Genomic DNA, 110327 nt, shown 5'->3' on the forward strand with positions numbered 1-110327 from the left:
CACCTGCCAGCCGTCTTCGGCCCAGGCGGTGGCGCCGCTCACCACCAGATTGGGGCGGAACTGCTCTAGCTTGATGCTGCCGGGGCAGCGCTGTTGCAGATCGTTGAACGAAGCCTGGTTAATCAGCAGATAAGGGTAGCCGTCGGCAAACGTCAGCGGGATTTCAGGGTGTTTCTTGACCCGGCGGGTCAGCTCCGGCCCCAGCCAGCGCAGCTGCACGTCGCGCTGGAAATAGCCGCTCAGCCAGCGGTTGATCTCATCTGGCGCAGTCAGCGCGGTGAAATGGTTGCCCCATACCTCGGTCGGCTGCGGCGCGGCGGCGAAGTCGCTGAAGCGAATGGCGGCGCTTTCACCGTCCGGCGCGGTCAGAAACAGCCCATCCGGCAACAGCGCCGGCGTGAACAACACCATCTGCGGATATTGGCGCGCGGTAATAAAGGTGCCGTCCGGCTCGGTGATCATAAAGTTGCGGTCGAAGGCCAGACCGCTGCTGCCGACCTGGGCGTAAGAAAGCTGCAGGCCGCGCAGTGATTTAACCGGATGGACGTAGAGTTTGGAAAGCGTGATCACCCTTATCTCCGTGCGATGATTAAATAGAAGGGAGCAACTTTATGACAAGCGGTGCGGATTAGCTATAATGCGCAACAATTTTCTTTTTGGTGATAAGTACGATATGAACTCTCTGTTTGCCAGCACGGCGCGTGGATTGGAAGAACTGTTAAAAAGCGAGCTGGAAGCGCTTGGCGCTCACGACTGCAAAGTGGTGCAGGGCGGGGTACATTTTCAGGGTGACGATCGTCTTCTGTACCAAAGCCTGCTGTGGAGCCGCCTGGCTTCGCGCATTCTGTTGCCGCTGAACGAATTCCGCGTGCACAGCGACCTGGATCTGTACCTTGGGGTGCAGGCGATCGACTGGCCGAGCATTTTTGGCGTGGATAAAACTTTTGCCGTGCATTTCAGCGGCGTGAACGAAGAGATCCGCAACAGCCAATATGGCGCGCTGAAGGTGAAAGACGCCATCGTCGACAGCTTCACCCGTAAACTTGACCAACGCCCGACGGTTGCCAAGCAGCAGCCGGATATTCGCGTTAACGTCTTCCTGCAACGCGATATGGCCAGCGTGGCGCTCGATCTGAGCGGCGAAGGCCTGCACCAGCGCGGCTACCGCGATCTCACCGGCCAGGCGCCGCTGAAGGAAAACCTGGCGGCCGCCATCGTGCTGCGCTCCGGCTGGCAGCCGGGCACGCCGATGCTCGATCCGATGTGCGGCTCCGGCACGCTGTTGATCGAAGCGGCGATGATCGCCGCCGATCGCGCGCCGGGTCTTCACCGTCAACACTGGGGCTTCAGCGCCTGGAATGGCCACAACGCCGAACTGTGGCGTGAAGTCACCACCGAAGCACAGGTTCGTGCCCGCCGCGGTCTGCAGGAAACCGCCTCTCGCTTCTTCGGTTCCGATATCGATCGCCGGGTGATTGAGATGGCGCGCGGCAACGCCCGCCGCGCCGGCGTCGCCGAACTGATCACCTTCAACGTCGGCGACGTCGCGCGGTTGACCAACCCGCTGCCGGAAGGCCCGCACGGTACCGTGATCAGCAATCCGCCGTATGGCGAGCGTCTGGAAAGCGAACCGGCGCTGATCGCGCTGCACAACATGCTGGGCCGCGTGATGAAAAGCGCCTTCGGCGGTTGGCAGCTGTCGCTGTTCAGCGCCTCGCCGGAGCTGTTGAGCTGCCTGCAGCTGCGCGCCGAGCGCCAGTTTAAGGCGAAGAACGGCCCGCTGGAGTGCGTGCAGAAAAATTATCAGCTGGCGGCAAGCCCGGCCGGTGCCGCTACCGGCGGCGTGCAGGTGGCGGAAGATTTCGCCAACCGTCTGCGCAAGAATTTGAAGAAGCTCGACAAGTGGGCGAAGCAACAAGGCATTGAATGCTACCGCCTGTACGATGCCGATCTGCCAGAATACAACGTCGCGGTGGACCGCTACGGCAGCAAGGTGGTGGTGCAGGAGTATGCGCCGCCGAAAACCGTCGATGCACAGAAAGCGCGTCAGCGCCTGTTCGATGTGATCAACGCGACGCTGGCGGTGCTGGAGCTGCCGTCGAATCAGCTGATCCTGAAAACGCGCGAGCGGCAGAAGGGCAAAAACCAGTACGAGAAACTGGCGCAGAAGGGCGAGTTCCTGCTGGTGGAAGAGTATAACGCCAAGCTGTGGGTCAACCTGACCGACTATCTCGATACCGGCTTGTTCCTCGATCACCGCATCGCGCGCCGTATGCTGGGCGAGATGAGCAATGGCAAGGACTTCCTCAACCTGTTCGCCTATACCGGCACCGCCAGCGTGCATGCCGGGCTGGGCGGCGCGCGCAGCACCACCACGGTGGACATGTCGCGCACCTATCTGGAATGGGCGGAGAAGAACCTGCGCGCCAACGGCCTGACCGGCCGTCAGCATCGATTGATCCAGGCCGACTGCCTGTCGTGGTTGAGCAACGCCAACGAACAGTTCGACGTGATCTTCATCGATCCGCCGACCTTCTCCAACTCCAAGCGGATGGAGAACACCTTTGACGTGCAGCGCGATCACCTGGCGCTGATGAAAGATTTGAAACGGTTGCTGCGCCGCAACGGGACCATCATGTTCTCGAACAACAAGCGCGGTTTCCAAATGGATATGGCAGGGCTGAGTGCGCTGGGCCTGGAGGCGAAAGAGATCACCGCCAAGACGCTGTCGCAGGACTTTGCCCGTAACCGTCAGATCCACAACTGCTGGCTGGTGACTCACGCCGGCGAAGGAAAATAATTACTATGTCGTTAATCAGCATGTCCGGCGCCTGGCTTTCTTTCAGCGATGCGCCACTGTTAGACAACACCGAAATTCATATCGAAGACAACGAGCGCGTGTGTCTGGTCGGGCGCAACGGCGCCGGTAAATCTACGCTGCTGAAGATCCTCGGCAAAGAGATCCCGCTGGATGACGGCCGGGTGATCTACGAACAGGATCTGATCGTGGCGCGTCTGCAACAGGATCCGCCGCGCAATATCGGCGGCAGCGTGTTCGACTTCGTGGCGGAAGGCGTTGCGGAGCAGGCAGAACACCTGAAGGCGTATCATGCGATTTCCCACCTGGTGGAAAGCGATCCGAGCGAGAAAAACCTGGCGCGCATGGCGCAAATCATGGAGATCCTCGATCACCAGGGACTCTGGCAGCTCGACAGTCGCATCAGCGAAGTGCTGCTGCAGCTGGGGTTGAACGGCGACGCAGAACTTTCCTCGCTGTCCGGCGGCTGGCTGCGTAAAGCGGCGCTGGGCCGTGCTCTGGTGAGCTCGCCGCGCGTATTGTTGCTCGACGAACCGACCAACCACCTGGATATCGAAACCATCGACTGGCTGGAAGGTTTCCTGAAAGAGTTCGACGGCAGCATCGTCTTCATCTCGCACGACCGTTCGTTTATCCGCAACATGGCGACGCGCATCGTCGATCTGGATCGCGGTAAGCTAGTTTCCTGGCCGGGCAACTACGATCTGTACCTGCAGAGCAAAGAAGAAGCGCTGCGGGTGGAAGAGCTGCAAAACGCCGAGTTCGATCGCAAGCTGGCGCAGGAAGAGGTCTGGATCCGTCAGGGCATCAAAGCGCGCCGTACCCGTAACGAGGGCCGCGTACGCGCGCTGAAGGCGCTGCGCGTCGAGCGTTCAGAACGCCGTGAAGTGATGGGCACCGCCAAGATGCAGGTGGAAGAGGCGACTCGCTCCGGCAAAATCGTATTTGAGCTGGAAGACGTCAATTATCAGGTTGGCGAAAAAGTGCTGGTGCGCGGTTTCTCCGCTCAGGTGCAGCGCGGCGACAAGATTGCGCTGGTGGGGCCGAACGGCTGTGGCAAAACCACGCTGCTGAAACTGATGCTCGGTCAGCTGAAAGCCGACAGCGGCCGCGTGCACTGCGGCACCAAGCTGGAAGTGGCTTATTTCGACCAGCACCGCGCCGATCTCGATCCTGAGCGCACGGTGATGGACAACCTGGCGGAAGGTAAACAGGAAGTAATGGTCAACGGCCGCCCTCGCCACGTCTTGGGCTACCTGCAGGACTTCCTGTTCCACCCGAAGCGAGCGATGACGCCGGTGAAGGCGCTGTCGGGCGGTGAGCGTAACCGCCTGCTGTTGGCTAAGCTGTTTCTGAAACCGAGCAATCTGCTGATCCTCGATGAACCAACCAACGATCTCGACGTCGAAACGCTGGAGCTGCTGGAAGAGCTGATCGACGGCTATCAGGGCACCGTGCTGCTGGTCAGCCACGATCGTCAGTTCGTCGACAACTCGGTGACCGAGTGCTGGATTTTCGAAGGCAATGGCGTGATCAAGGCCTTCGTCGGCGGTTACTACGATGCGCATCATCAGCGCGCGACGGCGAAACCGATTCGTCAGGCGGCGCCGAGCGCGAGCAAACCGGCGGCGGAGAAAAAGGCCGAACAGCCGAAGAAAGCGGCGGCCAAGCTGAGTTACAACCTGCTGCGTGAGCTGGAACAGCTGCCGCAGCGGCTCGAACAGCTGGAAGCGGAAATCGAAGCGCTGCAGGCGCAGATGAGCGATGCCGACTTCTTCACGCGGCCGCACAGCGAAACGCAAGAAGTGCTGACGGCGTTGGCTAACGCCGAGCAGGCGCTCGAGCAGGCCTTCGCCCGTTGGGAAGAGCTGGAAGCGATGAAAAACGGCTGACCGTTGCGATACCGCCCGCGCGCTGCTGCGGGCGGTATCGACGTGCCGGTGAGCAACGTTATTGAGGAGGAATATGGTGTGTTCCCACAACAATCATCAGCAGCATAGTCATTCCGCACCTTCGGCGGCGCAGCAGGATAACCTGATGCTGTGCCCGCAGTGCGACATGTTGGTGGCGCTACCGCCGCTGGCCTATGGCAGCAAAGCGGTATGCCCGCGCTGCAAAACCACGCTCAGCGCCCGCTGGGACGAACCGCGCAAGCGGCCGATCGGTTACGCGCTCAGCGCCTTGTTCATGCTGGTGCTGGCCAACATTTTCCCGTTTATCAACATGCGCGTCGCCGGCCTCGGCAACGAAATCCGGCTGATTCAAATCCCGGAAGTCATGGTGGCGGAAGACTACGCCAGCATGGCCACCTTGTTTATGGTGTTCGTGCAGCTGATCCCGGCATTTTGCATGGTGGCGATCATTCTGCTGTGCGCCAAAGTGCGTTTGCCGCTGGGACTGAAAGAGTGGATGGCCCGGGTGCTGTTCCAGTTCAAAACCTGGTGCATGGTGGAGATTTTCCTCGCCGGGGTGCTGGTCAGCTTCGTCAAGCTGATGGCCTATGGCGATATCGGTATCGGCAGTAGCTTCGTGCCTTACTGTCTATTCTGCCTGCTGCAGGTGCGCGCTTTCCAATGCGTGGATCGGCGCTGGCTGTGGCAGGACATCGAACCGGCACCGCGTCTCGATCGCCCGCTGACGGTAGGACGCACCGGCATGCGCCAGGGCGTGCGCTCCTGCGCGTGCTGCACGGCGATCCTGCCGGCCGATCAGGTGAGCTGCCCGCGCTGCCACACCAAGGGCTACGTGCGTCGCCGCCACAGCCTGCAGTGGACGCTGGCGCTGCTGGTGACCTCCATCATGCTGTATATTCCGGCCAACCTGATGCCCATCATGGTGACCGAGGCGCTGGGTAACAAAATGAACTCCACCATCATGGCGGGGGTGATCCTGCTGTGGGGGGACGGCTCTTATCCGGTAGCGATGGTGATTTTCATCGCCAGTATCATGGTGCCGTCGCTGAAAATGTTGGCGATCGGTTGGCTGTGTTGGGACGCCAACGGCAGGAAGAAACCGCGCGCCGACAGCGAGCGCATGCACCTGATTTATGAAGTGGTCGAGTTCGTTGGCCGCTGGTCAATGATCGACGTGTTTGTGATCGCCGTGTTGTCGGCGTTGGTGCGAATGGGGCAGTTGATGAGCATTTATCCCGCGACGGGCGCCGTGCTGTTCGCGCTGGTGGTGATCCTCACCATGTTCGCCGCCATGACATTTGATCCCCGGCTGACCTGGGATCGTGCAAGTGAAACAATCAACAAGGAGCCGCAAGGTGACGGAAAATAATCATAGCGTCGCGGACGTCGAGAAGATCAAACGCTGGTCGCCGGTGTGGATCATTCCCATCGTGACCGCGCTGATCGGCGCCTGGATCCTGTTTTACCACTTTAGCCATCAGGGGCCGGTAGTGACGCTGGTGACTACGACGGCGGAAGGGCTGGAAGCGGGTAAAACCAAAATCAAAAGCCGCAGCGTTGACGTCGGCGTGGTGGAAACCGTCACGTTGAGCGATGACCTGAGCAAGGTGATGGTGCAGGCGCGTCTTAATTCCGGCATGGAGAAATTGCTGCGCCAGGATTCCGCCTTCTGGGTGGTGAAGCCGCAGATCGGCCGTGAAGGCGTTTCCGGGTTGGGGACGCTGCTCTCCGGCGCCTATATCGAACTGCAGCCGGGCAACAAAGGCAAAGACGGTAAAGACAACTACCAGCTGCTCGACGCGCCGCCGCTGGCCTCTCCGGATGCCAAAGGGCTGCGTATTGTGCTGGACAGCGAGAAATCAGGCCAGCTTAACGCCGGCGATCCGGTGCTGTTCCGCGGTTATCGCGTCGGGTCGGTGGAAACCAGCTATTTCGATCCTAAAGCGCGCGCCATGCGCTATCAGTTGTTCATCACCGCGCCTTACGATCAGTTGGTCACCACCAACGTGCGCTTCTGGAAAGACAGCGGCGTGGCGTTTGACATGTCGGCGCAGGGCATGCGGGTAGAGATGGGATCATTGACCACGCTGTTCAGCGGCGGCGTCAGCTTCGACGTGCCGGACGGCTGGGATCGCGGCGAACTGGCGAAAGAGAAGGCGGAGTACCAGCTGTTCGACAACCAGCGCAGCACGCAGGATTCGCTGTATACCGTACATAAGGATTACCTGCTGTTCTTCTCCGACTCGGTACGCGGCCTGCAGCCGGGCGCGCCAGTCGAGTTCCGCGGCATCCGTCTGGGTACGGTGGCGCAGGTGCCGTTCTATAAAGACGGCATGGCGCAGCGTCTGGATAACGATTACCGCATTCCGGTGCTGATCCGCATCGAGCCGGATCGCTTCCAGAAACAGCTGGGCGGCAACTTCGATATCGAAGGGCACTTGAAAGACGCCGAGTCCCGCGGCATGCGCGCCTCGATGAAGTCCGCCAACCTGCTGACCGGTTCGCTGTATATCGATCTCGACTTCTATCCGCAGGAGAAACCGTGGAAAGGGCCGCGCGAGCTGTTTGGTTATCCGCTGATGCCAACCACCAGCGGCGGTCTGGCGCAGATCCAGCAGAAACTGATGCAGACGCTGGACAAGATCAACGCGATGCCGATCAATCCGATGATCAACGAGGCGACCAAGACGCTGGCGGAAAGTCAGAAAACCATGAAGTCGACGCAGCAGACCATGAAGTCGTTGAACGACATCATCGCCAGCAAAGAGATGCAGGCGCTGCCGCAGGACATGCAGAAAACGCTGCTGGAGTTGAACCGCAGCATGAAAGGGTTCCAGCCAGGTTCGCCGGCTTACAACAAGATGGTGGGCGACATGCAGCGCCTCGATCAGGTCTTGCGTGAGCTGCAACCGGTGTTGCGCACCCTGAATGAGAAGAGTAACGCGCTGGTGTTTGAAGCCGCCGGCAGTAATGACCCTCAGCCGAAGAAGGCCACGAAATGATGAAATGGATCCCGGTAGCCCTGGCGCTGTTGCTCAGCGCCTGCAGCAGTTCGCCACAGAAGACTTACTATCAGTTGCCGGCGCTGGGCGCGCCGGCCGCGGCCAGCAGCAGCGGCGCCTCCACGCGCCAGCTGTGGCTGGAGCACGTGAGCGTGGCGGATTATCTGGCGCAGAGCGGCGTGGTGTATCAGACCAACGACGTGCAGTATGTGATAGCCCAGAACAACCTGTGGGCCAGCCCGCTCGACCAGCAGCTGCAGCAAACGCTGGTCACCAACCTGAGCAGCGCGCTGCCGGGTTGGGTGGTCTCTTCGCAGCCGATGAGCAGCGATCAGGATGTGCTGAACGTGACCATCAGCGGCTTCCACGGCCGTTTTGACGGCAAGGCGATCATTCGCGGCGAGTGGGTGCTGAACCGCCAGGGGCGCTTGATCAAACGGCCTTTCAGCCTGGAGCTGAAACAGGGTGAAGACGGCTATGATGCCCTGGTGCGCACTCTGGCGCAGGGGTGGCAGCAGGAAGCCCAGGCTATCGCCGCACAGATGGGCGGCATTTAGTCATAATTTGGTCTAAAATCGTCTAATCCCTGTCGCCGTGGAAATTCGTTTTTTCTCGCTGGCAGGGATTTCTATTTCATTTCAACTGGTTAACTCCTTCCCCGGCAGAACAGCCACTTAGCACTTTCCTCGGGCGTAGCTCACAAATATGACATTGGCGTGAATTTTGCGCATTGATCTTCTCTTCTTTTAGCGCTATTGATTACTCGTGGCTGCGCAAAAAGCAGCCATTGTTTTCTTTCCACCAGACCAAAATGAGGGAAACGAGGCATGAAGAGACAGAAACGCGATCGTCTGGAAAGGGCGCATTCGAGAGGGTATCAGGCAGGTATTTTAGGGCGTTCCAGGGAACATTGTCCCTACCAATCATCGGTGGACGCCCGGTCTCAATGGCTGGGAGGTTGGCGAGAAGCCATGGAAGACAGGGCTGTGACCGCTTAAGCGGCTCCCTGTCAAATAAAAGGAATAACCTCCGCCCTTTGGCGGAGGTTTTTGTTTCAGGCGTTTATTTATCCTGCCAGCGCTTCAGCAAAATACTCGCATTCACGCCGCCAAAGCCGAAGCCGTTTGATAAGGCGTAGGTCATATTCATCGATTCCGCCTGTTTCGCGACCAGATGCAAGCCTGCCGCCGCCGGATCGGGGTTATCCAGATTTAGCGTGGCAGGGGCTATCTGATCGCGCAGAGCCAAGGCGGTAAAGATGGTTTCCAGCCCGCCGGCGGCGCCCAGCAGGTGCCCCGTCGCTGATTTTGTTGAGGTCACGGCGACAGTCCCGGCCGTGCCAAACAGGTGTTTGATGGCGTTGATTTCGCCCAAATCCCCTACGGGTGTCGATGTCGCGTGCGCATTTAAATGCTGTACCTCCTCGGGAACGACGTTCGCCTGCTTCAACGCGATTTTCATCGCCCGATAGGCGCCGTTGCCGTCTTCAGCGCCGGATGTCATGTGGTAGGCGTCGGCGCTGGTGCCATAGCCGACGATTTCCGCGAGCGGGGTGGCGCCGCGCGCCAGCGCGTGTTCCAGCGTTTCAATCACCAGCATGCCGGCGCCTTCCCCCATGACAAATCCGTCCCGGGCGCTGTCGAAGGGCCGAGAGGCCTGTTGCGCCAATTCGGCCGGCGCGGTGGACATGGCGCGCGCGGCGGCGAACCCGCCCAGGCTGACGGTATCTATAGCGGCTTCGGTACCGCCGCACACGGCGATATCGGCTTCATCATTGCGGATCATACGCACTGCGTCGCCAATGGCTTGCACGCCGGCGGCACAGGCGGTGACCGGCGCGCCAATCGGCCCCTTGAAGTGGTGTTTGATTGAAACGTGGCCGGCCGCCAGATTGACCAGGAATGAGGGGATGGTGAACGGCGACAGCCGTTTGGCGCCGCGGCTGTCGGTTGTGCGCACCGCCTGGGCAATCGCCGGGAAACCGCCAATACCCGAGGCAATGACGGTGGCTGTGCGCTCTTGTTTTTCGTCCGTATCGGCTATCCAGCCGGCCTGACGAATGGCTTCATCCGCCGCCGCCATAGCAAACAGGATAAAGCGGTCCATTTTCTTTTGGTCCTTGGGGGCGACGGAGGCGTCGGGGTTGAAGCCCGCTTCAGCATCTTGCGCCAGCGCCGGGACTTGTCCTCCGACCTTGACCGGTAAATCTGCAACGATCTCGTCAGGCAACGCTCGAATGCCGGATTCTCCTTTTAACAAACGTTGCCAGATGGCTTCAATACCGCACCCTAGCGGTGAAACGGCGCCCATGCCGGTAATGACGATACGACAATTGCTCATGATGGCTCCTTGGTAAATTCGGGTAAATCGGCGAGGCGCCGCTGCCGCATCAGTTCGGCGCGTTGATATATGCCATCGCTTGCCGCCGGCCCTGGCGCCAGCGTAATGAACTGCGGCGGCACCGGCTGTTGGGTATCACGATTGACCAACTGGACTTGGATCGGCCGATTGTTGCGTCCGTCGACCAACAGGGCGCTGACGTCCCCGTCGGTCAGATGATTGTTGCCCCATTGTGAGAGCGCCGCCAACACCGGGAGAAAATCGTTGCCGCGCTCAGTAAGCAGGTAGTGATAGCGCACCGGCCGCGTTTGATAACGTTCTTTATACAGAATGCCGTGGGCCACCAAATCCTTCAGGCGACGCGCCAGTAGCGTGGGTGACATCCCCAGACTTTGTTGGAATTCGTCGAATTTGGACAACCCCTGAAAGGCATCACGCAGGATCAGAATGCTCCACCATTCCCCGACGCGATCTAATGAACGCGCGACGGGGCAAGGTGCATCGCTAAAGCGGGTTTTTTGCATACCTTTCTCACTAAGTACAATAATTGTAGTTACTATGCTAGTCATGTTAGAGGATCTTGAGGGGCAAGAGAATAACCGGATGCAAAAAAAGCGCTATTGCACTGATGCGGGGAGTGAGGGAGGCCGTCTTTCAGGCTGCCTATTGCTTTGGCCGCTTCGGGTAAGAATAGGGTAGAGACCTATGGCGGTGAAGGGTGATGAAATAAGGTACACCCAGCATCAATGCCAACGTGATGAGATATTCCATAACGCCGACGGCGGCTAAAAGAAGATGCGGATAGTCTTTGAAAGCCGGGAAGGGTAAGAGAAAGAAATGCCATCACGTTTCGACGTGATGGCATGCGAAGAGCGTTAGAAGAGAAGGCAGTGGCCGCCTTCTCGCCAGCGTGATTAGAATGCGGTGGTATCTTTGAACAGGCCCACTTTCAGATCGGTGGCGGTATAGATCACTTCACCGTCAACCAGCACTTCGCCATCGGCGACACCCATGATCAGTTTGCGGGTAATGACGCGTTTGAAGTTAATACGATAGGTTACCTTCTTCGCGGTTGGCAGCACCTGGCCGGTGAACTTGACTTCACCGACGCCCAGCGCGCGGCCTTTGCCTTCGCCACCCAGCCAACCGAGGTAGAAACCGACCAGCTGCCACATCGCATCCAGGCCCAGGCAGCCAGGCATGACCGGATCGCCGATAAAGTGGCAACCGAAGAACCATAGGTCCGGATTAATATCCAGCTCCGCTTCCACATAACCTTTGTTGTGAGTCCCGCCGTCTTCGGTCATTTTGACCACGCGGTCCATCATCAACATGTTACCCGCCGGCAACGGTGGGCCACCGGCGCCGAATAGCTCGCCACGGCCGGATGCTTCGAGGTCTTCTTTCGTATAGGAATCGCGTTTATCTACCATGTTCTCAGTAAGCCTTATTTTAATGAAGGACGCAGGTTAGCTAACACGTGTACGCTGAACAAGTCCGATCAGCCGTGGTTGAACCAGTTGAGCCAGCGTAGCGGCCACGGACGGCGGCGTTCCTGCAGGCTCACCTGCGCAATCCGTTCCTGAATGGTCGCCAACAAATTCGGCTGTTGTTCGTCAGAGTAGAGGCAACCTGTGAGTAAAGGCAAGGCTTCCGCCGCGCTCTCTACCGCCCACAGATGGAATTGCCCTTCGCGTACCGCGTCGACGATATCCTGGCGCAAGCACAGGTGGCGCACGTTGGTTGCGGGCAAGACGACACCCTGTTTGCCCGTCAGGCCGCGGCGTAAACAAACCTCGAAGAAACCTTCGATCTTTTCGTTAACGCCACCTATCGGCTGTACGTTGCCAAATTGGTCGACGGAGCCGGTGACGGCGATCTGCTGGGTGATCGGTTGCTGTGACAGGGCGCTGATCAATGCGCACAGCTCAGCCAGCGAGGCGCTGTCACCGTCCACTTCACCATACGATTGCTCAAAAACGATGGAAGCGGAGAAGGGCAGTTGCTGATCAAGATCCAGCTCGGCGATCAGGAACGCCTGCATGATCATCATGCCTTTAGCATGCAGGTTGCCGCCCAGTTCGGCTTTGCGCTCGACGTCGGTGAACTCGCCGTCGCCGAGATGCACAACGCAACTGATGCGCGACGGTTCACCAAAGCTGCGTGGATGGCCCGGATAATCCAGGACTGACAGACCGTTGATCTGCCCGACCACTTCGCCCTCGGTCTCAATCAGGATCTGACCCAGCTCGATCTCATCCTGCATACGCTCGGCCAGATAGCTTTCACGCCATTCGCGGGCATTTAACGCCGCTTCAAGCGCTTTGGCCGTAATGCGGTCCTCTTCGGCATACAGTGCGGCTTCGGACAGTTGCTGGCCAAGCCAAACCGGCGAAAGTGGCAGGATGCCCTGGTCGCCACTGTAACGCACTGCCTGAACGATCAGCGGCGGCCAGGCGTCGGTCGCCAGCATCGGCAACTGCTGGTTGGCAATCACGCCGTTGACGTAGCCGCACCACTGCGTCATATCATCAATTTCAGTCAGCTGCAGGTCGTCTTCGAATTCACCGTAGATCGCTTGTTCACTCAGCTCAGGCTCGATATCGTGAAAATCGGCCAGGCTGTGACGATCGCCGACCACAATCAGCCGAAGATCCAGCGGCATCGGTGGAATGGCTACCGGCAGCGGGCGGGTTTCGTCTGGCGAAACCCAATGGAACTCACGCTGGCCGATCATCTGCTTCAGCCGCAGCCACAGTAACGGCTGAGCAAGCAGCGCACGTGCCGACAGAATCAGAATGCCGCCGTTGGCCTGGTGCACCAGACCCGGCTGTAGGGTAATGTCGCCATTGTGGATCCGTACGCAGCCAAACAGCTGTTCCGGTTCAATCCACTCCTGGTACAGGCAAGCACCGCCGGCGGCGAAAGGTTCATCGCCACGGCTGGCCGGTTCTACGCTGACCTTGCCATCGTGAATGACATAGTGGCTGCCGCAGCATGCCGTGTTTTTCGGCAGCAGGGGTTTGACGGCGTTAGCAACCAGTTCCAGATACTCTCGCGTTTCTTGCGCTTTCAACAGCATGAAACGCGGTGGCGATTGAGGGTGGCAAAATAGCGTCAGGGCATTTTCCAGCCGAGGCTGAATGGCGGAAAAGGGCACGGGTGCCAACTGAGCGGCGGTATCAAATATCGCCTGATAAGGCGTTACGTCCGGCAATAAAGATTGCCATTCAAGTCGGTTATTGGTCAAAGTGTTAGATGCAATCGTTAAAAAGGGAAAGGGCGATTATACAAGAATAACGGCGGCTTGATACATGTGGAGTGCCAGTTGGCATCAGGGAGTTTGACATCACGCGGTGACTGTGCAAAAAACAGTCTAAAAGACGGCTTAATTGCCGGGGAAATTCGGCGCAAAGCTGTTATGCTTATTTGAAGTTACGCGGTCACTGAAGAGCTCAAGATGAAATATCAGCAACTGGAAAATCTAGAGAGCGGTTGGAAATGGAAGTACCTGGTGAAGAAGCACCGGGAAGGGGAGCTTATTACCCGCTACATTGAAAACAGCGCTGCTCAGGAAGCGGTTAACGAGCTGCTGAAGCTGGAAAATGAGCCGGTAAAGGTACTTGCATGGATTGCCGCTCATATGAATCCGGAACTGGATAACCGGATGAAGCAAACAATCCGCGCCCGCCGCAAACGTCATTTTAACGCAGAACATCAGCATACGCGTAAAAAATCTATCGATCTGGAGTTTTTGGTTTGGCAACGATTAGCTGCCCTGGCGCGCCGCCGTGGCGTTACGCTTTCGGAAACCGTCGTGCAACTTATCGAAGACGCTGAACGCAAAGAAAAGTATGCAAACCAGATGTCATCGTTGAAAGAAGACTTGAAGGCGATTCTTGGCAAAGATCCCAAGTAAGTGCGTGAGAGCGCCTTTGTGGCGTTTGGCCTTGAAGGGTTGTGGCAACAACAATAGGACGAAAAAAAACCCCGCTAGGCGGGGTTTTTTATTAGGCGAGTAAACTTAGCCCTGAGGCTGAGTTACAACGTCTTTGATACCTTTAACTTCGATCTCTACGCGACGATCTGGTGCCAGGCAAGCGATCTGAGCTTTGGTAGCGCGGCCAGATTTGTAGCCACAGGTGTTGCCAGTAACTGCATCTGCTTCACCCATACCACGTGCAGAGATTTTGTCTGACGGGATGCCTTTGGAGACCAGGTAGTCAACAACGCTTTGTGCGCGCTGTTCGGACAGTTTCTGGTTGTACTGGTCAGAACCAACGGCATCGGTGTAACCCAGAACAACTACAGAACCGTCTTTAGGATCCATGGAGCTCAGCTGGGTGTACAGCTGATCCAGAGCCTGCTGGCCTTCTGCTTTCAGAGTAGACTTGTTGAAGTTGAACAGCACGTCAGACTTCAGAGTGAAACGCTTGGTTTCAACAACTGGAGCCGGAGCTGGAGCTGGTGCTGGAGCAACTACGTCATCCTGACCGAAGCGGTAAGAAACGCCCAGGCTCAGCATGGTGTTGTCTGGACGTGCGCCAACGGTACCTGCGTCACCGATGTTGCTTACGAACTGGTAATCCAGGCGAGTAGCCCAGTTTTTGGTCAGTGCGTATTCAACACCAACAGCAGCCAGCGGAGAAACGCCGGTGTCGTGGTCGCTCAGGCGCTGGCCAGTACGGCCGTAGTTAGCTTTGGAGTCTGCACGCCATACCATACCACCCAGACGAGTGTAGATGTCCAGATCGTCAGCAATTGGGTAGCTCAGTTTAGCGGCCAGTTGAACGCCCTGCGCTTTGAAAGCACCGTTGTTCACGCTGCCTTTGTAAGGCATGCGGCCGAGCCAGTCATAGCCCAGCTCGAAGCCCAGGTATTGGTTTGCCTGGTAGCCCAGGAACGCGCCGGCACCCAGCTGATCTTTGTGGGTTGGGCCGTTGCCGATACCGTTCTGGTAACCGTTACCGTAGAAACCAGTGTCGTGGTACTGGGACCAGCCCAGTTTAGCACCGGTGTACCAGGTGTTATCTTTTGGAGCGGCTTGCGCTACGGTAGCGAAACCTGCCAGTGCCACTGCTAATGCGATAGCTGTCTTTTTCATTTTGCGCCTCGTTATCATCCAAATAGGCAATGAGCTTTAAAGCTGTTTAAGCCCTTGGTTAAATTCCTTCGCCAAGGTTTAAGCCCTCGTTTGTTACTCGCCAGTTTTTCTGACGTTATAGAGCAACCTTGGCGATGTAAAGTCTACAACGTGGCGCGAAAGTTACAAGTGTGATGTGATAAGGCTCTAAAAAAAAACGCGGAATCGTACATATTTGCTAACATTCTTTGCCTAAAAAAACGGCGATTCATCGAGCATTTTTGCTTGCCAAACCGCAGCCGGACTAGCTTTGTGCCTTCCCACGCAAAGGTTCCGCTTAGGGGGTGCGAAAATGATGGGAAAAATCCTAAATTTACTTAATGATACAAAGAAGAGTGAATTTTTAGGGTGGAACAGTGTCCGTGAGTCGGGTTAATGTCACGTTGAGGCCGCATGATAAACCCATAGGCATTACCCAATTCTGCCGCACGTCTTAATTTTAGACGATCCTCCTCCGTTAGCTCAGGCAACCAGCCGAGAACCACGCTGTAATTTCCCGTTTGCAGCGCTTTTTCCATTGCCTCGACCGTATTCACCGGGCTGATCTGGCTCAATTGCATCATCTTATCTACAGGCAGGCCGGATTGCTGCAGCCATTGTTTGCTTAATTTTTGCTGCGGCGTCAGCCACAGAAGCCAGCGAGACTGTTTGCCCAGTTGTTGCAGCAGGGGCAACAGCAATTGGGCCACTGCGGGCTGGCGCTCGTTGTAAACAAGTTCACTGATCAAGCCATTTTCTTTGCCGACATCTGTGTTCTTCGCAACATTGCGCGCTGTATAAGAGCCATGGCCGAAATGAGGTTGGTAGAGTGATTGAGTACGCATAAAGTTCCCGCCCGTCGTGTTACTGTATGTTTATACAGTATCCCTGATTTAGGATAAGATCAACCCAAATTTTCGTAGCGGCTCGCATAATTGCGATCATTTTTTGTACCGATGATTTTTGTGATTGGCAGGCGGGCGGATAGTGCGTATTTTTCTAATTAGTTGTTCACGTTACTTTTTTCATTGATGAGAGAAATAATACGGCCAGAACCTAAAAAGGAGGAACGCTATGAAAAGGATGTCGACGAGAAGAATCGCGCAGGCTAAAAATTGCTTTGCGGCGCTGGGAGCCATCACAACACGGTCACAGTTTGGTGGCTACGGCCTGCTGGCCGAGGGGGTAATGTTTGCGGTGATAGCGGACGGCGAGCTGTACTTGCGGGCTACGGCGAGCATGGAACCGGCCTTTCGTGCCAGAGGGATGGTCAATATGGTCTACTCCAAGCGTGGAGCGCCCATCACTTTGCGTTATTACTGGGTTGACGAGTCGCTGTGGCGGGAACGCAACGAGCTGGTGGGGCTGGCCTGGCAGGCTGTCAGGGAGGCGCGCCGGGAGCAGCGGCTTAAGGCTGGCGATCACGGCCGACTGAAGGCATTGCCGAATATTGACGTTAATATGGAACGTCTGCTGTGGCGAGCGGGCATTCGCAACGCTTATGACCTGCGGCTGCATGGCGCCAAACGCAGCTATCTCCGTTTATTGAAACAGCAGACTAATTTGGGGCTACGAGTGCTGCTGTCGCTGGGCGGGGCGATAGCCGGTTATCATCAGGCGGCGTTGCCGGCCGAATTACGCAGCGAGCTAGTGCGTTGGTTCGATCATACGATGGCGATGCGCCGCCATGGGCATGAGCCGGTTATTCAGGGCCCATCGAACGGGCCCTGAATAGTTAGGCTGCCTTATTGATTTGGGCATGCAGCGCGGTGAGCTCTGGCAGCAGCTCGAGCACCAATCCCACCTGCTGCAAGACCAATTGTTCTTTGCTTTCAGGTTCCGGAACGGCTTTGCTGATGCGCTCCGCCAGCTGTTCCAACGCCTGCGCAATGCGCTGGCTGTTCCGTTCTTCCTGATGCAAGGCGCCGTCCACGTAACACACGGCGTCATTGAGCAGATCGAGCGTGGCCGGGGTATTCAGCCGCTCGCGGTGCGCCCCCAATGCGGAGATATAGCTCAGGAGCGTGTGGTTCAGACAGAGCAAGCGGAAGGCGGCTTCCTGCAGCGCTTTGTCGGCTTTGGGATCGGCGGACATGTTGGAGATGACCGAAGCCAGTTCGGCATCGCTGTTGTGGGCATCACGTCGCGCGATGCGGTAAGCGAGGCCGTTATCCTTACCCTGGTGGTATTGCACCAGAATGGCGTCCAGATAACGGCAGTTGGCATTCAGCGTTTTATCCACCACCGCCGGCAGTTGGCGGAACTTCCAGTCCGGCCAGATAAAGCTGACTGCCGCCCAGGCGATGGCACAGCCCAGCAAGGTATCGTAAACGCGCGGGGCTGCCACTTCGAATCCTTCGCCCAACAGGTTAAAACACAACAGCACCAGCAGCGTGATGAACATCGTCGCGTGGGCATATTGTACGGTGCGGAAAGCGAAGAACAGAACGCCGGTGATGACGATCAACACCAGTTGCCCTTCCAATGACGGCACGAAATAGAGGATTGGCAGGCCGATCAGGATACCGGCCAGGGTACCGATGATGCGTAGCGCCAGGCGTCGGCGGGTAGCGTTGTAGTTCGGTTGACAGACGAACAGGCTGGTCAACAGGATCCAGTAACCGTGCTGCATACCCGTGAACTGGATGAAGGCATAACCCACGCACAGTACCACCGACATGCGGATCGCGTGGCGGAACAGGGCCGACTGAGGCGTCAAATGGCGGCTGATGCGCAGCTGAATATCGCTCCAGCCGGTTAAGCGGTCGTCGGCCAGGCTGTTCTCTTCCGCTTGCCCGCTGGCCAGCGTCTGCTCTGATTCGATATTGGCCAGCTGCGCATCGATCGCATGCAGGTTTTTCAACAGATGCGCCAGCGCCTTGGTCTGCTCGTTATTGCCCTGGGTTTCGGCGATGCGCGCCAACGCCTCCTGAATGCGGCTGAAAGCCGGTTCAAAGCGCGGGTTGTGCTGGTACTTTTGCCGCAGCAGGATCGATTGTGCCAATTGGCGGCAGGCGCGTGCCTGCATGCTCAGCAGACGCTGGAAGCGGAACAAAATGTCGCTGTGACGAAATTGCCGGCTGAGCGCGTGGTACTGAACGTGGGAAGAGCTGGCACGCTCGTGGATATCCTGCGCGACAAAATAGTAGTGCAAGGTGCGGCGGGTGCCGCGCTGGCCACGATCGCCTTTCAGGCGCGTCAGCAGCGAGGCTTTGGTTTGGTTAAGCAACGCGACCAAGGCGCTGTTGGCCATTGCGACATCCATCCATGGCAGGTCGGCGTCGCGTTCGGCGTCGGGATCGAACAGATTGGCTTTGGCATCCAGATAGTTGGCCAGTTGATCGTAACAGCGCGCCAGGTTCTCTTGCAGCGGCCGGATCGGGAACAGCAGGTGGCCTGCCAACGTCAGCAGGTTGTACCACAGCGCGCCGATCACCAGCAGCAGCGGTTGCTGATACCAGGCATCGTACATCGAGGTGCCGAGCATGGTGTAAACCGCGATCAGCAGCGCGCCGAAGGCGATGGTGGCATAACGCTGCCCCAAGGCACCGAGCAGGATAAAACCGTAGGTCGACGTGGTTAAGCCAAGGGCGAACAACCAGGGATAAGGGAACAGCAGCTCGATCGAGGCGGAGGCAACAAAGAAGCACACCAGCGTGATAAGCAGGTTGCGTAACCTGCCGGCCAGGCGGTCATCCAAATCGGTCAGTGCCGCCGCCACGACACCCAGCGTTAGCGGGATGGTCAGCTTGGGAATGCCGAGCCACCAGGGAACGGCGGTGGTGCCGATCAGCGCAATGAGGATGCGCAAGTGATACAGCAGGTTGCTGTTGTAAGTATAACGACGAACTGCGGGTGCAAAAGAGAGCACGAAAAACTCCTCAAACGGAGAAAAAATTAACGCTGTTGATAGTGGCGGCGAGCATTCTCAATACGGGCTTGCTGAGCCATTTCTACCGAGACGACGCGGCGTCCCACCGGCCACAGCGCGATGGCGGCTATTTTGAAATTGGCGATACCGACCGGAATGCCGATGATTGAAACGCATTGCACGATACCGGCGGCGATGTGTGACAGGCACAGCCACCAGCCAAACAGCACCAGCCAAATAATGTTGAGCAGCGAGCCGCCGGCGGAGAGCAGCGCATTGCTTTTTTCCGGATACAGTTCATCGACGTGCATCGCTTCGTTGCCGAACGGCACCAGCGACAGCTTGGTGATTTCCCAACAGGAGCGGGTAAGCGGCAGTGTGATGACAAGCAGCACGCTGAACACCGTAGCAATAAGCCAGCCTAGCGTGGTGAAGAAACCGCCCAACACAAAATTAAGAATATTCAGTACAGTACGCATAGACGTCATTCTGCTCTAATGATAGCCAAACCGCGATGCGGGCGTATTCACGATAAAAACGCAAAATCTATTCTACCCTTTTTTTAGCGCTAGAGTGCCACTGCTTATCGCAGGTAAACTGGCAGATATCCGTTATTTAATCTCAACATAGTCATGGCGCGACGATATGGAACTTAAAGCGACATCGCTGGGGAAACACCTGGCTCAGCACCCTTATAACCGCGTGCGGTTGCTGCACGCCGGCGTTGAGGTGAGCGGGGAAAAACATGAATACCTGATCCCCTTCAATCAACTGATTCAGGTCAGGTGCAAGCGGGGCATCGTCTGGGGCGAGCTGGAATTTGAATTGCCGGACGAAAAAGTGGTGCGGCTGCACGGCACCGAATGGCAGGAAACGCAACGTTTTTATCACTATCTGCAGCAGGCGTGGCAGCAGTGGAGCGCCGAAATGAGTGAGGTCAGTGCCGGCGTGTTGCAACAGCAGGTGGCACAGATTCAGCGCATAGAGCAGCAAGATAAATGGTTCAAAAAGTCTGAGCTGGGCAAGCTGCAACAGCAAATCCGTGAGGCTTTCTCCGCGTTGCCGATGCCGGTGACGCGTCTGGAGGAATTCGATAACTGCCGGGCCGATTACCAACTGTGTCTGCAATGGCTGCAGCAGGGGCTACACAGCGTCGAACAACGCAACCGGCAGTGGACCGATCGCATGCTGGAGCAACATCACGACTTCTTCCAGACCGTCGAAAGCTCACCGCTCAATGACTCCCAGAGCCGCGCGGTGGTCAACGGCGAGGATTCCGTTCTGGTATTGGCGGGGGCCGGCAGCGGCAAAACGTCGGTGCTGGTGGCGCGCGCCGGCTGGCTGCTGCGCCGTCAGGAGGCGCAGCCGGGCCAAATCTTGCTGTTGGCTTTCGGCCGCCAGGCCGCTGGCGAGATGAACGACCGCATCAAAGAACGTTTGGGTGATGTCGGCATTCAGGCCAAGACCTTCCATGCCTTGGCGCTGCAAATCATTCAACAAGGCAGCCGCAAGGCCCCGGCCATCAGCCGGTTGGAAACCGATGCCAAAGCGCGCAAAGAGCTGCTGATTACCCATTGGCGCCAACAGTGCGCGGAGAAGAAAGCGCAGGCCAAGGGGTGGCGTCAATGGTTGACCGAAGAGCTGGAATGGGAAGTGCCGGAAGGCGACTTCTGGCAGGATAAGCGCCTGGCGGATCGCCTGGCAAGCCGGTTGGAACGCTGGTTGGGGCTGATGCGCATGCACGGCGGCAGCCAGGCGGAAATGATTGAGCAGGCGGATGAAGACATCCGCGATCTGTTCTCAAAACGTATCCGGCTGATGGCGCCGCTGCTGAAAGCCTGGAAAAGCGCCTTGAAAGAGGAAGGGGCGGTGGACTTCTCCGGCCTTATCCATCAGGCGGTCAACATTCTCGACAAGGGGCGCTTCGTCAGCCCGTGGAAACATATTCTGGTCGACGAGTTTCAGGATATCTCACCGCAGCGTGCGCTGTTGCTGGCGGCATTGCGCCGACAGAACAAGCAGACCTGCCTGTTTGCGGTGGGGGATGACTGGCAGGCGATTTATCGCTTTAGCGGCGCAGAATTGACGTTAACCACGGCCTTCGCCACGAACTTCGGCGAAGGCGCGCAGTGCGCGCTGGATACCACCTATCGCTTCAATGAACGTATCGGCGAGGTGGCCAACCGGTTCGTGCAGCAAAACCCGCACCAGCTGAAAAAACCGCTCAACAGCTTGAGCAAGGGCAATAAAAAGTCGGTGGCGATCCTGCCACACGAGCAGCTGGAGCCCTTGCTGGATAAACTGAGCGGCTACGCCAAGCCGGATGAGCGCATCCTGGTGCTGGCGCGTTACCATCATCTGAAACCGGAAGCGCTGGCGAAGGCGGGCACCCGCTGGCCCAAGCTGGATCTGGAGTTTATGACCATCCACGCCAGCAAAGGGCAGCAGGCGGAATACGTCATCATTGCCGGTTTACATGAGGGGCGTGACGGCTTCCCCGCCGTGGCGCGCGAGTCGGTGTTGGAAGAGGTGCTACTGCCGCAGCCGGAGGATTTCCCGGATGCCGAAGAGCGCCGTCTATTGTATGTCGCGTTGACGCGCGCCAAACATCAGGTATGGCTGTTGCAGGATCGTGAACGCCCTTCGGTGTTCGTCGAACACCTGCAGGATCTTGGCGTACCGGTGCAGAAAAAACCGTAGGCATCAGGCCTGGCGCCAGCCAGGCCGTGAGGATTATTTCAGGCGGTCTTGCAGGTAGCGCTGATAGTCGGGGATGGCGATCTCCACCTCGTTTTTGAACAGCGGAGAGTCGATCAGAAAATCGGCGGTCGAGCGGTTGGTGGCCACCGGAATATTCCATACTGTCGCCAGCCGCAGTAGCGCCTTCACGTCCGGATCGTGCGGCACCGCGTTCAGCGGGTCCCAGAAGAAGATCAGCATGTCTATCTTGCCTTCCGCAATCAGTGCGCCAACCTGCTGATCGCCGCCCATCGGGCCACTCAGCATGCTGGTGACGGGAATGCCGCTGGCGCGCTGGATCAGATTACCGGTGGTGCCGGTGGCGTACAGCTGGTGCTGCGCCAGAATAGTCTTGTGGCTTTCTACCCACTCCAATAGGGCCTGTTTGCGGTGATCGTGCGCCACCAGCGCAATGTGTTTGCGCGCGGCGATAGTGCGGGTAGTCAATTCCATCTCAGTGTCCTTCGCTCATCGGGGGATGTGCGACAGATTACTGAAACTGTTTTTCACTGCCTAGCGTTTGCGCCTGAAAATGCGAAGAAAAGGCGCCTTTACGGGGAAAGACGCCGGAAGGGATCAGCGAATCGGTTGTTTATTGGCCCAGCGTAGAAAACGTTTCTGTGTTTCCTTGTCGGCCTGTTGGAACCAGTATTGCAACATCTGTTCCGACACGTTTTCACCTTTCAACGTTACCGTCGGGGCGTTCAGCGGCGCGCCGGCCAACGCGAGGGCTGAGGGATTGCCTGCGTTCGCCTGAACAAAGGCCGGAACGGAGGCCGGGCGGTTCTGGCGGTTGTAATCGGTCATCACCTTTTCCAAATCGGTATTGAAGGTGACGCTGTCGGGATGCAGCGCATCATGTCGGAACGGCAGGGCGTTGCCGTCTTTATCGACCACCAGATAATTCAACGTTCTGTCAAAGCGTTGCGCATCACGATCGTTCTCGATGCGCGGCAGTTCGATCGCCACTTGGCTAATCTTTTGCGTATTGAAGGTGGCAACCAGCGGCAGGGACGTATAGGCCTGTGTATGCTGGCCGGAACGTACGGTTTTGGTCACTTTAAACAGCAGCTGGTGCTGCCCGCCGTCCAGTTCAAGGCTGTCGGCGCCTTTTAACAACGAACCTGTCATTTTCTTGCCGTCGACCACCAGCAGGTCGATGTCCGGGGAGAGTTTCAGGGTCGTAGCCGCGGCAGGCATACTGATGCTGAGCAACGCCGCAACCACCAGACCAAATTTCATCATTATCTCCTTATAAAGTGACGTAGCTCTAAGTGTTGAACACGGCATAGGTTGTGTCAAAATTTTTCAATCGGGTATTTTGTTTACATTTTTACATATTTTATCGCGTTTAGACACGACCGTGCGCAGCTGAACCGCGACAGCCTCTGACCATAAGATTGCGGTGAAGTTTCCTTCGCATTAGCGTTTAACCGAGCGAATGCCGATCGGTTACACTCGAAATGGAAAGTGACGCAGTGATAAACGGGAGTTGAAGATGCAAGATCAAGAGATTGTTGAGCTGTTGCAGCAGGTGAAAACCATCGCGCTGGTGGGCGCCAGCGATAACCCGTCGCGGCCCAGCTATGGGGTGATGGCGTATCTGTTGGCGCAAGGGTATCAAGTGATCCCGGTCAGCCCAAAACTGGCGGGGCAGACGCTGCTGGGGCAGCCGGTTTATGCCACGCTGGCCGCTATCCCACAGCCGGTGGATATGGTTGATGTGTTTCGCAATTCGGAGGCGGCTTACGGCGTGGCGCAAGAGGCGATAGCGATCGGCGCCAAGGCGCTGTGGCTACAGATCGGCGTGATTAACGATCAGGCGGCGGAGCTGGCGCAACAGGCCGGGCTGCAGGTGGTGATGGATCGCTGCCCGAAAATCGAAATCCCGCGTTTAGGGCTGGAGCGCTAAATAAAAAAAGGGCCTGGCGCGATGCCGGGCCCTCTCGGGGTTTCTCAGGTCTTGGCGCGATCAATTGCGCAAACGTGGCGCCTGTAACTGGTGACGGATGGATTCCGCCAGTTCATCCAGCGATGGTTGCTCGGGGTGCGCTTCCTGGGGCTCGCCATCCAGCTGCGCTTCCGCCAGATAGGTATGCACCGGTTGGCCTTCCTCGTCCTCCATCACCACGTGGTACCAAGGGGCGGAACGCAGTTCGTCGTTCGCCGCTATCTCGTCAGCTTTGGGTTGTTCTAAAGAGTATTCCGGGTCGATATCGATCACGACGCCCAAATACCCCAGCAGTTTATGCCTAACCTGTTGTCCGATACCGAATTTGCTGGCAATCATGATGACCTCCTGAGAAACAATGCCTTGCTCATATATGGGGGCAAGGCAGCGCATTTCAAGTTACATCACCCGACAAGCGAAGCCTTTCAGATACAGCCCCTCAGGATACGTGGCGATCACCGGGTGATCGGCAGCCTGGCGGAACTGTTCTATAAATTGTACATCACGTCCGGCATCTACAGCGGCATCGGCCAAAATTTTCTGGAACAGGTCGGTCGGCATCAGGCCGGAGCAGGAGAAGCTGAGCAGAATGCCGCCTGGATTCAGCAACTGCAGCGCCAGCATGTTGATGTCCTTGTAACCGCGGCAGGCGCTGGCCAGCTGATTCTTGTTCTCGACGAATTTAGGCGGATCCATGATGATCAGATCGAATTTTTCGCCTTGAGCGCGGTAGTTGCGCAGCAGTTGGAACACGTCATCACGAACGAACTCCGCCTTGTTCAGATCGAGCTTGTTGAGCTCGACGTTCTGTTTGGCGATGTCCAGCGCTGCCTGCGAGGTATCCACGCTGATCACCTGTGCGCAGCCGCCCATCAGAGCGGAAACGGCGAAGGCGCCGGTGTAGGAGAAGCAGTTCAGCACCCGGCGGCCGGCAGAGTAGTTCCGCGCCGCCAGGCGACTGTCGCGCTGGTCGAGGTAGAAACCGGTCTTGTGCCCTTGCTGAATGTCCACCAGCAGCTTCATGCCGTGCTCGGTGATAGGCAGCAGTTCCGGCGGCAGATCGCCCAGCACCGGGCCCTGCGCCAGCGGCAGGCCTTCTTTTTTACGCACCGCAACGTCGGAGCGATCGTAAATCGAACATTCCGGGTAGCAATGCTGCAGGGCGGAAAGCAGGGCCGGGCGCTGGTATTCGGCACCGGCGGACAGCAGCTGCAGCACCAGGAAATTCTGGAAGCGATCGATAGTGATGCCCGGCAGGCCGTCGGATTCGCCGGCGATCAGACGGTATCCGTCCAGACCGTCGCGCTGTGCGACCCAATCTCGCCAGCTTTGCGCTTGCTGCAGGCGGCGAATAAAGAAATCGATGTTAATCTCTTCATCCTGCTGGAAAGTCCAGACGCGTGCGCGGATCTGCGACTCGGGCGAATAGGCGCCGCGAGCCAGCCATTTGCCCTGGCTGTCGAGAATATCGATGGTTTCACCGGAGTGGGCTTTGCCCTCAACGCGTTGAACGGCACCGGAGAACACCCAAGGGTGACGGCGGAGTAAGGACTTTTCACGTCCTTTGGCGAGAAACAGGCGTACGGTCATAATTAAAATGCTGCCAGCTAGGATAGAAAGAGTGACACGGCGGTGCAAAGGCACGGCAATGCCATAACGAAAACTTAATTAAGGGGGCGATTATGACACAAGTTTGCATTGCTGCGTATGTGTATGGCGTGGTGCAGGGGGTGGGGTTTCGCTATTCCACTCAGCGGCAGGCCGAGGCGTTGGGGGTGGCCGGCTATGCGCGCAACCTTGATGACGGCAGTGTCCAGGTGGTGGCCTGCGGCACACAGGCGCAGGTGGATAGGCTGGTGGAGTGGTTGAAACAGGGCGGCCCGCGCAGCGCGCGCGTCGAACGCGTGCTGGTGGAGCCACACGGCGTGGCTGACTACGATGGGTTCGGCATTCGCTATTAAACGCTCGCCTGCAGCGGCGCTGCGGGCGGAGCGGTCAGATGCATTTTACCGGTTTGGGCAACCCGGCGATCTTGGTGGCTTGTTTGGCCGGTCCTTTCGGGAACAGGCGATACAGATAGCGGCTGTTGCCTTTTTCTTCGCCGTATTTCTGTGCCATCGCTTTGACCAGCATGCGAATAGCCGGTGAGGTATTAAATTCCTGATAGAAGTCGCGCACGAAGCGCACCACTTCCCAGTGTGCTTCGGTGAGCACGATCTCTTCCTGCGCGGCCAGCAGCGGCGCCAGGCCTTCATGCCAGTCGGCGCTGTTTTTCAGATAGCCCTGCGCGTCAGTGTCAATAACCTGACCTTCAAACTCCAACATACTGCCTCGATAACGGATAATTCGGAACGGCCGCCAGTTTAGCAAATTTTTTCGGCCGCAAAAAACAAAGCCCCGCCGGAGCGGGGCCTGGAAGGCAAGCGTAACGTGCGATCAGTTGCTGCGGGCGAAGCCCAGAATGCTCAACAGGCTGATGAACATGTTGTAGAGCGACACGTACAGACTAACGGTGGCGCGAATGTAGTTGGTTTCGCCGCCGTGAATGATGTTACTGGTTTCCCACAGGATCGCGCCGGCGGAGAACAGGATGAACAGCGCGCTGATAGCCAGGTGCAGGGCAGGGATCTGCAGGAACAGGTTGGCGATCACCGCCACCAGCAGCACCACAAAACCTGCCATCATCATGCCGGACAGGAACGACATGTCTTTACGGGTGGTCAGCACATACGCCGAGCAGCAGAAGAACACCGCTGCGGTGCCGCCCAGTGCCAGCATGATCAGGTCGCCCGCGCCGGCGTTCAGGAACGAGCTGAGGATTGGGCCGAGGGCATATCCCATGAAACCGGTCAGCGCGAACGCCGCCAAGATGCCCGCTGGGCTGTTGGCCAGTTTATGGGTCAGGAACATCAGGCCGTAGAAGCCAACCAGCATCAGCAGCAAGCCCGGCGCCGGCAGCCCCAGCATCGTGCTGGCGGTGGCGGTCAGGGCTGAGAAGGCCAGGGTCAGGGATAACAGGAAATAGGTGTTACGCAGGACTTTATGCGTGCTGAGCAGCGAGTCGCGCGAAGAAGATGAGACGACAATGCGGTCCATAATGCTCTCTCTTATCAAGCCATCACAAAATAATCCCGATAATAGGCAGCGCAAGCGGTTGATTAAAGTTTGTTTACCAATCTTTACCCTTAGTTATCATTACGGCAACAGCGGGGATGTGGACGCGTGTTTGTTCGCCGTTTGCCGCGCCTTCGCTGATTTTTCGCGCGGTTGAACGCGCCCGGGCTTTACAAGCGAATAAGGTCTGTTTATAGTGCGCGTCGTTGCGGAGGGGTGGCCGAGTGGCTGAAGGCAACGGTCTTGAAAACCGTCGACGGGAAACCGTTCCAGAGTTCGAATCTCTGCTCCTCCGCCATACATTCTGACCCCGTGCTCTCTGAGCACGGGGTTTTTTGCTTTTGCGTGCGGAGAAAACGGCAAGCCTTTCCAGGAAACGCGATCGGCTATTGATAAGGGCCACGCATCGGTGAGATTATGCGTTTATCAAGGTCGGCTGCTCGTGTCAGGCGTGACCGGCGCGATAATCAACGCCGCCTTATCTATTTTCGCTTAATGCTCTATGGAGACAGAGATGAACTGGTATCAAGTCGCCTTATGGACCATGATCTTTCTGAAGTCCGGCGCTTTCCTGGTGTTCGTGTGGTGGTGGATGTTCAAGCGTGCGACCAAACCTTATGTGCGCCCGCAAGACGTCGTGGTGGACGATACGCCGTACGACGAGAACCTCACCATGGAAGAGGTGATGAAAAACCATGGCATCGTCCGTACGGATATGTCGGTAAAATAGTCCTCGCTTCTAATCGGTATCTGGGGCGTGTTTGCCACGAGCGCGCCCCATTGTGCTTCTTCGCTGCCTCTCTACTCCCCCCGCAACGCCGGCCTGACGGTCAGATTGCCTAAAATGCGCATGGCGCAGGGGCTGAATAACCACCAACCCGGTTACACGCCGTTCTCGCTGAATATCAACTGCCAGAATATGCGGCAGGAGGGCATTGCCGATCGCGCCGTCGAGATGTTTCTGTCCAGCAATAACCTGCTGGCCTCCGAAGCCAGCGCGCTGACAAATGCCAACGAGGGCGGCGCGCAAGAGGGGGGTTACGCCTGGTCAAACGCGACGCGTCGAGTTCGCCGGTGGTGTTGTCGCCCTCCAATGTCGATCGCGGCAGCGCCACCTAACTGTTTCATGTCATCGTCGGCGGCAGCCTGAACAGTTACTTCATCATCGGCCTGGGCGCTTATTATTACCCTTATCAGCGCGATGGTGTGACGCAGGATGAAATCAACACTTCGGCCACGTTGAACATTATTTATCCATGATGAATGGGGTGGTGCAAAAAAACGGCAGTTACCGCTGCCAGGGTTCGTTATTGATAAGTCATTGCGCTGGCGTGCAGCTTGTTATTACCTACGATCGCGATGATTTTGTAATAACGGGCACCAGCCTTGTCGGTTTTGTCTGCCAACATCTTTTCCGCATCGCTCAGATTCGCGGCACCGCTAACGGTAATCACCTGGCGCGGCGTCAGGGCGTCCGCCTGTTGACTATTGATTTGCGTTGCCGCGACTGTTGCACCTGAAAAGACAAAAGCGCCTAGCAGCATCGTTTTCAACATGACGTTCTTCATGATGTTCTCCTCAAGCACAATACGCTTGTCATTTGCTATGGTTGAATCTTTTTGTTTCGTTATGCTAAAGGATAAGCAGCAAGGTGCCAGCGCGGTAGTGCCTGAAAGCGTAATGCATCGTTTCCAAAATGGGAACAATAAGGGGGGGGCATGCAGGATTTGAACGATCTTCAATTGTTTGCTTTGGTGGTGCGACACGGTGGTTTCGCCGCAGCGGAGCGGGCGAGCGGCGAAGCCAAGTCCAAACTCAGCAAATGCGTGTCTCGCCTGGAGACGAGTTACGGTGCGCGATTAATCGAACGTTCGACGCGCAGTTTCCGTGTTACGGATATTGGCCGCGATGTGTATCGGCAGTGTGAGGCGATTATCGAGCGGTTGGAGGCGACTGAGGCCATCGTCGCCCGTGCTCGGGACGAAGTGAGCGGCTGCCTGCGCATCAGTTCACCGCCCGGTTTGATGCAGTATTATAATTCCCATCTGCTGTTGAATTTTATGACGCGTTACCCGGACGTACGCGTACAACTGTTGATCCATGAGCGCCATGTGGATCTGATCAATGAAAAGATCGATGTGGCGTTTCGCATTACGAGTCATTTCGACCAGGATCAATCATTGATTAAACGCGATCTTGGCGTGCGGCAACGCATTTTGGTCGCCGGCGCACAGCTGGTGGAGAAAGCCGGCGGCTTGCCGCAGTCGTTCGAACAGCTGGCCAGCTTGCCGACGTTATCGATGGGAGAGTGGCTGGATCGCGAACGATGGGAATTCGAGGATAATGCAGGCAATAAACGTTCTTTCGTACATGTACCCCGGCTGTGTTGCGGGGATTACAGCACGTTGCATAGTGCGGCGATTGCCGGGATGGGCGTAGCGTTTTTGCCGATCCATTTGTGTGCCAACGAATTGCGAACGGGTCAACTGCTGCGCCTGCTGCCGCAGTGGCGTGCGCCGAACAGCATTGTTCATCTGGTGTTCACCAGTGGCAAAGGCTTGTTGCCGCCGGTGCGGGCGTTTATCGATCACAGCGTCGCGGTATTCGCCGAAGCCAATCGCCGCCTCTCAACGATGCCGGTTGCCTAGCTGCTTATCACTGCCCATCCGGGTGTTCGAAAATATGCGCGCCGGCTCCTTGCTGGCCCAATATATCGTTTGGGTTGCGCAGCGGGCAGTCGGCGAGGGACAGGCAGCCGCAGCCGATACAGCTGTCGAGATGATCGCGCAGCACCGTCAGCCGCTGTATGCGTTCATCCAGCGTTTTGCGCCAGGAGGAGGATAAAATCCCCCATTGTTCGGCGGTTAGCTTGCTGCCGGTGGGAAAACGCCCCAGCGTGGCGCGGATCTCCTCCAGCGGAATGCCCGCGCTTTGCGCGATTTTGATCACCGCGATATAGCGCAACACCACCGGCGTGTAGCGGCGCTGGTTACCGGCGTTGCGCGTCGCCTGAATCAGCCCTTTACTCTCGTAGAAGTGCAGCGCGGATACCGCCACGCCGCTGCGTTTCGCCACTTCCCCGACGGTCAATAGCCGATTGGCGTCAATCGGTTCATTTCTTGCCATTTTATCTTCCTTAACTTGACCTAAAGTTAACCTGAGGTTTTATAGTTCAGCCTGCCGGGTTTGGCAACCGGCATCTCTCGAGACCTGCCCCCGTCTTATCGGGGAAAAGGATGGCTTTGGCTGTAAAATCAGGAAGAAATCGTTATGCAACGCTTTATCAACACCGCTCTGGACAGTTATTGGCTTTGGCTGCTCGCACGCCTGTGCTTGATGGTGATTTTCATCTCGTCGGGGCTCGCCAAGCTGTTCGACATCGAAGGGAGCCTGGCGGAAATGCGCGCTGCCGGTTTGCATCCGGCCTGGCTGTTCAACCTGGCGTCAGCGGCGGTGCTGCTGACAGGTTCGGTATTGATTCTGCTGAACCGGTGGGTGTGGCTGGGCGCCGGCATGCTGTCGGTATTCCTGATCCTGACTATCGCGATCGTACACACCTTTTGGAATATGTCCGCTCCCAGGATGCAAATTTCCCTCTACTTCGCGCTGGAACACATCTCGGTGATCGGCGGCCTGTGGGTGACGGCCATCGCCAGCCGATTGCGCCAACGTCTGGCAGATGTCTGCGAGGAGTCATGATGAAACGATACCTCATTATTGCCGCGCTGCTGGCGGCACTCGCCGTCGCCGCCGTTGCGATGCGTTCCACCGCGCGACAAAGCGAAGGCGCGCCGGCCTATCCGCCGGTTAAAGTGGCGCTGGCGCCCGCCCTGCGTGAGCAGGCGGCGCGCAGCTATGCCGGCGTGGGCGAGCTGGAGGCGGCCAGCCAGGTGGAAGTGGCGGCAGAGACCAGCGGCCGCATCACACGCATTCTGTTCGAATCCGGCCAAACGGTGCGGCAGGGGCAACTGCTGGTGCAGCTTAACGATGCGGTTGAACAGGCTGAGCTGGTGCGCCTGCAGGCGCAATTGCGCAATGCCGATCTCCTGCTGGCGCGCATGCGCAAGCTGATGAACCTCAACGCTACCGCGCGGCAACAGCTGGACGATGCGCTGGCCGAGCGGGATATGGCGTTCGGTGCGGTGCAGGAAACGCAGGCCAAAATTGCGCAAAAGGCGGTCCGAGCGCCGTTCTCCGGCACCATCGGCATTCGCCGCGTGCATGAAGGGCAATACCTCAACGCCGCCGAGGCGGTGGCGAACCTGGTGGACGCCGATACGCTGCGCGTCAATTTCTCGCTGGACGAACAAAGCAGCGCCGGGCTGGCGTTGGGGCAGGCGGTGTCGGTGCAGGTTGGGGCGTATCCCGATCGCGCTTTCCCCGCCGCCATTACCGCTATCGACCCGATGATCGGCAAATCCCGCACCGTGCAGGTACAGGCGACGTTGAGCAACCGTGAGGGATTGCTGAAGGCGGGCATGTACGCGGGCATTCGCGTCACGCAGCGGCAACGCGTGGCGGTGCTGACGGTGCCGGAAACGGCGCTGACCTATACGGCGTACGGCGATACCGTGTTTCTGGCGCAGCAGGGTGAAAAGGGCATGACGGTCAAGCGCGCCTCGGTCACCGTGGGTGAGCGCAACGACGGGCGCGTCGAGATAGTCAGCGGCCTGCAGGAAGGCGATCGGGTGGTGACTTCGGGCCAGCTCAAGCTGAGCGACGGCATGGCGGCCGAGCCGGTGGCGCAGGATACCCTGAACGCCGCCCCGGCCGGTTCCTGAGGAGAGACCGATGACATTTACCGATCTGTTCGTGCGCCGGCCGGTGCTGGCGCTGGTGGTCAGCACCCTGATCCTGCTGTTCGGCGCGCTGGCGCTCAGCAAACTGCCGATCCGCCAATACCCGCTGCTGGAAAACTCTACCATTACCATCAGCACCGACTATCCCGGCGCGTCGTCCGAGCTGATGCAGGGCTTTGTCACGCAGCCAATCGCCCAGGCGGTGTCGTCCGTCGAGGGCGTTGACTACCTTTCTTCCTCGTCGGTTCAGGGGCGCAGCGTGGTGACGGTGCGTATGGCGCTGAACCGCGACTCCACCCAGGCGCTGACCGAAGTGATGGCCAAGGTCAACCAGGTGCGCTACAAGCTGCCGGAGCAGGCTTACGATCCGGTGATTGAGCGGTCCGCCGGTGAAGCTACTGCCGTGGCCTATGTCGGTTTCTCCAGTAAAACGCTGTCCACACCGGCGCTGAGCGAATACCTGACGCGGGTGGTGGAGCCGATGTTCACCACCATCGACGGCGTCGCCAAGGTGGAAGTGTTTGGCGGGCAAAAAATGGCGATGCGCCTGTGGCTGGACAGCGATCGGCTGGCCGGCCGCGGCCTGACTGCCGCCGACGTGGCCGACGCGGTGCGGCGCAACAACTACCAGGCGGCGCCGGGCAAGGTAAAAGGGCAGTACGTGGTTGCCAACGTGCGGGTGAATACCGATCTCACCAGCGTGGAAGAGTTCCGCAATCTGGTGGTGCGCAACGACGGCAACGGCCTGGTGCGCTTGAAAGACGTTGGCACCGTGGAGCTAGGCGCCGCGGCCACCGAAACCAGTGCCCTGATGGATGGCGAACCAGCGGTGTTCCTCGGCGTCTTCCCTACGCCGACCGGCAACCCGCTGGTGATCGTCGACGGCATTCGTCACCTGATGCCGGCGATCGACAAGATGCAGCCGCCGGGCGTGAAGATGGCGCTGGCGTTCGAGACCGCGCGCTTTATTCAGGCCTCGATCGATGAAGTGGTGCATACCCTGCTCGAAGCGCTGGCGATCGTGGTTGCGGTGATCTATCTGTGTCTGGGGTCGCTGCGCACCGTGTTGATCCCGGTGGTGACCATTCCGCTGTCGATCCTTGGCGCTGCAGGGCTGATGCTGGCCTTCGGCTTCAGCGTCAATTTGCTGACGCTGCTGGCGATGGTTCTGGCGATCGGTTTGGTGGTGGACGACGCCATTGTGGTGGTGGAGAACGTACATCGCCATATCGAAGAGGGGAAAACGCCGCTGGCGGCGGCGATGATCGGCGCACGCGAGGTGGCGGGACCGGTGATCGCCATGACGCTGACGCTGGCGGCGGTCTATGCGCCGATCGGCCTGATGGGCGGGCTGACCGGCGCGCTGTTTCGCGAGTTCGCGCTGACGCTGGCCGGGGCGGTGGTGGTGTCCGGCGTGGTGGCGCTGACGCTGTCGCCGGTGATGAGCTCGCTCCTGCTGCCGGCCAAACAGAGCGAAGGGCGCGTGGCGCACGCCGCCGAGTGGTTCTTCGGCGGCCTGACGCGGCGTTATGCGCGCGCGCTGGACTTCTCGCTGCACCACCGTTGGTTGACTGGGACGCTGGCGCTGTTGGTGATGATCAGCCTGCCGCTGTTGTACCTGATGCCGCAGCGCGAGCTGGCGCCGACCGAGGATCAGGCCATCGTACTGACCGCCATCAAGGCGCCGCAGCACGCCAACCTGAACTATGTCGAACGCTTCGCCTACAAGCTGGATGAGGTCTACAACCGCATGCCGGAAACCGAAAGCCGCTGGATCATCAACGGCAGCGACGGCACGGCGTCCGGCATTGGCGGCATCAACCTGACGCTGTGGCAGGCGCGCCAGCGTTCGGCGTCGGCGGTGCAGGCCGATCTGCAACGGGCGGTGAACGACGTCGAAGGCACCAGCATTTTCGCCTTCCAACTGCCCGCGTTGCCGGGTTCCACCGGAGGGCTACCGGTGCAGATGGTGCTGCGTACGCCGCAGGACTACCCGCAGCTGTACCGCACCCTGGAAGAGGTGAAGCAGAACGCCAGAAACAGCGGCCTGTTTATGGTGGTGGACAGCGATCTGGACTACAACAACCCGCTGGCGGAGGTGCATATCGACCGCGCCAAGGCCAACAGTCTGGGGATCCGCATGAGCGACATCGGCGAATCGCTGGCGGTGCTGGTGGGGGAGAACTACCTCAATCGCTTCGGCATGGACGGGCGCGCCTATGACGTCATCCCGCAAAGTCTGCGCGAACAGCGGCTGACGCCGCAGGCGCTGGCGCGGCAGTACGTCCGCACCCAGGACAATACGCTGGTGCCGCTCTCCACCGTAGTATCGGTGGCCGTTAAGGTCGAACCGAACAAGCTGACTCAGTTTAACCAGCAGAACGCCGCCACCCTGCAGGCCATTCCCGCCCCCGGCGTTTCGATGGGCGAAGCGGTGGCCTTCCTCGAACGGCAGGCGAATGCGTTGCCGGCCGACTTTAGCCATGACTGGCAGGGGGATTCGCGCCAATATACCCAGGAAGGCAGCGCGCTGGCGTTCGCGTTCCTGGCGGCGTTGGTGATCATTTACCTGGTACTGGCGGCGCAGTACGAGAGCCTGAAAGATCCGCTGATCATCCTCATCACCGTGCCGCTGTCGATCTGCGGCGCCTTGCTGCCGCTGGCGTTGGGTTACGCCACGATGAATATCTATACCCAGGTCGGGCTGGTGACCCTGATCGGGCTGATTAGCAAGCACGGTATTTTGATGGTGGAGTTCGCCAACGAACTGCAGATGCATCAGGGGCTGACGCGGCGCGACGCGATTTTGCAGGCGGCGCAAATTCGCCTGCGGCCGGTGCTGATGACCACCGGGGCGATGGTGTTCGGTTTGATCCCGCTGCTGTTCGCCAGCGGCGCCGGTGCCGCCAGCCGCTTCGGGCTGGGGCTGGTGATCGTCTCCGGCATGCTGGTGGGCACGCTGTTTACCCTGTTCGTGCTGCCGACGGTGTACACGCTGTTGGCGCGCGATCATGCGGTGGCGTCGCCCCGGCAGCGTGAGTTGGCCGCCGCGCAAAAGGCGCTGACGGAATAAACCGCCGGCGCCCGTATGAAAAATAAACCCGCCTCGGCGGGTTTTTTCGTCAGTTTTTGCAGCCCATCAACTCCGGCAGGACGCCGGGCTTGCTCTTCAGCGAAGCCTGCACGTCGTCCGGCAGACCGGCCCAGATGATCAGGCCGGTGCGTTTCTCGATCTCGTCCACCGTCACGCGGAATTGACAGAAATCGGCGCCCTTCGGCGTGTTCTGATCGAACAGGAAGGCGGCATAGTGGTTCACCGCCGGGCTGTTGTTGATGAAAATCACCTTCCAGTAGGCGCTGGGGATGGTATGCGCTTTCTGGGTGCCCGGCAGTTTGCCCATATCGCGTTCATACAGCGGCCCGGTCACGGTATAGACCGAGGAGATATCGGCGCGATCGATCAGCTTGCGTTCCTGATCTTCCAGCCGCGCCCAGGCGCCCTGGTTAAGATCGGACTTTTGCGGCGTGATGTTGGACAGGTAGTTCAGCGATTCCCAGTCGGAAACGCCCGCCAGCGAAGCCAGCGGCGCCTGATGACCGCGATCGACCTTCAGCGCCGCATTGGCGCCGGTGTAATCGGCGGGCGCTAACGTGTCCGCCGGGTTGAGCGCCGGATCGGTTTTCCAGTTGCGCGTCTTGCCGCTAGCCGGTGTGTCTTTGGTGATGTGATAGGCCACCCAGTTGGCGAACTTGGTGGTGCTGTTGTTGTTCAACGTATAAGCATGACGCACGATAGACACGTTGCTGCTGCCACCGGTCGGGCAGCCGACCGCGCAGTTGTCGATGGATTCGAGCGTGTCGGCCGACGCCTGAGCGGCGAACAGCAGGGCGGCCAGGGCCAACATCTTGTTGTTAAAGCGCATATTCATATCCTCAATAAGTTAAAAAGCACTGTATATATTTACAGTAAAATAAACTTATCGCAGTGAAACGAATACAACAATGCAACATATTCATGTTGTGAATGTGTCAGTCATGGTACAGCCAAGCCGCACGTGAAATGCGGCAGAAATGAAAACGGCGTCCAACAGACGCCGTTTCAAAGGGGGGAGGATTACTCCAGCAGGTCGTTGACCGTGCGGCGAACGTAATGCGTCATCTGCGCCAGATCGTCCGGTGATACCGGGCCGCCGCCGGCGCGCACCACCTGCTGTTCGATCTGCGCGATTTCCTGCTCGACCTTGTTGGCGATCTGTACTTTGACTATCTTGTCCACCGAAGACAGCAGCACCTTCAAGACGACTTTTAGCGCGATGTTTTCGCAGAACGAGTCGTAGTGATGAACCGGCGGCGGCGGGGCCGGAGCCGGCTCGGGCGCGCGCGGAGCCAGAGCCTTGAAGCTGTCTACATTTTCAATAATAAGATCCATGTCTCTTATTAGTTCATCAAAATCTTTAGACACTGACTTATTCCCTTCGCTGTGCGCAAAAAACAGAACGCCCGTCCTCGGGCTGAAAGCGGATGAGCGACGGGCAGAACGAATTCGGGCCTGGCCTTCAGACGCTGAATGGCCGGGGGAGGGGCATTCTAACCTTGCGGCGGGTTGGCAACAAGATGGGGCCGTGCGAATGCGCGGCCCTTTGAATCACGGGGGCTGGAGGGTGCTTAACTTTTCAGCTTGGCGGTGATTTTTGCCACGTGTTCGCCCTGGTAGCGGGCAATGGTCAGCTCTTCGTTACTCGGCTGCCGCGAGCCGTCGGCGCCGGCGATGGTGGTGGCGCCATATGGGGTGCCGCCGCGCACCTGCGAAACGTCAAACAGTTCCTGCGTGGCATAGCCGATCGGCACGATAATGAAACCGTGGTGCGCCAGCGTAGTCCAGGTCGAGCTGATGGTATGTTCCTGTCCGCCGCCGGTGCCGGTGGAGGAGAAGACGCTGCCAACCTTGCCGTACAACGCGCCGGAAGCCCACAGGCCGCCGGTCTGATCGAGGAAGGTGCGCATCTGCCCGGCCATATTGCCGAAGCGGGTCGGTGTGCCGAAGATAATGCCGTCATAGTCCGCCAGTTCCTGCGGGCTGGCGACCGGCGCCTGCTGATGTTGTTTGCCTCCGGCTTTGGCGAAGGCTTCCGGCGTCATGGTTTCCGGCACGCGTTTAATCGTCACGTCCACGCCGTTAACCCGATTCGCGCCTTCGGCCACCGCCTGCGCCAGGTGTTCGATATGGCCGTACATTGAGTAATAAAGCACCAACACTTTCGTCATGTTCCGTACTCCCGCTCAGATGATTCACAAAAACCCTTGATAAGCATAGAAGCGAATGACGAACTTGGCGTCGCGGCGTTACCTGATGCCGGCGATCGCCAGCAAGGTGCCAAAGGCGATCAGCAACCCGCCAAAGGTACGGTCGATGCCGCGGCGCAAGCGCAAAAAGCGCGCATTGACGCCAGGCGCGGAAAACAGCAGCGCAACGGCAGCGAACCAGAACACATGGACGGCGGCAATAAAGAGGCCATAGCCGATTTGTACACTGAGCGGGGTGTGTGGAGAGACGACCTGCATGAATAGGCTGACGATGAAAATGGTGGTTTTCGGGTTTAACGCGTTGGTGAAAAAGCCGGTTTTCAGCGCGCCGAAATCGCTGATGGCGGCCGACGCGGTGCTGGGCGTGGCATCCTGATGCGCCGCGTTGCGCAGCAGCGTAAAGCCGAGATAGATCAGATAAGCGGCGCCGATGCCTTTGAGCAGGTTAAACAACCAGGGCGATTGTTGAATCAACACGCCGACGCCAATCAGCGTATAGCTGACATGAACCAGTACGCCGGCGCCGATGCCACAGGCGGTCAATATGCCGGCGCGGCGTGAGAGCAGCAGACTGTTGCGCGAGACCATGGCGAAGTCCGGCCCTGGGCTTATCACGGCGAGTAAAGTAATGGTGACGACAGCGATGAGTTCAGTCATAGTTATCCTTGCGATGTTTAACAATAGAGTGACTGATTTATAAGAGTAATTTTTCTCGGTGACAAACGATGAATAGTGACAATATCGGTGAGAAAAACTCACGCAAAACCGGCAGGCCGTTGCCGTTGGGCGGACTGCGCTGCTTCGAGGCCGCCGCGCGGCTGGAAAGTTTTACGCAGGCGGCGCAGGGGCTGAATTTGACGCATGGCGCCGTCAGCCGGGCGGTGCGGGCGCTGGAAGAGGAACTGGGCGTGGCGTTGTTTGAGCGCCGCCATCGGCGGGTACTGCTCACGGCGGCGGGGCGCAAGCTGTTTCAGGCGACGCAGCAGGCCTTCGGCATTCTGGATCATACCGCGCTGGAACTGCGTCAGCAGGCGCTCGACGCGCCGCTGGTCTTGTCCTGTGAACCGACCTTATTGATGCGTTGGCTGATCCCACGTCTGCCGGCTTTTCAGCAGGCGCACCCGGACATCAACTTACAACTGGTGGCCGGTGGCGGGCCGTTTTCGTTCCATGACGGCATTACGGCGGCGATCAGGCGCAATGACTTCGATTGGGGAAAGCAGGTGCATAGCCTGGCGCTGTTCAGTGAAAAGGTTGGGCCGGTGTGCCAACCCGGGGCATTGGCAAGGATGACGACCGCTGAGGGCAGCCTGCTGAGTTTGCGGCCCGGCGCGAAGCTGCTGCATGCCGCCACCCGGCCGGATGCCTGGTGGCATTGGGCGCAGCAACAGGGGATGGCCTTGGTGGGGCATCCAGAGCAGCGCTTTGATCATTTCTATTTCAGCCTGCAGGCGGCGGTCGCCGGTCTTGGCATCGCGATGGGCCCGTGGCTGCAAGTGCGAGACGATCTGGCCGCCGGCTTGTTGAGCGCACCCTTTGGCTTTACGCCTGACGGCAGCGGTTATTACCTGCTGTCGCCGCAGGCGATCGTACCGGGCAGCGCGCTGGCCCGGCTGGCCGAGTGGTTGAGGCTCACGGCAGACGCCTGAGTTTTTGCGCCAGCCGCTGTTCCTGCCAGCGGCTGAAGACGTTACGAAGCAGTAGAGTGCGCACCGCCCGCATGACCAGCGCGAGGCTCATGCCGCCGATCGCCCACAGCGACCAGAGATATTGCGGGTGGGTAAACCAGTTGATGACGAACAACATCACGCCAATCACGGCGAAACGCAGCGCCATGCTCAGCAGTTTGCCTTCTGCCGCGACCTGGCGACGAAGGCGCTGTTCGTCAGGCGTCTCTTCCTTCATTGCCTGTTGCGGCTGCGCATTGAGATCGCTGACCTGCACGCCCAGCGCGGCAGCGATCGCGGTCAAGGTTTCCAGGCTGGCCTGTTCACCGTTTTCAATCCGCTGGACGGTGCGGGTGCTGAGGCCGGCGATCGTCGCCAGCTGCTCCTGCGACCAGCCTTTTTCCAGACGTAATGGCCTGATGCGGTACTTTTGCATGGTGCACTCCTGAGTTCGCTGTCACTGTCATTCAGTGTAGGGCGAGCGGGATGGCGGCGCCACGACAGCGGCACGACAGCGACACGACATCCGCCGCCGGTGCGGGTCGGCGGGCGGTCAGAAGGCGACGTTGCGGATAAAACGCAGGGGCAGGTCGCCGTGGTTGGCGTAAGCGTAGCGTTGATCGCTGTTGAAGGTTTGCGCGGCGCCGGCGCTGAGCGTCAGCGTATCTTGTTCCAGCTCCAGCGTCAGGGTACCGGCAATCACGTAGATCATTTCGCTCCAGCCTTCGGCGTCCGGCGCAGAGTCATAGCGCTCGCCCGGCATCAGCGTCCATTCCCACAGCTCAGCCCGCTGCCGCGCCGGCACGCTGGCGGCGAACAGCGCCTGGCTGCCCGGCTGCGCGCCTTGCCAGGCCAATTCCCCGACCATATGGCTGCCGCGCGCCTCCGGCGCCTGGATCAGATCGGTGAAGGAAATCGCCAGGGCGGCGGCGATCTTGTCGAGCACCGCCAGGCTGACGTTGCGATCGCCGGCCTCGATGCCCGCCAGCATGCGGCGGCTGACGCCGGAAAGCTCGGCCAGCGCCATCTGGCTCAGGCCCGCCTGTTGGCGGTAGCCGCGCAGATTGCTGCTCAGGTACTGCAGCACCTTGGGGGGATCGGTTTTTGCGTTATGCGCCGTATTGCTCATCGCCGGACTTTATCTCATACTGGCAGGATCTGTGCATTATATTGCACTCAGCAGGAAGGGCAAGCCGGTGTCAGCAGCAAAAAAATCCTTTATTTCCGCCGTGGTTCCGCAAATCAGGCTGCCGGAAGCGGTGTTGATTTTCATCACCATGATCTGGGGCGGCACCTTTTTGGCGGTGCATCACGCGATGCAGGTCAGCGGGCCGTTCTTTTTCGTCGGCCTGCGTTTCGCCACCGCCACGCTGGCGCTGACCCTGTTTTCGCTGCGCGTCCTGCGCGGCCTGACCCTGTATGAACTGAAGGCGGGCGGGCTGATCGGGTTGGCGATTATGTTTGGTTACAGCATGCAAACCGTCGGTCTGCAGACGATTACCAGCAGCCAATCGGCGTTTATCACCGCCATGTACGTGCCGATCGTGCCACTGTTGCAGTGGCTGGTGCTGGGGCGGTTCCCCGGCATCATGTCGTGGATCGGTATTCTGTTGGCCTTTACCGGCCTGATGCTGCTGGCGGCGCCGAGCAGCACCGACATGACGCTGAGCCTCGGCGAAATGCTGACGCTGGCCGGTACCCTGGGGATGGCGGCAGAGATCATTCTGATCGGCGCCTTCGCCGGTAAGGTGAATATCCGCCGGGTGACCATCGTGCAGCTGGCGACCGCCTCGCTGACCTCATTTTTAATGATGGCGCCGACCGGCGAGTCGCCGCCGCCGTACTCGGATTACCTGCTGTACAGCGCCATTGGGCTGGGGCTGGCCAGCGCTTTGATTCAGCTGACCATGAACTGGGCGCAGCGCAGCGTTTCGCCGACGCGGGCCACGGTGATTTACGCCGGCGAACCGGTCTGGGCGGGCATTGTCGGGCGGCTCGCCGGTGAACGTTTACCGGGCGTGGCGTTGTTGGGGGGCGCGTTGATCGTGATTGGGGTGGTAGTCAGCGAGCTGCGCATACGGCGCAAGGGGAAAGCAGCGGTGGCGACGGAAGCGGATTAGCGCAGAGGCGTAGAAAGAAAGGGGCGGAGAGATCCGCCCCTTTTTGCATCACGCGGTTTTCTTCTTGCGCAGGAACACGTAAGACAGGCCGAGCACGATGAACCACAGCGGGGTGACGATCAGTGCCTGGCGGGTGTCTTCGCGCAGCGACAGCAGCACCAGCACGAACACGAAGAACGCCATGCATACCCAGCACATCAGCTTGCCGGCAGGCATCTTGTAGATCGATTTCTGGTGCAGCGCCGGGCGCTGTTTGCGGTAAACCAGATACGAGCACAGGATGATGGTCCAGACGAACATGAACAGAATCGCCGATACGGTGGTCACCAGGGTGAAGACCGTCATCACGTTCGGGATCAGGTAAATCAGCACCACGCCGCCCAGCAGGCAGATGCAGGAGAAGGTGAGGCCGTTGGCCGGCACCGCGCGCTTGGACAGGTTGGCGAACGATTTCGGCGCGTCGCCTTCCTGCGCCAGCCCGAACAGCATGCGGCTGGTGGAGAACACCCCACTGTTGGCGGAGGAGGCGGCGGAGGTTAGCACCACGAAGTTGATCACGCTGGCCGCGGCCGGCAGGCCAATCAGCACGAACAGTTCAACGAACGGGCTCTTGTCCGGCACCACGGAGTTCCACGGCGTCACCGACATGATGACGATCAGGGCGAACACGTAGAACATGATGATGCGGATCGGAATCGAGTTGATGGCGCGCGGCAATGACTTCTCCGGATCCTTGGTTTCCGCGGCGGTAGTGCCCACCAGCTCAATGCCGACGAAGGCGAATACTGCGATCTGGAAGCCGGCGAAGAAACCGCTGATGCCTTTCGGGAACATGCCGCCGTCATTCCACAGATGGGTGAATGAGGCCACGGTGCCGGTCGGCGATTGGAACTGCATGGCGATCATCACCAGCCCGGCGACGATCAGCCCGACGATGGCGACGATTTTGATCATCGCAAACCAAAACTCCATTTCGCCGAACATTTTCACCGTCGCCAGATTAAGGCCGAGCAGCAACAGCACGCACAGCAGTGAAGCAATCCACTGTGACAGTCCGGGGAACCAGAACTGGGCGTAGGCGGTGATCGCCACAACGTCGGCGATGCCAGTGACCACCCAGCAGAACCAGTAGGTCCAGCCGGTGAAGAAACCCGCCCACGGGCCGAGCAGATCCGCGGCGAAATCGCTGAACGATTTGTATTCCAGGTTAGACAGCAGCAGCTCACCCATGGCGCGCATCACGAAGAACAGCATAAAGCCGATGATCATGTACACGAAGATGATCGAAGGGCCGGCCAGGCTGATGGTTTTACCGGAGCCCATAAACAGACCGGTGCCGATGGCGCCGCCGATGGCGATCAGTTGAATATGTCGGTTAGTAAGGTTTCGCCGTAGATGATCTTCTGAAGCGGGCGTCGCGTCAGTCGCTATTTTAGAGTGATCTACCATCTGATGATGTCCTGTTTTACCTGTCATTAGTGAAGTCGTGAGCTCTGAAGTGGCTCTTTTTTATACATTTATCCGGTTGGTCCGGCTTTAGTAAGGTAGTGCAATAACGCCACCTTTGTGCAACATGTTTACAACATTTATACGTGGGATAAAAGTCGATCAATCTTTACACGGAGGAGGCAAATCGGACGTTCAGGGAGCGGAAGATTACTCTTCAAAAGGTGGGATTAACAGACCTTATGCGGCTTATCTCGTTGATTAAACAAAGAGTTGTAAAAATCGCATGAGAAAAAGTAATGAGTGGAAGCGTTTGACAGCGGCACTGGCGAGGAGGACAATTTATCGCGTTGGGTCGTTAGCTCAGTCGGTAGAGCAGTTGACTCTTAATCAATTGGTCACAGGTTCGAACCCTGTACGACCCACCAACCAAATCAGCGTGTTACGCACAGACTTTTCTCTGTTTTTTCCCTCATGGCGCCGTTTTAAGCGCGCATTCTGCAAAAAAATTCGCATTTTTCGACTGATGTTCAGAAAGGTGATCTGGCGCAAACTGCGATGTTGCACCGTACTTTATACGGCAAGGGAGGCTGTGCGCTGGCGCAACGTCGGCGCAGGGATGGGGCATTTGCCCAAGAATCTTTCAGGTCAAGAAGCGGGGAATAAATGCGCGGCCGACATCAAGAGGAGTGCCCAAACGGCGGCTGAGAGCGCGGCGGTGGCATAGACGTGCCTCGCCGGCAGTTGCAGCATGCCGGCCATCAGCGGCACGGTGTAGCGCATCACCGCCAGGAAACGCGAGGCGAACAGCAGCGGTAGCCCGCGCTTTTGCAAGGAACGTTGCGCTTTGTGCAGCGGAGTGTGAAAGCGTGCCGGCAGCCGGCGGCCAAGATCGTGGCGGCACAGCAGCGCGCCGCCGTGGAACGACAAGATCGATCCCAACGTGGCGCCGAGGGCGATGGCCGCCCAAACGGCACCGAGGGGCAGCGTGTGTTTGCCTGCAAGGATGCCTACCAGCAGCGTCACCGAGGCGGGCGGCAAGGCGGAAGACACCACGATCACGGATTTTCCCAGCGCGAACAGGAAAATCAGCAGCAGCAACATCTCCGGTTCCGGGCTGTATTTAGCGATAATGTGCGTCAATTCATCCATTTCATACCTGCGGGGGAGAGGGCTGAGTGCCAGTGTCCCACCCGCAGGTTCAATAATGGCTAAATAACGCGCCGCTATCCGGCAATCTCTGCGTCTTGCTTGCTCACGTCGGCGCGCCGGTTTCTGAGCGCCCACAACAGCGTGGCGCACAGCAGTGAAAAGGCGGCCAGCACCAGCGGCCCGGCATGCGGGCTGTGAAAACGCTGTTCCGCCTCCGTGCGGATCAGCGGGGCTAAGAAGCTGAATGCGGCGCCGAGCGTGGTGCAAAAACCGATGCCGGCCGCCAGCGCCGGGCCGGTGAGCACCTGCGCGGGAAACGTCCAGAAAATCGGCTGTACCGCCAGGAAACTGACTGCGCAGCAGCTCAGGGCGACGATAGCGAGCAGAGGGCCGGCATAGGAAGAAACGACCAACCCCAGCGCTGCCGCGACCATGCACCCCACGGCGATCGGTAATCTTCTGGCGGTTTTTCTGTCGGCATAGCGCGGCAGGAAATAGACGCCCAGCGCGGAGAACGCCCAGGGAATGGCGGCCACCAGCGAGGCCTTGAAACCGAGATGGGTGCCCATCAGCGAGGCGACCTGCGACGGCAGGAAAAACATCAGGCCGTACACGCCGATTTGCAGGGTGCCGTAGATCAACGCCAGATGCCAAACGGTGCCGCTTCTCATTGCCGCTTTGACGCTGCTGGTTTCGGTCTGCTGCTGTTCGTCAGCCAACTGTGTGACCAATGCCGTGCGTTCTTCCTCGGTCAAAAAGCGAGCCTGCCGAGGGTTATCGTCGAGATAGAAAAAGGCGAAGACGCCGAGGGCGACGGCCGGCAGCCCTTCCAGCACGAACATCCAGAACCAGCCGGGTTTACCCAACACGCCGTGCATCTCCAGCAATGCCCCCGACAGCGGTGAGCCGAGCGTCAGGGCCGCCGGCACGCCGAGCACGAAAATGCCAATGACCGAGGCGCGCACCTTATTGGGAAAATAGATCGACGCCAGCAACAGGATGCCAGGGTAAAAGCCGGCTTCGGCGATCCCCAGCAGAAACCGCAGGATGATAAATTGCTGTTCGTTGGTCACCAGCCCGGTACAGGCCGACAGCGCCCCCCACAGTGCGGTGGTGGCGCTAAGCCAGCGTTTGGCGCCCCAGCGGTTCATCAGCAGATTGGCCGGGATGCCGAACAGCGCATAGGCGGCAAAAAATATCCCGGCGCCCAATGCGAAGGCGGATTGCGACAGCGCGATGTCGATAGCCATCGCGTCCTTGGCAAAGCCGACGTTAACCCTGTCGATAAACGCGATGAAGTACATGGCGAACATCAAGGGCACCAGTCTGCGCCAGGTTTTGCGGATGGCGGCGTTGAGCGCTGGAACGGCATAGGTGGCGTGATTCACTGGCGATAACCTCTCTTCTGAGAATGACAAGCGTCGGTCATAAGGACCGTCCTGGCGCCGTTGCCCTCAACACGACGGTCACAGCGGATTTTCTTCGTGAGATATAAAGGTCTAAAGGACTAATGGTCAGGCCTTTAAGGACGAAAAAAATGCCGCGTATCGGGTCGGCAGGTTGATGCAGACATCACCATAGTGAATGGTGTGTTGCTTTTTTGTTAATCAAACGTTCACACAGGGCTATGGCGCGTTCAAGCGTTTTGATCGAGATCTGTGTGCGTTATCACCGAATTGGCAACCCGGTGATAGACCTGGAGTAGGGCGCTTTCATCTCGGGAGTGAGGACGATAAGGTGAAGCACGGCAAAACAGAATGCAGGAGCGCAACATGCTGAAGGTCATCGCTGAAGATTTTATCCATCCGGAACACATTGACACCGTTATGCCATGGTATCGCGAGCTGGTGGCGAAAACCCGTCAAGAGCCGCTGTGCATCAGTTATGAACTGTGCATCGACCAGCAGGATCCCGGGCACTTTATTTTTATCGAAAGCTGGCCGGACCGCGCCGCCCTGGACGTGCATTGTCAGACCGAGCATTTCACCCGGCTGGTGCCGCAGATCAATCAGTATCAGCGCAAGCCTTGCACCTTCCTGTTTATGCAGGCGTTTCCTGAAACAGGCGATAAATAGGCGAAAAAATCCCCGCAGGGGGCGGGGTCAATGGCTTCTCACTACTATCTTGTTGTGATTAAAAAATAGGCTGATAATGATTTTCATTCTCTAAGAATGCTCTTAAATGAATCAGCTTGGTGAATGATTCACTACCCGCTTTTCGCTGGCGGTTTTAATGGCGCGCAGCATGCGGCGTCTTATCAACCCGCTCACCAGGCGAATAGCATACCAATACGGGGTAAACCGCCGCCGGCTGGCGTCGTCGGGGCAGAAGATGCGCGTTTCCGTCACCAGACGGCAGCGCCCACCCTCGAGGGGACTCACGACATACCCCAGCGCCAGTTTGGCGACGCCGGGCTGAGCGAAGGCCAGAAAGCCCGCTCCGTCAGCGACCTGCTCCAGACCGTACTCAGCCTGCCAAAAGCGGCCGATCAGGCCATAGACCAACGCGCTGTCATCCTGCTCAAGCAGGCAAAAATTATGCAGGCCAAACGGCGGCGGGCTGGGCTTATCGCGTGGCATCAGCCGCGCGGGCAATTCGCGCAGCGCTATCATGCTGCGGAAGAAACGATCGTGCTTGGGATCGTAGGCGGCCACGGCCGCCAGGATCCGCGCCTGCGGCGCGGCGATGGCGATCGCATGCCGTTCCGAGAACTGGTATTGCCCAAGGTATTTATTCAGCAGCGTCATGCCTTGCATTCTCCCGCCATTCGCTTTGCAGCAGGGCAAAGCCGAATTCGTCGCCCCATGCGCCTTTGAAAAACACGTTTTGCCGCCAATAGGCCTCGCGGCGAAAACCCAACTTGCCGAACAGCGTGGCGGCGCCAAGATTACGCGTGTCCACCACCGCAGTAATACGGTGCTTCGCCAACGGCCCGAACAGCAGAGCGATGACGGCGCTCAGCGCCTCGCGCGCCAGCCCTTGCCGCTGGTGGCTGGGCGCGAAGGTCACGCCCAGTTCAGCCTGGCGCCCCTCATCGAAGAAATGCACCGCGACATCGCCGAGCAACGCGCCGTCCTCACGGCGCTCGACCGCCAGCTGGAACCAGCTGTCGTCACGGTTGAACGCGAGCTGCCGTTGCCGTTCGAAAAAGGCCTGCGCATCGGTGGCGCTGTAGTCGCTCCAGCTTTGATAGCGCGCCACGTCAGGGTGACTGCGGTAGGCGGTAAAGTGGGGCAGATCGTCGGCCGTGAACGGGCGCAGGATCAGTCTGGGGGTCTGCAGAGGCAAAAGGCGCATTATTTTTCCTTATCAGCGCATTAGGACTACCGGCAGTGTAACCCAGCGCCGAGAAGCGGGCTGCGTAAAATGAGCGGTGGAGGACAAACGGGAAATGCCGGTTCAGACGAACCGGCAGGGGCATTATCGGCGGGCGGCGGCCTGACGCAGGCGCTCGACCGGGCCTTGTTGAAAATCGAATGAGGGGGCTTCTTGCCGTGCCAGCCCCTGGCGCACGATGGCCTTCACCGCTTGGCTGGCAGCAAGATCTTTTCCGGCGATCTGTTCGGCGATGCGCAGCGCTTCTTCCCGGGCCGTCCCCTCGCTGATACGGGAAATGGCGCCGTGTGACAGCGCCTCCTGTGCGCCGACGGTTCTGCCGGTCAGCAGCCAGTCGAGCGCGACATAGGGGGAGATACGCGTCGGCAAGCGCGCGCACCCACCTTGTGCGGCGACTAACCCGAGCCCGGTTTCGGGGAAGCTGAAGCGTGCGTTCTGGCCGGCGACGATCAGATCGCACGCCAGCGCCAGCTCAAATCCGCCTCCGTACGCGATGCCGTCAACGGCGGCGATGATCACCTTGGCAATCTGTGCATGGATCAGCCCGCCAAACCCCTCCGGCGTGACGATGGGCAGTTCACCCTGATGAAAGGCGTTGATATCCATGCCGGCGGAAAATACCGCCGGTTGGCCGGCCAGCACGATCGCTCGCACCGAGTCATCGTTATCCGCCCGCCGCAGGTAGGTGCGGATCAACTCGGCCATCTGCAGGTTGATGGCGTTCTTTTTTTCCGGCCGATTAAGGGTGATGACCGCAACCTGCGCGCCATGGCGCTCATAAAGCACCGGAAGAACTTCACTCATCGCTGGCTTCTCCCCGGAAAAACAACAGCGTCAGCAGCAGGGCGATGGCGCCGAGCGGCAGCGAAAACAGCGGCAGGTAATAGGCCGGCAGCGCGTAGAGCGTCAGGCCGCCCAGCATCCCGCCCGCCGCGATGCCGGCGTACAACACCGAGCTGTTGAGCGACACGGTCAGCGCGCCAAAGCGTTTCGATAGCGACAACAGGTGATGCTGGATCGGTACTAGGTACATCCAGCCGGTAATGCCCCAGACGAGGAAGATGGCCAGTACCCACCAGGGCGAGGTGACATAAAAGGCCAGCAAAAACAGAGACAGCGTCTGGATCGCCACGGAAAACAGCAGCACGAACTTGCTGCCGAGGGCATCGGTTAACGCGCCGGAGGCAAAATTGCCGATCACCGCGCCAATGCCGAACACCAGCAACGCGAGGGGCAGGATCGCCTCAGGGCCGAACTGGGTGTTTTTCAGCAACACGCTGACGTAGCTGTAGACGATGTGTTCCGAGCAAACGGCAAAAAAGGTGATCAGCAGCGTAGTCAGCACCGCCTTTTGCCGCAGCGGGGCGAGCCGCTCTTTCAGCGAATGCTTGCCCGATGGCGCAATGGCGCGCAGCGCCAACGACAGGCCCAGCAGCGCAATCGCCCCCAGCAGGGCGATGAACAGAAAGATTTCACGCCAGCCGATCAGTTTGGCGAGAAAGGTACCGAACGGAATGCCGAGCGCAATAGCCAACGTCATGCCGCCATAGACGATGGAAATAGCCAGGCCGCGGCGTTTTTCCGCCACCAGTCCCACCGCGGCGGCGGCGGCCTGCGGCGTGTAACAGGCCGCCCCCAATGCCGCCAGCACTCTGCCGAACGCGATCTGCAGATAGCTGGTGGCCCAGGCGCAGGCCAGGTTGCCGGCGATGAACAGCACCAGCGCCAACTGCAGGATATGCTTGCGGTTGACGTTGCCCAGCAGCCAGGCGGTGAGGGGGGCGAACAGCATATAGGCCAGCGCGAATACCGATATCAACTGCCCCGCTTGCGCGGGGCTGACGGCAAAGGTGTCGGAAATATCGCTGAGTACGCCGGCGACGATAAAAGCGTCGGTGCCGATGGCGAAGGTACCGGTCGCCATCAGGCAGAGCGTGATCAGATGGCCGTTATAATCCGCTAACTTCATCCTGCCCTCCGCAGATCGTTCGCTGCCCAGACCCGGCCTAGTGCCGCCAGGAAGGTCTCCACGTCGGCATGGGAATGTGCCGAGGTCGGCGTTACCCGTAGTCGCTCGCTGCCTGCAGGCACCGTCGGGGCATTGACCGGTTGCACGTAAATATCATGCTCATCGAGCAGCACTTTACTGATGTGTTTGTTGCGGTGCGGATCGCCGACCAGCAGCGGCAGGATATGGCTGTCTGCCGACACCAGCGGGATGCCGGCGGCGCGCAGGCCGGTTTTCAGGTGATCGACGATCGCCAGCAGGTGCTTGCGCTGGGTGTCATGCTCGAGGTTGTATTTAAAACTGGCCAACGCGGCGGCTACCACCGGCGCCGGTGACGAGGTGCTGAAGACGAATGCCGGCGCCCAACTGCGCACCGCTTCCACCACCGAGCGGGGCGCGGCGATATAGCCACCCGCCGCACCGTAAGACTTGCCGAATCCGCCTTGGATAATAGTGATTTTATCCAACAGGCCCAGCTGTTCGGCATAGCCCAATCCCCGTTCGCCATACACGCCGGCCGAATGAATTTCGTCGAGATAGGTCAGCGCCTGATACTGTTCCGCCAGCGCCACGATCTGCGCCAGGGGAGCAAAGTCACCGTCCATGGAATACAGCGACTCGAAGGCAATCAGCTTTGGCCGCGCCGGATCGGCGGCCTGCAGCAGCTCGGCGAGGTGTGCTACATCATTGTGGCGGAAGATTTTTTTCTCCGCTTTACTGTAGCGAATCCCGTAAATCATCGAGGCGTGATTCAGTTCGTCGGAGAACACGATCAGATCGGGAATGGCGTCGCACAGGGTGGATAAGGTGGCGTCGTTGGCGCCGAAACCGGTGGTGAACAGCAGCGCCGACTCTTTGCCGTAGGCGCTGGCCAGCAGCGTTTCCAGCTCGCTGTGGTAGACCGAGGTGCCGGAAATGCTGCGGGCGCCGCAGGTGCCCAGCCCGACCCGGTTAACCGCGTCGGTGGTGGCCAGCAGCACTTTGGGGTGGTGGCTCATTGCCAGATAGTCGTTCGAGCACCAGACGTTGAGACGGCGCTCGCCGTGGTGCCCGTGGCTGGTGGCCCAGGGTTTGTCCTGCACGCCGCGTTCAAGGTTGAGAAACTCGCGAAAACGCCCCTGTTTTTTGGTTTCCGCCAGCTTTTCTTCAAGAATGTTCAGTACGCTCATCGTATGTTCCTTGTGTTAAACGGCTTTAAGGTTTAATGACAGGCCCTGACCGACGCCGACGCACATTGTCACCAATGCGTTGCTTGCCTGTCGGTCGCGTAATTCCAGCGCCGCCGACAGCACCAGGCGCGCACCGGACATCCCCAGCGGATGACCGAGTGCGATGGCGCCGCCGTTCGGGTTGACCCGCGCGTCGTTGGCGTCGATGCGCCAGTGTTTCAGCGCCGCCAGAACCTGTGAGGCGAACGCTTCGTTAATCTCGATGATGTCGAAGTCGTTCAAGGTGAACCCGCCGCGCTGCAGTAAGCGCTCGGTGGAGGCGATCGGCCCCAGCCCCATCAGCGCCGGTTCAACGCCGGCGGCCGCGCTGTCGCCGATCTCCGCCAGCGGTTGCCAGCCCTGGCGTTTCACGTAGCGACCGGAAGCCAATAGCAGCGCGGCGGCACCGTCGTTGATGCCGGAAGCGTTGCCCGCCGTGACCGAACCGCCGGCGGAGAACGCCGGTTTCAGCGCCTGCAGCTGTTGCAACGTGCTGAGCCGGGGGAATTCGTCCTGTGCGAATATGCGGGTGTTTTTACGATCCGCCGGCACGTCCACGGGCGTGATTTCCCGCGCCAGCCGGCCGCTGTCGATCGCCCGGCGGGCCTTTTGCTGCGAGCCCAGCGCGAACAGGTCCTGTTCCTCGCGTGAGATATGTTGCCGTTGGGCCACGTTTTCTGCCGTGATGCCCAGCGGGTCGCTGCCGTAGCGCTCCGCCAGCCGCGGATTGACGAAGCGCCATCCCAACGTGGTGTCATACAGCTTCACGCCTTTGTCGAACGGCGTTTCGCCCTTGCTCAGCACATAGGGTGCGCGGCTCATGCTTTCCACACCGCCGGCCAAAACCAGTTCGCTAAGACCGCTGCGGATTTTCGCCGCGGCGTAGATCACCGCATCCAACCCGGATGCGCAAAGGCGGTTGAGGGTGATGGCCGGCACCGACGGGTCCAACCCGGAAAGCAGCGTTGCCATGCGAGCGACGTTGCGGTTGTCTTCGCCGGACTGATTGGCGCAGCCCAGAACCACTTCGTCCAGATTCGCTTCCGCCGCCGGATGGCGCTGCAGCAGGCCGCGAATGATCGTCGCTGCCATGTCGTCGGGGCGGGTATGCGCCAGGCTGCCGCCATAGGCGCCGATCGCCGTGCGCGTGCCGTCGATCAGATAAACGCCGTCATCGTTAATGTTCATCATGGCTCCTCAAGGCGTGGTCGTCAGCGCCGGTTGCGCGGCGTGCAGAAGGGTGTAATGCGGCGCATAGCGCGCTGCGTGCAGCAGCTGCGCCAGATTGCTCAGCGTCGTCCTGACGTTTTTCTCCCCCAGTTTGCCGAGCCAGTCGAAAATGCCGCCGGCGTAGTTAACGCCCGCGACGGCGGCGACATCAATGTCTTCCCGGCTGCAAACGCCGCTTTCCACCATGATCACCGACTCATTGATCAGGCTGCTGAGGACGCGAGCGACGATCAGCGCCGGGGAGTCTTTGATAAATTCAACCTGCGGGATCGCAGTGTGCAGCAGGCGTAAAAACAGCGCTTTATTGGCCGCAGAGGCGTGGCGGCTGTGCGCCGCTACCAGATACGCCGTGTCGGCGTAGTTCAGGGCGATGTCGACCACAAAAGCGTCAGCCGTCGTCTGCTCGGCTAACTGGCTCGCCGTGCGGCCATCGGTGATGCTGACGGTGAATGCGTCATTGATCTGGACGGCCGGCCCCAGGCTCGGTAAGGCCGGCCGTTGTTCCACGCGCAGCTGTGGCCACTGACGTGCGGCTCGCTGTTGCAACAGGGTAAAAAAAGGGTGTTCGCCGTAAACGCGCAGCGTCTCGACGTCTGCATCGATGGCGGCCGTCACTGGCGGGGCGGTTTCTTCGGCGGCAAAATAGGAGCGGCCGTTCTTTTTCCCCAACAGACCGGCATCGACCAGCGAACGCTGCAGATGGCCGGGGGTATAGCGCGGGTCGTATTGCATGTCCTGCCAGATTTGCCGACTGACCTGATAGTTGATGTCCTGGCCGATAAAATCGGTCAGCTCGAGCGGCCCCATGCGGAAGTGTCCGCCGGCCTTGAGGGCGCGGTCGATCTGCGGCGCGCGCGCCACGTGCTCTTCCAACAGGCGGAACCCTTCCAGGTAGTAGGGGCGGGCCATGCGGTTGACGATAAACCCCGGCGTGGCCTGACAGACGACATCGCGTTTCCCCAACGCGGCCACCAGTTGACGGCAACGTTCCGTGGTGGCGTGTGCGGTAAAGTAGGCCGGGATGATTTCAATCAGTTTCATCAGCGGCGCAGGGTTGAAAAAGTGCAAACCGATAAACCGCTCGCTGTGCGTCACCGCGGTTGCCAGCTTGTTAAGCGACAGTGAGGAGGTATTGGTGGCGATCAGCGTATCGGGCTTGACCACCGCGGCGATGGCCGCCAACACCTCAAGTTTGGTTTGTTCATGCTCGGCGATGGTTTCTATCACCAACTCGCTGTCGGCGATAGCCACAAGCGCCGTCGAGAACACCAGATTGGCCAGCACTGAGCTTTTATCCTGCAGCGCGATCTTGCCCTGTTCGACTTTCTTGTTCAGGTCTTGCGCGATATATTCGCGAGCCTGATTGAGGGTATTGCCGTTGCGATTATAAAGCACCGTACGAATGCCTTTTTGCGCGAAAAGATAAGCGATGCCTCTGCCCATCGTTCCCGCGCCGATAATCGCAGCCGATTGAATTGCCGCATTACTTTCTGCCATAGAAAATCCCCGTCACTGTATGCCATGCGAAATTCGCAAATGCTTATTATCTCTTTGGATTTACGGCGGCACCGGGTGCCTGTTTGGAAAGTAATTGGCGGTGTCCTGGCTGTCTAACGGTAGAAATGACAGGTTTACGTCCTGAAGGGATTATGCTATTCGCGTAGTTTTCCTGTTCGGCGCAATAAAAAGGCTTATTTTAAGGGGAATAGCTGTTTTCGTTATAGCGTTGGTATTTTTTATTATATGAAACGGCTACTGGCGCCGGGCGGCGATATTCTATAGTGAGTCTGACCTATCGATAATCGGCATCGCTATCTGGAGAACCTGCGTTATGGATACCCGCACTCAACGGCTCATGGCGGAGGTGATTGGCAGCCTGGCCGATCGCGAATGCTTTCTGACGCAACTGGGGCCCTGCGCCGAGGCGTTGGGGTTTGATTATTTCTCCTACATCGTGTTTTCCTGTTATCCGGCCAGCCGCCCCAAGATGCTGATCGAAGGTAATTTTTCAGCAGAGTATCTCGAAGATTATCGGCGGCAGCGGGTGTATTTGCAGGATCCGGTCATTGAGCGCGCTCACCATTCCACGCTGCAGTTCCAGTGGGACGAACGTTTTTATCACGATCGGCCGACGCTTTGGCGACGTATGGCGCAGTTTGGCCTGTGCGCCGGTTGGTCGCAGTCGGTCAAGGATTGCTATGGCAGGCTGGGGATCCTGACGTTTGCCGGCACAGCGCTACCGGAGCAAACGCCACAAGCGCGTGCGGCAAATGAAACCTTTTTCCTTTGGCTGGCGCAAACCGCCCATAAAACGCTGCGTGAAGCCTTGATATCGGTGAACGACGACGCGATAAAAGACGTGCTGACGCTGCGCGAAAAAGACATTTTACGCTGGTGCAGCGAAGGGAAAACGGCGGAAGAGATCGCGCTGTTGATGGGGGTGAGCGAGCGCACGATCAATTTCCACATAGGCAACTCGATTAAAAAACTTTCTGTCGCCAATAAGACCGCCGCCACCGCCAAAGCGGTTTATTTACAGCTGATTTAATCTCGAGAAATAAATAATTAATCGCCTATCCGTTATCGGTGTGATGTTTATATTTTGTTAAATTAAAAGCTATCCTTATCAGTATTTACCCCCCGATCACAAAAGCGTGATAAAGCGATTCACCGCGCCCGTACGCGGCAGTATTCTGTTGGCACCCGGTTTACATAGAAAGGATGTGATATGTACAAGACTATTTTAGTGCCGATCGATATTGAAGAGGATCTGTTGACCGAGCATGCGCTGAAGCATGTGGAATATTTGGCGAAGATGTCCGGCGCTAAAGTGCATTTCTTCCATGCGCTACCGGATGCCTCGGCTTTTGTTACTGCCTATTCGTTCGGTCTCAAGGAATTTGAGAATCAGGCGGAGGTGAAGGCGGTGGACAAACTGAAGAAAATCATGTCGGAAATCGATCTGCCGTTGGATCGCCTTAATTACACCGTCAGCTTCGGTTCTGCGCGCGATCAGGTGTTGGAACTGGCGGAAGAGATCGACGCCGACCTGATCATTATCGGTTCACGGCGCCCGAGCGTGAAAACCTATCTGCTGGGATCTAACGCCGCCGCCATCGTTCGCCATGCCAATATTTCGGTGATGGTGGTCAGATAATCCCTCTTAAGCCCACCGTTTTCGGGCGCGCTCTGCGGTTGCCGGTCTGCGGCAGAGCGTGCCTTGCGTTTTATTGCCATCTCAGTGTGAGCTGCTACGATTTTAGCTGACGTTTTTATGCCACCCGGGTCACCGGCCTTGCGCATATTCTTCATCTCAGCCAGAAGAGGGGCAGCTATGCCATTAGAAGTCGATGGGATCATTAGAGGCGATCGGGGCAGTGAACCGAGCCGTTGGCAACATGCGTCAACCAAACCGCTTATCACGCTGACCTGGCATCACACCATTCCTTGGAACTGTTTGCGTAATGTCTGGAATGGTCTGGTGGCGGGGCAGCATTGGAACGCGCTGGACGAGTTTATGAACCTGATCGGTGTGCCAAACCGTGCCGAGGTGATCACACAGATCAAGAATAAAAACCTGCAGGATCGCGATGGATTACACACTCTGGTGACCTGGCAAGGATGGAACATCGTCGAGGGGCCTGGTAATGAGTATCGTGCGCAGGGGGACGATCCCGGTGAAAACTTCGACGGTTGGTCGGGTAAGGGGATGAGCACTAATCAGCAAGCGACGCTGCAGCAGGTCAACGTGTTGTATCAGGTGATGGCGCCGCTGGGAAGCCGTGCGCTGGACGCCGCCAGACAGGCGCCGAACATTTCTGCGGAAGAAGCGAGCGTCTTGCAACGGACGATTAAACAGACCCGTCCAACGTTGCGAGGAAAGGAACCGATCCGGTGGCAAGAAGACATGTGGCATCAGGTGCAGCCGGGTAAAGAGGCGAAACACTTCGCCCGTTGGGACACCAAACCGGTGTGGCGCAAGCGCCTGCACAGCGATCTGGCTCAGGCTGGATAAGCCTTTCCCCGCGCCGGGTTGCCGGCGCGGGGCATCAATCCGGCGCTAATCGCACAGCGCCATTATTTCGTCGTACAATGTCCTGGGAATTTCCACGCCGTATTGCTCGCTCTGCCGCCGTTGTCGATAACGCCGCTCGCCGGGGATGCGTGCGCCTTGCGCCTGCATATCGGCAAACATCGCTTCTGCTCCGGCGAAATATTTCGCCTTATCCGCACCGAGAAAACGCTTGGGATCCAACGCGATGATCAACTCACCGCCGTAAGGCGACGAACCGGTGCCGTTGTCATAGGCCAGCGATTCCTTGCTGGTCATATCGCCGATCAGCGGCCCTGCCAGCAATTCAACCATCGCCGCCAGCGCCGAGCCCTTATGCCCACCGAAGGTCAGCATCGCGCCCTCCAACACGCTGGCGGCATCGGTGGACGGATTGCCTGCCTTATCAATGCCCCAGCCTTCAGGCAGCGGGGTGCCAGCGCGGCGGTGCAGTTCGATTTCGCCGCGCGCCGCCGCGCTGGTGGCCATATCGAATAAAAACGGCGGCCGATCCGGGCGTGGCCAGCCGAAGGCGATGGGGTTGGTGCCAAACAGCGGACGCGAACCGCCGGCCGGCGTCACCCACGCGTGGCTGGGTGTGCAGGCTAAGGCCACCAACCCCTGTTCGGTCAGCGGTTCTATGTCGGCCCACAGCGCGGAGAAATGCACGCAGCGGTTGATCGCCAGCGCGGCGATGCCATTGGCGCGCACCTTACCGATAAAGGCCGGCAGAGCGGTGCGGTAGGCCAGCAGGGAAAACGCGCCGCCGGCGTCGGCACGCAAGATGGCCGGCGCCTGGTCGAACAACTTGGGTACCGCATCGGCAGAGACCTTGCCTACCCGCAGCGATCGCACGCAGCCCAACAGCCGGTATAAGCCGTGAGAAGCGCAGCCGTCGCGTTCGCCCTGGGTGACATTTTGCGCCACCGCTTCGGCATGTGCCTGATTGAAACCGTTGCTGCGCAGCGTACGCAGCGCCAGTTGATAAGCCTGTTCCAACGACAGAACGTGCATGGATGTCATCTCGATGTCCCCCTGGGTTCATTCTTCTTCATCGCCGATAAAATTGGCCTGGGGTAAACAGGTATAGGCGCCCCAGTAGTAAATCGCCAGCGCAATCACCGCCATGGTGAAGGTGTCCCACGGATGGGCAATAGCGCCGATGCCGCCGAAGCTGCTGAGGTAGGAAAGCCCGATCACCAGCGCATAGAAGACGATCAGCCACAACGAGGACCAAATTTGCTGCCGAAGGCTAACGGCGTGGGTCGGCACCTGATTTTTGAACAGGATATAGATGAAGAACATCAGGATCTGCAAGCCGAGCAGCCAGGAGACGGTGTCCCAGCCGGACCAGAAGACGATCAACGCCGAAATGATAAACGACAGCGGGCCGAGCACGCAGAAAGCGCGCACCCGGAACGGACGCGGCATATCGGGCGCATTGCGCCGCAGCCCGGCGGCGGTGACCGGGGCGATGGCGTAGCTCAACACCAGTGCGGCGGACACCACGCCGATCAGCTTTTCCCAAGACGGGAATGGTAGCGTCCAGAATACCGAGAGAGCGAAGGTCAACCACAGCGCCGGACGCGGGATGCCGGACTCGCCATCCACCCGAGTGAACAGTTTGAAGAAGGTGCCGGCGCGCGCCCAACCGTAGATCACGCGAGGCGTGGCGTTCATATAGATGTTGCCGGTGCCGCTCGGCGAAACGATCGCGTCGCTGACTACCAGAAACGCCAGCCATCCCATGCCCAGCGTGATGGCGATGTCGCGGAACGGCAGGGAAAACTGTTGGCTGATGCCGGCCCAGCCGCCGCTCAGCATCTCGCTGGGGATACTGCCGAGAAACGCTATCTGTAGCAGCACATAGATGATGGTGGACAGCACCACCGACAGGATCAGCGCGATGGGAATGGTGCGCTGCGGCCTTTGCACCTCGCTGGCGACCGAAATGATCGGCGTCAGGCCGAGGTAGGCGAAAATGATGCCGCCAGCGGAAATGGCGGCCTCAACGCCGGCGGAACCGAAGGGGGCAAAGCCCTGGCTGTGCAGGTTTTCCGGTTTGAAAAAGCTGAACAACACTACGATCACCAACAGCGGCACCAGAAACTTCAGCACGCTGATCAGGTTATTGGATTTAGCGAAGGTTTTGACGCTGTAGTAATTGAGCGCGAAGAAAAAGCACAGCAGCGCCAGCTGCACCATCCAGCCAATCGCTGTTGGATCGCCGGACCCCGGCTGACTGAGGAACGGGAACCAGGCGGCAGCGTACTGCCGGGCGGCGACGACTTCGATGGCGATCAGGCTGGAGAAGGCGATCAGCGTGATAAACCCCAGCAGATAACCCATCAGTTCACCGTGCGAGAATACCGGATAGCGAATGATGCCGCCGGCGCGCGGCAGAGCGGCGCCCAACTCGCAGTAGACGATGCCGAGCAGCAGCACCGCCAGGCCACCGATCAGCCAGGAATAGATGCCGGCCGGGCCGGCGATGGAGGAGACGTGGCTGGCGGCGAACAGCCAACCGGAGCCGAAGATGGCGCCCAGACCGATGAACGTCAGATCGGTGAGCGTAAGCTGCTTCTTGAATTTGCCTTGGGTTGTCATGGTATTACCCTTTTGTTATTGAGTGGCAGGCAGATGCGGCCGGGCTAATGTTGGGCAGGTGAAACCAGGGGATCTCGGGTGTAAGCGCCGTTAACCAGTCGCAGCAGGTTGAGCGGGTTGGCGTCTTGCAGCGCCGGCGGCAACAGCGCCGCAGGGGTGTTTTGCAAACAAACTGGCCGCAGGAAACGCTCGATCGCCAGCGTGCCTACCGAGGTGCCGCGTGCGTCGCTGGTGGCCGGGTAAGGGCCGCCGTGTACCATGGCGTCGCACACTTCCACCCCGGTCGGGTACCCGTTGAATAGTACCCGACCGGCTTTGCGCGCCAACAGTGCCGTTAGCCCGGCGGCCATATCGAGATCGTCGTCGTCCGCCAGCAGCGTGGCGGTCAACTGGCCTTGCAATGCCGTTAGCGCCGCATGCAGCTGCGCTTCGTTATCCATCGCCACCAGGATGCTGGCCGGGCCGAAGACCTCCTGTTGCAGCAGCGGGTCGGCCTGCAGCAACAGCGCCCCCTCCGCCTGATAAAGCTGCGCCGCCGCCCGAAGAGCAGGCGTCTCGCTTCGGCCTGCCAGCCGCCGCATACCCGGATGGGCATCGAGGGCCGCCAGCCCGTGACGGTAGTGCTCCAGGGTGCCGGCATTCAGCATCGGCTGCGGCTCGGCGGCGTTGACCAGGGCGCTCATCGTTTCGGTTAACCGATCGAAGGCGGCGCCGCGCAGCGCGACGATCACGCCGGGCTTGGTGCAGAACTGACCGCAGCCGAGCGTGAAGGAAGAGACCAGTTCCTGCGCGATGTGCTGCCCGCGCCGCGCCAGCGCCTTGGGCAGGATCATTACCGGGTTGATGCTCGACATTTCGGCGAAGACCGGAATAGGTTGGGGACGTTGCATCGCCAGATCGAACAGCGCCCGGCCGCCTTGCAGCGAGCCGGTGAATCCCACCGCTTGAATCGCCGGATGTTGTACTAAATCGGCCCCCACGCGGTTGCCGAAGAGCATGTTGAAGACGCCAGAGGGCATCCCCGTGCGTTCCCGTGCGCGCTCGATCGCCTGAGCGGTTAGCTCGGCGGTGATCATATGGCCGATGTGTGCTTTGAACACGACCGGGCAGCCGGCGGCGAGCGCGGCGGCGGTATCGCCACCCGCGGTGGAAAACGCCAGCGGGAAGTTGCTGGCGCCGAATACCGCCACCGGGCCGAGCGCCGTGCGGTATTGACGCAGATCGGGGCGCGGCAGGGGGGAACGCTGTGGCAGCGCGCAGTCGATGCGTACGCCCTCGACATCGCCGCGCCGCAGCAGCGTGGCGAACAGCCGCATCTGACCGCTGGTTCTGGCGCGTTCGCCGCTCAAGCGCGCTGGCGGCAGGGCCGTTTCCTGTGTGGCGAGGGCGAAGAAGGTTTCGTCCAAGGCATCTAGCTCCTCGGCGATGGTGTCCAAAAAGTTCGCGCGTTGCTCGGCGCTGAGTTGCGAATAGGGCACAAAGGCCGTGGCAGCGGCTTCGGCGGCGGCGGCGGTTTCAGCCGCCGTGGCTTGGTGGAAGCGGTAGCCGGTCGGCTGACCGTCGTCGGCGCGCAGGCTGAGCAGCGCAGCTTCCCCTGCGGCGCGGCGCTGGCCGCCGATAAATTGTTGGCCGCTGATGGCGACGTGGCGTTCGTTGGGCATGGATTCCCCCGGTAAATAAAGAGCGACGCCCGGCCTGGCCGGGCGGTGAAGGCGTTACAGGCCGACGTCCGGCAGCGCCGGACGAGTGGCCAGCGCTTTATCGATCACGGCATTGATCTCGGTGAGCGTTTCCCCCTGCAGCGCCAGGCGCGGTGGGCGAGTGACGGCGCTGCCGCGGCCAACCCGCTGTTCGCAGAGCTTGATGCATTGCACCAGATCGGGACGGGCATCGAGGTGCAGCAGCGGCATGAACCAGCTGTACAGCGCCAATGCTTCCTCATAGCGCTTTTCCTTAGCCAGACGGAACAGGGTTTCCCCTTCGCGCGGGAAAGCATTGGACATGCCGGAGATCCAGCCTTGCGCGCCGACGGCGATGCTTTCCAGCACCACATCGTCCAACCCGGCGAACAGCACGAAGCGATCGCCGACTTCGTTGCGTAGGTCGATAAAGCGGCGCGTATCGCCCGAGGAGTCTTTGAAACACACGATGTTCTCGCAGTCGACCAGCGAAGTCAGGATGTCGGGTGTGACGTCATTTTTGTAAATGGGGGGGTTGTTGTAGACCATGATCGGCAGATCGGTCGCGCCGGCGACGCTGCGGAAGTGCGCGGCGGTTTCGTGCGGCTTGGCGGAATAAACCAGCGCCGGCATCACCATAATGCCATCGACACCGGCCTTTTGCGCTTCACGCGCCATGTTCTGCGCGAAGGCGGTGGTGAACTCGGCGATGCCGGCGATCACCGGCACTTTGCCGTCGGCGGCGTCTCTCGCCACTTCGATCACCGCCAGCTTTTCCTGCATCGTCATCGAGGTGTTTTCACCGACGGTGCCACACACCACCAGACCGGAGACGCCGTCGCGCACCAGGTTTTTGATCACCGTATGGGTGGCGTCGAGGTCCAGAGAGAAATCGTTGCGGAACTGGGTCGTCACCGCCGGGAATACGCCGCTCCAGCTTATGGCTTTATGGCTCATAGTGTTTGTCCTGTCGTCCGAAAGTGTTAATGAAAAGTGAATCTTTAGTAAGGCTCACCGACAGATTGACCGGTATTGCGCAGGGAGGCTTGACGCTTTTCGCCGATTGCCGCGACGAAATTGGCACAATGGCGGCGGAAAGCGGGCATGAAAAAAACCAGGCGCCGGTGCGCCGTGAAGAGAGGGAGGTAACCAGGTAAATCAGCGCGTTAAGCGGAAAGCGTCAGGCGGAAATCGCGCGGCGTGGAGCCGGTCATCGCTTTGAACTGACGGCTGAAGGCGCTGTGATCGGTATAGCCGCACTGTAGCGCGATGTCGGTGATTGGCAGATCGCCGGCCAGCAGTTCCGTGGCCTTTTCCAGCCGCACTTTATGGATCATCTGGCGCGGGGTGAGGTGGAAGATACGTTTGCAGTAGCGTTCGATCTGCGCCACCGACAACCCGGTCAGCGCCGTCAGCTCTTCAAGCGCGATCGGTCGCGCGTAGTGGCGGCGGATATGCACGTCGATCGCCGCCAGCCGTTGGTAGGCCGGGTGATTGGCCCTGGCCTCCTGCAGGTCGTGAGAAATACCCGCCATACCGATGATTCTTCCCTGCGCGTCATACAGCGCCAGCTTTTGCGTCAGGCACCAGCCGGTTTCTCGGCCATTGTACAGGTGCATCTCCAGTTGATCCTGGATCAGCACGCCGTGGCGCAATACCCGCAGATCCTGCTCGGTGTAGCCGGATCCGAGCTGAGCGGGAAAAACGTCGGCGGAGGTCTTGCCCAGCAGCGGCGTGACGGTTTTGAAACCGCAGCGCTTGGCCAGCGTGAGGTTGGCCAGCAGGTAGCGAGCCTGGGCGTCTTTGATAAAGAACACCACGTTCGGGATCGCGTTCAGCAACGGCGCGATCAGCGCCAGTGTATTCAGCAGATCGCGCAGGTTGTTCGGGCGCTGTTGCGCTAGTCCGTCGCACAGACGCGACAGATGTTCGACGGCAAAAACGTCCTCCTGCTCCGGCAACCCAACAAGCGAAGGCGGCGAGAGAGAAACCGGAGGCTGATAGTCTGAAGTGGATCGCATAACAGTCCCTTTTCGGTCGTTAGCCAGAAAAACAGGCGGGCCAGGTTGGCACTTTCGCATCAATATTAACTTTTCTGTAACGAAGCAAGCGCTATTTCCGGCCGGCTGCTAAATATGCGGATTGCCGCATACTTTTGCCGGGCGGTGTTTGGCAGTTGCTTGAAAACTGCGGTGTTTCTCGCTACACAAAGGTTTAGCATGGAAATAACAATATGATAAATAAGTCATTATTATGGCATTCGTTAAGCGTATACCCGCGCCGCGTCAGACCTGACTTTTATCACTGTGCTGATTTCTTCATTCGCCGCGCCGAAACGCATCAAGCCGCCATGCCCACATTCGTTCAGGCTAATGCCATTGGTAACATCTCATTAACTCAGGAGACGCCGATGGCACTTTCTGCGCATATCACCGCTTTGCGGGCGATCGATTCTCATACCGGCGGAGAGCCGACACGTCTGATCGTGGAAGGGTTTCCCGATCTCGGCGAGGGCAGCATGGCGGAACGGCGGGCGCGTTTCGCGCAACATTATGACGATTGGCGCTGCGCGGTGATGCTCGAACCGCGCGGCAATGACGTGCTGGTGGGGGCGCTGCTGTGTCGCCCCTGCTCGCCGCAGGCCACCGCTGGGGTGATCTTCTTTAACAACAACGGCTATCTGGGTATGTGCGGGCACGGCACTATCGGGCTGATCGCTTCGCTGGCGCACCTGGGGCGGATCCACGCCGGGAGCCATCTCATCGAGACCCCGGTCGGCACGGTAAACGCCACGCTGCATGACGACGGCAGCGTCACGGTGGAGAACGTGGCGGCTTATCGTTACCGTCGCCAGGTGCGGCTTGAGGTTGGGGGATACGGGCCGGTGACGGGGGATATCGCCTGGGGCGGTAACTGGTTCTTCCTGATCGGCGAGTCGCCGTTACCTATCGATAGACAAAATCTGGAGGCATTGACCGCGTTCACCTGGGCGGTGCGGCAGACATTGGAACAGGCGGGCATCTGCGGTGAAGACGGCGGAGTGATAGACCATATCGAACTGTTCGGTGACGATCCGCAGGCCGACAGCCGAAGCTTCGTGTTGTGCCCCGGCAAAGCCTATGATCGTTCTCCGTGCGGTACCGGTACCAGCGCCAAACTGGCGTGTCTGGCGGCGGACGGCAAACTGCCACCGGAAACGCAGTGGCGGCAGGTCAGCGTGATCGGTAGCGAATTCCAGGCCTATTACCGCTGGAATGGCGAACGTATTACTCCTTTTATTCGCGGGCAGGCCTATGTGTGTGCCGATAGCCAACTGCTGCTCGACGAACGCGATCCCTTTGTCTGGGGAATACGCTGATGGGCACCGGACAGAAAGCCGATGTCATCGTGATCGGCGCCGGCATCATCGGCGCTGCCTGTGCCTGGCGGTTGGCGCGGGAAGGGTATCGTGTCTCGGTAGTGGACGATCGTCGCGCCGGTGCGACCGCCGCCGGCATGGGGCATCTGGTATGCATGGACGATAATCCGGCTGAGCTGGCGTTGAGCGCTTATTCGCTGCGGTTATGGCGTGAAGTGACGGGGCGGATGCCGCAAGCGTGTGCCTGGCGCGGCTGCGGAACGCTATGGCTGGCGGATAAAACGGATGAAATGGGCATTGCCGAACAAAAGCGGGCGCGGCTGGCGGAGCAGGGTGTGACTGCGGAACTGCTGACGGCGGAGCAGATCGCCGCCGTGGAGCCGATGCTGCGGCACGGCCTGGCCGGTGGGCTGCGGGTGCCGGCCGACGGCATTGTGTATGCGCCGCTCGTGGCTCGCTGGCTGTTGGACGACGGTAGTGCGGCGATCGAGGTGGTACATGGTGAAGCGACAGCACTGGAGGAAGGGGCAGTGAGGCTGGCGGATGGCAGGCGCCTGGCTGCGCCACTGGTAGTCCTGGCCTGTGGCCTTAGGGCCAATAGCCTATTGCCGCAGGCTTTGCTGCACGCCAAGAAGGGCCATCTGGCGATCACCGATCGCTACCCGCCGCGGGTGCGGCATCAACTGGTGGAGTTGGGATATGGCGCCAGCGCGCATGCCAGCGACGGTACGTCGGTGGCATTCAATGTGCAGGCACGGCCCACCGGACAATGGCTGATCGGCTCTTCCCGCCAGTTCGATGCCGTCGATTCGGCGTTGGACATGCCAGTGTTGGCGGCGATGCTCAAGCGTGCGCAGCATTTCTTGCCCGCACTGGCGCAGATGAACATCATTCGCTGCTGGGCCGGGCTGCGCGCTGCCTCTGCAGACGGGCTGCCGTTGTTGGGCGCACATCCGCGGCATTCCTGGCTGTGGTTGGCGCTGGGGCACGAGGGGTTGGGTGTCACAACCGCCCTTGGTAGTGCCGCGCTGATTACTGCGCAGATCGGCCGGCAAACGCCGGAGATTGATGATTCCCCCTATTTGGCGGCGCGCGCGTTTGCCGTCGAGGAGCTGCCTGTATGAATGAAAGACAAAATACGCTCTCGTTGAGTATCGATGGAGAGCACCGGCGGGTGCCGGTTGGCCTCAGCGTTGCTGCGGCACTCAGCCTGTGCGGTGACGATCGTTGCCGGTTGTCGATTTCACACCAACCACGGGCCCCCTTTTGCGGCATGGGCATTTGTCAGGAGTGCCGGGTGACCATTAACGGTCTGCGTCGCCTGGCGTGCCAGACGCTGTGCCAAGCCGGCATGCGCATCGAGAGGAGCGATGATGAGTAACTTCGACTGTGAGGTGCTGATCGTCGGCGCTGGGCCGGCCGGCATGGCGGCGGCGCTGGCCGCTGCGGAAAGTGGTGGTCAGGTACGAATGATTGATGATAATCCACATCCAGGCGGACAAATCTGGCGCGATGGACCGCAGGTGGCATTGCCTGAAATGGCGAACCGCTATCGGCAGGCGGTGGTGACGAAGGAAAATATTGCGCTGCAGTCCGGCTGCAAGCTGGTGGCGCAGTGTGGCGCTAACCGATTGGCATATGAAGATGCCGAAGGCTGCGGCGTGATTCGCTATCAAAAGTTGATTTTATGCAATGGCGCTCGTGAACTCCTGTTGCCGTTTCCCGGCTGGACGCTACCGGGGGTGACCGGCGCCGGTGGTCTACAGGCGCAAATCAAGCAAGGGCTGACAATCCGCGGTGAGCGAGTAGTGATAGCAGGCAGTGGTCCACTGCTGTTGGCGGTGGCGAACAGCGTAAAACAGGCCGGCGGCGAGGTGGTGCTGGTGGCTGAGCAGGCACCGCTTTGGCGGTTGGCGGCGTTTGCGGGCGGCTTGTGGCGCTGGCCAGCCAAGCTGCATCAGGCGTTTTCTCTGATGCCGCATCGTTATCGTGCCGGTAGCCGGGTGCTGGCGGCGTTGGGGCAAGACCGTTTAACCTCGGTGCACGTCAATAACGGTGGGCGGCAAAGAACGATCGCCTGCGACAGGTTAGCCTGCGGTTTTGGATTGGTGGCGAACATTGAGTTGGCCATGCTGCTGGGGTGTCGGATAGAACACGGTGCCGTAGCGGTGGATCATTGTCAGCAAACCAGCCAGGCGCAAATTTATGCCGCCGGGGAATGTACCGGCATCGGCGGCAGTGAATTGGCGCTCACCGAAGGCGCCATTGCCGGTTATGCCGCCACCGGTCAGAAGGAAAAAGCCGATTTTATGATGGCGCAGCGGCAGCGGTGGCGGCGTTTCGCCACGGCGACAGCGGCCGCTTTTACGCTCGATGAACGCATGAATTCTCTGGCCAAACCGCAGACGCTGCTGTGCCGCTGCGAAGACGTCGCGCTGGAACAGGTCCGCCATCAGCCGGATTGGAACACGGCTAAGCTAAGTAGCCGCTGTGGCATGGGGGCATGCCAGGGTAAAGTCTGCGCGGCGGCGGCGAGGCAGCTTTTGGGCTGGCCTTTGCCACCGCCGCGTGTGCCTTTAACGCCGGTCAGGGCGGAAACACTGGTTGCGCTGGGGCTGAACCGAAGTGATGACGACGGCTGAATGGATTAGCGGCATGTCACCCTAGGCAAACGCCGCCACATTACCATTGCGGCCAATAGTAGGTTTTCTCTCGCCAACCTTTGCTGTACATACAGGCTTCGATGGTGGCGTTTCGGGCGGACTGATTGCGGTCGGTCTGCACCGTCTTAATCGACGGCTCTTTGTCATAGCGGTATCCCGATGGGCAATCTTTCTTATTTTTCTCGCAAGGGATGTATTTGTTTTCGTAGCTGAACTCCACGTCCCGCACCACGTCCGGCGGAAAACGATCGTAGCCGCGGCTGCGGCATTCGGCATATTCGGCATCCCGGGTACTCTCGACCGCGCCGGGCCTTTCCCATTGGGTGCAGGCGGTCATCATCAAAAGCGGCAAAACAATCAAACAACGGTAATTCTTCATGGTGTCCCTAACTCTTTCTCTGTCCTGAGGCTCTCCGACTAGGAATGTTCCTAACTGGCGAGGTAGGAAAGTGTAATAAACTGGCGGAATAATTGGAAATGATAATGGTTATTGTTTAGGTGTGATTGAGGAAGTGCCGCGTTGAGAGAGGATGTGGCACATTGGGGAAGTCTGTAGGGATCTGCGACCACACGACGAAGGTGGGTCGATGTGGTGCTGGTTTTATTCATTCTTTTTATGCCGTAATGATCCGAGCGCAATTGCATCGTTTTGATGAGTGAAATAATACGCATGCTAAGTATATTCTTATCTTGCCTGACTATTATTTTTATTTAGGATATTTACCCATGCCAAGGATTTAATACTCGGTATTAATACTCTATTTTTTTATTTCTGTTTTTTTATTGGGGTTTTATTTCCGGGTTTTTTCTGGGGAAGGTTTTTAGTTACAGGGAATTCATTTGCATTTTAAATTTGGATTTTTTAAATTAATTTTAGAGGAAGGGTAATCGTACGCGACAGCGTCAAAAAAGGAGTTTATTTTGTCTGGGATAAAGAAAACGCCTGAAAGTCATGACGGTTTACCTTCACCATCAGAGGATTATGATACTTTCAAGCACCTCTCCGATGTGGGGGCCGTGTTGGGATATGGGCGAACTCGCTTTTATCAGTGGTGCCGCGGACGCGGATTTCTAACCCCAATGAACGTTCCATCACATGAAATGATCAGCCTGGGATATATGGTGGCGGTGTTATCAGAGACCGGTCATACCCGAGTTTACGTCACGCAGGATGGTTTCAGTTACGTCAGTGGTGCTTTTGCGGCAGATATCCAACGTGGCATGGTCAAGTTTTAAATCTGCAAGAATCGCCTTTATTTCAATAGCTTTAATGCAGAATCTTCTTATTCCTGCCGGTTTGTGGGTGAGTGGGAAGTTATCCGATTTTTTCGTCTCTGCAGTATGAATGCTACTGGAGACAGCTATTCTCTTGTTACGATAAGCATTATTTTCTTCAGGAGCCAAGGATGAAGCATTACGCCGCGTTGTTATTTGCCTCTGCACTGTTGACGGGATGTGCGACTCAAGTCGTACCGCCGCAACAGGCTGAATTGCCGCCCCCAAGCCGTCTGATGCTCTATCAGAATATCCCGGATACGCCTTACGCTACGGTAGTGGTGGTGCGCGACAGCGGAATGCTAGCGGGGAGCTGTCGCACCGGCGTCTATGTGAATGGGGAGTTCGCCGCTTCGCTGGGGTCGAAAGAGAAAGCAGAATTTCGCGTGCCGCCAGGCAATATTACGGTCAGTATCGGGCAAGATATGATCGAGAATAATCTGTGTATTTGGCGTGAGACCGGCGGCAGTGTACCGATGACGCTGCGCGCCGGTGAAAGCCGCTATCTGCGTATCGCGGGCGATCGGCAGAGAGGCTTCGTTTTGCAGGCAGGGCGGCCGTAACATTTCCGGCAAGGGCGTTAACGCCCTTGCCACCATCCCCACAGCGTAATGAGTAGCCACGCCGCTGCAATCCAGCACAGTACCGCCGCGCCCAGCGCTAACGACAGCCGCAGACTGTTAATCAGGAAATACAGCGAAATCAAATACACCAGGTAGGGCAACACCGCCCACATGCCGAAAATCAGCGTCGTTTTTAGCGCCGCTATTGAACGTTCGCTGCCGACAACATAATGCGCAATCAAAGCAAAAGTGGGGAAGAGCGGGACTAAACCGGCGATATAATAGTTGCGCGTTTTGGCCAACAGGCCAATCAGAACCACGACCAGCGCGCCGATCAGCGCTTTGACAAGGATGCCCATAACGGTCTCGGGTGTGGGGGAAAGTCAACACACTGCCCGAAAGTCTGTGCAAGATCAATGGCGTGTTGCGTAGCGCGGGGAAAAACAGACCCGCATGAAACGCGGGTCTGAGAGGCAACGTTTACTGGCGGTAAGCGTGCTTGATTTGCTGAATGCTGTTCTTGAAGATTTCCGCCTGAGTCGGATCTTCAATCTGGGCAATGAAACGTTCCATGTTGATGATGACTTTCCCGGCGTCGGCCTGGCCGATCGACTTCAGGATCAGCGTCAGCGTAGCTTTGAGGCAGGCAACCTCGGTCGCCAAGATTTCCGGGTTTGCAGACGTAGTGAAATCAACGTTGCTCATTTTCTCTCCTGATTTTTTGAGGCCGTAGCCTGATACAAGCTGCTTTGGCGCACCGCGCGTGGGCTAAACAGTTGTCGCGCGCGGTGGCGAATTTAACTGGGCGCGGAGTATAGCATAGCATGCGTCCATCATCTGCACCGGGCTTGCTCCGGTCACGCGGGTGGGCAACGTTCGCTCATTGCTTGTCCGAATCATCCTCTATCGGCAAGTTATTTCGAGGTGGTTAACAAGTATTTGTCCGGCACGTTATTGTTGAACGATGGGGTTATTATAATTATTTGGAGCGTAGTACACCGATTTTAGCGGCGTTTGCCGGGAATAATAGTTTCGACCGTGGGTTGCCAGACCCGCGTTGGCAGCGGATTTTGCTACGCCTTTAAATATCAAATGATTACAAATAGCCAATAGCCGTGTTAATATTATTCATGTCGTGATTGCTTACACAGATTTCTCACTCGCAGCATGATTGTCGCGCTATCCTGTGTCGGGTACAGCGCCGCGGAATTATTTTCGTCGCCTGATGTTTTCCGACGTGACGATTTATCGGCGGCATAGACGGCTAAAATTGAAAAATCAGCTCTGCTCCGCAAAGTTATTCGAAAGTATGTATTAATCTGTGTTCATTCTTGTCTGAAAAACAAGTAATATCTCTGGCGAAAACAGAGGCCGATTGCGTTACTCCCTTTTTTTGGAGATTTTTCCTTGATTAGCGTTCTTCTTGTTGATGACCACGAACTGGTGCGCGCAGGGATACGACGCATTCTTGAAGATATCAAAGGTATAAAAGTTGTCGGTGAGGCCCAGTGCGGTGAAGACGCCGTAAAATGGTGCCGTGGCAACGCTGTCGATATCGTGCTGATGGACATGAATATGCCGGGCATTGGCGGGCTGGAAGCCACGCGCAAGATTGTGCGTTATGCGCCCGACGTCAAAGTCATCATGTTGACCATCCATACTGAAAATCCTTTGCCCGCGAAGGTGATGCAGGCGGGGGCCGCCGGTTACCTGAGCAAGGGCGCCGCGCCGCAAGAAGTGATTAACGCCTTGCGTTCCGTGCATGCGGGGCAGCGCTATATCGCGTCTGACATCGCTCAGCAGATGGCCTTGAGTCAGCTGGAACCGCAGGCTGAAACGCCGTTCAGCTGCCTGTCTGAACGCGAGTTACAGATCATGTTGATGATCACCAAAGGCAAAAAAGTGAATGAGATCTCGGAGCAACTGAGTCTCAGCCCAAAAACGGTGAACAGCTACCGTTACCGCATGTTCAGCAAACTGAATATCAGCGGCGACGTCGAATTGACTCACCTGGCCATCCGACATGGATTGTTCAATGCGGAGACGTTGTTAAGCAGTGAATGATCGTTTTGATGCCAAAGCCTTCCTGAGTACCGTCACCAGCCAACCCGGCGTCTATCGTATGTACGACGCCACGGGGACGGTGATCTACGTCGGTAAAGCCAAAGACCTGAAAAAGCGTCTCGCCAGCTACTTTCGGCAGCAGGTCAGCAGCCGTAAGACCGAGACGCTGGTTAAAAATATCGCGCAAATAGACGTAACGGTTACCCATACCGAAACGGAAGCGCTGTTGTTGGAACATAACTACATTAAATTGTACCAACCGCGATATAATGTTCTTTTGCGAGACGATAAATCTTATCCGCTGATTTTTCTCAGCGCGGATACCCATCCCCGTTTGGCGGTGCATCGCGGCGCCAAACACGCCAAGGGCGAATATTTCGGGCCTTTTCCCAACTCTTACGCCGTACGCGAAACGCTGGCGCTGCTGCAGAAGCTGTTCCCGATCCGCCAGTGCGAAAACAGCGTGTATCGCAACCGTTCACGTCCGTGTCTGCAGTATCAGATCGGCCGCTGTCTGGGGCCTTGCGTCGCCGGCCTGGTGAGTGAAGAAGAATATCGGCAGCAGGTGGACTACGTGCGGCTGTTCCTTTCAGGCAAAGATCAACAGGTATTGCACCAGCTGATTGCGCGCATGGAAGAAGCCAGCAAACTGCTTAATTTCGAAGAGGCGGCGCGCATTCGCGATCAAATTCAGGCCGTACGCCGCGTCACGGAGCGGCAGTTCGTGTCGGGCGACAGCGACGATCTGGACGTGATTGGCGTGGCGTTCGATGCCGGTATGGCGTGCCTGCACGTGCTGTTCATCCGACAGGGCAAGGTGCTGGGCAGCCGCAGCTATTTCCCTAAAGTGCCGGGTGGTACGGAGATGAGCGAGGTGGTGCAGACCTTTGTTGGCCAGTTCTATCTGCAAGGCAGCCAGGCGCGCACGCTGCCCGGCGAGATCTTACTGGATTTCAGCCTGCCGGAAAAAGATCTGCTTGCGGAATCGCTCTCCGAGTTGGCGGGGCGCAAGATCCAAATTCAAAGCAAACCGCGCGGCGATCGCGCCCGTTATCTGAAGCTGGCGCGCACCAATGCGGCAACGGCGTTGACGACCAAGCTGTCGCAGCAGTCGACTATTCATCAGCGGCTGGCGGAATTGGCCAAGGTGCTGAACCTGACGGAAATCAACCGTATGGAGTGCTTTGATATCAGCCATACCATGGGCGAGCAGACCGTGGCTTCGTGCGTGGTGTTCGACGGTAATGGCCCCGTGCGAGCGGAGTATCGGCGCTATAATATCAGCGGCATCACGCCTGGCGATGACTACGCGGCGATGACGCAGGTGCTGAAGCGCCGTTACGGCAAGGCGCTGGAAGAGAAAAAGATCCCGGATGTCATCTTCATCGACGGCGGTAAAGGGCAACTCGGCATGGCGATCGAGGTATTCAAATCGCTGAACGTCACCTGGGACAAGAATAAGCCATTGCTGATCGGCATCGCCAAAGGCGCCGACCGCAAGGCCGGGTTAGAAACGTTGTTCTTCGTCCCGGAAGGCGAGGGAATTTCTCTGCCGCCGGATTCGCCGGCGCTGCATGTGATCCAACACATCCGCGACGATTCGCACAATCATGCGATTACCGGTCACCGGCAGAGAAGGGCGAAAGTCAGAAATACCAGCGCATTGGAGCTGATTGAAGGCGTAGGGCCGAAACGGCGCCAGGTGCTGTTGAAGTATATGGGCGGACTGCAACCTTTGTTGAACGCCAGCGTGGAGGAAATTGCAAAAGTGCCGGGTATTTCACAAGCATTGGCAGAAAAGATCTACAATGCATTGAAACACTGAGGGCAATGTAGCAACATACTCTTAATTTCCACTCTAGCCAGATAGTTACCGTAGCATTATGCAATTGAATATACCGACTTGGCTTACCCTGTTTCGCGTAGTTCTGATCCCATTCTTTGTGCTGGCGTTTTATCTGCCGTTCAACTGGGCTCCGATGGTTTGCGCCGTTATCTTTGTGTTTGCCGCCGTCACCGACTGGTTTGACGGCTTCTTGGCACGCCGCTGGAAACAAACAACGCGCTTCGGGGCGTTTTTGGATCCGGTCGCGGACAAAGTGATGGTGGCGGTGGCGCTGGTGCTGGTGGCGGAGCACTACCACAGCTGGTGGATCACGCTGCCGGCGGCCACCATGATCGCCCGTGAAATCATCATTTCGTCGCTGCGTGAGTGGATGGCGGAAATTGGCAAACGCAGCAGCGTGGCGGTGTCCTGGATTGGCAAAGTGAAAACCATGGCGCAGATGATGTCGCTGGTGGGCTTGCTGTGGCGGCCGGATCGCTCCGTAGAGTATGTGGCGATTGGTTTGCTGTATATCGCGGCGGTGCTGACTTTCTGGTCGATGTTCCAATATTTGAACGCGGCACGCAACGATCTGCTGGAACCGTGATCGATACGCTGCAAAAATCGGCAAACGATCGTGATGCGCCAACAATTTTATTGACTCATCACGTCAGGTAAGTAGAATGCATCGCATCAGACGACAACGATGAATTGCCGAAAGATAGCAAAGAAATCAGTCAGTTCTGGTAATGCGGGAATAGCTCAGTTGGTAGAGCGCAACCTTGCCAAGGTTGAGGTCGCGAGTTCGAGCCTCGTTTCCCGCTCCAAATTTTGATCTGCAGAGTTCTTTGGAATTCCATTGAGGTTTGTAAGTCATTGAAAAAGGGGCGAAAGCCCCTTTTTTTATTCCAGAGGTTTTCCCTGGAATCCAGCGCCAGCCAACACTTTTTAGTCCATTTTTTAGTCCATCAATACGGACGCGAGCTTGTGCGCATTGTTGCTGTATGGCACTGGGCGATATGCCGACCATCTGTTCCTGAACCAGGCACAGAGGAGTTGGACATGGCACTTTCCGATACCACCATTCGGCAGGCAAAAGCCGTTGCCAAGGCATGCACACTCGGCGACACTGATGGCCTCGCGTTGGCCGTGTCACCCGAAGGCAACAAAAGTTGGCACTTTCGGTATTCCTGGAACAGCAAGCAGAAATGGTTGTCTCTGGGTACCTACCCTGGAATCCCCCTCAAAGAAGCCCGCACTCGTCGCGACATCGCTTGTGAATTGGTTGCCCGCGGCATCAACCCCTGCAAGCAAAGAAACCAGGACCGCAGACACGCCTTTCTCGCTGAGAATCACACCTTCTAGAAGGTGTTCGAGCAATGGTTCGAGTTTCGCAAGAAGAGTCTGAAGGCGGGCCGTTAAAGCACACAGGAGCAGATCCAGCGAATCTTCCTCAGAGATATTCTCCCGACCCTCGGCCCCCAATCTGTCTATGAGATCAAGCGTACGGACTTGTTGGATATCCTCGAGAGCATTGAACGCCGTGGGGCTTTCACAACGGCTGTCACCCGATGTACCGCTATGCCCTGGTTAAGGTTCCGGACTTGGAGCAGAATCCGGCGTCTGACCTTGATGTAGTGGCCGCGCCCAAATCCCCCGTTCGACACAACCCCCTTCCTGCATATGGGCGGACTGCCTGAATTGTTGCAGAAGCTCCGTGCCTACAGGGGACAGTTGCAAACTCAGCTGGTGCTACGGTTGTTGATGTTGACTGGTGTGCGCACGGGCGAACTTCGCTTGGCGACGCCTGAGCAGTTCCACTTGGATCAAGGTTTCTGGATTATCCCTCCGGAGATCGTCAAGCAACTGCAGCTGGATATGAACAGGGACGGCAAACAATCATCGGATAAGCGTCTGTTGTTGATGGCGATGGCGCTGTTCACGCTGGGCAATGCGGTAGTCAGCCTGGCAGTAGAGCGCGACCTGGGATTCGAGTGCCACTCCTATCCCATGCCGATCACAACTGATCCGAGTACCCCACTACAGGTTGCGTACGACATTGAGAGCCGCACTGCTCTGGGCCACCGGCATTATTTCTATCGTGTTGATATTCAGATGCTCCGGCTGCTGGATGATCCAGAATACAGTGTTGGCGATGTCCTCAGGAGCAATAGCTTTTACATCTTTGTACAGAGCTTCGACCGCTTCCATATTGCCATTGAGTCGTACCACCGAGAATTCAGTCCCAGAACACAGGCCGGGCTCGATATTGGTAACTCTCACATGGGTACCAGCCAAATCGGCGCGCAGATTCAAACTGAATTGTTTGACGAAAGCCTTGCTGGCTCCATATACATTACCTCCCGGATATGGGTAGGTCCCGGCGATCGATCCAATGTTGATGATCAGTCCGCTGTTAGCCTCAACCATCCCTGGCAGAACTCGATGAGTGACGAGGGCAAGACCGGTGATGTTAGTGGCGATCATGCGCTCCCAATTTTGTACATTGCTCTGCTGTGCACGCTCAATGCCCAACGCCAGCCCAGCATTATTCACCAGTATATCAATGGAGAACGGGGCCTCACTCACCTGCTCGAACGCCTTGTCGAGGGACAGCGGATCAGTGACATCCAGCGGCAGCGGGATGAACTGTTCGCCAAGCTCCTGCCGCAGGAGCAAGAGCTTCTCCATGCGGCGTGCAGCGCCTATGACCCGATAGCCTTCGGCAATCAGCCGATGACAGATTGCTTTACCAAAGCCGGCTGAAGCCCCGGTGACTAATGCAGTTCGCATACTATTCCTACCTTTGTTAGAAATATCGTTGGAAACTCAGGCCAGATACTTCACGCCAAGACTGGCGAACAAGCAGAGCATCGAAAATACCAGAGCTTTACGCACGACGTCATTGCCCTTACGAATTGCCAAGGCACTGCCCAGATGGTTGCCAAGGATGTTGCAGGCCACCAACGGCAAAGCAAGCAAATAAATCACCTTGCCGGCAATAACAAATGCCACCAGCGCCCCGATGTTTGAGGCAAAGTTGAATGTCTTGGAGTTTGCGGAGCTGGAAACCAGGTCCATTTTGAGCAGGTAGTGAAAGGCAATAATAAACATGCTTCCTGTGCCTGGCCCGAAGAAACCATCATAGAAGCCAATAACCAAGCATGTCAGTGGCACCACAGTAAACAGCATTCCATGAGACAAGACATGTTCCTGTATTGGCCGATCTTTTGGTGTAAGAAAAATCAGAATACCAAAGGGGATCAAAGCAAGAATGATCTTACCGACTGTTTCCTGTGGAATTGAAACAATCAGGTTCGCCCCCAGATACGCGCCCAATAGCGAAAATGGGACGCCTACAAGAGCCACCTTCCAGACCATCTTGCTATTGACCAGAAAATTCCTTATCGCCGCAAGAGTTCCCAAGGTACTGACTAATTTTTCCTGGCCCAGTGCGACTTGCGGCGGCAGGCCAACGAGCAAAAAGCCCGGCACCAAGAACAAGCCTCCACCACCTGCGATGCTGTCGACAAAGCCAGCTATAAACGCAATAGTACCCAGCAAAATAATCGCAAATATCCAATGCTCAGCCCAATAGGCTCCTAGTAGTTCCATGGTAATACCTTTATAAGAAAAAATTCAGGAAAGGACTTCGTAAAGATGATCTGCACGCGCCAAGCGCACTCGGCTCAGGCTATTGACCGCGAACAAACGAATTAGCCAACGATCTGCACCGTCATTCTGCGGCTCGAAAGCATCCCGAGCGTGGAGTACCCGCTGGTTCTTGAAGATCATGAAGTCCCCAGGTAGCAAGAGATGCGGCTTATCGAACTTACGGGTTTCAAGCATCGTTCGCAGGACATCAAGCGCGTGTGCGGCAGGGGTATTTGTGCCGTACGTGTTTTCACTATCGAAACGACACAACCACTCGTTGCCCAACCCTCGGACCAACACAGCCAGGTTAGGCGTCGAACGACGATTACTGGCGAAAGAATCCGGGCGTCGCACTTCAAAATTCGGCAAACTCAGTTCATGCACAATAGAATCCGGAAGGCTGTTGAGGACTTCATCAAGATTGACTAGTGTGGTGTTGATTCGTGGGTCGCAGCGTATGCCGACGAACGACAAGTATTCCGGGCAGCACGAAATATCGCCGACAGCCTCAGACGACAACGGCAAATCTGGGTTGTCTACGTGGTAGGAAAAGCGAAGACGGGAACCGTGAGAACTTTTCTGACTAGCTGATGCTCGTGAAGGAATCACATGCCGAAATAAACGACCGTCATTTTCACCTTCGTATACGACGGGGTGAATACCTAACAGGCTTTGCAGCGAGAGGTTCACGAGGCAGGCAATGGGGGTGCTCTTCGGACTCAACACGCCAGAGTACGGTGTCGGCGGAGTATCACGATCTCGTGGGCAATTCCTTATCACCATTGCAGTAATCGCCGGGTCTTCAACGAATGTACGGATCTGGCGAGTTAGTTCGGCTCCAATTATGTCCTGGGCCTGCTCCTTAAGCTGAAAATAAATATCCTTGGTGGATTCAAAATCCAGCGGAGTCTGGCTTAAGACCGTTTGCCATGCGCTGGAGGTGACCCATGGCAGGCGGATCTCCAACGTTGTCACAGACTCGGTGTCTTGATTGTGCTGTGTGCGTTCCATTTCAACTAAGTTTCCATATTTCGGTGCTCGACTCGCTTGATTTGCGGACAGCACTCCCTGTTGTTATTTTTTTGTGATTTAAATCACGTTTTTTTTGCTTTGTCTCAAGCAGACGCCATTAATGAATCGATCAATTCAACCTTATTACATCGATTCAATTACTGTAATTGAATCGATTGCGGAAATTCAATTAATTTCTGTCACAATGATTTAACTAACACCTGCTTTGGTATTAATTTTTTGATTTTAAACTATTTATTTTTTATTTTAATTCTCTGGTTACCTGCGGTTTTTGCGAGAATTAGGGTGGGCTAAGTAATGAAATCAAGGAAATATTCTGAAAATAGCTCGATAACCTTTAACGGGTTCCTCGATTACACCCATAACGCTTGCATATACTTTTATGCTAGGATTTGGCATTCATGAAGATATCTGGTGCTTTACCTATGTGGGTCCCTCAATACAGCGATCATGAGAAACCGGTTTACCTGATGATTGCCGATGCCCTGGAGCAGGACATCAATTCCGGGCGCCTGCAGCCTGACGAGCGGCTGCCAACGCTCAAGGATCTCGCTGGAACTTTGAAAGTCACTCCTGGGACCATTGGCCGTGCCTATGACGAAGCGGCCAAACGTGGGCTAGTGATCGGTGAGGTCGGTCGCGGGACCTTTGTCCTGCCTGCCCAAACCAAGGCTGCGCCACGCGCGATAGGCGAGCGCTCCCCCGAAGACAATGCACAGATTGATCTTTCAATAATTAAGCCTAGTGACGCCGACATAGACGGTTGGTTGCGGCAGTCAATTATTGAACTCGCGCACTCAGCGGATTTGGGCCGTGTGATGGACTACACCAGCGATGGTGGGCACGCAGTACACAAGCAAGCGGGGGCTCGTTGGGTGCAACGCAGTCTGCCAGATGCAACGTGGCAGCAGATCGTCCTCACTTCCGGAGCGCAGCATGGCTTGCTAGTGGCGATCAGTAGCCTATCGAAAACCAATGATGTGATTTTGTGCGAAGAGCATTGCTATCCTGGAATCATCTCTCTTGCTCATAGCCTCGATCGGCGACTGCAGGGCGTACAGATAGATGAATTCGGGCTACTCCCTGAGGCTTTCCGCGCCGCTTGCGTTGAGCACCGCCCAGCGTTACTAATTTGCGTAACCACCCACCAAAATCCAACTAATTCAATCATGCCCCCGGAGCGTCGCGAGGCAATCGCGCAGATTGCCCGCGAGCATGATGTATTCATTATTGACGATGATATTTACGGTTTTCTGGAGGTCCAGCCAGCGAGTAAACCGATTTCGGCCTATGCACCTGAGCGATCCATCTATTTGACGAGCCTTTCAAAGAGCATTCTTCCCGCGTTACGTATTGGCTACCTGTACGCGCCTCCTGAGACTCTCTCACGCTTGTCATCCATGGTCCGTAGCAGCGTATGGATGCCTTCGCCGATGATGGCACAGTTGGCCAGCAACGTGATCTGCAGCGGTATGGGTGAGCGATTAGTCAAAGCGCAGCAAGATGAGGCCGCTGCACGGCAGAGACTGGTCAAGGAAGTTCTTGGCAGTTATCGAATTTGCAGCCAGCCCAACAGCTTCCACGTTTGGTTGGAATTGCCCGAACCATGGACTTGCGATGAGTTTGCCAACTTGGCCCGTGCTCATGGGGTAATGGTCGTTAGCGGCAGCCAGTTCCTAGCACAGCGTACTATCGCCTCTAATGGCGTGCGAATTGCCTTGATGTCACCGAGTCGCGCCGAACTGAAGTTTGCGTTAACCACGCTGGCCAGCTTGCTAGCCTCTCCCGAACCACGCTTGTTTTACTAAAGCAGCGCATACATATAAGTAGCCGTCAGGCGACAGTTCGTCGGGGGAGGCCGTGTCCAATGGAGCTTCGATCCTTAGCCTGAATCAATCTTTGGGCATTTAAGGGGCTCTGCGACTGGTTCTACAGCTTTTCCACTGGGCATACTTAAAAAGTAACTTGCACTAACTCAGCAGACCCTCCGTCCTTCTAAGTGGGCAAGCTTGTCATCGAATGATAAGCCAAGCTGCACCCAATCAGTAACGCTGCTGTCAGGGCATTGAGCTGGCACGGTAGAGTGATAGAACAACTTCATATGTCCCTATATCTCCAGTCGTTTTCATACCGTAGGATGCCCCCGTTGAACGGCGAAAACAGGCACATTTGATTGGACATCGTGCCGGTGCTCTGCAGGGGGATTGATGCCGACCCATCGTGCGTTGGACAACCTGGCGTAAGTCCCCAGCTCTGCAGTTGCGTTGGCCGTTCAGGGCTGCGGCGCTGGAGATTGCGCGATGTCCCCATGATGATGTTTTACATGATATCCCATCATCATAAGCAGGTGAAAAGCCGGAGAGGGGGAGGTAAGCGATTCCTGTAGAGAAAAAAAGATCCGATTTGCCCGTGAATTCCCGAGCCGACGCATATAAAATCAACATTCCGCTTGCCTTTCCGTCGGCATTGTGAACAGTGCGCCCACAAAATAAGCAGTTGAAAGCGTTAGAGAACTTTTTGCTATTTCGGGGGGTTGCCAAGGTGGGGGGTTTAGTCCATAATGCAGTCCATCGATTCGGCGGTAACGAAATAAATTACTTAAGAATCAGATGATTAGGATAAGCGATTTCAACATCGCCAACCAAAAGAACAAAACGAAGTGGGTGAATCACCGGCTTTGGCCTGAAAAGGCAAACAGAATAAAGGCGCGTTAACAAAGCGGTTATGTAGCGGATTGCAAATCCGTCCAGTCCGGTTCGACTCCGGAACGCGCCTCCAACTTTCCCGAGCCCGGGTGGTGAAATCGGTAGACACAAGGGATTTAAAATCCCTCGGCTTATGGCTGTGCGGGTTCAAGTCCCGCCCCGGGTACCAGGGAATAAAAATACCGAATAATCAAAGCAATAAGTAGTAATGTCGTAGACCGCCGAGAGGCGGTTTTTTTGTTTCTGGAATTCGCATTACACCTGCATTCTGCCCTTTCTTGCCATACCCTATCCCCATGGATTGTCATCCTGCTTGCAGGGAGCCCCGCAGGGCTCCGAAGTACAACTCATAAGAAACCGAACGCCGCGGCGAGGATCCAACCGAAGACGCAGGAGACGCTGACGCCGATCAGGCCGGGCAGAATAAAGCTGTGGTTGATCACGAAGCGGCCGATGCGGGTGGTGCCGGAGCGGTCGAACTGGATCGCCGCCAGATCGCTGGGGTAGGTTGGCAAAATATAGTAGCCATAGCAGGCCGGCGCCGAAGCGACGATATAGGCCGGGTTGACGCCGATTGCCAACGCCACCGGCACCAACGCCGCCAGTGCGGCGGCCTGCGAATTGACGAATTTCGACACCAGCAGCAGGATCAGCGCATAGGCCCAAGGGTACTCTTTCACCAGCACGCCCAGCGTGGCTTCTATCTGCGCCAGGTGCGCGCCGAACATGGTTTCCGCCATCCAGGCGACGCCATACACCGCCACGATGGCGATCATGCCGGAACGGAACACCTCGTTTTTAGAGATAGACGCCGGGTTGGTGCGGGTAATGATGACGATCAGCGCCCCGGCCATCAGCATACACATCTGGATCACCAGGACCATGGAGAGCGGCTTGCCACCGAAGCTGGGCCGAAGGTCGGAAAAGGCTCCCAGCACCGCCACCAGGGCGATAGTGGCGAGGAAAATCCACATGGCGATCCAGTTGCTGCGCGGTAATACCCGGTCCAGCAGGGTGGCGGCGTCGCCATAGACGTAGCGATGGTTCTCCGGCACCGAGATGAATTTCTGGAACTCGGGATCTTTGTCCAGGTCTTTGCCGCGGAACCAACTGAAGATGCCGATCGCCAGAATGCCGCACAGGGTGGAAGGTATGGTGATAGACAGCAGATCGAGGAATTCCAGATGGCGGCCATTGAAGGTGTAGCTACTGAGCATCGCCACCAGTGAAACGACCGCCACTGAGACTGGGCTGGCGATAATGCCCATCTGCGCGCCGATCGAGCTGGCCGCCATCGGCCGTTCCGGGCGGATGTTATTTTTGATCGCCACGTCATAGATGATTGGCAAGATGGTGTAGACCACATGGCCGGTGCCACACAGGATCGTGAGAATGCAGGTGACGAACGGTGCGATGATCGAGACATAACGCGGGTTGCGCCGCAGCATCCGCTCGGCGATCTGCAGCATGACGTCCAACCCGCCTGAGGCCTGCAGGGTGGCGGAGGCCGCCACCACCGCGATGATCACCAGCATCACGTCTACCGGCGGTTTGCCGGGCTGCAGGTGAAAGCCGAACACCAGGATCATCAAACCGATACCGCCCAGTAACCCCAGCGCAATGCCGCCCTTACGCGCCCCATACAGCAAGCATGCCAATATAACCGCTAATTGCAGAAAGAAATCCATGATAGATACGCCTTAATAATGTTGAACTTAACTGCGTTCAGTTTCCGGCGGCGTTTACAGCAGAAAGTTGTTTTAAATCTAAAGGCGCTAAAAAATTGTGGTTATTAACTCTAAAGAGTGATGGCGGTCACGTTCAGAGAATCTGAAGAGCAGGCGGCTGACGACATCAGCACGAAAAAGCAAGTCAAGAGGTCAGACCTCTCCTATATAACCGGTTCACCACCAGAGGAGAGAGCAATGGATCCGACAAAAATGACGGGGTTGGCGTTATTACAGGCTGCGATGGCCGGCAAAATTCCACCGGCTTCAATCGCTGAAACGGTGCCCATGAAACCGGACGCGGTTGAAGAGGGGTATATCCGTATTGTGGCGCGAGCAGACGGGCGCCATCTGAATCCGTTGGGGGGCGTACATGGCGGTTTCGCCGCTACGGTATTGGACTCGGTGACCGGTTGCGCGGTGCACAGTACGCTGGGCGCAGGGATTGGTTATGGCACCGTCGATCTGCAGGTTAAAATGTTGCGCCCGGTGCCAAAGGAGAGTGATCTGATCGCCGAGGGGCGTCTGGTCTATGCGTCGAAAAATGTCGCTTTCGCCGAAGGCACGCTCAAAACGGCTGAAGGGAAGCTGCTGGCCTCGGCAACCGCCACGTGTTTTATCATTCGTCCTACCGATCAAGCCCCGCAATAACCTGCCTTTATCGGGCTTCGGGCTATCAACCCGGGGCCTGATGCATTTCTCTTCGGCTGCATACCTTGCTGCGCTAGGATGACAGGCGCGATACGCCATTGTGGTCTAGTATTCTTGGGTAAAAATTTATCGGGGTGGTTATGCAGCCGTATAAAGAGGTTGAGTTTGATCATGAGCTTTGTCTGGCGATCGGCAAAGCCGTATTAGACGTGGTGGCGCAGGGGGAAGAAACCAGCGCTCCGGCGGTGATGAACGCGATTGAGCGCTCGGTGGAACAGGGGCTGAATGACGACGAAACCGCCATCGCCGACGACGCTCTGGATTTGATGGCTCGTCTCATCCACGGCTTCAGGTTCATTAATCTAGAGGGTGAAGAGGACAGTCCCCATGCATTGGTTGAATTTCAAGCGCTACAAGAGTGACGTTGCCAAACAGGCCGTGCCGCCGCATTTGAATGCGGCCGAATTTGCACGGCATTACGCCGATAAGCCGCAAACCGATACGGAAGAGTATCTTTCGCTCAGCGGGGAGATGTGCTGGGATGCGGTGGTGCTTTGTGCTCACCGTTCTGGCGCGCTCAGCAAGGCGAAATACAAGCAGTTGTGGCAGACGGTGTTCGATAAGCAATACAAACATTTCGTTAGCCCGGATGATACCGAGATCCGCACTATGGCCGATATGCTGCGCGCGCCGCAGGGATGTTTTATCGGCATATTCTCCCTGCGCGACGCGGCTGCGCCCCGTTTGCTGCATGCCATGATCGGTACCGGTGCGGGATTTGCCGCAGGCAATAAAAATCTTTGCATCGGCGTGGGGGGCGCGGTCGGCTGGGAAAATCTCAATCTGGCGCGCGATCTGCGCTGGCAGCCGGAAGGCGGTTTTTTACGCCAGGGTGATAACGAAGTGCTGCGCATTTTTTATCGGCCTTTCCCCGCCTGAGCCGGTCCGGGTGCTTTTAGAGTAAAAAAACCGCCGTCTGGCGGTTTTTTGTTGGCGCGTATCCCCCTTATTTAAACCCGCCGTTGCGAATGAATTCAAGGCCGGCGGCGGTGATCCGCGTTTGATGCGGGTCGATATCATAGTTGTTCTCGTCGATGTCGCTCATCACATAGGCCTGTATCAGCCCCTTGGTTTTGAGATAGGCGAAGGGATCGGCGAAGGCGTGCGGGCTGGTGGCGTCCTGCTTCCACAGTTCGTAGGTTTTCTCATCCAGCGTGCCGGGGTGATTGGCGGCCAGCCGGGTCAGGATTTGATTGTAGAATCCATAGTCGGTCATGATGCGGTCCTCTTTATCGCGCGCGACAGTCTCGGAAAATGACGTAACGTCTTTCAATCATAGCCGATGTTTGCTCGCTGCCTGCGTTATCGCGAACCCAGGTTATCCACGTTGGCTTTCGAACCAGTGAAACAGGCGCGAAATGGTGAGGCTGAGATCGCCGATGTTGAAGAGCGCGCCGAGCCATAGGGTTAGCATAACCAGGATGCCGATGATGATGGGAAGATCCATTTTGCCCATGAGAATGTTTTGCAGAGGTGACGGTGGCCACGAGGGTAACATCGTTTCCCGGCAGGATAAAATGTGCCGCCGTTATTTCGATTGTGCCGCTGCGGAATGGCGAAGGCCGGCCATCAGGATGACCGGCCGGGTTTCAACAGCCTATCTTGCCGCCAAACGGTCAGGCGTAGTGTCGGGCGATATGCTCGGCGGTGGCGATCGTCGTCACATTAGTGGCGACGGAGGGAACGTCGGGGAAGATGGATGCGTCGACGACCCGAAGCCCGTATACGCCGTGTACGCGGCCCTGAAGGTCAACGACCGCCTTCGGTTCGCCGGCATTTCCCATCGGCGCGGAAGAGGTCGGGTGATGATAGGTATCCAACGTCGCCACCATCGAGGCAAGAATGGCCTCGTCGCTGTCTGCAGCGGGCGCAAGCTCGCTGTGGACAAGCGTAGACAGCGGGGCGGTTTGCCCTATTTTACGCGCCAGTTTGACCCCTTCCAACAAGCGAACGCGGTCGTTCTCTTGCGCCAGGAAGTTAAGATCAATGTGAGGGGCTGCCGCTGGATCGCGGCTTTCCAGCCAGACTCGTCCGGTGGATTGTGGCCGAGTCAGCGCCACCGCCAGGACAAAACCGACGCCGGTAGGGCTTTGGTCATGAGGAAACAGATGCGTCGCGGTAATGTGCAGATCGAGCTCTCCCGGTTCCGCCTGGCTGCTGTGGGTCCACAGCTTGGCACCGATAACCGGCGTTTGGCTGCCGATGACATCGGGGCGGGCGGCGTAGGCATTGTAATAAAAGGGGTGATCGACCAGGTTTTCGCCGACGGGGAGATCGGCGACGACGGGGATCCCCAGACGCTTCGACTGTTGCGCAGGCGCGATGCCGGATCGCATCAAAACGGCGGCGCTACCGTAGGTTCCCGCGCTCAGGATCACTTCAGCGGCATGGATTTCTTCGCCGCTGGCCAGGCGGACGCCGATCGCGTGCTGCCCGTCAAATATCACGCGGTCGACCAGCGTATCTGCACGCAGGGTAAGATTGTCTCTGGCGCGGGTTTTCTCATCCAGATAGGCCATGCCGGTGTTAACGCGTACGCCGTTGACGATATTCATCGGGTAGGGGCCGACGCCATTGGCTGAAGGGCCATCAAAATCGTCAATCGCGTCATAGCCGTTGGCGCGCGTGGCGGCGACGAAAGCGCGTTGCATTGGCGTGATGTCATCCAATGTGAGTTGCACGACGGGAAAAGGGCCGCTATCGCCATGGATTGCGCGGTCGTGCAGGCCATGACGAGTCTCCAGTTTTTTGAAGGCGGGCAGCAGGTCCTGATAGCCCCATCCCGGCAGATCCCAGCGGTTGAAATCTTCCGGACGGGCGCGGATCGCCACGGCACCGTTGACGCCTGAACTGCCACCCAAGACTTTACCGCGGATAGCGCCGATCGCGTGGCTGACATAGCCGGGTTCTGTCCGGTATCCCCATTCGAACTCCGGGTTGCCATTGGCGCCGAGGACGTCGCTGTCCGCGATGAGGCGCGGATAATCGTAGGGCGCGTAACTGTGCCCGGCTTCTAACAGCAGGACCCGGCGCGCAGGGTTTTCGCTGAGGCGAGCCGCCATCACCGCGCCGGCGGAACCGCCGCCGACGATGACTACGTCGAAAGTAGGGGATGTCTCTCTGGTCCGTTGGGCCGGTTGTGATTGCGCCGATAATGCGGAAACCGATGTGGAAGCGCCGAGCGTGGCGGCGGCTGAAGCGACAAGCGTTTTTGATATCAGCTGACGGCGTGATAAGTCTTTCATGGCAGAGTCTCCAGAGCGGGCAGAAAGTGTGTGTTCTGCAGACTAAAACCCTGAAGCACAAGCAACAAGCAGGCGAAATTCGAACCTCGGGTTCGCGTTCTGCGAACCTTTCAGGTTGACGTCAGGAAAGAGGAGAGTGCGGTTTCCCAACTGGGCGTATGGCCAATGTGTTCACTCAGAAAGTCCACCAGCGCCTTGATCTTGGGGGATGCGCGTTTTGAACGGCGATAGACGGCGGAAATGTCGCCGCCGTCGGGTGAATAGGCGGCCAACACAATGCGCAGTTCCCCCGCGCGTATCGCGTCGGCGGCGATAAATGCGGGCAGGATGGCGAGGCCCAAACCGGCTTTAGCCGCCGCCAACAGGTGAAAAGCGTTATCGGTGCGCAGCCGTTTACCGATACGAAACGACCGGATTTCGCCCTCGATGGGGAGCTGCAGCATGCCGGTCGGTTCGCGCTGAATATACAGCAACCCCTGGTGCTGTTGCAGGTGTTGCGGGTGCATCGGCGTGCCTTTCTGGGCAAGATAGGCTGGGCTGGCGCAAATCAAATGGCGGTTGGCGCAGATGCGCTGCGCGATCAGCTCGGAATCCGCCAAGGGGCCGATACGGATGGCGACATCGAAATTCTCCTGATTCAGATTGGCCAGGCGATCGCTGTACTCCACGTCCAGATTGAGGCTCGGGTACTGTGCCATAAAGGTGGATAACAGCGGTGCCAGATAGCGGATGCTGAACGCCATCGGCGCGGTTAACCGCAGCGGGCCCTGCAGTTGGCCGTGCAGTGTTCGCACCGACTCTTCGGCATCGCTCACTTCGCTTAATATGAGAACGGCGCGCTGATAGAACAGGTGGCCGGCGTCGGTCAGCCCAAGCGTTTTCCCGCGTTCGAACAGCACAGTCCCAAGGCGCGTCTCCAACTGCTGGATGCGTCTGCTGACCACCGACTTGGTGGTGCCCAAGCGGCGGGCGGCGGCGCTGATGTTGGCGGCCTCGACCACGGCGATATAGGTCGCCATCTCCTGAAACTGATTCATTCATCTCTCCTTCGGCATCCGCCGGGTCAAGTTACCACTCTCTGCACGGCAGGCAAAAAAAACCACCCGGATGGGTGGTTTTTTGCTTGTCAGAGCGAATCAGTCCAGTTTGGGGTGCTGGTCGATCAGGATCTGTTTTTTCTTTTCCAGTTCGGCGATCTGCGCGTTGATGTCCTCGACTTTCTGTTCGATGTTGTCGTAGGTTTCCTGCAGCAGCTCTTTTGCCTCGGAGCGGTCAGAGGCGGCCGGCGTCGCGCCGCGCAGCGGCTTGTTGGCGGTTTCTTTCATGTACAGACCGGTGATAAGACCGATCACTGCAACGACCATCAGGTAGTAGGCCGGCATGTACAGGTTGCCGGTCGCTTCCACCAGCCAGGCGGCAACGGTCGGCGTCGCACCGGCGATCAGTACCGAAATGTTGAACGAAATCGCCAGCGCGCTGTAACGGATGTGCGTCGGGAACATCGCCGGCAGGATGGAGGCCATCACCCCGGTGAAGGAGTTGAGCAGCACCGCCAGCACCAGCAGGCCGACGAAAATCAGGCCGATGACGTTGCTGTTGATCAGAATGAAGCACGGGATCGCCAACGCCAACAGGCCGATGCTGCCACCGATAATGAACGGCTTACGGCCGATGCGGTCACTGGTCAGGCCGATCACCGGCTGCACGAACAGCATGCCGATCATGATGGCGATGATGATCAGAACGCCGTGATCTTCCGAGTAGTGCAGGTTATGCGAGAGGTAGCTCGGCATATAAGTCAGCAGCATGTAATAGGTCACGTTGGTGGAAATCACGATACCGACACACACCAGCAAACTTTTCCAGTGTTTGGCCGCGATCTCTTTGAACGAGGTCTTTGGCGGATTTTCGATGGCGTTGCGATCCTCTTTCTCCATCTTGTCCACGTGCTGCTGGAACGCCGGGGTTTCTTCCAGCGCATGGCGCAGGTAGAGGCCGATCAGGCCGAGCGGCGCGGCGATGAAGAACGGGATACGCCAGCCCCAGTCGAGGAAGTTGGCTTCGCCGACGATGCTGGAGATCAGCACCACTACGCCTGCGCCCATCACAAAGCCGGCGATGGAGCCGAAGTCCAGCCAGCTACCCATAAAGCCGCGTTTGCGGTCCGGCGAGTATTCGGCGACGAAGATCGCCGCACCGGAATATTCACCGCCGACGGAGAAGCCCTGCGCCAGTTTGGCCAGCAGCAGCAGGATCGGGGCCCAGATGCCGATCGATGCATAGGACGGGATCAGGCCGATACAGAAGGTGCTGACCGCCATAATGATAATGGTGACCGAGAGAACCTTCTGGCGACCGAACTTATCGCCCATGGCACCAAAGAACAGGCCGCCGAGTGGACGCACCAGGAAGGGCACGGAGAAGGTTGCCAGTGCGGCGATCATTTGCACGCCGGGAGAGGCGCCCGGGAAGAAGACCTGGCCAAGCGCATAGGCGACAAAGCCGTATACGCCGAAGTCGAACCACTCCATCGCGTTACCCAGGGCCGCCGCGGTGATCGCCTTCTTGAGTTTGCTGTCATCGATGATGGTGATGTCGTTAATGTGCATCGGTTTATGTCGTTTTTTTCTTAACTTCATATAATCATCCCTTAATGAATTATTCGTTGTTCGTGAAAGCGTAATCTCCGTTCACTGTTGTTTTCGAGTTATCAAATCGGCTAATCGAATCGCGGTTCAAGACGATTCATTATCCACATTTAAGTTGGGATGTGGATCACAAAATACCGTCGTTTATGCCGAGGTTATGTCATTTAGGTGACTAATTATTTTGCATCTATAGCTTAACGTTATATCTTGCGGCGATCAAATCCAGCAGTTTAACTTAAGTGTTTGCACCGATTTGGTGCGAGAATGGTCTAATAAATGTGCGATTTGACGATTTTTCGTCTAATTGGTCATGTTTTAAGTATAGAGAGTACGGGAGATAAAACAGGAAAAATTGATGTGTTTGCCGTCAAAAAAACGCCTGACCCACTGGCCAGGCAGTTTGGATTAAGGTACCGATGAACCGCCGAATTCGAGATAGATTTTCGCCAGATTCTGGTACTGCGCGAAGCGGTTTTCATCCACCGACAGTTCCGCCTGACGGCGTTGTTCCTGAGCATTCAGCCAGTCGGTAATGGTGACGGCGCCCTGTCGGTAACGCACCTCGTTCAGCCGTTCCGATTTACGCGCCAACGCTAATGAGGCGCGCAACTGCGTCTCCTGCGCCAGCAGCTGCGTGCGCAGTGACAGCGCGTTGTTCACATCGCCCATCGCTTTGTACAGCGCCTGCTTGAAGGCCAGAACTTGCTGTTCATAATCGTTGCGGGCGATCTTGATCTCCACGCCCATTTGCCGCCACTGCAGGAACGGCAGCGTCAGGCCGGCGCCGAGGCTGCCCGTCGGGTTGCGCAGGAATTCCAGCAGCGCGCCGCTGCTGGCGCCCAGTGAACCGGTCAGGCTGAACGCAGGATAGTATTGCAGACGTTTTTCATCGACGTTGGCCAGGGCGGCGCGCAACCGCAGCTCTTGAGCGCTGAGATCCGGGCGACGGCTCAGGACGCTAGCGGGAATGCCGGTGTTGATCTGCGGCATCGCCGTCGTCGGCAGGCGCACGGGCGCGATGGTGGCCTGGCCTGATGGCGCGCCCAGCAGCACCGCCTGCTCGTTCAGCGCCTGTTGACGATCGTGTTGTAACGCCAGCAGGCTGCGTTCCTGCGCCAGCAAGTTTTGTTCCGCGTTCACTACGTCCAGCGCCGAGATGCTGCCGGCCTGATAACGGGCGTTGGCCAGCCGCAGCGTCGTTTTGGCATAGGCGATGCTCGCCTGGCTGACGCTGATTTGTTGATTGAGAAAACCGATGCGCCAGTAGTTGGTGGCGGCGTCGGCCAACAGTTTCAGGCGCGCCGCCTGCAGATCCTGCACGGAAGCCTGGTTGCTCCACTCGGCGGCGTCGCGCTGGCGCGCCAGCTTGCCCCACAGATCGACTTCATAGCTGGTGGTGAGCGACGCGTTGCTGGTTTTATTCCACGCGGAGGACTCGGACAGCGGGCGATTGATACCGCTGCCTAATGAGGCGCTGATGCCGGGCGCGGTGCTGATGCCGACGCGTTCCGCCTCGAGCTGCGCGCGGTAAACGCGCAGTACGGCGGCGGCCAGATCGTTATTGCTCGCCATCACCTGTTGCAGCCAGCGATCGAGCTCAGGATCGTGGAAATCGCGCCAGTCGAACGGCGTGGGCGCGGCGTTGTGGGCGTCGTGCTGCCAGCTCGTCGGATAGTTGACCTGCGGCGCCCGGTAGTCGCTTTTCAGGGCGTTGCCGCAGCCGGCGGTGAGCAAGGCGACGAGGCTTAGCGCCAGGGGAGATAAAATTTTCATGGGTTACTCGCTGGCCAATGAAACGACCGGATCCATCCTTGCCGCTTTACGGGCGGGGAGATAACCGAAGATCATGCCGATTAAAGTTGAACAGAAAAACGCCGTCGCGGCAGCTTGCCAGGAATAGATGGCGGTGAACATACCGCCCGCCAGCGAGGTGAACAGCGACCCGGCGGCGAACGACAGCGCGATGCCCAATGCGCCGCCGATCAGACAGACCAGCACCGCCTCTATCATGAACTGTTGCATGATGTCGCTGCGCCGCGCGCCGACCGCCATGCGCACGCCGATTTCGTGGGTGCGTTCGGTCACCGAGACCAGCATGATGTTCATCACCCCCAGGCTGCCGATCACCAGCGCGATTGATGCCACCATCAGGATCAGCAGGCTAAAAGTCATTGACGTGCGTTCGATGGACTTTCGGATTTTATCGAAGTTGTACAAACGGAAATCTTTTACGCCGTGGCGCTGGGTCAACAGCTGTGTGATAGCGGTGACGGCCGATTCGCTGGCGACATTGTCCTTTAGGCGAACGGTGATGCCGCTAAGCGTCGGTTTGCCTACCATGCGATACATGACAGTGCTGTAGGGCATCCATACAGTGATGCGATTGGGCGCGTAATTGCGATTGCTTTTAGCCACACCGATCACCCGGGCCGGCACCGAGCCGAGAAACACGATCTGGCCGAGCGGCTCGACGCCGAAATCGCCGAATAGCGCCTGGCGCGCATTGTCGTCGATGATCACTTCCTGCAGCGCATTACGATCGTCGCGGAAAGTCACGCCTTGTAACAGCTCGACGCCGTTAACGCGGAAATAGTCGCGCCCGACGCCGGTGATCGAGGCAGTGGCGGACTTGCTGCGAAAACGGATGCTGTCGGAGGCGTCTACTTCCGGGCTGACGCTGTCGACGAAGCTTTGCTGTGCCAGCGCGTCGGCATCGGCCGGCACCAGGGTGCGGATGCTGTCGATGGCGTCGTCGAAGAAATCGCGGCCCGGATAGATGCTTACCACATTCGTGCCGAGATCTTTGAGGTTTTCCAGCGTGCGCTGTTTGGCGCCTTCGCCCAGCGCCACTACCGTGACCACGGCGGCGATGCCGAAGATGATGCCGGTCATGGTCAGCGCGGTGCGCAGACGATGAGCGTTCATCGCCTTCAACGCCATGTGCAGCGATTCGCGAGTGCGGTCGATCAGGCGTTGCCAGCCGCTTTGCCGGCTGCGGTTCGGCGGCGGCAGCGATGCGCCGGGCGCCGACTTGCGGCCACTGTCAGCGATGATCTTGCCATCTTGCAGTTCGATGACGCGCTGCGCATGTTGCGCCACTTTCATATCGTGGGTGACGATCACCACGGTGTGGCCGCGCTGATTCAGTTCGCTCAGGATCGCCAGCACTTCCTGGCCGGATTGGGTGTCCAGCGCGCCGGTCGGTTCGTCCGCCAGGATGATCTCACCGCCGTTGATCAGCGAACGGGCGATGCTGACGCGCTGCTGCTGGCCGCCGGAAAGCTGGCCGGGTTTGTGGTCTTCGCGTCCCTCAAGCCCCAACCGCGCCAGCAATTGCGCCGCCCGCTGCCGCCGCTGATCGCGCCGGGCGTTGGCGTAGATAGCCGGGATTTCGACATTGCCCAGCGCGCTGAGATCGGGCATCAGGTGGTAACGCTGGAAAATAAAGCCGATATGCTCGCGGCGCAGGCGGGCCAGTTCGTCCGGCGACAGGTGGGCGGCGTTCTGGCCGCTGATGTAGTAATCGCCGCGATCCGGCACGTCGAGGCAGCCCATGATGTTCATCAGCGTCGATTTGCCGGAACCGGAGGCGCCGATGATCGCCACCAGCTCGCCGGCGGCGATGGTCAGATCGATGTCTTTCAATACCGTCAGCGCCTGGCCGCCGTTGGTGTAGGTTCGGCTGATGCCTTTTAGTTCGATGATCGCGTTCACAGGAAGATGCCATCCTCAGCCGATTTGGCGGCGGGCTGCGACAGCACCACGGTTTCACCGGCTTTCAGGCCGCTGAGGATCTGAATGTCGACGTTGTTGGTGATGCCGGTGGTCACTTTGCGCGTTTCCAGCCGCTGGTCTTGGGTCAGCACCTGCACCTGCTGCTCTTGGCCATCGATTTTATGCACCGCCTGGATCGGCACCAGTAGGGTGTTCTTCGCGTCGCCGAGCAGCAAGGACACCTGCGCGGTCATGGCGATGCGCAGGCGGTTTTCCGGGTTGGGCACGTCCAGCAGCGCGTTGTAATAGACCGAGGCGTTCGAGGTGCCGGAGCCGGAAGCAGAGCTGGTCCCGGCGAGCGAGTCGTCTTTCATCACCGATTCCGGTGCCAGCTCGATGGTGCGTAGCGTGGCGTCGTACCGCTTATCCGGATCGGAGAAAATAGTGAAGTACGCCTTTTGTCCCGGCGAAATGCGGGTGATGTCGGCTTCGGAGATCTGCGCCTTGATGGTCATCATATCCAGCCGCGCCAGCTTGACGATGGTCGGTGCACTTTGGCTGGAGTTGACCGTTTGTCCCTGCTGCGTGACCACGGCGATAACAATGCCGTCCATCGGCGCAACCACGCGGGTATAGCCCAGATCGATTTTTTTCTTTTCGACTTCGATCTGCGATTGCACCAACTGCGCATTGAGCGCCTGCAGATCGGCGCGAGTGGTGGCGAGCGAGGCTTCGGCGGTCTCGAAGTCTTCCCGCGAACTGGCTTCGTCGTTCAGCATGCGGCGCTGGCGTTTAAAACGCGACTCCGCCTGTTTCAGCAAGGCCTGTTTGGCTAACATATTGGCTTTGACTACGTTCAGCGCTGCCTCGGCGTTGCGCAGATCGTTGCGCTGTTGCAGATCGTCGATGTCGGCGATCGGTTGCCCTTTAGTGACGCGATCGCCCAGCTTGACCTTCAGCGATTTGACTTCGCCGGAGACGCGGGCGCCGACGTTGACGCGTTCGATGGCATCCAGCCGCCCGGTGGCCAGCACGGCGTTTTCGATATCGCCCAGGCGGGCCGGCGCGGTAACGTAATCCTGCTGAGGCGGGCGTTGCCAAAAAATGGCCAGCGCGACGGCGACGGCGATGAAAACGATGGCGGCGATCAACGCCAGACGGCGGGAGGGGAGTTTCAGTGATGACATACCCAGGTTTTCCATAACGATAAAAGCGGCGGTTCTAGTCTGCCATCATGGCAGCGCCAGCTTGAACTGGCGCTAAACGTGAGGCGCTTTCCCGCTGGAAAGGGGATAGTAAAGGCTTTCCCGCTAAAGATCACGGCGAGTTATTATCCACCACGTGTGCAACCGGCTGCGTTGGGCGTTATACTGGGTAAAAAACCAGTATTCATTCATCAGCAGGATAACACCACCGCCATGATGCCAAACCGCCTCGAGCCAGAACTCGACATTTACCAATACCCGGAGCACCTGCGCGCCTGCCTGGCGCCGTTGCCCAAAGGGCCGGGTGTGTATGTGTTTCACGGTCAAAGCGAGAGCCTGCCGCTTTACATCGGTAAAAGCGTCAATATACGCAGCCGGGTGATGGCGCACTTCCGCGCGCAGGACGAGGCTAAAATGCTGCGCCAAACCCGGCGCATCAGCTTTATCGAGACCGCAGGCGAGTTGGGGGCATTGCTGCTGGAGGCGCAATTGATCAAACAGCAACAGCCGCTGTTCAACAAACGTCTGCGGCGTTCGAAACAGCTGTGCGCGCTGCGCTTGCAGGCAGATGCGGTGACGATTGCTCACGCCAAAGAGATCGACTTCGCCGTCACGCCCCACCTCTACGGGCTGTTTGCCAATCGCCACGCCGCGCTGGAAAAGCTGCGCGCCATCGCCGACGAGCATCGTTTATGTTACGGCAAGCTGGGGATCGACAAGCTGCCGGCAGGGCGAGCCTGTTTCCGCTACAGCCTGCGCAAGTGCGCGGGCGCCTGCTGTGGCGTGGAGTCGGCGCAGGAGCATGCGCTGCGGCTCGGCGCGGCGCTTGAGCAGTTACGCATCGCCTGTTGGCCGTTCGCCGGGCGCGTGGCGCTGGAGGAGCAGGGCGAGACGCTGCGTCAGTACCATGTGATCCACAATTGGTTTTATCTGGGCTCGGTCGGCGATCTGGCGCAGGCGGAGCGGCTACAGAGCGCGGCCAGCCATTTCGACAGCGATGGCTACAAGATTTTGTGCAAGCCGCTCATCGCTGGCGATTACCCGATTATTGAGCTGCCGTAAGGCCATCATGCTGGTGATAACCTAAGATTTATCCGTAAAGTCAGGGCATTATGCTAAAAAAGCTTGAATCCATAATGTTGTTATGGATAATGGCGCCCCGAAGCGAAGGAACGCGCTATTAACTCAGTTGGCAGAGTGATTGGTTTTATAATGGCTTGTTTTGGCTTGAAAATTGATAGACGCGGGTTCGAGTCCTGCATAGCGCGCCAGCTTTCTTCCTTCGTCTCATCGCGCTTACCGTAAAGCGCACCCGGGTTGATTTGCACTATCGGCTCCTCGTTGGGATTTTCGGGTGTGCTTTACCGTAACCGCTGGCTTTCCTTCCTCTTTCTCTTTCGATCCTTTGCTAAACTGTAATCAGGCAGGCTTGCTGCCTGGCAACAGGAGGTCGATATGTCTCACTCCGATCAACTGCAGGAACTCTTGCAACGCGTCGCCGCCCTCGAGGCGAGAGAGAAAGCGCTGACCGCCGCGTCCAACGCTTATCAGGCGATTATCACCACCATGTTAGGCAATATGGAGAAGACCGAACGTGATCGGATCATCGCGATGATCGATCAGGCCCATGAAATCGCCTACGCCCGCGCCATTCAGCGCAGCAACGAACCGCAAAAGCAGAAAATCAAACAGGCTGACGATGTGGCCCAGCGCATGTTCATGTTTGCGCAAGGCAAGGCCGCTCAGCCGCGCTGAAGCCAAACTATAACAGTTGCCGTCATTAAGTTGGCTAACTGATCTACCCGGCAAAACTGTACTTGTGTTACTTTTAGCAGTGAGATTTGATGGCAATGCTGTTTCCAGCATAAGGTTGTAACGATGGACGCGATTAAAAGCATCTTGGTTAAAGAGATTGAACAGATCAATCGGCGCGAAGGGCGTGACGGCAAGCCGCGCTTCAACAGCGAATTCGCCCGTACTCACCGCTATTTGTGCCTTGCCATGTTCGCCGGCTACTTTGCGGTGATCGCCGTGATGTATCAGGTGCCGTACATGGGGGTGTATGCCTTCCTGGGCTTCACCGCCTTCGTGCTGTTCATGTTCGCCATGCTGCTGATCGAGATCCGGCCGGTGTACCGTTTCGAGGACATCGGGGTGCTGGATCTGCGGGTTTGCTACAATGGCGAATGGTACTTCACCCGCGCGCTGTCGCCTTATGCGGTGCAGCAATTGCTGGATGAGCCCTCCATCGGCGCCGCGCTGAAACAGAAGATGCGAGTCATCATCGGCAACAAGGGCGAAATCGACTTCTACGACGTGTACGATATGGCATACGGAAAAAAGCCGCAGGATGAGCCACCGCAGCTGGCGGCGGCAAACTGAAAGGTTTCCGGCCGGCGGCTTGTCGATTATACTCAGCGTTTGAACATGAAGCAGAATAAGGACCAAGCGATGAGTGATGATATTTTCGATTTTGATATCGATGCCGAACTGGCGAAAGCCGAAGAAAAAGCGGCGCAGAAGGTAAAAGAGGTCCCTGAAATCCTCGAAGACGAAGCGGACTGCGAAGGTTGCAAGATCTGATCGCCTGACCCATAAAAAAAACCGCCACGGCGGTTTTTTTTATGTCTGAGCGTCGCGTGGCATCAATCCAGCACGAATCCCCAGATCAGGAACGCCGCCACCAGAATCAGGCAAAGCGCGGACACCGTCACCAGTATTTTCCCCAGAATGTCTTTTTCTTGTTCCTGCTGCGTCACGTTAAAATTATCCAATTAAAAGTCTATGGACCAAACCGGCGATGCTGAGATCGGCTGCCGCTACACCCAGCGCCATGAGCATCATCACCGAAAGAAATCGAGTCTTGCCGTTCACACCCTTAATCCCTGTGGGCGCCGCTGTTAAGTTTTTATATCAAAGGGATATAATTCAGCGGCGCCGAATCGCATACATCGTGATAGTGATTAAGAACGTTCTTAAGGCCAGAAGTTCCCTCATCTGATAGCGCCGCTGTGCGGCAGCGTCAGTCGGTCACGATCCTGACGCCTATCTTGCTGACTTGATTGCCGTCCATTTCTGCAATGGTCCAGGTCAGGCCGTCCCACTCCACCTGGTCGCCGATCACCGGTTCGCCGCCGATCAGCTGAATGACGAACTGCCCCAGCGTCTGCTGCTCGTCCACGTCGTCTTGCAGGTTGAGGCCATAAACCTGTGAGATGTCGCTCAAACGGGCGTCGGATTGCAGGATAAAGTCGCCGAAGAAGCGCTCGTCGAGCGTCACTGCCGGTGCCTGGCTAAAGAGCTTGCCGAGGATCGGCAGGTCGTGCTCATGGCCGATGACGCACAAAATATCGTTCTCGCGCAGCCGGGTACTGCCGCTAGGGTGCAACAGCTCTTTGCCGCGGAACAGGGCGGCGATGCGGGTATTAGGCGGCATTTTCAGTTCACGCAGCGCAGCACCGACGCACCAGTTTTCCGCCGAAAGCTGATAAACGAATTGTTCCCACTGGTTTTCCGGGTGTACGTCCAGCCCAACGCGGGAGATCGGCGTCAGCGCCGGCGGCACGATCACCTTGGCCTTTTTGGCGGCGAATGACAGCGTGGTGCCTTGCAGTAGCAGGGAAACCAGCACCACGAAGAACGCCACGTTAAAGAACAGTTGGGCGTTGGGCAGCCCGGCCATCATCGGGAACACCGCCAGGATCACCGGCACCGCGCCGCGCAGGCCAACCCAGGAAATAAAGCCGCGTTCGCGCAGGGTAAAGCTGCGGAACGGCAGCAAACCGATAAACACCGACAGCGGGCGCGCGAACAGGATCATCCACAGCGACAGCAGCAGGGCAGGGATGGCGATCGGCAGCAGCTCATGCGGGTTGAGCAGCAGACCGAGCACCAGGAACATGCCGATCTGGCTGAGCCAGGCCAGGCCATCGAAGGTTTGCACGATGCCGTGACGGTTGCGGATTGGACGGTTGCCCAGCAGCAGACCGCACAGGTACACCGCCAGAATGCCGCTGCCGTCCAGCGCGGTAGTCAGCGCGAAAATAAGAATGCCGCCGCTCACCGCCAGCAGCGGGTAGAGACCGTCCGCCAGCTTGATGTGGTTGATCAGCGTCAGCAGCAGCCAGCCGCCGCCGAGACCGAAGACGATGCCCATGCCGAACTGCTGCATCAGATGCAGCGGGAAGGTCCAGCTTAGCGCGGTTTCCCCGGCGGCGATCATCGCAATCAGCGTGATGGTGAGAAATACCGCCATCGGATCGTTGCTGCCGGATTCGATCTCCAGCGTAGCGCTGACGCGTTCGTTCAACCCTTTGCCGCCCAGCAACGAGAAGACTGCGGCGGCGTCGGTGGAACCGATGATGGCACCGATCAGCAAGCCCTGCAGCAGATCGAGGTTGAACAGCCAGGCGGCGGCCATGCCGGTTAGGCCGGCGGTGATCACCACGCCGACGGTGGCGAGAGACAGTGCTGGCCACAGTGCCACGCGGAACGAACTGACCCGGGTGCGCATGCCGCCGTCGAGCAGGATCACCGCCAACGCGAGGTTACTGACCAGATAAGCGACCGGGTAATTGCTGAAGACGATGCCGCCGGGGCCGTCGACGCCGGCCAGCATGCCGATCGCCAGGAAGATCACCAGGATCGGAATGCCGAGTCGGGAAGAAAATGAGCTGAGCAGAATGCTTGCCCCCACCAGCACGGCACCGATGACGAACAAGCTGTTAATGGTGCTGGCATCCAAAATTTCGCTCTCCTGAGGCTGGGGATAGGGGGCACTGCGCGTGTGCCGATGATAACGTGTTTAGTGGGTAAAACGCCAAGGCTGATTGTGAAAACAATCGATCAATTATTGCCCTTTGGTACGATTAAACTAAGAAAGTGAGGAGAAGAGGGGAAATTCTGCCTTTTATCCAACATTATCAGGCTGCTGTATTTTTGCTGTGGCAACAATGATCGAGCTGCTCGGAGGAAAAACCATTAAGCCCGCGCAGGCAGGCTTAATGGTTTGCAGGCGCGGTAGGGTTAGTGGTCGAGCGATTCCAGCGCCCGTTTGATCAGCTCGGTGGCCAGCTTGCTTTCCGCTTCAGAAATGCCGTCGAGATTAAAGTTGGAGAGCTCAGCGACCAAAACGCTGCGTTCTTTGCCGCTGATTGAGGCGTCCAGCGCGGACAGCAGCCTGCCGAGGATCTTCAGCAGGGTAGCGTTTTCCGCTACGGCTTCCTGAGCCGGGGTGTTCTTATCGGTCATTCAAAATCCTCTCTGTCGTGACGGAAGGGAGATGCAGCTAACGCCATCGAATGAATTAAACGATCGCGCAGCCCTTCGGGGGTGTCGAGCCCAATCACTACCGTAAGGCAGGGATATGGATTTTTACTTATGCATTGCAGTTATAACGACTAGGTAATCTATGCTGCCGTATCACTGTGCCCTAACGGGCGACGCCAGGCTGAGCAATGTGTGCTCTGTATGCAAACGACCAGTATAGGCTTTCTGCGCGGCGTTAATATGACAGAAAACCCCTGCGAACGGTCAGGTTTACAGGGGACAAGGTTATTGCGGCTTGCCGGAGAACAGGAAACGCAGCACCGGAATGCGCTTGTGCAGCTCATATAACGCGAAGGCCAGCGAGAACACAAACAGCAGGCCCAGCAAAAATCCCAACAGGTTATTGCCGATATACGGCGTCACGAAAGCGCCATATATCAGGGTCAACGGGTGGTGCACCAGATATATAAACAGCGAGGCGTTGACCAGATAGGTGATGCGCGGCGAGTGATAATTCAGCAGGTTATGCCCGAAAGAGAACACCACATTGGTCATCAGGATCCCCATTAGGGTTTTGATCACCACTTCCAGCTCGAACATATAGCTGCTGTGCGCCAACAGTTTCTGGTTCAGCATATATGCGATAAACAGCAGCAGCGAGCCGAGCAGCGCCAGCGGCGAACGACGCAGAAAAATCTCTTTAAGCCACACATACTTAAACGCATAGGCGCCGAGGATGAAGAACGGCAGGTAGAACATCGTCTCCATCACCACGAAATTGAACAGGCCATTGGATAATAGCTGCGGCGCGAAAATTAAAATAATACGGTGCGCGGCCGAATAGCATACCGCATAAATAAAGAAACACAGTGAGACATTTCCTAATCCACGCATTCTGTTTATTAACGGTGGAATAGGATCGCGGGTTTGACGCTTGATTTTGCGGAACAGATAAAAGCAGGCGAAGGTCAACAATGACAGGGTCAATAAGAACCACAGATGAGACACCAATTCCCAAACTGTTACATTTATTTTCTGATAGAGAGAAAACTCGTCCCAGCCGTTTAATTTATCGGTGAAATATTTCAGCATGAAAAATTGCGGCACCGTAATTAGCGGGATGGAGCTCAACAGCGGGATCGCCACCCGCTCCAGCCTGACCTTCAACCACTGATGGCGCTCGTAGCGCTCGTAGAGCATGTAGGAGAAGTAGCCGGAGATCACGAAGAACACCTGCATGCGGAAAGCGTGGATGAAGTCGTTCAGCACCGTGAGCGAGAAGGAGGGCGACGCGCTGTTCACCGCCCAGGCGTGGCTGGAATAAATCAGGGAGAGGTGAAACGGAATGCCGAGCAACATCAAATAGGCTCGGATCGAATCGAGGAAAAACTCGCGCTGTTTGCTGCCTTTAGTCATAGATTACCGCTGGTGATTTAATCGAGAGTTCATTAACACGCTTAATAAGTCGTCAAACGTTAAATTGTTATCCGGAACCCTACTATAGCCCCCCGCATTTTTCCATAGCGTCTTGTTGCGCGGCTTGCTACGCTGGTGTTCCATCAGCTGCTTAAACAATGAGCCGTAAACATGAACCATCCATTTATCATGTTGTCGGAAAGCTGAGTAATCCATTAATATGGATTTAAATGATTTGAGCACACGAATAGGGGGGGATGTGCTAGTTAATATATTATCCGGACAACCACGCGCCGCGAGCGTTCGTTGGTTAGGTGCTACCGTATTGTTCACGCTGTTCAGTTCGTCGGCATGGGCCTTTTCTATTGATGATGTCGCCAAGCAGGCGCAGGATCTGGCGGCGAAAGGTTTCGAAGCCCCGAAGAGCAACCTTCCTTCTCAGTTCCGCGAGATGAAGTTCGCAGACTATCAGCAGATTCAGTTCAATCACGATAAAGCCTATTGGAGCAAGCTGAAAACCCCTTTCAAGCTTGAGTTTTATCATCAGGGGATGTACTTCGATACGCCGGTGAAAATCAACGAAGTCACCTCCACCAGCGTAAAACAGATCAAGTACAGCCCAGATTACTTCAACTTCGGTTCGGTCAAACACGACCCTGAATCGGTGAAAAATCTCGGTTTTGCCGGCTTCAAGGTGCTTTATCCGATCAACAGCGCCGACAAAAACGATGAGATCATGAGCCTGCTGGGCGCGAGCTATTTCCGCGTGGTGGGTAAAGGGCAGGTTTACGGGCTTTCCGCTCGCGGCCTGGCTATCGACACCGCTTTGCCGTCCGGCGAAGAGTTCCCGCGTTTTCGCGAATTCTGGGTTGAACGTCCGAAGCAGGGCGACAAGCACCTGGTGATCTACGCGCTGCTGGATTCCCCGCGTGCCACCGGCGCTTACCGCTTCACGGTGATCCCGGGCCGCGACACCACCGTGGACGTCGAGTCTAAAGTGTTCCTGCGCGACAAGGTGGGTAAACTGGGGCTGGCGCCGCTGACCAGCATGTACCTGTTCGGGCCGAACCAGCCGTCACCGACGCTGAACTACCGCCCGGCGTTGCACGATTCCAACGGTCTGTCTATCCATGCCGGCAACGGCGAGTGGATCTGGCGTCCGCTGAACAATCCTAAACACCTGTCCGTCAGCACCTATACCGTTGAGAATCCTAAAGGCTTCGGTCTGCTGCAGCGCGGCCGCAACTTCAAGGATTACGAAGATCTGGACGATCGTTACGATCTGCGCCCGAGCGCCTGGATCGAACCGAAGGGCGACTGGGGCAAAGGCAAGGTCGAGCTGGTGGAGATCCCGACGGCGGATGAAACCAACGACAACATCGTCGCGTTCTGGACGCCGGATACGCTGCCGGAAGCCAAAAAGCCGCTGACGCTGAGCTACCGTCTGAACTTCACCCGCGATGAAGACAAACTGCATTCGCAAGACATCGCCTATGTGGCGCGGACCATGCGTTCGACCGGTGACGTGAAGCAGTCCAACCTGATTCGCGAGCCTGACGGCAGCGTGGCCTTCCTGGTCGACTTCGTCGGCCCGGTGCTGAAAGGGCTGGACGCCAACACCCCGGTCGCTTCTCAGATCAGCATCGGCGACAACGGTGAAATGGTAGAAAACAACGTCCGCTATAACCCAGTGACCAAAGGCTGGCGCCTGACGGTGCGTCTGAAAGTGAAAGACGACAAGAAGCCGGTAGAAATGCGCGCGGCGCTGGTCAATGGCGATAAGACTCTGTCGGAAACCTGGAGCTATCAGCTACCTGCCAATGAATAAGCCTACTCAACCCGCCCAGGATTATCTTGCGGCGCTGCCTCTGACCGCCGAGCGGTCGGAGGCGCTCAACCCTCACACGGCGGATGACGCTCAGGCACTGGAGGCGCTTCATCGGCAGATGGGCGCCGCCGACGCCAACGTCAACAGCCTGTCGGCGGATGACGTGGCGTTGGCCTCGGTCAAACCGCGCATCGAAAGCGCCTGGCCGGATGCGGTCAGCGATGACGACTTCGATACCGACGCCGAAGGGCGCGCTATTCTGAAGGCGACGCCGCCGATCAAACGAACCACCATGTTCCCGGAAGCCTGGCGTACCAACCCGGTGGCGCGCTTCTGGGATTCTCTGCTGGGGCGTTCGCCGCACAATCGGCACGCCACCAAAGAGGAGGCCGAGGCCGAGAACCGCTGGCGCGTTGTCGGTTCCATGCGCCGCTATGTGCTGCTGGTGCTGATGCTGGTGCAGACCGGCATCGCCACCTGGTATATGAAAACCATCTTGCCTTATCAGGGCTGGGCGCTGATCGATCCTATCGCCATGCTGGATCAGGATCTGATGCAGTCGGTGCTGCAGCTGCTGCCTTATGTGCTGCAAACCGGCATTCTGATCCTGTTCGCCGTACTGTTCTGCTGGGTCTCGGCCGGTTTCTGGACCGCGCTGATGGGCTTCCTGCAGCTGCTGATCGGCAAAGACAAATACAGTATTTCCTCCACCATCAAGGGCGATGAGCCGATCAACCCGGCGCACCGTACCGCGCTGATCATGCCGATCTGTAACGAAGACGTCGAACGTGTGTTCGCCGGCCTGCGTGCGACCTATGAGTCCGTCGCCGCCACCGGTCAGCTGGAGCACTTCGATATCTACGTGCTGAGCGACAGCTACGATCCGGACATCTGCGTGGCGGAGCAAAAGGCGTGGATGGAGCTGTGCCGCGATGTCGACGGCCACGGCCGCATCTTCTATCGCCGCCGCCGTCGCCGCGTAAAACGCAAAAGCGGCAACATCGACGACTTCTGCCGTCGTTGGGGCGGCGAGTACAGCTACATGGTGATCCTGGACGCCGACAGCGTGATGAGCGGCGAATGCCTCACCGGGCTGGTGCGTCTGATGGAAGCCAACCCGAACGCCGGCATCATCCAGTCCGCGCCGAAGGCGTCCGGCATGGATACCCTGTATGCGCGCGTGCAGCAGTTCGCTACCCGGGTTTATGGGCCGCTGTTTACCGCCGGCCTGCATTTCTGGCAGCTGGGTGAGTCACATTACTGGGGCCATAACGCCATCATCCGCGTGAAGCCGTTTATCGAGCACTGTGCGCTGGCGCCGTTGCCGGGCGAGGGCTCCTTCGCTGGTTCAATCTTGTCGCACGACTTCGTTGAAGCGGCGCTGATGCGCCGCGCCGGCTGGGGCGTGTGGATCGCTTACGATCTGCCGGGCAGTTATGAAGAGCTGCCGCCAAACCTGCTGGACGAGCTGAAACGCGACCGCCGCTGGTGCCACGGCAACCTGATGAACTTCCGCCTGTTCCTGGTGAAAGGCATGCACCCGGTGCACCGTGCGGTGTTCCTGACCGGCGTGATGTCCTACCTGTCGGCGCCGCTGTGGTTCATGTTCCTGGCGCTCTCCACCGCATTGCAGGTGGTGCATACCCTGATGGAACCGCAATACTTCCTGCAGCCGCGGCAGCTGTTCCCGGTTTGGCCGCAGTGGCGGCCCGAGCTGGCGATAGCGCTGTTCTCCACCACGCTGGTGCTGCTGTTCCTGCCGAAGCTGCTCAGCATCGTGCTGATCTGGGCCAAGGGTGCGAAAGAGTACGGCGGGGCGTTCCGTCTGTTCATTTCGATGCTGATGGAAATGCTGTTCTCGGTGCTGCTGGCGCCGGTGCGCATGCTGTTCCATACCGTGTTCGTGGTGAGCGCCTTCCTCGGTTGGGAAGTGGTGTGGAATTCGCCGCAGCGTGACGATGACGATACGCCTTGGGGCGAAGCGTTCCGCCGCCATGGTTCGCAGATGTTGTTGGGCCTGGTGTGGGCCGGCGGCATGGCGTGGCTGGATCTGCGCTTCCTGTGGTGGTTGGCGCCGATCGTGTTCTCGCTGATCCTGTCGCCGTTCGTGTCGGTGCTGTCGAGCCGCGCGACGCTGGGCATGAAGAGCAAACGCGCCAAGCTGTTCCTGATCCCGGAAGAGTACAACCCGCCGCGCGAGTTGCTGGCGACGGAAGAATATCTGCATCTCAACCGCAACCGCGCGCTGACCAACGGCTTTATGCATGCGGTGGTCAACCCATCCTTCAACGCGCTGGCGACGGCGTTGGCGACGGCGCGTCACCATTTGCGCGCTACCCTCGATCGCAACCGCGAGGAGCGGGTGAACGAAGCGCTGCAGCTGGGGCCGGAGAAACTGGTGAAGGGCAAACGTCTGGAGCTGCTGAGCGATCCGGTCACGCTGGCTCGTCTGCACCAGCGCGTCTGGCTGTTGCCGGAAGGCGCTGCCTGGCGTGAGCACTATCAGCAGTTGCCGCACAACCCGCTGGCGCACCCAACGGGCCGACGTTAATCGCTGAACGGTAACGCTCAGACGGGGAATGCGCATGGCGCATTCCCCGTTTTTTTTACCTTTTGCTTACGCGCGCCGGTACCGGTGGAGAAAGGGAACTGTGGTAGACTGCGGCCGATGCGTTGTTCACTCGCGAAACAACCCTTTGCTCAGAGTCAATGTCGTGAAGCTCTCTTCCTACCTTCGGCTGGCCTGCGTGGCGGCCGGCGTGATGGCCCTAACCGGTTGCGGCAGCATCATCAGCCGCACCATGCCCGGCGCGGGGCATGGCCACCAGTACTATCCCGGCGTGCAGTGGGATTTGCGCGATACGCCCTGGCGTTACGTCACGGTGATAGATGTGCCGTTGTCGATGGTGGTGGACACCTTTATGCTGCCGTTCGATGCGCAGCACGGCCCCTATGAATAAACCTGCTCAGCGGGTGGCGAACACCACCAGCTGATAGCCTTTCTGCCCACAGTGGAAAGGTGCCAGCGCCGTCATGCCCAACCCTTGCACGTGAGCGGCCAACGAATGCGGATTGTCGTCGTCGATAAACAGCGCGCCCACGTCGTAGTCATGACTGGTGTGCGCTTTGACGGCGGCGTAGAGGCGTTTCAGCACGTCTTTGCCGCGCCAGGCGGCGTCGAGGCAAACCGGGCCGTAGAGAAACACCCGCTGCTCACTCAGCGCCCGCCCGGCGAAGGACTGCGTGGCGAGCGTCGCCAGCATCGCATCCACCACCGGCGGCCGCGGTTGCACGTCGGCAGGCATCAGGCAAACGAACCCTGCCAGTTGGTTCTCCTGTTCGGCCACTAGTATGCCGATGCCGCGGTTGATCGCCGTCAGCTGCGCCTCATTCATGCGCGATACGATAAATCCCTGCCGTTTTTGGCGCTCGTCGAGCGCTTCCGGCACGTTTTCCCCCTGCAGCTGCAAAATGGCGGGGTAGTCGGTAGAGCGGGCCCGGCGGATAATCATGTTGCCTCCTTGGCGATAAAAATGTGGTGCGGGTTAACGTTCATCCCACTCATCGGCCGCGGCCTGGCCTTCTTCGGTATCCAGCGGCGGTTCGAGCTGGAAGTCGCCTTCTTCCCATTCATACAGGGTATTTTCGTCTATCCACTCGGCGGTGATTTCCACCTCGTCGTAGTCCCCGTCGAAGATCGCCTGTGCCGCCGCACCGCTGCGCAGCGTCAGGCATTCCACCGCTTCACCCTCTTCTTCGAAGAACTCCGCCTGCCACATCGTGTCGCCATCCTGCATCACGTACTTTTGCAGATTGAACTGCTGCGGCACCGGCGGTTCGTCACCGCTGCCGCCTTCGGCGGTGTCGAGAAACTCTTCGCGTGCGGCCTCGATGGCTTCTTCCAGGGTTGCATACAGGCTCATGTTCGCCTCCGTTGACAATGAGAATAAAGCGTCCGGCGTGCTGCCGGCGCGGTGGGGAAAAACGTCAAAACTAATTGTTGTCTCACTGGCGCAGGATGCAAATTTTTTTGTTGTCCGCTCTGCGACGACGGTTGTCCGCAAAGCGGGAGAAGCGGGCGCGGAGACGGGAAATAATGACGGTATCGTTCACTCAGGCATCAGGAGAAGCCCATGTTAATCGACCCTTCAAGCAAATACCGACCGTTCCCGCCGGTTACGTTACCGGATCGCCAGTGGCCTGCGCGCACGCTGCGGCAGGCGCCGCGCTGGTGCTCCAGCGATCTGCGCGACGGCAACCAGGCGCTGGCGGAGCCGATGGATAACGCGCGCAAGCGCGAATTCTATCAATTGTTGTTGCAGTGCGGTTTCAAAGAGATTGAGGTGGCTTTCCCTTCGGCGTCGCAAACGGATTTCGATTTTGTGCGCACGCTGATCGACGAGCAACTGATCCCGCACGACGTCACGATTCAGGTGCTGACGCAGTCGCGCGACGATCTGATCGATCGTACCTTCGAGGCGCTGCAGGGTGCGCCACGGGCTATCGTGCATCTGTACAACGCCACGGCGCCGATGTTTCGCGACATCGTGTTCCGCCAGGATAAGGCCGCTACCGTGGCGCTGGCGGTGAACGGCGCGCGGCGCATTCGCCGGCATTGTGAGGCTCAGCCCGATACCGCCTGGTGCTTCGAGTATTCGCCGGAAACCTTTTGTTTTACGGAATTAGAGTTCGCGCTGGAGATCTGCGAAGCGGTGGCGGAGGTGTGGCAACCGGGGCCGCAGCGGCCGATGATTATCAACCTGCCGGCGACGGTGGAAGTGAGTACACCCAACGTGTATGCCGATCAGATTGAATGGTTCTGCCGCCATTTCAGCCGTCGCGCCGATGTGGCGATCAGCGTGCATCCGCATAACGATCGCGGTACCGGCGTGGCCTGCGCGGAGCTGGCGCTGTTGGCCGGCGCCGATCGGGTCGAAGGCTGCCTGTTCGGCAACGGAGAGCGTACCGGTAACGTCGATCTGGTTACGCTGGCGTTGAATCTTTATACCCAGGGCGTGGCGCCGGGCCTGGACTTCAGCCGCCTGAAACAGGTGGTGGAAGTGGTGGAACAGTGCAATCAGCTGCCGGTGCATCCTCGCCATCCTTATGCCGGCGAATTGGTGTTTACCGCCTTCTCCGGTTCGCATCAGGATGCGATCAAGAAAGGTTTCGCCGCGCAACGCCAGCGACAAGATGGCTGGTGGCAGGTGCCTTACCTGCCGCTCGATCCCGCCGATGTCGGCTGCAGCTATGAGGCGGTGATCCGGGTTAACAGCCAGTCCGGCAAAAGCGGCGCCGCCTGGCTGTTGGAGCAGAACCATGGGCTGGCGTTGCCGCGCGGTTTGCAGATTGATTTCAGCCAGGTGGTCCAGCGGGCGACCGACGGCAGCGGTAAGGAAATGAGCGTCGCGCAGCTGTGGCGCTTATTCCGCGACACTTACGGGCTGGTGGAGCAGCCGTGCTTGCAGCTGTTGAGCTACCAGACGGAAAGTCACGGGGTAGAGGCCTACAGTTTCAACGCGCGAGTTGCCTGCGAGGGAGAGCCACTGCGGTTGCAGGGCGCTGGCAACGGCCTGCTTTCCAGCGCGGTGGATGCGCTGCGCCAACGCTTCGGCTTGCCGTTGGCGATCGAGGATTACCACGAGCACACGTTGGGGCATCAGAGCGACAGTCGAGCGGTGGCCTATATCCGCTGTGCGCTGCCGCACGGTGAGGCGAGCTACGGCGTTGGCATCGACGTTGACTCCGCCAGCGCCTCGCTGCAGGCGCTGTTCAACGTTGCCGGGCGCTATCTGTCGTCGGCACGGCTCGGCTGAAATAGTCGCTGGGCGCGACCCCCAATAACCGGCGGAACATGGCGCTGAACGCGCTGGGGCTGTCATAGCCGAGATCCAGCGCCACTTCCAACACCGAGCGGCCTGTCGCCAGCGCGTTCAACGCCGCCAACAAACGGGCGCGTCGCACCCAATCACTAAAATGCAGCCCGGTTTCTCGCTGGAAGCGCCGCGACAGGGTGCGTCCACTGACGCTGAGCTGAGCGGCCGCCTGTTCCAGTGTCCAGGGTTGTACCAGCGTAGTCTGAATATGGCGGCACAGGGCAAGCAGTGAGGCCTCACGCGGTTCGGGCAAGTGCAGCGGCAGACTCGGCAGCATTCGCAACTCATCCAGGATCAGTTCCATCACGCGCTCATCGCGCCCGCCGCTGGGATAGCCGGGCGCAATCTCCATCGCACAGATAATCAACTCGCGCAGCAGCGGCGAAATCTGCACCACCTGGCATTGGGCCGGCAGATCGGCGCGCGCCAACGGATCGACAAACAGCGTCCTGGCCGCCACCTGGCCGGTGATGCGCAGGCTGTGCACCATTTTCGCCGGTACCCAGACGCCACGGCCGGGTGGCACCACCCAACTGCCGAGCCGGGTGGTGACCTGCACCACGCCGCTCAGGCTGTGAATCAGCTGCGCGCAGTTATGGTAGTGATCCGGCTCGCTGTCCCCGTGGCGATAATCCTTGGCCAACGGCCGGATGGGCTGATCGGGCGGCAGAACGTCGTGAAACAACAGCATTGTAAGCAGTCTCCGCACGGCAAAAGGGGAAATGACAGGATGCCATGCGGCGCTGTTTCACACCAGTCTGTGGCGTGGTACGGCAAAATAGTTTATAAAATGATATTATATAATTTTATATATTGATGGAGGGGCAATGGATATTGACGCGATGCGCAAGGCGGCGGCGCAGGCCGGCGCGATGCTGCGCACTCTGGGCAACGAAGATCGGCTGCTGCTGCTGTGCCGGCTCAGTCAGGGCGAGATGGCGGTGAGCGAGCTGGCGCAGGCGCTGGATATCCGCCAGCCGACGCTGTCCCAGCAGCTTGGCGTACTGCGGGAGGAAGGGTTGGTGTCCACCCGGCGCGCCGGCAAGCAGATTTACTATGCGGTAGCCGATGCTAAAGCGTTGGCGCTGCTCCACACCCTGTATCAACTTTATTGCCCGCAACCGGAGAACCGCGATGACCATTGACTGGCCACACTTCACGCCTTATTCCGCGCTGGCGGGAGGGGCTATTATCGGCGGCGCGGTGGCGCTGCTGCTGCTGTTCAACGGCCGGATCGCTGGCATCAGCGGCATTACCGGCGGTGTCTTGAGTGCCGCTGGCTGGGAGCGGGGCTGGCGCGCCGCATTTATTGGCGGGTTGCTGCTCTCGCCTTGGCTGTATGCTGCCGCTGCGACTTTGCCGTCCGGTGAGATCGCGATCGGCAACGGCGGGCTGGCGGCCGCAGGGCTGTTGGTGGGATTGGGCACTCGATTGGGCAGCGGTTGTACCAGCGGGCACGGCGTGTGCGGCGTCGCACGGTTGGCGCCGCGTTCGCTGGCCGCCACGGCGGTGTTTATGCTGCTGGGCTTTATGACCGTGTGGTTGATGCGCCACCTGGCGGGAGGTTGAGAATGCTTAAAACGCTGTTGGCGCTGCTGAGCGGCATCATTTTCGGTCTGGGGCTGATCGTCGCCGGCATGGCCAATCCGGCCAAAGTGTTGGCGTTTCTCGACGTTACCGGCGCGTGGGATCCCTCGCTGGCGTTGGTGATGGCGGGTGCGATCGCGGTGGCGGCGCCGGCCTTCCTGTGGGCGAGGCGACGCGAGCGTAGCCTGTTGGGGGAAACGCTGCAGATCCCGGCCGCCGGGCGTCTGGATCGTCGTTTGCTGGCGGGCAGCGCACTGTTCGGCATCGGGTGGGGTATCGCGGGTATTTGCCCCGGTCCAGCCTGGGTGTTGGCCGGGGCGGAGATAAGCCGGGTATGGCCGTTCCTGCTGGCGATGCTGGCGGGTATGGCGCTGTATGACGTTATCATGAGGAGGAGGAGTACGTGTCGATAGCCAAAGCGGTGTTGCGCATCGCGCGCCCGACCGATCGGTTGCAAGAGATTGCTACGCTGTATTGCCGCGGGCTGGGTTTCGAAAAGCTGGGTGAGTTTGTCGATCATCAGGGGTTTGACGGCATGATGATTGGGCATCCGCAGCATGCCTACCATCTGGAGTTCACGCAGCATCGTGGGGTGCGGGTCGGGCAGGCGCCGACGCAGGATCATCTGCTGGTATTTTATCTGCCGGATGAGAACGAATGGCGGGCCGCGTGTGAGCGGATGCAGGCGGCAGGGTTCTTATCGGTCGCCGCCTATAATCCCTATTGGGATCGGGCGGGGCAAACTTTTGAAGATCCTGATGGCTATCGGGTGGTATTGCAACATCAGGCTTGGCAGGCATAAAAAAACCGGCGCATCGAGCGCCGGTTTGCGAGATAAAACGGGGTATCCGTCAGACGTTGGTCGCCGGTTTTTGCGCGCTCTTGGACTGGGTATTTTCCAGCATGCGGCGAATCGGCACGATCAGCACAATAAGCACGGCGGCGCAGATCAGCAGCGCGATGGAGCAGCGAGCGAACAGATTCGGCAGCATATCCAGTTGGTCGGCCTTGACGTGACCGCCGATCAGACCGGCCGCCAGGTTGCCCAACGCGCTGGCGCAGAACCACAGCCCCATCATCTGACCGCGCATTCTCTCCGGCGCCAGCAGCGTCATGGTGGCCAGCCCGATCGGGCTCAGGCACAGCTCACCCAGCGTCAGCATCAGGATACTGCCTACCAGCCACATCGGCGATACGCCGGCGCCGCCGTTGCTCAGCACATTCTGCGCGGCCAACATCATCAGGCCAAAACCGCCGGCGGCGCACAGGATGCCGATCACGAACTTGGTGATGCTGCTCGGACGCACGTTATTGCGCGCCAGCGCAGGCCAGGCCCAGCTGAAGACCGGTGCCAGCAGGATGATGAACAGGGCGTTGATCGACTGGAACCACACCGCCGGGATCTCGAAGTCGCCGATCATGCGATTGGTGTAATCGTTGGCGAACAGGTTAAACGAGGTCGGTTTCTGTTCAAACGCTGACCAGAAGAACGCGGCGGAGATCAGCAGGATGAAGCACACCAGCAGGCGTGCGCGCTCTTTGCGGCTCAGGCCGGCAAAGGCGAACAGATAGATGAAGTACAGGGTGACCGAGGCGGCGATGACGTACACTAGCACGCTGGCCACCTCGACCGGGTTGATAACGATCGTGCCCTGAGCGATCAGCACGATGGCCGCCACCAGGATGGCCGCCAATGCCAGCAACCAGGCACCGACGCCTTTTTTCTTCGCGACCGGGCTGTTCCAGGTGGAGTCCAGGCCCACTTCGCGATCATAGCGTTTCATCGCCGGGACGGCGAACACCCGGAAGATCACCAGCGCTACCAGCATCCCGATACCGCCGATGCCGAAGCCCCAGTGCCAGCCGTGTGACTTAATCAGCCAGCCGGAGATCAGCGGGGCGATGAACGAACCGATGTTGATGCCCATGTAGAACAGCGAGAAGCCGCCGTCGCGACGCGCATCGCCTTTCTTGTACAGCGTGCCGACCATCACCGAGATACAGGTCTTGAACAGGCCTGAACCGAGCACGATGAACATCAGACCGATGAAGAACAGGTTGGTGCCCATCACTGCGGACAGGGCGATCGACAGGTGGCCGAGCGCGATCAGGATCGAACCGTACCAGACGGCCTTGCGTTGGCCGAGCCAGTTATCTGCCAGCCAGCCGCCCGGCAGCGCCGCCAGGTACATGCTGCCGGCGAAGATGCCGACGATCGCCGACGCGTTCTCACGCGCCAGGCCCAGGCCGCCGTCGTACACGGTGGCAGCCATAAACAGGATCAGCAGCGGACGGATGCCGTAGAACGAGAAGCGCTCCCACATTTCGGTGAAGAACAAAGAACCCAGTGGATAGGGATGGCCGAAGAAGGTCCGGCTTTCTGACTTATTGACAGAGGATTGCATAACGATTTCCCAATAAAAGGCGCTGCAAGGCTGCAGCCCGTACTGTGGTATGTATGTGTATTTAATGAAAGCAATCCGCCC

General features: G+C 58.2%; 112 protein-coding genes and 6 tRNA genes (1 of these 118 running past the window's edge). 57 read left to right on the forward strand and 61 right to left on the reverse strand.

Features of this window, described 5'->3' with window-relative positions:
- A protein-coding gene (locus QMZ29_RS23760) for a YcbX family protein (RefSeq protein ID WP_016928298.1) crosses the window boundary here: on the reverse strand, positions 1-570 show its 5' portion. It extends 534 nt beyond the left edge of the window; 570 of the gene's 1104 nt are visible here — the first part of the coding sequence; the start codon lies at positions 568-570; its stop codon lies off the left edge, out of view.
- Positions 571-673: 103 nt separating this feature from the next.
- Between QMZ29_RS23760 and rlmKL the strand changes: the two genes are divergently transcribed.
- The 6 genes from rlmKL (at position 674) to rmf (ending at position 8731) form a co-directional block, all read left to right on the forward strand.
- Positions 674-2800 carry a bifunctional 23S rRNA (guanine(2069)-N(7))-methyltransferase RlmK/23S rRNA (guanine(2445)-N(2))-methyltransferase RlmL gene (gene rlmKL, locus QMZ29_RS23765; protein ID WP_025302302.1) on the forward strand — a complete coding sequence of 709 codons (2127 nt, stop codon included), beginning with the start codon at positions 674-676 and terminating at the stop codon, positions 2798-2800.
- A gap of 5 nt (positions 2801-2805) precedes the next feature.
- Positions 2806-4710, forward strand: coding sequence for an ABC transporter ATP-binding protein (locus tag QMZ29_RS23770; protein ID WP_025302303.1), 1905 nt, complete (start codon positions 2806-2808; stop codon positions 4708-4710).
- A 73-nt stretch (positions 4711-4783) separates the two neighbouring features.
- Positions 4784-6100, forward strand: a complete 1317-nt coding sequence (gene pqiA, locus QMZ29_RS23775; RefSeq protein WP_071826107.1) for a membrane integrity-associated transporter subunit PqiA — start codon at positions 4784-4786, stop codon at positions 6098-6100.
- A complete protein-coding gene (gene pqiB / locus QMZ29_RS23780) occupies positions 6087-7733 on the forward strand; it encodes an intermembrane transport protein PqiB (RefSeq protein WP_025302305.1) in 1647 nt (548 codons plus the stop codon). The genes pqiA and pqiB overlap by 14 nt, the downstream gene beginning before the upstream one ends.
- Positions 7730-8290, forward strand: a complete 561-nt coding sequence (pqiC, locus tag QMZ29_RS23785) for a membrane integrity-associated transporter subunit PqiC (RefSeq protein WP_043137613.1) — start codon at positions 7730-7732, stop codon at positions 8288-8290. The genes pqiB and pqiC overlap by 4 nt, the downstream gene beginning before the upstream one ends.
- A gap of 270 nt (positions 8291-8560) precedes the next feature.
- A complete protein-coding gene (gene rmf / locus QMZ29_RS23790) occupies positions 8561-8731 on the forward strand; it encodes a ribosome modulation factor (RefSeq protein WP_004928150.1) in 171 nt (56 codons plus the stop codon).
- 64 nt (positions 8732-8795) lie between these two features.
- Here the strand turns inward: rmf and fabF are convergent, their stop codons facing one another.
- The 4 genes from fabF to QMZ29_RS23810 all read right to left on the reverse strand — a co-directional run bounded on the left by fabF (position 8796) and on the right by QMZ29_RS23810 (position 13323).
- Entirely contained in the window at positions 8796-10073 is a 1278-nt protein-coding gene (gene fabF, locus QMZ29_RS23795) for a beta-ketoacyl-ACP synthase II (RefSeq protein ID WP_025302307.1), read from the reverse strand.
- Positions 10070-10597 (reverse strand): winged helix-turn-helix transcriptional regulator, encoded by a 528-nt coding sequence (locus tag QMZ29_RS23800; protein WP_099817386.1) that lies wholly within the window; start codon positions 10595-10597, stop codon positions 10070-10072. The genes fabF and QMZ29_RS23800 overlap by 4 nt, the downstream gene beginning before the upstream one ends.
- A 390-nt stretch (positions 10598-10987) precedes the next feature.
- Positions 10988-11506: a bifunctional 3-hydroxydecanoyl-ACP dehydratase/trans-2-decenoyl-ACP isomerase gene (fabA, locus tag QMZ29_RS23805; RefSeq protein ID WP_004928144.1), complete on the reverse strand. Its 519-nt coding sequence runs from the start codon at positions 11504-11506 to the stop codon at positions 10988-10990.
- A 68-nt stretch (positions 11507-11574) separates the two neighbouring features.
- Positions 11575-13323 carry an AAA family ATPase gene (locus QMZ29_RS23810; protein ID WP_261423676.1) on the reverse strand — a complete coding sequence of 583 codons (1749 nt, stop codon included), beginning with the start codon at positions 13321-13323 and terminating at the stop codon, positions 11575-11577.
- Between the two features lie 210 nt (positions 13324-13533).
- Here QMZ29_RS23810 and matP point away from each other — a divergent pair, with 210 nt between their 5' ends.
- The gene (gene matP / locus QMZ29_RS23815) at positions 13534-13992 is read left to right on the forward strand and encodes a macrodomain Ter protein MatP (RefSeq protein WP_004928138.1); all 459 of its coding nucleotides are present in this window, start codon (positions 13534-13536) and stop codon (positions 13990-13992) included.
- A 105-nt stretch (positions 13993-14097) separates the two neighbouring features.
- On the opposite strand, the gene ompA is transcribed toward matP, so the two are convergent.
- Both ompA and sulA read right to left on the reverse strand, forming a co-directional pair.
- Positions 14098-15177: a porin OmpA gene (ompA, locus tag QMZ29_RS23820; RefSeq protein WP_015377358.1), complete on the reverse strand. Its 1080-nt coding sequence runs from the start codon at positions 15175-15177 to the stop codon at positions 14098-14100.
- Between the two features lie 356 nt (positions 15178-15533).
- The gene (gene sulA, locus QMZ29_RS23825) at positions 15534-16040 is read right to left on the reverse strand and encodes an SOS-induced cell division inhibitor SulA (RefSeq protein ID WP_025302310.1); all 507 of its coding nucleotides are present in this window, start codon (positions 16038-16040) and stop codon (positions 15534-15536) included.
- 229 nt (positions 16041-16269) lie between these two features.
- On the opposite strand from sulA, the gene QMZ29_RS23830 reads away from it, so the two are divergent.
- Positions 16270-16926, forward strand: coding sequence for a TfoX/Sxy family DNA transformation protein (locus QMZ29_RS23830; protein WP_025302311.1), 657 nt, complete (start codon positions 16270-16272; stop codon positions 16924-16926).
- A 4-nt stretch (positions 16927-16930) separates the two neighbouring features.
- Here the strand turns inward: QMZ29_RS23830 and yccS are convergent, their stop codons facing one another.
- Together yccS and QMZ29_RS23840 are read right to left on the reverse strand one after the other, a co-directional pair.
- Positions 16931-19066 carry a YccS family putative transporter gene (gene yccS / locus QMZ29_RS23835; protein ID WP_261423675.1) on the reverse strand — a complete coding sequence of 712 codons (2136 nt, stop codon included), beginning with the start codon at positions 19064-19066 and terminating at the stop codon, positions 16931-16933.
- A 26-nt stretch (positions 19067-19092) separates the two neighbouring features.
- Complete coding sequence (locus tag QMZ29_RS23840) at positions 19093-19545, reverse strand: YccF domain-containing protein (RefSeq protein WP_049204263.1); 453 nt, start codon at positions 19543-19545, stop codon at positions 19093-19095.
- Between the two features lie 166 nt (positions 19546-19711).
- Here QMZ29_RS23840 and helD point away from each other — a divergent pair, with 166 nt between their 5' ends.
- Entirely contained in the window at positions 19712-21766 is a 2055-nt protein-coding gene (gene helD / locus QMZ29_RS23845) for a DNA helicase IV (RefSeq protein ID WP_261423674.1), read from the forward strand.
- A 33-nt stretch (positions 21767-21799) separates the two neighbouring features.
- Here helD and QMZ29_RS23850 read toward each other — a convergent pair whose 3' ends face one another.
- Together QMZ29_RS23850 and QMZ29_RS23855 are read right to left on the reverse strand one after the other, a co-directional pair.
- A complete protein-coding gene (locus QMZ29_RS23850; RefSeq protein WP_016928284.1) occupies positions 21800-22258 on the reverse strand; it encodes a methylglyoxal synthase in 459 nt (152 codons plus the stop codon).
- A gap of 123 nt (positions 22259-22381) precedes the next feature.
- Positions 22382-23047 carry a DUF2057 family protein gene (locus QMZ29_RS23855; protein WP_025302315.1) on the reverse strand — a complete coding sequence of 222 codons (666 nt, stop codon included), beginning with the start codon at positions 23045-23047 and terminating at the stop codon, positions 22382-22384.
- A gap of 256 nt (positions 23048-23303) precedes the next feature.
- Between QMZ29_RS23855 and QMZ29_RS23860 the strand changes: the two genes are divergently transcribed.
- Positions 23304-23717 (forward strand): CoA-binding protein, encoded by a 414-nt coding sequence (locus QMZ29_RS23860; RefSeq protein ID WP_025302316.1) that lies wholly within the window; start codon positions 23304-23306, stop codon positions 23715-23717.
- A 60-nt stretch (positions 23718-23777) separates the two neighbouring features.
- Here the strand turns inward: QMZ29_RS23860 and hspQ are convergent, their stop codons facing one another.
- Entirely contained in the window at positions 23778-24095 is a 318-nt protein-coding gene (hspQ, locus tag QMZ29_RS23865) for a heat shock protein HspQ (protein WP_004928104.1), read from the reverse strand.
- 60 nt (positions 24096-24155) lie between these two features.
- Positions 24156-25346 carry a 23S rRNA (cytosine(1962)-C(5))-methyltransferase RlmI gene (rlmI, locus tag QMZ29_RS23870; protein ID WP_025302317.1) on the reverse strand — a complete coding sequence of 397 codons (1191 nt, stop codon included), beginning with the start codon at positions 25344-25346 and terminating at the stop codon, positions 24156-24158.
- Between the two features lie 92 nt (positions 25347-25438).
- Here rlmI and yccX point away from each other — a divergent pair, with 92 nt between their 5' ends.
- On the forward strand, positions 25439-25717 hold the full coding sequence (gene yccX / locus QMZ29_RS23875) for an acylphosphatase (protein ID WP_025302318.1): 279 nt from the start codon (positions 25439-25441) through the stop codon (positions 25715-25717).
- Positions 25718-25751: 34 nt separating this feature from the next.
- Here the strand turns inward: yccX and tusE are convergent, their stop codons facing one another.
- On the reverse strand, positions 25752-26081 hold the full coding sequence (tusE, locus tag QMZ29_RS23880; RefSeq protein WP_004928095.1) for a sulfurtransferase TusE: 330 nt from the start codon (positions 26079-26081) through the stop codon (positions 25752-25754).
- Positions 26082-26192: 111 nt separating this feature from the next.
- Positions 26193-26852 carry an FtsH protease modulator YccA gene (gene yccA, locus QMZ29_RS23885; protein ID WP_004928091.1) on the reverse strand — a complete coding sequence of 220 codons (660 nt, stop codon included), beginning with the start codon at positions 26850-26852 and terminating at the stop codon, positions 26193-26195.
- Positions 26853-27080: 228 nt separating this feature from the next.
- Here yccA and QMZ29_RS23890 point away from each other — a divergent pair.
- From QMZ29_RS23890 to QMZ29_RS23900, 3 genes are all read left to right on the forward strand, one after another.
- Positions 27081-27168 (forward strand) — tRNA-Ser (locus QMZ29_RS23890).
- 216 nt (positions 27169-27384) lie between these two features.
- Complete coding sequence (locus QMZ29_RS23895; protein WP_016928277.1) at positions 27385-27600, forward strand: hypothetical protein; 216 nt, start codon at positions 27385-27387, stop codon at positions 27598-27600.
- A gap of 27 nt (positions 27601-27627) precedes the next feature.
- Positions 27628-28020, forward strand: a complete 393-nt coding sequence (locus QMZ29_RS23900; RefSeq protein WP_261423673.1) for a hypothetical protein — start codon at positions 27628-27630, stop codon at positions 28018-28020.
- 157 nt (positions 28021-28177) lie between these two features.
- On the opposite strand, the gene QMZ29_RS23905 is transcribed toward QMZ29_RS23900, so the two are convergent.
- A complete protein-coding gene (locus tag QMZ29_RS23905; RefSeq protein ID WP_173889796.1) occupies positions 28178-28438 on the reverse strand; it encodes a YdgH/BhsA/McbA family protein in 261 nt (86 codons plus the stop codon).
- Positions 28439-28588: 150 nt separating this feature from the next.
- Here QMZ29_RS23905 and QMZ29_RS23910 point away from each other — a divergent pair, with 150 nt between their 5' ends.
- Complete coding sequence (locus tag QMZ29_RS23910; protein ID WP_060432837.1) at positions 28589-29518, forward strand: LysR substrate-binding domain-containing protein; 930 nt, start codon at positions 28589-28591, stop codon at positions 29516-29518.
- A gap of 7 nt (positions 29519-29525) precedes the next feature.
- On the opposite strand, the gene soxR is transcribed toward QMZ29_RS23910, so the two are convergent.
- The gene (gene soxR / locus QMZ29_RS23915; protein WP_060432838.1) at positions 29526-29996 is read right to left on the reverse strand and encodes a redox-sensitive transcriptional activator SoxR; all 471 of its coding nucleotides are present in this window, start codon (positions 29994-29996) and stop codon (positions 29526-29528) included.
- A gap of 144 nt (positions 29997-30140) precedes the next feature.
- Here soxR and QMZ29_RS23920 point away from each other — a divergent pair, with 144 nt between their 5' ends.
- Genes QMZ29_RS23920 through QMZ29_RS23930 form a run of 3 tightly spaced genes read left to right on the forward strand, consistent with a single transcriptional unit; the run spans position 30141 to position 34742 of the window.
- Positions 30141-30569: a DoxX family protein gene (locus QMZ29_RS23920; protein ID WP_060432839.1), complete on the forward strand. Its 429-nt coding sequence runs from the start codon at positions 30141-30143 to the stop codon at positions 30567-30569.
- Complete coding sequence (locus tag QMZ29_RS23925; protein WP_025302327.1) at positions 30566-31651, forward strand: efflux RND transporter periplasmic adaptor subunit; 1086 nt, start codon at positions 30566-30568, stop codon at positions 31649-31651. Before QMZ29_RS23920 ends, QMZ29_RS23925 begins: the two co-directional genes overlap by 4 nt.
- Positions 31652-31661: 10 nt before the next feature.
- Positions 31662-34742 (forward strand): MexW/MexI family multidrug efflux RND transporter permease subunit, encoded by a 3081-nt coding sequence (locus QMZ29_RS23930; protein ID WP_049208068.1) that lies wholly within the window; start codon positions 31662-31664, stop codon positions 34740-34742.
- Between the two features lie 49 nt (positions 34743-34791).
- Here the strand turns inward: QMZ29_RS23930 and QMZ29_RS23935 are convergent, their stop codons facing one another.
- From QMZ29_RS23935 to QMZ29_RS23950, 4 genes are all read right to left on the reverse strand, one after another.
- Positions 34792-35592 (reverse strand): DNA/RNA non-specific endonuclease, encoded by an 801-nt coding sequence (locus QMZ29_RS23935; protein WP_015377376.1) that lies wholly within the window; start codon positions 35590-35592, stop codon positions 34792-34794.
- Between the two features lie 191 nt (positions 35593-35783).
- Positions 35784-36098, reverse strand: a complete 315-nt coding sequence (locus QMZ29_RS23940) for a hypothetical protein (RefSeq protein ID WP_016928271.1) — start codon at positions 36096-36098, stop codon at positions 35784-35786.
- Between the two features lie 236 nt (positions 36099-36334).
- Positions 36335-36934, reverse strand: a complete 600-nt coding sequence (gene wrbA / locus QMZ29_RS23945; RefSeq protein ID WP_141969672.1) for an NAD(P)H:quinone oxidoreductase — start codon at positions 36932-36934, stop codon at positions 36335-36337.
- Between the two features lie 78 nt (positions 36935-37012).
- Positions 37013-37630: a LysE family translocator gene (locus QMZ29_RS23950; RefSeq protein WP_261423672.1), complete on the reverse strand. Its 618-nt coding sequence runs from the start codon at positions 37628-37630 to the stop codon at positions 37013-37015.
- Positions 37631-37698: 68 nt separating this feature from the next.
- Between QMZ29_RS23950 and QMZ29_RS23955 the strand changes: the two genes are divergently transcribed.
- Positions 37699-38622: a LysR family transcriptional regulator gene (locus QMZ29_RS23955; protein ID WP_261423671.1), complete on the forward strand. Its 924-nt coding sequence runs from the start codon at positions 37699-37701 to the stop codon at positions 38620-38622.
- Here the strand turns inward: QMZ29_RS23955 and QMZ29_RS23960 are convergent.
- Together QMZ29_RS23960 and QMZ29_RS23965 are read right to left on the reverse strand one after the other, a co-directional pair.
- Positions 38606-39076, reverse strand: coding sequence for a helix-turn-helix domain-containing protein (locus QMZ29_RS23960; RefSeq protein WP_261423670.1), 471 nt, complete (start codon positions 39074-39076; stop codon positions 38606-38608). The genes QMZ29_RS23955 and QMZ29_RS23960 overlap by 17 nt on opposite strands.
- A gap of 117 nt (positions 39077-39193) precedes the next feature.
- Positions 39194-39769, reverse strand: a complete 576-nt coding sequence (locus QMZ29_RS23965; protein ID WP_141969664.1) for a helix-turn-helix domain-containing protein — start codon at positions 39767-39769, stop codon at positions 39194-39196.
- A 67-nt stretch (positions 39770-39836) separates the two neighbouring features.
- Between QMZ29_RS23965 and QMZ29_RS23970 the strand changes: the two genes are divergently transcribed.
- On the forward strand, positions 39837-40760 hold the full coding sequence (locus QMZ29_RS23970) for a DMT family transporter (RefSeq protein ID WP_147823344.1): 924 nt from the start codon (positions 39837-39839) through the stop codon (positions 40758-40760).
- A 48-nt stretch (positions 40761-40808) separates the two neighbouring features.
- Here QMZ29_RS23970 and cycA read toward each other — a convergent pair whose 3' ends face one another.
- Positions 40809-42209 (reverse strand): D-serine/D-alanine/glycine transporter, encoded by a 1401-nt coding sequence (gene cycA, locus QMZ29_RS23975; RefSeq protein ID WP_043141829.1) that lies wholly within the window; start codon positions 42207-42209, stop codon positions 40809-40811.
- 349 nt (positions 42210-42558) lie between these two features.
- Here cycA and QMZ29_RS23980 point away from each other — a divergent pair.
- A tRNA-Lys gene (locus QMZ29_RS23980) sits at positions 42559-42634 on the forward strand.
- A gap of 220 nt (positions 42635-42854) precedes the next feature.
- Here QMZ29_RS23980 and QMZ29_RS23985 read toward each other — a convergent pair.
- On the reverse strand, positions 42855-43358 hold the full coding sequence (locus QMZ29_RS23985) for a DedA family protein (RefSeq protein WP_025302336.1): 504 nt from the start codon (positions 43356-43358) through the stop codon (positions 42855-42857).
- Between the two features lie 74 nt (positions 43359-43432).
- Positions 43433-44746, reverse strand: coding sequence for an MFS transporter (locus QMZ29_RS23990; protein WP_025302337.1), 1314 nt, complete (start codon positions 44744-44746; stop codon positions 43433-43435).
- 384 nt (positions 44747-45130) lie between these two features.
- Here QMZ29_RS23990 and QMZ29_RS23995 point away from each other — a divergent pair, with 384 nt between their 5' ends.
- The gene (locus QMZ29_RS23995; protein WP_147823345.1) at positions 45131-45433 is read left to right on the forward strand and encodes a putative quinol monooxygenase; all 303 of its coding nucleotides are present in this window, start codon (positions 45131-45133) and stop codon (positions 45431-45433) included.
- Between the two features lie 111 nt (positions 45434-45544).
- On the opposite strand, the gene QMZ29_RS24000 is transcribed toward QMZ29_RS23995, so the two are convergent.
- The 7 genes from QMZ29_RS24000 to QMZ29_RS24030 all read right to left on the reverse strand — a co-directional run bounded on the left by QMZ29_RS24000 (position 45545) and on the right by QMZ29_RS24030 (position 52637).
- Positions 45545-46105 carry a hypothetical protein gene (locus tag QMZ29_RS24000; RefSeq protein WP_147823346.1) on the reverse strand — a complete coding sequence of 187 codons (561 nt, stop codon included), beginning with the start codon at positions 46103-46105 and terminating at the stop codon, positions 45545-45547.
- Complete coding sequence (locus tag QMZ29_RS24005; protein WP_043141821.1) at positions 46089-46655, reverse strand: GNAT family N-acetyltransferase; 567 nt, start codon at positions 46653-46655, stop codon at positions 46089-46091. Before QMZ29_RS24005 ends, QMZ29_RS24000 begins: the two co-directional genes overlap by 17 nt.
- A gap of 123 nt (positions 46656-46778) precedes the next feature.
- Positions 46779-47498, reverse strand: coding sequence for an enoyl-CoA hydratase-related protein (locus QMZ29_RS24010; protein WP_043141817.1), 720 nt, complete (start codon positions 47496-47498; stop codon positions 46779-46781).
- Positions 47491-48663: an MFS transporter gene (locus tag QMZ29_RS24015; RefSeq protein ID WP_043141814.1), complete on the reverse strand. Its 1173-nt coding sequence runs from the start codon at positions 48661-48663 to the stop codon at positions 47491-47493. The genes QMZ29_RS24010 and QMZ29_RS24015 overlap by 8 nt, the downstream gene beginning before the upstream one ends.
- Positions 48660-49871 (reverse strand): 5-aminolevulinate synthase, encoded by a 1212-nt coding sequence (gene hemA, locus QMZ29_RS24020; protein WP_015377390.1) that lies wholly within the window; start codon positions 49869-49871, stop codon positions 48660-48662. Before hemA ends, QMZ29_RS24015 begins: the two co-directional genes overlap by 4 nt.
- Before the next feature lie 15 nt (positions 49872-49886).
- Positions 49887-51098 (reverse strand): acetyl-CoA C-acyltransferase, encoded by a 1212-nt coding sequence (locus QMZ29_RS24025; protein ID WP_197764774.1) that lies wholly within the window; start codon positions 51096-51098, stop codon positions 49887-49889.
- Positions 51099-51107: 9 nt separating this feature from the next.
- Positions 51108-52637 carry a 3-hydroxyacyl-CoA dehydrogenase NAD-binding domain-containing protein gene (locus QMZ29_RS24030; protein WP_173889918.1) on the reverse strand — a complete coding sequence of 510 codons (1530 nt, stop codon included), beginning with the start codon at positions 52635-52637 and terminating at the stop codon, positions 51108-51110.
- 334 nt (positions 52638-52971) lie between these two features.
- On the opposite strand from QMZ29_RS24030, the gene QMZ29_RS24035 reads away from it, so the two are divergent.
- The 3 genes from QMZ29_RS24035 (at position 52972) to QMZ29_RS24045 (ending at position 55155) form a co-directional block, all read left to right on the forward strand.
- Positions 52972-53688, forward strand: coding sequence for a LuxR family transcriptional regulator (locus QMZ29_RS24035; protein ID WP_025302346.1), 717 nt, complete (start codon positions 52972-52974; stop codon positions 53686-53688).
- A 180-nt stretch (positions 53689-53868) separates the two neighbouring features.
- Positions 53869-54297 carry a universal stress protein gene (locus tag QMZ29_RS24040; RefSeq protein WP_025302347.1) on the forward strand — a complete coding sequence of 143 codons (429 nt, stop codon included), beginning with the start codon at positions 53869-53871 and terminating at the stop codon, positions 54295-54297.
- A 177-nt stretch (positions 54298-54474) separates the two neighbouring features.
- Positions 54475-55155 carry a hypothetical protein gene (locus QMZ29_RS24045; RefSeq protein WP_025302348.1) on the forward strand — a complete coding sequence of 227 codons (681 nt, stop codon included), beginning with the start codon at positions 54475-54477 and terminating at the stop codon, positions 55153-55155.
- A gap of 45 nt (positions 55156-55200) precedes the next feature.
- Here QMZ29_RS24045 and QMZ29_RS24050 read toward each other — a convergent pair whose 3' ends face one another.
- Genes QMZ29_RS24050 through QMZ29_RS24065 form a run of 4 tightly spaced genes read right to left on the reverse strand, consistent with a single transcriptional unit; the run spans position 55201 to position 60434 of the window.
- Positions 55201-56214 carry an Ldh family oxidoreductase gene (locus tag QMZ29_RS24050; protein ID WP_089180756.1) on the reverse strand — a complete coding sequence of 338 codons (1014 nt, stop codon included), beginning with the start codon at positions 56212-56214 and terminating at the stop codon, positions 55201-55203.
- An 18-nt stretch (positions 56215-56232) separates the two neighbouring features.
- A complete protein-coding gene (locus QMZ29_RS24055; RefSeq protein ID WP_261423669.1) occupies positions 56233-57798 on the reverse strand; it encodes an APC family permease in 1566 nt (521 codons plus the stop codon).
- Between the two features lie 44 nt (positions 57799-57842).
- Positions 57843-59459 (reverse strand): aldehyde dehydrogenase (NADP(+)), encoded by a 1617-nt coding sequence (locus tag QMZ29_RS24060; RefSeq protein WP_147823351.1) that lies wholly within the window; start codon positions 59457-59459, stop codon positions 57843-57845.
- 54 nt (positions 59460-59513) lie between these two features.
- Positions 59514-60434: a dihydrodipicolinate synthase family protein gene (locus QMZ29_RS24065; RefSeq protein ID WP_261423668.1), complete on the reverse strand. Its 921-nt coding sequence runs from the start codon at positions 60432-60434 to the stop codon at positions 59514-59516.
- A 29-nt stretch (positions 60435-60463) separates the two neighbouring features.
- On the opposite strand from QMZ29_RS24065, the gene QMZ29_RS24070 reads away from it, so the two are divergent.
- The gene (locus QMZ29_RS24070) at positions 60464-60634 is read left to right on the forward strand and encodes a hypothetical protein (protein ID WP_153266251.1); all 171 of its coding nucleotides are present in this window, start codon (positions 60464-60466) and stop codon (positions 60632-60634) included.
- A 9-nt stretch (positions 60635-60643) separates the two neighbouring features.
- Here QMZ29_RS24070 and QMZ29_RS24075 read toward each other — a convergent pair whose 3' ends face one another.
- Entirely contained in the window at positions 60644-61498 is an 855-nt protein-coding gene (locus tag QMZ29_RS24075; protein WP_025302353.1) for an AraC family transcriptional regulator, read from the reverse strand.
- A gap of 389 nt (positions 61499-61887) precedes the next feature.
- Here QMZ29_RS24075 and QMZ29_RS24080 point away from each other — a divergent pair, with 389 nt between their 5' ends.
- Genes QMZ29_RS24080 through QMZ29_RS24095 form a run of 4 tightly spaced genes read left to right on the forward strand, consistent with a single transcriptional unit; the run spans position 61888 to position 65477 of the window.
- Complete coding sequence (locus QMZ29_RS24080; RefSeq protein WP_147823352.1) at positions 61888-62835, forward strand: 4-hydroxyproline epimerase; 948 nt, start codon at positions 61888-61890, stop codon at positions 62833-62835.
- Positions 62835-63959: an NAD(P)/FAD-dependent oxidoreductase gene (locus QMZ29_RS24085; protein ID WP_167325000.1), complete on the forward strand. Its 1125-nt coding sequence runs from the start codon at positions 62835-62837 to the stop codon at positions 63957-63959. The genes QMZ29_RS24080 and QMZ29_RS24085 overlap by 1 nt, the downstream gene beginning before the upstream one ends.
- Positions 63956-64216, forward strand: a complete 261-nt coding sequence (locus QMZ29_RS24090) for a (2Fe-2S)-binding protein (protein WP_025302356.1) — start codon at positions 63956-63958, stop codon at positions 64214-64216. Before QMZ29_RS24085 ends, QMZ29_RS24090 begins: the two co-directional genes overlap by 4 nt.
- A complete protein-coding gene (locus QMZ29_RS24095) occupies positions 64209-65477 on the forward strand; it encodes an NAD(P)/FAD-dependent oxidoreductase (RefSeq protein WP_025302357.1) in 1269 nt (422 codons plus the stop codon). The genes QMZ29_RS24090 and QMZ29_RS24095 overlap by 8 nt, the downstream gene beginning before the upstream one ends.
- 40 nt (positions 65478-65517) lie before the next feature.
- Here QMZ29_RS24095 and QMZ29_RS24100 read toward each other — a convergent pair whose 3' ends face one another.
- The gene (locus QMZ29_RS24100; RefSeq protein ID WP_025302358.1) at positions 65518-65877 is read right to left on the reverse strand and encodes a hypothetical protein; all 360 of its coding nucleotides are present in this window, start codon (positions 65875-65877) and stop codon (positions 65518-65520) included.
- 542 nt (positions 65878-66419) lie between these two features.
- Between QMZ29_RS24100 and QMZ29_RS24105 the strand changes: the two genes are divergently transcribed.
- Positions 66420-66734, forward strand: coding sequence for a hypothetical protein (locus tag QMZ29_RS24105; protein WP_127146676.1), 315 nt, complete (start codon positions 66420-66422; stop codon positions 66732-66734).
- 170 nt (positions 66735-66904) lie between these two features.
- Positions 66905-67336 carry a hypothetical protein gene (locus QMZ29_RS24110; RefSeq protein WP_025302359.1) on the forward strand — a complete coding sequence of 144 codons (432 nt, stop codon included), beginning with the start codon at positions 66905-66907 and terminating at the stop codon, positions 67334-67336.
- Between the two features lie 17 nt (positions 67337-67353).
- Here QMZ29_RS24110 and QMZ29_RS24115 read toward each other — a convergent pair whose 3' ends face one another.
- The gene (locus QMZ29_RS24115; protein WP_025302360.1) at positions 67354-67695 is read right to left on the reverse strand and encodes a GlpM family protein; all 342 of its coding nucleotides are present in this window, start codon (positions 67693-67695) and stop codon (positions 67354-67356) included.
- 121 nt (positions 67696-67816) lie between these two features.
- Positions 67817-68041 carry a DUF2594 family protein gene (locus tag QMZ29_RS24120; protein WP_004927950.1) on the reverse strand — a complete coding sequence of 75 codons (225 nt, stop codon included), beginning with the start codon at positions 68039-68041 and terminating at the stop codon, positions 67817-67819.
- Positions 68042-68743: 702 nt separating this feature from the next.
- On the opposite strand from QMZ29_RS24120, the gene uvrY reads away from it, so the two are divergent.
- From uvrY to QMZ29_RS25895, 6 genes are all read left to right on the forward strand, one after another.
- On the forward strand, positions 68744-69400 hold the full coding sequence (gene uvrY, locus QMZ29_RS24125; protein WP_004927947.1) for a UvrY/SirA/GacA family response regulator transcription factor: 657 nt from the start codon (positions 68744-68746) through the stop codon (positions 69398-69400).
- Positions 69393-71225: an excinuclease ABC subunit UvrC gene (gene uvrC, locus QMZ29_RS24130; protein ID WP_025302361.1), complete on the forward strand. Its 1833-nt coding sequence runs from the start codon at positions 69393-69395 to the stop codon at positions 71223-71225. The genes uvrY and uvrC overlap by 8 nt, the downstream gene beginning before the upstream one ends.
- Before the next feature lie 58 nt (positions 71226-71283).
- Positions 71284-71832, forward strand: a complete 549-nt coding sequence (gene pgsA / locus QMZ29_RS24135) for a CDP-diacylglycerol--glycerol-3-phosphate 3-phosphatidyltransferase (protein WP_004927937.1) — start codon at positions 71284-71286, stop codon at positions 71830-71832.
- A 144-nt stretch (positions 71833-71976) separates the two neighbouring features.
- Positions 71977-72052, forward strand: a tRNA-Gly gene (locus tag QMZ29_RS24140).
- A 235-nt stretch (positions 72053-72287) separates the two neighbouring features.
- A complete protein-coding gene (locus QMZ29_RS25890) occupies positions 72288-72590 on the forward strand; it encodes an Arm DNA-binding domain-containing protein (protein WP_392396785.1) in 303 nt (100 codons plus the stop codon).
- Between the two features lie 72 nt (positions 72591-72662).
- Positions 72663-72863, forward strand: coding sequence for a phage integrase central domain-containing protein (locus QMZ29_RS25895; RefSeq protein ID WP_380825636.1), 201 nt, complete (start codon positions 72663-72665; stop codon positions 72861-72863).
- Between the two features lie 402 nt (positions 72864-73265).
- On the opposite strand, the gene QMZ29_RS24150 is transcribed toward QMZ29_RS25895, so the two are convergent.
- Genes QMZ29_RS24150 through QMZ29_RS24160 form a run of 3 tightly spaced genes read right to left on the reverse strand, consistent with a single transcriptional unit; the run spans position 73266 to position 75890 of the window.
- Positions 73266-74018 (reverse strand): SDR family NAD(P)-dependent oxidoreductase, encoded by a 753-nt coding sequence (locus QMZ29_RS24150; protein ID WP_071826108.1) that lies wholly within the window; start codon positions 74016-74018, stop codon positions 73266-73268.
- Positions 74019-74054: 36 nt separating this feature from the next.
- The gene (locus tag QMZ29_RS24155; RefSeq protein ID WP_261423667.1) at positions 74055-74840 is read right to left on the reverse strand and encodes a sulfite exporter TauE/SafE family protein; all 786 of its coding nucleotides are present in this window, start codon (positions 74838-74840) and stop codon (positions 74055-74057) included.
- A gap of 24 nt (positions 74841-74864) precedes the next feature.
- Entirely contained in the window at positions 74865-75890 is a 1026-nt protein-coding gene (locus QMZ29_RS24160; protein WP_049205102.1) for a TauD/TfdA family dioxygenase, read from the reverse strand.
- Between the two features lie 422 nt (positions 75891-76312).
- Here QMZ29_RS24160 and QMZ29_RS24165 point away from each other — a divergent pair, with 422 nt between their 5' ends.
- The 3 genes from QMZ29_RS24165 to QMZ29_RS24175 all read left to right on the forward strand — a co-directional run bounded on the left by QMZ29_RS24165 (position 76313) and on the right by QMZ29_RS24175 (position 78785).
- Entirely contained in the window at positions 76313-77719 is a 1407-nt protein-coding gene (locus QMZ29_RS24165; RefSeq protein WP_225735594.1) for an aminotransferase-like domain-containing protein, read from the forward strand.
- An 896-nt stretch (positions 77720-78615) separates the two neighbouring features.
- Positions 78616-78689: transfer RNA gene (locus tag QMZ29_RS24170), tRNA-Cys, on the forward strand.
- Positions 78690-78699: 10 nt separating this feature from the next.
- Positions 78700-78785 (forward strand) — tRNA-Leu (locus QMZ29_RS24175).
- A gap of 178 nt (positions 78786-78963) precedes the next feature.
- Here the strand turns inward: QMZ29_RS24175 and QMZ29_RS24180 are convergent.
- Positions 78964-80304, reverse strand: a complete 1341-nt coding sequence (locus QMZ29_RS24180) for an anaerobic C4-dicarboxylate transporter (RefSeq protein WP_025302367.1) — start codon at positions 80302-80304, stop codon at positions 78964-78966.
- A 237-nt stretch (positions 80305-80541) separates the two neighbouring features.
- Here QMZ29_RS24180 and QMZ29_RS24185 point away from each other — a divergent pair, with 237 nt between their 5' ends.
- The 3 genes from QMZ29_RS24185 (at position 80542) to QMZ29_RS24195 (ending at position 81933) form a co-directional block, all read left to right on the forward strand.
- Entirely contained in the window at positions 80542-80994 is a 453-nt protein-coding gene (locus QMZ29_RS24185) for a PaaI family thioesterase (protein WP_025302368.1), read from the forward strand.
- Between the two features lie 140 nt (positions 80995-81134).
- Positions 81135-81416: a hypothetical protein gene (locus QMZ29_RS24190; RefSeq protein WP_025302369.1), complete on the forward strand. Its 282-nt coding sequence runs from the start codon at positions 81135-81137 to the stop codon at positions 81414-81416.
- Positions 81382-81933, forward strand: coding sequence for a hypothetical protein (locus tag QMZ29_RS24195; protein ID WP_025302370.1), 552 nt, complete (start codon positions 81382-81384; stop codon positions 81931-81933). Before QMZ29_RS24190 ends, QMZ29_RS24195 begins: the two co-directional genes overlap by 35 nt.
- 67 nt (positions 81934-82000) lie before the next feature.
- Here QMZ29_RS24195 and QMZ29_RS24200 read toward each other — a convergent pair whose 3' ends face one another.
- The 8 genes from QMZ29_RS24200 to etsA all read right to left on the reverse strand — a co-directional run bounded on the left by QMZ29_RS24200 (position 82001) and on the right by etsA (position 91848).
- Entirely contained in the window at positions 82001-82270 is a 270-nt protein-coding gene (locus QMZ29_RS24200) for a hypothetical protein (RefSeq protein ID WP_025302371.1), read from the reverse strand.
- A gap of 102 nt (positions 82271-82372) precedes the next feature.
- Positions 82373-82501: a hypothetical protein gene (locus QMZ29_RS24205; protein WP_261423666.1), complete on the reverse strand. Its 129-nt coding sequence runs from the start codon at positions 82499-82501 to the stop codon at positions 82373-82375.
- Positions 82502-82670: 169 nt separating this feature from the next.
- Complete coding sequence (locus QMZ29_RS24210; RefSeq protein WP_141997744.1) at positions 82671-84299, reverse strand: GMC family oxidoreductase; 1629 nt, start codon at positions 84297-84299, stop codon at positions 82671-82673.
- A 110-nt stretch (positions 84300-84409) separates the two neighbouring features.
- The gene (locus QMZ29_RS24215) at positions 84410-85336 is read right to left on the reverse strand and encodes a LysR family transcriptional regulator (RefSeq protein WP_261423665.1); all 927 of its coding nucleotides are present in this window, start codon (positions 85334-85336) and stop codon (positions 84410-84412) included.
- Positions 85337-85435: 99 nt separating this feature from the next.
- Positions 85436-86938, reverse strand: coding sequence for a glycine betaine/L-proline transporter ProP (gene proP, locus QMZ29_RS24220; protein WP_025302375.1), 1503 nt, complete (start codon positions 86936-86938; stop codon positions 85436-85438).
- A gap of 414 nt (positions 86939-87352) precedes the next feature.
- The gene (gene etsC, locus QMZ29_RS24225; RefSeq protein WP_049208434.1) at positions 87353-88720 is read right to left on the reverse strand and encodes a macrolide efflux RND transporter outer membrane subunit EtsC; all 1368 of its coding nucleotides are present in this window, start codon (positions 88718-88720) and stop codon (positions 87353-87355) included.
- A 3-nt stretch (positions 88721-88723) separates the two neighbouring features.
- Positions 88724-90661 (reverse strand): MacB family efflux pump subunit, encoded by a 1938-nt coding sequence (locus QMZ29_RS24230; RefSeq protein WP_043141772.1) that lies wholly within the window; start codon positions 90659-90661, stop codon positions 88724-88726.
- Positions 90658-91848: a macrolide efflux RND transporter periplasmic adaptor subunit EtsA gene (etsA, locus tag QMZ29_RS24235; protein ID WP_455677417.1), complete on the reverse strand. Its 1191-nt coding sequence runs from the start codon at positions 91846-91848 to the stop codon at positions 90658-90660. Before etsA ends, QMZ29_RS24230 begins: the two co-directional genes overlap by 4 nt.
- Before the next feature lie 231 nt (positions 91849-92079).
- Between etsA and cho the strand changes: the two genes are divergently transcribed.
- The 5 genes from cho to QMZ29_RS24260 all read left to right on the forward strand — a co-directional run bounded on the left by cho (position 92080) and on the right by QMZ29_RS24260 (position 94449).
- A complete protein-coding gene (gene cho / locus QMZ29_RS24240; protein ID WP_049208464.1) occupies positions 92080-92928 on the forward strand; it encodes an excinuclease Cho in 849 nt (282 codons plus the stop codon).
- A gap of 112 nt (positions 92929-93040) precedes the next feature.
- Positions 93041-93137, forward strand: a tRNA-OTHER gene (locus QMZ29_RS24245).
- A 184-nt stretch (positions 93138-93321) separates the two neighbouring features.
- Positions 93322-93621 (forward strand): sigma-S stabilization anti-adapter protein IraP, encoded by a 300-nt coding sequence (locus tag QMZ29_RS24250; protein ID WP_025302380.1) that lies wholly within the window; start codon positions 93322-93324, stop codon positions 93619-93621.
- Between the two features lie 123 nt (positions 93622-93744).
- Entirely contained in the window at positions 93745-94248 is a 504-nt protein-coding gene (locus QMZ29_RS24255) for a YlaC family protein (protein ID WP_043141770.1), read from the forward strand.
- A gap of 69 nt (positions 94249-94317) precedes the next feature.
- Positions 94318-94449 carry a hypothetical protein gene (locus tag QMZ29_RS24260; RefSeq protein ID WP_256376330.1) on the forward strand — a complete coding sequence of 44 codons (132 nt, stop codon included), beginning with the start codon at positions 94318-94320 and terminating at the stop codon, positions 94447-94449.
- 62 nt (positions 94450-94511) lie between these two features.
- On the opposite strand, the gene QMZ29_RS24265 is transcribed toward QMZ29_RS24260, so the two are convergent.
- The 4 genes from QMZ29_RS24265 to mdoC form a co-directional block, all read right to left on the reverse strand.
- Positions 94512-94640, reverse strand: a complete 129-nt coding sequence (locus QMZ29_RS24265) for a hypothetical protein (RefSeq protein WP_016928228.1) — start codon at positions 94638-94640, stop codon at positions 94512-94514.
- Between the two features lie 248 nt (positions 94641-94888).
- Positions 94889-96610 (reverse strand): potassium/proton antiporter, encoded by a 1722-nt coding sequence (locus QMZ29_RS24270; RefSeq protein ID WP_015377414.1) that lies wholly within the window; start codon positions 96608-96610, stop codon positions 94889-94891.
- Positions 96611-96891: 281 nt separating this feature from the next.
- Positions 96892-97116, reverse strand: coding sequence for a hypothetical protein (locus QMZ29_RS24275; RefSeq protein WP_033633376.1), 225 nt, complete (start codon positions 97114-97116; stop codon positions 96892-96894).
- A 303-nt stretch (positions 97117-97419) separates the two neighbouring features.
- Positions 97420-98550: a glucans biosynthesis protein MdoC gene (gene mdoC, locus QMZ29_RS24280; RefSeq protein ID WP_043141764.1), complete on the reverse strand. Its 1131-nt coding sequence runs from the start codon at positions 98548-98550 to the stop codon at positions 97420-97422.
- Between the two features lie 259 nt (positions 98551-98809).
- Here mdoC and mdoG point away from each other — a divergent pair, with 259 nt between their 5' ends.
- From mdoG to QMZ29_RS24295, 3 genes are all read left to right on the forward strand, one after another.
- Entirely contained in the window at positions 98810-100378 is a 1569-nt protein-coding gene (gene mdoG / locus QMZ29_RS24285) for a glucans biosynthesis protein MdoG (protein WP_261423664.1), read from the forward strand.
- A complete protein-coding gene (mdoH, locus tag QMZ29_RS24290; RefSeq protein WP_084826418.1) occupies positions 100371-102929 on the forward strand; it encodes a glucans biosynthesis glucosyltransferase MdoH in 2559 nt (852 codons plus the stop codon). Before mdoG ends, mdoH begins: the two co-directional genes overlap by 8 nt.
- Before the next feature lie 211 nt (positions 102930-103140).
- On the forward strand, positions 103141-103338 hold the full coding sequence (locus QMZ29_RS24295; RefSeq protein ID WP_060433862.1) for a YceK/YidQ family lipoprotein: 198 nt from the start codon (positions 103141-103143) through the stop codon (positions 103336-103338).
- A 6-nt stretch (positions 103339-103344) separates the two neighbouring features.
- On the opposite strand, the gene QMZ29_RS24300 is transcribed toward QMZ29_RS24295, so the two are convergent.
- Both QMZ29_RS24300 and QMZ29_RS24305 read right to left on the reverse strand, forming a co-directional pair.
- The gene (locus tag QMZ29_RS24300; RefSeq protein ID WP_261423663.1) at positions 103345-103890 is read right to left on the reverse strand and encodes a GNAT family N-acetyltransferase; all 546 of its coding nucleotides are present in this window, start codon (positions 103888-103890) and stop codon (positions 103345-103347) included.
- Between the two features lie 33 nt (positions 103891-103923).
- On the reverse strand, positions 103924-104301 hold the full coding sequence (locus tag QMZ29_RS24305; protein ID WP_043141761.1) for a MysB family protein: 378 nt from the start codon (positions 104299-104301) through the stop codon (positions 103924-103926).
- 210 nt (positions 104302-104511) lie between these two features.
- Between QMZ29_RS24305 and leuA the strand changes: the two genes are divergently transcribed.
- Entirely contained in the window at positions 104512-106194 is a 1683-nt protein-coding gene (leuA, locus tag QMZ29_RS24310) for a 2-isopropylmalate synthase (protein ID WP_261423662.1), read from the forward strand.
- Here leuA and QMZ29_RS24315 read toward each other — a convergent pair.
- On the reverse strand, positions 106151-106945 hold the full coding sequence (locus QMZ29_RS24315) for an AraC family transcriptional regulator (protein WP_261423661.1): 795 nt from the start codon (positions 106943-106945) through the stop codon (positions 106151-106153). The two genes, leuA and QMZ29_RS24315, sit on opposite strands and share 44 nt — an antisense overlap.
- A gap of 136 nt (positions 106946-107081) precedes the next feature.
- Between QMZ29_RS24315 and QMZ29_RS24320 the strand changes: the two genes are divergently transcribed.
- The 4 genes from QMZ29_RS24320 to QMZ29_RS24335 are packed head-to-tail and all read left to right on the forward strand — an operon-like array spanning position 107082 to position 108643.
- On the forward strand, positions 107082-107399 hold the full coding sequence (locus tag QMZ29_RS24320) for an ArsR/SmtB family transcription factor (protein WP_033638023.1): 318 nt from the start codon (positions 107082-107084) through the stop codon (positions 107397-107399).
- The gene (locus tag QMZ29_RS24325; RefSeq protein ID WP_060447409.1) at positions 107389-107823 is read left to right on the forward strand and encodes a YeeE/YedE family protein; all 435 of its coding nucleotides are present in this window, start codon (positions 107389-107391) and stop codon (positions 107821-107823) included. The genes QMZ29_RS24320 and QMZ29_RS24325 overlap by 11 nt, the downstream gene beginning before the upstream one ends.
- Before the next feature lie 2 nt (positions 107824-107825).
- Positions 107826-108254: a YeeE/YedE family protein gene (locus QMZ29_RS24330; RefSeq protein WP_142590507.1), complete on the forward strand. Its 429-nt coding sequence runs from the start codon at positions 107826-107828 to the stop codon at positions 108252-108254.
- Complete coding sequence (locus QMZ29_RS24335) at positions 108245-108643, forward strand: VOC family protein (protein WP_025302393.1); 399 nt, start codon at positions 108245-108247, stop codon at positions 108641-108643. Before QMZ29_RS24330 ends, QMZ29_RS24335 begins: the two co-directional genes overlap by 10 nt.
- Before the next feature lie 49 nt (positions 108644-108692).
- Here the strand turns inward: QMZ29_RS24335 and QMZ29_RS24340 are convergent, their stop codons facing one another.
- Entirely contained in the window at positions 108693-110246 is a 1554-nt protein-coding gene (locus QMZ29_RS24340; RefSeq protein WP_043141745.1) for a peptide MFS transporter, read from the reverse strand.
- Positions 110247-110327: the final 81 nt, after the last annotated feature.

The sequence above is a fragment of the Serratia sp. PF-27 genome, assembly GCF_030053255.1.
Lineage (GTDB): Bacteria > Pseudomonadota > Gammaproteobacteria > Enterobacterales > Enterobacteriaceae > Serratia > Serratia bockelmannii.

Bases quoted from the DNA above. Each gene is read 5' to 3' on its own strand.
- rlmKL (WP_025302302.1), top strand. From the start codon at position 674: ATGAACTCTCTGTTTGCCAGCACGGCGCGTGGATTGGAAGAACTGTTA.
- QMZ29_RS23770 (WP_025302303.1), top strand. From the start codon at position 2,806: ATGTCGTTAATCAGCATGTCCGGCGCCTGGCTTTCTTTCAGCGATGCG.
- pqiA (WP_071826107.1), top strand. From the start codon at position 4,784: ATGGTGTGTTCCCACAACAATCATCAGCAGCATAGTCATTCCGCACCT.
- pqiC (WP_043137613.1), top strand. From the start codon at position 7,730: ATGATGAAATGGATCCCGGTAGCCCTGGCGCTGTTGCTCAGCGCCTGC.
- rmf (WP_004928150.1), top strand. From the start codon at position 8,561: ATGAAGAGACAGAAACGCGATCGTCTGGAAAGGGCGCATTCGAGAGGG.
- fabF (WP_025302307.1), bottom strand. From the start codon at position 10,073: ATGAGCAATTGTCGTATCGTCATTACCGGCATGGGCGCCGTTTCACCG.
- QMZ29_RS23800 (WP_099817386.1), bottom strand. From the start codon at position 10,597: ATGCAAAAAACCCGCTTTAGCGATGCACCTTGCCCCGTCGCGCGTTCA.
- fabA (WP_004928144.1), bottom strand. From the start codon at position 11,506: ATGGTAGATAAACGCGATTCCTATACGAAAGAAGACCTCGAAGCATCC.
- matP (WP_004928138.1), top strand. From the start codon at position 13,534: ATGAAATATCAGCAACTGGAAAATCTAGAGAGCGGTTGGAAATGGAAG.
- ompA (WP_015377358.1), bottom strand. From the start codon at position 15,177: ATGAAAAAGACAGCTATCGCATTAGCAGTGGCACTGGCAGGTTTCGCT.
- sulA (WP_025302310.1), bottom strand. From the start codon at position 16,040: ATGCGTACTCAATCACTCTACCAACCTCATTTCGGCCATGGCTCTTAT.
- QMZ29_RS23830 (WP_025302311.1), top strand. From the start codon at position 16,270: ATGAAAAGGATGTCGACGAGAAGAATCGCGCAGGCTAAAAATTGCTTT.
- QMZ29_RS23840 (WP_049204263.1), bottom strand. From the start codon at position 19,545: ATGCGTACTGTACTGAATATTCTTAATTTTGTGTTGGGCGGTTTCTTC.
- helD (WP_261423674.1), top strand. From the start codon at position 19,712: ATGGAACTTAAAGCGACATCGCTGGGGAAACACCTGGCTCAGCACCCT.
- QMZ29_RS23850 (WP_016928284.1), bottom strand. From the start codon at position 22,258: ATGGAATTGACTACCCGCACTATCGCCGCGCGCAAACACATTGCGCTG.
- QMZ29_RS23855 (WP_025302315.1), bottom strand. From the start codon at position 23,047: ATGAAATTTGGTCTGGTGGTTGCGGCGTTGCTCAGCATCAGTATGCCT.
- QMZ29_RS23860 (WP_025302316.1), top strand. From the start codon at position 23,304: ATGCAAGATCAAGAGATTGTTGAGCTGTTGCAGCAGGTGAAAACCATC.
- hspQ (WP_004928104.1), bottom strand. From the start codon at position 24,095: ATGATTGCCAGCAAATTCGGTATCGGACAACAGGTTAGGCATAAACTG.
- rlmI (WP_025302317.1), bottom strand. From the start codon at position 25,346: ATGACCGTACGCCTGTTTCTCGCCAAAGGACGTGAAAAGTCCTTACTC.
- yccX (WP_025302318.1), top strand. From the start codon at position 25,439: ATGACACAAGTTTGCATTGCTGCGTATGTGTATGGCGTGGTGCAGGGG.
- tusE (WP_004928095.1), bottom strand. From the start codon at position 26,081: ATGTTGGAGTTTGAAGGTCAGGTTATTGACACTGACGCGCAGGGCTAT.
- yccA (WP_004928091.1), bottom strand. From the start codon at position 26,852: ATGGACCGCATTGTCGTCTCATCTTCTTCGCGCGACTCGCTGCTCAGC.
- QMZ29_RS23895 (WP_016928277.1), top strand. From the start codon at position 27,385: ATGAACTGGTATCAAGTCGCCTTATGGACCATGATCTTTCTGAAGTCC.
- QMZ29_RS23905 (WP_173889796.1), bottom strand. From the start codon at position 28,438: ATGAAGAACGTCATGTTGAAAACGATGCTGCTAGGCGCTTTTGTCTTT.
- QMZ29_RS23910 (WP_060432837.1), top strand. From the start codon at position 28,589: ATGCAGGATTTGAACGATCTTCAATTGTTTGCTTTGGTGGTGCGACAC.
- soxR (WP_060432838.1), bottom strand. From the start codon at position 29,996: ATGGCAAGAAATGAACCGATTGACGCCAATCGGCTATTGACCGTCGGG.
- QMZ29_RS23920 (WP_060432839.1), top strand. From the start codon at position 30,141: ATGCAACGCTTTATCAACACCGCTCTGGACAGTTATTGGCTTTGGCTG.
- QMZ29_RS23925 (WP_025302327.1), top strand. From the start codon at position 30,566: ATGATGAAACGATACCTCATTATTGCCGCGCTGCTGGCGGCACTCGCC.
- QMZ29_RS23930 (WP_049208068.1), top strand. From the start codon at position 31,662: ATGACATTTACCGATCTGTTCGTGCGCCGGCCGGTGCTGGCGCTGGTG.
- QMZ29_RS23935 (WP_015377376.1), bottom strand. From the start codon at position 35,592: ATGCGCTTTAACAACAAGATGTTGGCCCTGGCCGCCCTGCTGTTCGCC.
- QMZ29_RS23940 (WP_016928271.1), bottom strand. From the start codon at position 36,098: ATGGATCTTATTATTGAAAATGTAGACAGCTTCAAGGCTCTGGCTCCG.
- wrbA (WP_141969672.1), bottom strand. From the start codon at position 36,934: ATGACGAAAGTGTTGGTGCTTTATTACTCAATGTACGGCCATATCGAA.
- QMZ29_RS23950 (WP_261423672.1), bottom strand. From the start codon at position 37,630: ATGACTGAACTCATCGCTGTCGTCACCATTACTTTACTCGCCGTGATA.
- QMZ29_RS23955 (WP_261423671.1), top strand. From the start codon at position 37,699: ATGAATAGTGACAATATCGGTGAGAAAAACTCACGCAAAACCGGCAGG.
- QMZ29_RS23960 (WP_261423670.1), bottom strand. From the start codon at position 39,076: ATGCAAAAGTACCGCATCAGGCCATTACGTCTGGAAAAAGGCTGGTCG.
- QMZ29_RS23965 (WP_141969664.1), bottom strand. From the start codon at position 39,769: ATGAGCAATACGGCGCATAACGCAAAAACCGATCCCCCCAAGGTGCTG.
- cycA (WP_043141829.1), bottom strand. From the start codon at position 42,209: ATGGTAGATCACTCTAAAATAGCGACTGACGCGACGCCCGCTTCAGAA.
- QMZ29_RS23985 (WP_025302336.1), bottom strand. From the start codon at position 43,358: ATGGATGAATTGACGCACATTATCGCTAAATACAGCCCGGAACCGGAG.
- QMZ29_RS23995 (WP_147823345.1), top strand. From the start codon at position 45,131: ATGCTGAAGGTCATCGCTGAAGATTTTATCCATCCGGAACACATTGAC.
- QMZ29_RS24000 (WP_147823346.1), bottom strand. From the start codon at position 46,105: ATGACGCTGCTGAATAAATACCTTGGGCAATACCAGTTCTCGGAACGG.
- QMZ29_RS24005 (WP_043141821.1), bottom strand. From the start codon at position 46,655: ATGCGCCTTTTGCCTCTGCAGACCCCCAGACTGATCCTGCGCCCGTTC.
- QMZ29_RS24010 (WP_043141817.1), bottom strand. From the start codon at position 47,498: ATGAGTGAAGTTCTTCCGGTGCTTTATGAGCGCCATGGCGCGCAGGTT.
- QMZ29_RS24015 (WP_043141814.1), bottom strand. From the start codon at position 48,663: ATGAAGTTAGCGGATTATAACGGCCATCTGATCACGCTCTGCCTGATG.
- hemA (WP_015377390.1), bottom strand. From the start codon at position 49,871: ATGAGCGTACTGAACATTCTTGAAGAAAAGCTGGCGGAAACCAAAAAA.
- QMZ29_RS24025 (WP_197764774.1), bottom strand. From the start codon at position 51,098: ATGAACATTAACGATGACGGCGTTTATCTGATCGACGGCACGCGCACG.
- QMZ29_RS24030 (WP_173889918.1), bottom strand. From the start codon at position 52,637: ATGGCAGAAAGTAATGCGGCAATTCAATCGGCTGCGATTATCGGCGCG.
- QMZ29_RS24035 (WP_025302346.1), top strand. From the start codon at position 52,972: ATGGATACCCGCACTCAACGGCTCATGGCGGAGGTGATTGGCAGCCTG.
- QMZ29_RS24040 (WP_025302347.1), top strand. From the start codon at position 53,869: ATGTACAAGACTATTTTAGTGCCGATCGATATTGAAGAGGATCTGTTG.
- QMZ29_RS24045 (WP_025302348.1), top strand. From the start codon at position 54,475: ATGCCATTAGAAGTCGATGGGATCATTAGAGGCGATCGGGGCAGTGAA.
- QMZ29_RS24050 (WP_089180756.1), bottom strand. From the start codon at position 56,214: ATGACATCCATGCACGTTCTGTCGTTGGAACAGGCTTATCAACTGGCG.
- QMZ29_RS24055 (WP_261423669.1), bottom strand. From the start codon at position 57,798: ATGACAACCCAAGGCAAATTCAAGAAGCAGCTTACGCTCACCGATCTG.
- QMZ29_RS24060 (WP_147823351.1), bottom strand. From the start codon at position 59,459: ATGCCCAACGAACGCCACGTCGCCATCAGCGGCCAACAATTTATCGGC.
- QMZ29_RS24065 (WP_261423668.1), bottom strand. From the start codon at position 60,434: ATGAGCCATAAAGCCATAAGCTGGAGCGGCGTATTCCCGGCGGTGACG.
- QMZ29_RS24070 (WP_153266251.1), top strand. From the start codon at position 60,464: ATGAAAAGTGAATCTTTAGTAAGGCTCACCGACAGATTGACCGGTATT.
- QMZ29_RS24075 (WP_025302353.1), bottom strand. From the start codon at position 61,498: ATGCGATCCACTTCAGACTATCAGCCTCCGGTTTCTCTCTCGCCGCCT.
- QMZ29_RS24080 (WP_147823352.1), top strand. From the start codon at position 61,888: ATGGCACTTTCTGCGCATATCACCGCTTTGCGGGCGATCGATTCTCAT.
- QMZ29_RS24085 (WP_167325000.1), top strand. From the start codon at position 62,835: ATGGGCACCGGACAGAAAGCCGATGTCATCGTGATCGGCGCCGGCATC.
- QMZ29_RS24090 (WP_025302356.1), top strand. From the start codon at position 63,956: ATGAATGAAAGACAAAATACGCTCTCGTTGAGTATCGATGGAGAGCAC.
- QMZ29_RS24095 (WP_025302357.1), top strand. From the start codon at position 64,209: ATGAGTAACTTCGACTGTGAGGTGCTGATCGTCGGCGCTGGGCCGGCC.
- QMZ29_RS24100 (WP_025302358.1), bottom strand. From the start codon at position 65,877: ATGAAGAATTACCGTTGTTTGATTGTTTTGCCGCTTTTGATGATGACC.
- QMZ29_RS24110 (WP_025302359.1), top strand. From the start codon at position 66,905: ATGAAGCATTACGCCGCGTTGTTATTTGCCTCTGCACTGTTGACGGGA.
- QMZ29_RS24115 (WP_025302360.1), bottom strand. From the start codon at position 67,695: ATGGGCATCCTTGTCAAAGCGCTGATCGGCGCGCTGGTCGTGGTTCTG.
- QMZ29_RS24120 (WP_004927950.1), bottom strand. From the start codon at position 68,041: ATGAGCAACGTTGATTTCACTACGTCTGCAAACCCGGAAATCTTGGCG.
- pgsA (WP_004927937.1), top strand. From the start codon at position 71,284: ATGCAATTGAATATACCGACTTGGCTTACCCTGTTTCGCGTAGTTCTG.
- QMZ29_RS25890 (WP_392396785.1), top strand. From the start codon at position 72,288: ATGGCACTTTCCGATACCACCATTCGGCAGGCAAAAGCCGTTGCCAAG.
- QMZ29_RS24150 (WP_071826108.1), bottom strand. From the start codon at position 74,018: ATGCGAACTGCATTAGTCACCGGGGCTTCAGCCGGCTTTGGTAAAGCA.
- QMZ29_RS24155 (WP_261423667.1), bottom strand. From the start codon at position 74,840: ATGGAACTACTAGGAGCCTATTGGGCTGAGCATTGGATATTTGCGATT.
- QMZ29_RS24160 (WP_049205102.1), bottom strand. From the start codon at position 75,890: ATGGAACGCACACAGCACAATCAAGACACCGAGTCTGTGACAACGTTG.
- QMZ29_RS24165 (WP_225735594.1), top strand. From the start codon at position 76,313: ATGAAGATATCTGGTGCTTTACCTATGTGGGTCCCTCAATACAGCGAT.
- QMZ29_RS24180 (WP_025302367.1), bottom strand. From the start codon at position 80,304: ATGGATTTCTTTCTGCAATTAGCGGTTATATTGGCATGCTTGCTGTAT.
- QMZ29_RS24185 (WP_025302368.1), top strand. From the start codon at position 80,542: ATGGATCCGACAAAAATGACGGGGTTGGCGTTATTACAGGCTGCGATG.
- QMZ29_RS24190 (WP_025302369.1), top strand. From the start codon at position 81,135: ATGCAGCCGTATAAAGAGGTTGAGTTTGATCATGAGCTTTGTCTGGCG.
- QMZ29_RS24195 (WP_025302370.1), top strand. From the start codon at position 81,382: ATGCATTGGTTGAATTTCAAGCGCTACAAGAGTGACGTTGCCAAACAG.
- QMZ29_RS24200 (WP_025302371.1), bottom strand. From the start codon at position 82,270: ATGACCGACTATGGATTCTACAATCAAATCCTGACCCGGCTGGCCGCC.
- QMZ29_RS24205 (WP_261423666.1), bottom strand. From the start codon at position 82,501: ATGGATCTTCCCATCATCATCGGCATCCTGGTTATGCTAACCCTATGG.
- QMZ29_RS24210 (WP_141997744.1), bottom strand. From the start codon at position 84,299: ATGAAAGACTTATCACGCCGTCAGCTGATATCAAAAACGCTTGTCGCT.
- QMZ29_RS24215 (WP_261423665.1), bottom strand. From the start codon at position 85,336: ATGAATCAGTTTCAGGAGATGGCGACCTATATCGCCGTGGTCGAGGCC.
- proP (WP_025302375.1), bottom strand. From the start codon at position 86,938: ATGAAGTTAAGAAAAAAACGACATAAACCGATGCACATTAACGACATC.
- etsC (WP_049208434.1), bottom strand. From the start codon at position 88,720: ATGAAAATTTTATCTCCCCTGGCGCTAAGCCTCGTCGCCTTGCTCACC.
- etsA (WP_455677417.1), bottom strand. From the start codon at position 91,848: ATGTCATCACTGAAACTCCCCTCCCGCCGTCTGGCGTTGATCGCCGCC.
- cho (WP_049208464.1), top strand. From the start codon at position 92,080: ATGATGCCAAACCGCCTCGAGCCAGAACTCGACATTTACCAATACCCG.
- QMZ29_RS24250 (WP_025302380.1), top strand. From the start codon at position 93,322: ATGTCTCACTCCGATCAACTGCAGGAACTCTTGCAACGCGTCGCCGCC.
- QMZ29_RS24255 (WP_043141770.1), top strand. From the start codon at position 93,745: ATGGACGCGATTAAAAGCATCTTGGTTAAAGAGATTGAACAGATCAAT.
- QMZ29_RS24260 (WP_256376330.1), top strand. From the start codon at position 94,318: ATGAGTGATGATATTTTCGATTTTGATATCGATGCCGAACTGGCGAAA.
- QMZ29_RS24275 (WP_033633376.1), bottom strand. From the start codon at position 97,116: ATGACCGATAAGAACACCCCGGCTCAGGAAGCCGTAGCGGAAAACGCT.
- mdoC (WP_043141764.1), bottom strand. From the start codon at position 98,550: ATGACTAAAGGCAGCAAACAGCGCGAGTTTTTCCTCGATTCGATCCGA.
- mdoH (WP_084826418.1), top strand. From the start codon at position 100,371: ATGAATAAGCCTACTCAACCCGCCCAGGATTATCTTGCGGCGCTGCCT.
- QMZ29_RS24295 (WP_060433862.1), top strand. From the start codon at position 103,141: ATGGCCCTAACCGGTTGCGGCAGCATCATCAGCCGCACCATGCCCGGC.
- QMZ29_RS24300 (WP_261423663.1), bottom strand. From the start codon at position 103,890: ATGATTATCCGCCGGGCCCGCTCTACCGACTACCCCGCCATTTTGCAG.
- QMZ29_RS24305 (WP_043141761.1), bottom strand. From the start codon at position 104,301: ATGAGCCTGTATGCAACCCTGGAAGAAGCCATCGAGGCCGCACGCGAA.
- leuA (WP_261423662.1), top strand. From the start codon at position 104,512: ATGTTAATCGACCCTTCAAGCAAATACCGACCGTTCCCGCCGGTTACG.
- QMZ29_RS24315 (WP_261423661.1), bottom strand. From the start codon at position 106,945: ATGCTGTTGTTTCACGACGTTCTGCCGCCCGATCAGCCCATCCGGCCG.
- QMZ29_RS24320 (WP_033638023.1), top strand. From the start codon at position 107,082: ATGGATATTGACGCGATGCGCAAGGCGGCGGCGCAGGCCGGCGCGATG.
- QMZ29_RS24325 (WP_060447409.1), top strand. From the start codon at position 107,389: ATGACCATTGACTGGCCACACTTCACGCCTTATTCCGCGCTGGCGGGA.
- QMZ29_RS24330 (WP_142590507.1), top strand. From the start codon at position 107,826: ATGCTTAAAACGCTGTTGGCGCTGCTGAGCGGCATCATTTTCGGTCTG.
- QMZ29_RS24340 (WP_043141745.1), bottom strand. From the start codon at position 110,246: ATGCAATCCTCTGTCAATAAGTCAGAAAGCCGGACCTTCTTCGGCCAT.